The following is a 108602-nucleotide window of genomic DNA, read 5'->3' as shown; positions in this document are numbered from 1 at the left end:
GAACGGTCTCCGCCATGCCAGCCATACCCAGAGCCCCTGGGCCCTCCGATCTTACGAATGACCAGAGTCAGACCCACACCTGAAAGGTAGGACCGAACCATGCCCCTGGACGAACTGCGCCACCGCTACCGTGCATTGATCGACGTGAGTGCCGAGCCCGGCACCCAGGCCCCACCGTCTTCCGTGTCGACCCCGCCGACCCGCCCCTGCGCGGCGACCTCCGCGGATCGCTCACCGCGCTCTTCGCGCGGGCCCCGGACGGCGACCCTCCTCACCGTCCTCCTGACCGGACTGGTCGCCATGCTGCTGCAACTGCCGCTCGTCCGCTGGCTGGAGGACTACTGGTCGCCCTGGCTGAACTGGTTGAGCGTCCTGTGCAACGCCCGTCAGGAGCGCCGCCGCGGCCCGGTCGGCGCCGAGCCCGTGCCGGACCCTCCGCCCAAGACTGCCTTGCCGCAGCCGAGGGGCCTGTTCTCCTGGTGCGCGGTACGGCGTAGCTCAGGCGGCGGAGGCCGGGGGCGCGGCCGGCGCGGCCACCTGGAAACCACTGACCTGGGAGAAGCCCCGGGCCGAGCCGGCGATCACCGCGGCTATACCGCTCGTCCTCGGACTCCCCCAGCCGCCCACTCGCGGAAGTTAAACGCACCCGGCCCCGCCGGACGACATCCGGCAGGGCCGATCCCGTCAACGGCCTCCGGAACCCCGGAAACGGTTCCACAGGGACGCCGTTTGGTTCGCGGCTGATCCGGGACGGATTCGCTGGGGTTTCGGATGGTGACGCAAGGCGCTGCGTTGATTGCAGAGGGTGACTCCTGTGTTGGTTGTCTGGAGTGCAACGAACCCTCCAGACAATCGACTTCAGGCTCTAGAAGAAACCAAGTTTCTTTGGGCTATAGGAACAAAGAACGTTCTTCGTCTGCTGATAATGATCCAGCATCATCCTGTGCGTCTCCCGCCCGATCCCCGACTGCTTGTAGCCCCCGAACGCCGCATGCGCCGGATACGCGTGATAGCAGTTCGTCCACACCCGGCCCGCCTGGATCGTGCGGCCCGCTCGGTAGGCCGTGGTGCCGTTGCGGGTCCAGACGCCTGCGCCGAGGCCGTAGAGGGTGTCGTTCGCCAGCGTCATCGCGTCGTCGAAGTCCGTGAACGGCGTTACCGCCACCACCGGGCCGAAGATTTCCTCCTGGAAGACGCGCATGCTGTTGTCGCCTTCGAGGATCGTGGGGCGGACGTAGTAGCCGCCTTCCAGTTCGCCGCCGAGTTCCGCGCGCGTGCCGCCGGTGAGGACTCGGGCGCCTTCCTGGCGGCCTATGTCCAGGTAGGAGAGGATCTTCTCCAGCTGGTCGTTGGACGCCTGGGCGCCGATCATGGTGGTGGTGTCCAATGGGTGGCCCGCGACGATGCGTTCGGTGCGGGCCACCGCCGCTTCCATGAAGGCCGCGTAGTGGCCGCGCTGGATCAGGGCACGGGACGGGCACGTGCAGACCTCGCCCTGGTTGAGGGCGAACATCGTGAAGCCTTCGAGCGCCTTGTCGAGGAAGTCGTCGTCGGCCGCGGAGACGTCGTCGAAGAAGATGTTCGGGCTCTTGCCGCCGAGTTCGAGGGTGACCGGCTTCAGGTTCTCGGAGGCGTACTGCATGATGAGGCGGCCCGTCGTCGTCTCGCCGGTGAAGGCGATCTTGGCGACGCGCGGGCTGGACGCCAGCGGCTTGCCGGCCTCCACGCCGAAGCCGTTGACGATGTTGACGACGCCCGGCGGCAGCAGGTCGGCGACGAGGTCCATCCACACGTGGCTCGACGCCGGGGTCTGCTCGGCCGGCTTCAGCACGACCGCGTTGCCCGCCGCCAGCGCCGGGGCGAGCTTCCAAGTGGCCATGAGGATGGGGAAGTTCCAGGGGATGATCTGGGCGACCACGCCGAGCGGCTCGTGGAAGTGGTAGGCCACCGTGTCCTCGTCGAGCTCCGAGAGGCCGCCCTCCTGCGCGCGGATCGCGCCCGCGAAGTAGCGGAAGTGGTCGATGGCGAGCGGGATGTCCGCGGCCAGCGTCTCGCGGACCGGCTTGCCGTTCTCCCATGACTCCGCGACCGCGAGCTCCTCCAGGTGCTCCTCCATGCGGTCGGCGATGCGGTGCAGCACCAGCGCGCGGTCGGCCGGTGACGTGCGGCCCCACGCGGGCGCGGCGGCATGGGCGGCGTCCAGCGCGCGCTCGACGTCCTCGACGGTGCCGCGGGCGATCTCGGTGAACGGCCGGCCGTTCACCGGGGTGGGGTTCTCGAAATACTGCCCCTGCTTGGGCGGTACGTATTCGCCGCCTATCCAGTGGTCGTACCGCGGGCGGTACGAGACGATCGCGTCGGGGGAGCCGGGGTCGGCGTAGCGGGTCATGAGGACGGCCTTCCGGAAGCGGGGGTACGAAAGAGGTGCGCCCAGGAAGCTAGCCCCGCGCAGGTTGCGCGAACGTTGCCCGGCCGCCCAGCCCGTACGCCATCCGGCCCGTATGCCGCCCAGCCCCGGCCCCCAGCTCGTACGTCGACCGTAATCGCCGCGCCTCCTCCGCCACCGACCCCCGCTGCGGCGCGCTCATCGGGAGCGCGGCCAGCAGTCGCTCCCATACCTCCAAGTCCTCCTCGCCCCACGGTGTGTCGGCCCACATCTGGAGTGCGGCGGAGTCGCCGCTGGTCAGCACCGCCCTGCGCAGCCTCGTCTCCAGGAGGCGCCGCATCCGGCACACGCCGGGCGCCTCCGAGAGGGGGAGCAGGGGGCCGTCGTACGCGCGGAGGGCGGCGCGCAGGCCGCCCGCGGCCAGTTCCCGCTCCAGGCAGCCGAAGTCCGTGTCGACTGCGCCGCGCAGCCGGTACGGGCGGGACGCGAGCAGCGGGCCCACCAGCCGTCGCAGCCGGGAGAGTTCGGCCCGCAGGGTCACCGGCGGCACCGGGCGGTCGCCGTAGAGGGCCGCCGCGAGCTGTTCGCCGGTCAGTCCGTCGGGGTGGGCGGCCAGGAGGGCGAGGATCTCGCTGTGCCGGCGGCCCAGGCGTAACCGGCGCCCGTCCACGACGAGCAGTGCCTCGTCCCGGCCGAGGACCGACAGGACGCAGCCGGGCAGCGGTTCCGGCACCGCCAGTTGTGCCTCGGCCGCGCGGGCGGTGGCCTGGACGAGCGCGAGGCTGTGCGGCGCGGCCAGGTGATCGCCGCCGGTGATGTCCACCGCGCCCAGCAGCCGCCCGGTGCGCGGGTCGTGGACGGGGGCGGCGGCGCAGGTCCACGGCTGGACCAGGCGGTTGTAGTGCTCGGTGGCGAAGACCTGGACGGCGTGGTCGAGGGCCAGGGCGGTGCCGGGGGCGTTGGTGCCCGCGTGGGCCTCGTCCCAGCGGGCACCGGGGACGAAGTTCATGCGCTCGGCCCCCTTCCGTACGCCCGCGTGCCCCTCCACCCACAGCAGTCGGCCCGCCGCGTCGCAGACGGAGAAGAGGTGCGCGCCGTCGGAGGCGATGGAGCCGAGCAGTTCGCGGAAGAGGGGGAGCACGGCGGCCAGCGGGTGCGTCCGGCGGCAGGTCTCCAGCTCGGCGCCGGTCAGCTCGACCGGCGCGAGGAACTCGGGGGTGGGCAGGGCGGCGGCCGAGCGCCGCCAGGAGTCGGCGACCACGGCGCGTACGTGGGGATTCGCCCCTTCCCCTGCCGCGAAGGCCGCGTGGGCGCTACGGACCGCACGGCACCGTTCCGCGGGGTCGTCGCCGCACACCAGCGCCAGCCATGGGTTGACCATCCGGACCCTCCCAGCCCTCGGCGGCCCCCGCGGAAAGCGCAGCATCCCACAGGGGGCGGGGCACGGACAGGGCCCGGCCCGCACGGATCTCACGGGGCGTCAGGCTTGCGGTAGGGGCCGCACACCCAGCACGCTGCACCTTCAGCTGTACGACTCGGCTGCACGACTCAGCCATACGACGCGAACCGGAAGAGACACGAGAAGGCCATGACTGCCCTGTCCAAGAAAGTTCTGCTCGACATCCTCGAGCGCACCCTCGCCGCCTATGTCACCACCTTCCTCGGCCTCCTCATCGCCGACGGCTTCGACCTCACCGATGTCTCCGCGCTCAAGGCGGCGGCCATCGCGTCGCTGCCCGCCGCCCTCTCCGTGATCAAGGGCGCGATAGGCAGCCGCTTCGGCGACACGAACAGCGCCGCCTGGCTCCCGGGCCGCGGCGGCGGGGGCAAAAGCGGAACCAAGGGCGGCTCGCGCGCGGGGCGGCAGCCGAGCGGAGGCTGAGGGTTCACACGGGGTGTGCGCGGCGCACCCACGCCGCCCCCGCGCACACGCTTCCCGGCGCCGTCCGCCGCACGGTTGACTCGAAGACGCGAGTCCCACTGGAGCGACGGGACCCGGGCCGTCGGCCCTTCCCCCGAGCCGACGGCCCACCGCCTCGTACCGCCGGGCGGACGGTACGGGGCGGGTCACCGTCTTGCGGGTGGCCGCCCCGTCGTGCCTCACACCAATTCGGGCTGCGGTTCCGCCTGCCGCGTCGGCTCCGGCGTCGGTGCCTTCCGCTCCCAGCGCCTGGTGGTCCGTACGTAGCCGTAGATCACCGATGCCATCGCCAGGATGAGAAGCGGTCCGGACACCCACGGATGCTCGGCCATCTCCACCGGCAGCCAGCGGTATGCCGCCAGGAGCGCGGCGAAGACCGTCGTGCCATGAGCGACCAGCCGGATTCCCGACCGGTCCCAGCCGCGGTCGAACGCGCGCAGGGCTGCCTCGATCGTGAGCGAGAACACCACGCCGGCGACGAGGTCCACGCCGTAGTGGTAGCCGAATCCCAGCGTGGCGCTGAGTGTGGCGACCAGCCAGAACGCTCCCGCGAAACGGAGCAGCCTGGGGCCCTTGCGGGTGTGGATGAAGATCGCGGTGGCCCACGCCGTGTGCAGGCTGGGCATGCAGTTGCGAGGGGTGATCGTGTCGTAGGGCACCGGGTGCGGCGCGTGGATCGCCAACGGTGTGTGGGGCCACAGGTCGGCCACCGCCCACTGCACGCCGCCGGTGCCGGAGGCGCCCGGGCCGTAGGCGAAGACCGGTCCGACCACCGGGAAGATCATGTAGATGGCCGGCCCGAGGAGGCCGATCACCAGGAAGGTGCGCACGAGGTGGTGGCGCGGGAAGCGGCGCTCGGTGGCCACGTTGCGCAGCTGGTACAGCGCGACGACGACCGCGGCCACCGCGAGCTGGGCGTAGACCGTCCCTAGGAGGTGGTTGCCGATCGGGCCGGTGGCTTCGAGGAGCCGGCCCATCGCCCATGACGGGTTGCCCAGCGCGTGATCGGCGGTGGCCAGATAGGGGTCGAGCACCGTCGGGCGGGTCTTCGCGGTGATGAGCAGCCAGGTGTCGCCGATCTTGCGGCCGGTCACCAGCAGCAGGCCCAGCGCGACGCCCTTCAGCAGCAGGGTGCGTTCGTGGCCGGTGCGGCGCGTGAACGCGATGACCGCGCAGCCCAGCATCACCCACAGCGCGCCGTTGCCGAAGTAATGGCCCTCGGGCACCTCGGCGCCGGCCGCCCACCGCACCAGCACGAAGACGACGTCGATGCCGATCGCCGCGCCGGCCGCGATGAACCGTTGCCGCCAGGTGAGCACCACCATCATGAGCGCCATGCCGCCGTACAGCGGTCCCGGCTTGGGGGCGAAGATCACCTCACGCACCTGGGTCGCCAGCGGACCCGGCACGCCGGCGTAGCGACGGGCGGCGATCTCCAGCGCGACGAGGAGTACGAGGGCTGCCACGCCCGCCGCTGCCCACAGGATCACCTGTGGCTGACGCCGCACGGCGACGTTTATTCGCGAAAACACCCGGCCAACTATAGGCATCGATCACTTAACCGATTTGTTGGGTGCTGGCCATTTGGTCAGTTTTTGTGCTGGGTGGTGTGGTTTTCCGGCGCGTCAAGACGCCCCCCGCCGTCGGGCCGTGCGGAGCGGGTGCAACGATGTGCACGTCATGAGAGCAGGGCAGGCGCACGAAGGTCCGCGAGCGCTGCGAGCCGCGGTGTTCGCAGCGGTCTGTGTGCTGCTCGCTGCCCTGGGACACGCGGTCATGTCCGGCACGACCGTCCCCTGGTGGGCCGTCGCCGTCGCACTGTGCACGACGGGCAGCGGCGCGTGGTTCATGGCGGGTCGCGAACGCGGCCCACTGCTGATCACGCTCGCCACCGTCGGGGCGCAGACCGGACTGCACTTCTTCTTCGCCCTCTCCCAGAACGTCGCGGCCAACGCGGCCCGCGCGGCCGCGGCCGCACGCGCCGGACTGCCCACCGGCATGCCGGGCATGGACCCCGGCATGCCCATGGGACACGACATGGCCGGCACGGCTGATATGTCCATGAGCGGCGCCATGGGTGACATGGGTGACATGAGCGGCGGCATGGGCGCCATGGCCGGGCACGCCATGTCCGGTCATTCCATGGCCATGCACACCGGTCACGGCGCCATCGGCATGTGGTCGGCGCACGTCCTCGTCGCGATCGTCTGCGGCGTCTGGCTCTCCGGCGGCGAACAGGCCGCTTTCCGGCTCGGCCGCGCCCTGCGCACCCGGCTCTTCGCCCCGCTGCTCGTCCTCTTCCGGGACACCCCGACACCCTCCGGTCCGCCGCGCATCCGCGCCGACCGGACGCGCGCCGCGCAGCGCCTGCGGCAGTTGCTCTACGCCCATGTCCTGGACACACGTGGTCCACCGGCCCGCGTCGCCGTCGCCTTCGGCTGACGGCGACTCCTCGCGCCGAACCACGTCACCGGGCCGACCCGCACTCCAGGGCGCCCGGATTCCAGGAAGGACCCAGGGCGATGACCCCTGCCCGCACATGGGGCGTGCCGCGACAGCACGTCCCGCCTGCCGACGGCACGCGCCGCACGGCGGTCCCCAGCACGTCAGATGTTCCCCAGGCCCGCCGACAGCAGCTTCAGCCGGCGCGCGCGTTCCTCCCAGTGCCGGCACGCGGCACACTCCCGCAAGTGGGCGTCGAGCGCCGGGCCGGAGACCTCCGGCGGCGGCTCCTCGCCGTCGACGCGGGCGGACATGGCGGTACGGGAATCGACGCAGTGCACCCCGCCATCGTCCCCGGCGCCGCCGGAACCCCGCGCACCACCCCCCGCGCGGGGGGCCGCCGTGCGTGACGACGAGACGGTGACCACCTGGGCGCTCGCGGCCCGCGGCGGTGACGCCGACGCCGTGGAGCGCTTCATCCGCGCCACCCAGAGCGACGTACGGCGGTACGTGGCGCGGCTCAGCAATGATCCGCAGGGCGCGGACGACCTCGTGCAGGAGACGTATCTGCGGGCCCTGCGCTCGCTGCCGCGCTTCGAGGGGCGCTCGTCGGCCCGCACCTGGCTGCTGACCATCGCCCGCCGCACGGTCGTGGACCGGCTCCGCTTCAACGCGGCCCGGCCCCGGCTGTCGGACACGGACGACTGGCAGTCGGCCGCCGAGCGGGCACAGTCCGCGGAGCTGCCCGGCTTCGACGAGGGCGTCGCCCTCTCGCAGCTCCTCGACCGCCTGCCGTACGAGCGGCGCGAGGCGTTCGTCCTGACCCAGCTGCTGGGTCTGCCGTACGCGGAGGCCGCCCTCGTCGCGGGCTGCCCGGTCGGCACGGTGCGCTCCCGCGTGGCGCGGGCGCGCGAGGCGCTGATCAGCCAGCTGGAGACAGCCGAGCGGGACGCGGTACGGGCCGCGCCGGTGCTGGCCGGAGCCGCCTGACCGGCCGGACACGGAGAGGGGGCGGGGCTCGTCACGAGCCTCGCCCCCTTTCGTATCGCCTTTTCCTGTCGCCGGCTACCCCCGGTTCCCCGGGCGGACCACCACCGCTTCGACCTTCACCGTGCCGCTGTCGTGGAAGCGGAGGATCAGCGGCAGGCGGTCGCCGGTGCGCAGGCGCGGCGGGGACGACACCATGATGTCCAGGCCGTGCGGCGACATGTCGAGGGTGCCGCCCGCCGGGACGGCCGCCGACGGCACCATCCGCATCGACCCGGCGCCGTCCTTGACCACCGTGCGGCTGAGCATCGCGCCGCCCGCGGTCGGGGCCTCGACGCCGACGAGCTCGTCGGCCGCGTCACCGTCGTTGCGGATCTTCAGGAACGCGGCCGTGTCGTCCGTGCCGAAGGGGAGCAGGACGCGGGGGTCCTCGACCTCGATCGCCGCGGGCCGGCCCGCGGCGCCGGAGGCGGTCCACGCGCACAGGCCGCCGAGGGCGACGGCGCAGGCGATGACGGGCACGGCGGCCGCGCGTGCGGTCGCGGCGAGCGGCCTGGTGGCCGGGCCGGGAAGCTGCGTCTTCACGCGTCACCTCGTGTCTGGACTGCTGTGTTCTCGAACGCCGGGCGGCGCCGGGCGGGGGAGTGCGTACGGCTCCGGCCCGCCGACCGCGCGGGCGCCGGCTGCCAGCCGCGCAGGCGGAGGCTGTTGGCCACCACCAGGACCGAGCTGACCGACATCGCGGCCGCCGCGAACATCGGGCTGAGGAGACCGACCGCGGCGAGCGGCACGGTGACCAGGTTGTAGCCGAACGCCCAGGCGAGGTTGGCGCGGACCGTCGCCGACGTGCGGCGGGCCAGGCGCACCGCGTCCGCCAGTGCGCCCATGTCCTCGCGGACCAGCGTCACGTCCGCCGCGCCGATCGCCGCGTCCGTGCCGCTGCCCATCGCGATGCCCAGATCGGCGCCCGCCAGCGCCGCGGTGTCGTTGACACCGTCGCCGATGACCGCGACCCGGCGCCCCTGGGCGCGCAGTTCACGGACGAGCGCCGCCTTGTCCTCGGGCGTGGCGCGCGCGTGGACCTCGGTGATGCCGAGCTCCTCGGCGACGGCCCGCGCGGCGCCTTCGCTGTCACCCGTGGCCAGCACCGGCCGCAGGCCGAGCCGCTTGAGGTGGTCGACCGCGCGGTACGAACCGGAGCGCACGGAGTCGCCGAGCGCGACGACCGCCTCGGGCGTGCCGTCCACCCGGACCAGCACCACGGTCCGCCCGTCCCGCTCCGCCTCGCGCACCGCCGTGGCCAGGGCCTCCGGCAGCCCGTTCTTCCCGGCCTTCTTCCGCGACGCGGCGGCCTCCTCCGGGCGGACGACCTCCACGAGCTGGCCCCCGACCCGTCCCGAGACACCCCGGCCCGGCGTCGCCGCGAACCCGGTGACCTCCGGCAGCGCTTCGGCGTCCGGCACGTAGGCGCACACCGCCCGGCCCACCGGGTGCTCCGAACCCCGCTCGACCGCCGCGGCCAGCCGCAGCGCCTCGTCCGGGCCGAGCCCGTCCGCGCGGGCCGTCACCCCGGTCACCGCCATCGAACCGGTCGTCAGCGTGCCCGTCTTGTCCAGCACGACGGTGTCCACCCGCCGCAGCCCCTCCAGCGCCTGCGGGCCCGACACCAGGATGCCCAGGCCCGCGCCCCGGCCCGTGGCCGCGAGCAGCGCCGTCGGCGTGGCCAGGCCGAGCGCGCACGGGCAGGCCACCACGAGCACCGCGACGGCGGCCGTGACCGCCGCCTGCGGCGGCGCGCCCGCGCCCAGCCAGAAGCCGAGCACGGTGACGGCGACAGCGAGCACCGCCGGGACGAAGACCCCCGCGACGGCGTCGGCGACGCGCTGCACCCGGGCCTTGCCCGCCTGCGCGTCCTCCACCAGCCTGGCGATCCGCGCCAGTTGGGTGTCCGCGCCGACCGCCTCGGCCCGCACCTCCAGCAGGCCACCGGAGTTGACGGCGCCACCGACCACGGCCGAGCCGGGACCCGCCTCCACGGGCGCGCTCTCACCCGTCACCAGCGACAGGTCCAGCGCCGAGCCGCCCGCGACGACCAAGCCGTCGGTGGCCACGCGCTCACCGGGGCGCACGACGAAGCGGTCGCCGACCCGCAGTTCACCGATCGGCACCCGCCGCTCGGTGCCGTCGGCGTCCCGCACGACGACGTCCTTCGCGGCGAGCGAGGCCAGCGCACGCAGTGCCGAACCCGTACTGTGCCGGGCCCGCGCCTCCAGCAGCCGCCCGACCAGCACGAACAGCGGTACGCCGACGACCGCTTCGAGATAGACGTCCGCCGTGCCACCGCCCATCGACGGCAGCAGCGTGAACGGCATCCGCATGTCCGGATCGCCCGCCCCGCCGAGGAACAGCGCGTACGCCGACCACGCGTACGACGCCAGCACGCCGAGCGAGACGAGCGTGTCCATCGTCGCGGTGGAGTGGCGCAGACCGCGCAGCGCCTTCTCGTGGAACGGCCACGCGCCCCACACGGCCACCGGCGTCGCCAGCGCGAAGCACAGCCACTGCCAGTTGCGGAACTGCAGCCCCGGCGCCATGGACAGCACCAGGACGGGCACGGACAGCAGCGCGGTGACGATCAGCCGGGTCAGCGCCGTAGCAGCGGCCGCGCCGTCGGGCTCTTCACGGACCTCGGGCTCGGGCAGCGACGCCGTGAAGCCCGCGCCCTCCACCACGGCCATCAGCTCCGCCGCCGTCACCCCGGCGGGGTGACTGACCCGGGCGCGGCCGGTCGCGAGGTTGACGGTGGCGGTCACGCCGTCGAGCCGCCCGAGCTTCTTCTCCACCCGCGCCACGCACGCCGCGCAGGTCATCCCGCCGACGACGATCTCGGTGGCGGCCGGCGCCACTGCGCTCGCGGTGCTCATCGGACCACCACCGGGCCCACGGGGGCGCCCATGTCGTGCATGCCGCCCATCCCGCCCATGCCATCGCCACCGCCGGAACCGGAGCCACCGCCACCACCGGTGCGGTGTATGCCGGGGGCCGCGGGTCCGGCGGCCGACCCGACGGCGTACGCGACACCGAAGAGGGCGGCCAGCAACAGGACGAAGCCGAGCAGGGATCCGTACGGACTGAGAAGACGACGAGCGGTCATCGCCGCATCGTGACACGTCGCGCGCCGCGTCCGGCCGTCCGCGACGGGCCCACGGCGCGTGAGGATTGTCCCTTTCGCGTACGGGAACCAGCGGGCCCCCGCGGCCGACTACCCAGGAATCACCCGGCACCGCCCCACGGGCCGTTCGCGAAACGACGGGAACTCACCGACCGTCCCGTCCGACTTCCTTGGGGTCCACGACCTCGCGAGGAGCCCCACCGTGTCGCTGCCCGACCCGATTCCCCTCTACGGACCCGAATACAAGCGGGACCCCTACCCGCTCTACGCGCGCATGCGCGCGGCCGGGCCCATCCACCGGGTGCTCTTCCCCAGCGGTGTCACCGCCTGGCTGGTGACCGGCCACGCCGCCGCTCAGCGGACCCTCGCCGACCCCCGGCTCGGCAAGAACCACGCGCTCGGCAACGACCGCTGGCGCGAGAACGCCTCGATCATGCCCGAGCCGCAGCACTCCCAGCTCCAGGTCCACCTCCTGCACCAGGACGCGCCCAAGCACACCGCCATGCGCCGCCTGATCACCGACGCCTTCGCACCGCGCCGGGTCGAGGAGCTGCGCCCCCGCTTCCAGGAGATGGCCGACGCCCTCGTCGACGCCATGCCCGCCGACGCGGACTCCGCGGACCTCGTGCGCTGCTTCGCCGCGCGGTTCCCCTTCCAGGTGCTCGCCGAGGTCATCGGCCTGCCGCCGCACCTCGCCGCCCGCTTCCGGCGCGACTGGGGCAAGGTCGTCGCCCCCGTCGGCCCCACCGACCCGGGCCGCCCCGCCTACGAGGCGCTGCTGCGCGAACTCCAGGGCTACATCGCGGAGGTGGTCGCCGACCGGCGCGCCGCACCCGGCGACGGGCTGCTCTCCCGCCTGGTCACCGCCCGTGACGCGGGCGAGCTGACCCAGGAGGAGCTGGACTCCATGATCTTCCAGCTGCTCGTGGCCGGCCAGGAGCCCGTCACCAACCAGATCACCACCGCCGTCGTCGCACTCCTGCGAGCGCCCGAGGCGCTGGAACGGCTGCGCGCCGAGCCCGCGCTGCTGCCCGCCGCCGTCGAGGAACTCCTGCGCATCGACAGCGCCTTCGAGCTCACGACCTGGCGCTTCCTCGCCGAGGACGCCGACCTGCACGGCACGCGCGTCCCCGCGGGAGACTCCGTCATCGTCTCCCTCTGCGCCGCCAACCGCGACCCCGAGCGCTTCCCCGACCCCGACACCCTCGACCTCGACCGGGCACAGGGCTCCCACCTGGCCTTCGGTCACGGCAGCCACTTCTGCCCCGGCGCGGCCCTGGCCCGCATCGAACTCCAGGTTGCCCTCGGCACCTTGCTCACCCGCCTGCCGGGCCTGCGCCTCGCCGTCCCCGACGAGGACCTCCCCTGGATCCCCGCCGTCCTCGGCCGGGGCGTGGGCGAACTGCCCGTCGCCTTCGACCGGCCCGCCTGCCCCCGCCCCCGTGGATGACCGCGCCATGTCCTACGCAGCAACCCTGACCCGCACCACCGTCGAGGAACGCGTGCTGGGCCTCCTCCTGCCGTACCACCGCACGGCACAGGCGACCGCCTCCGAACCCGCGGACCACCCCGAACAGCTGGCACAGATACGGCAGTTCACCGAGGCCGGTGAGACGATCGTCCTCACCCTCCCCGGCTTCCCCTGCAAGTCGCCCAACCCCGCCAAGGTCCTCGGCCACCTCCCCGACGAGGGCGAGCGCCTGTCACTGCGCTTCCTCGACCGGCTGTGCGCCCGCGTCGGCGAGATATACGAGCCCGGGGCCCGCATCGTCATCTGCTCCGACGGGCACATCTTCGGCGACCTCATCCGCGTCCCCGACGACCACATCGACGCCTACGGCGACGAACTGCGCGCCATGATCGACCGGGAAGGGCTGCGCCACGTCGACACCTTCGACATGCGCGACGTCCACGGCGACCTCGACCACGACACCAAGCGCGAACTGGTCACCGCCGCGTACGCCCCCTCCCTCGACACTCTGCGCGCCCAGGTCCGCGCCGGTGACGAGGAGACCCTGCGCCTCTACCGCGGCATCACCCGCTTCCTCTTCGAGGACACGGCCGACTTCACCGGCACCAACTCCGCACTCCAGCGCGAGTGCAAGCGACGCGCGTACGGCGTCATCGCCCGCAGCCGCGCGTGGGGCGACCTCATCGCCGACTGCCACCCCCGGTCGGTCCGCCTGTCCATCCACCCGCAGCGGGCGGGCTCGGAGAAGTTCGGCATCAGGCTGCTGGATTCGGCGGACGCGTGGGCCACGCCGTGGCACTCCGTGCTGTTGCGTGGACCGGGGGCGGGGACGCGGCTCGTGCGGCGTGCGGAGGCTGAGCGGGTGGGTCGGCTGGTGGAGCGGGAGGGACGGGCCAGTCATTTTGAAGTGACGGTGTGAGGGGGGGCTGTTCCCCCGCCGTAGTCGCGTGCGGCGGGGAGCGCCCTGCGGGCGCGTCCTCAAACTCCCCCAGCGGTAGCTGGGGGAGTTTGAGGACACCCGGCGAAGCCGGGTTGGGGGTCTGGGGGTCTCCCCCAGTTTCGGGAAGGGGCGGGGCTGGGGAACAAAGCCCCGCCGCAGGCGACAACTACCCCTCCACCGGCCCCCGGTGGTCGAAAGCGATCAGTGGATCCCCCGTCAGCGGATGGTCCACCACCGCCGCCCGCACCCCGAAGACCTCCGCCAAAAGCTCCGGAGTCAGGACATCGCGTGGTGCCCCCGAAGCCACCAGTGCCCCTTCGTGCAGCACGTGCAAGCGGTCGCACAGCGACGCCGCCGCGTTGAGGTCGTGCAGGGACAGCAGCGTCGTACGGCGCTGCGCGCGCAGCAAGGCCAGGAGTTCCACTTGGTGCTGGACGTCCAGGTGGTTGGTCGGCTCGTCCAGGACGAGCACCTTAGGGTCCTGCGCGAGTGCCCTTGCCAGCAGCACCCGTTGGCGTTCGCCTCCGGACAGGGCCGAGAAGCGGCGCGCGCCCGCGCCCGCCATGCCCACGTGGTCCAGGGCCGCCGCGACCAGGTCCGCGTCCATGGGGTCCTCGCCCGCGAACGCCCGCTTGTAGGGCGTACGGCCCATGGCCACGACCGCGCGGACCGACAGTTCGAAGTCGCTGCCGCGCTCCTGCGGCAGGGCGGCCACCAGGCGGGCCGACTCCGCCGTCGTCAGGGAGCGGACGTCCGTACCGCCGAGCAGCACGCGTCCGGCGTGCGGCCGCAGATAGCGGTAGACGGTCCGCAGGAGGGTCGACTTCCCGCTGCCGTTCGGGCCGATCAGGCCCGCGATCTCGCCGTCCTCCGCGAGCAGGTCCACGCCGGAGACCACCGTCCGCCCGGACAGGGCCACTTCGAGTCCTTCGATGGCGACACGCACGCCGCTACCCCCGCTCCAGCCGTCGGTCCAGCAGATACAGCAGCGTCGGCGCGCCGATCAGCGCGGTGACCACACCCACCGGCAGCTCCTGGTCCGGCAGGGCCGTACGGGCCAGGAGGTCGACGACCACCAGGAGGACCGCGCCGAACAGCGCGGCCACCGGCAGCAGCCGGCGGTGGGCGCCGCCCACCACCATCCGGCAGACGTGCGGCACCATCAGGCCCACGAAGCCGATCGCCCCGGACACCGACACCAGCACACCGGTCAGCACGCTGGTGACCACGAACAGCTCGCGCCGCAGCCGGACCACGTCCACGCCCAGCCCGGCCGCCGTCTCGTCGCCCATCAGCATCGCGTCGAGGGCCCGGGCGCGGGCCACCAGGGCCACCAGGCCGAGCAGCACCGCCGCCGCGGGCAGGGCGAGGGTGGACCACTGGGCGCCGCCCAGCGAACCCATCAGCCAGAACAGCACCCCGTGCGTCTGCTGGTCGTCCCCGGCCCGCAGCACCAGATAGTGGGTGAAGCCCGACAGGAACTGGCCGATGCCCACCCCGGACAGCACCAGGCGCAGCGGCGAGAACCCGCCACCCCTGCGGGCCATCGCCCACACCAGCGCGAAGGACGCCAGCGCACCGGCGAAGGCCGCCGAGGACAGCCCAAGACCGAGCAGCCCGCCCGCACCCGCGCCCAGCACGATGGCCGCGACCGCGCCCAGGGACGCGCCGCTGGAGATGCCCAGCAGATAGGGGTCCGCCAGCGGATTGCGGACCAGTGCCTGGACGGCCGTGCCGACCAGACCCAGGCCCGCGCCCACCACGGCCGCCAGCAGCGCGCGCGGCACCCGCAGCTGCCACACGATCAGGTCCTGGGTGCCGGGCACCGGATCCGCGCCGCGGATGCCGCGTACCACCGAGGACCACACCTCGCCGAGCGGCACGTCCGACGAGCCCAGGCACACGGACGCGGTCAGCGCGGCCACCAGGGCGACCCCCAGCACCGCGGCGACCCACCCGGCCCGCGCGCCCGGCTCCCGCTCCCGCTCCGCTTCCGCGGCCGTGGTGAGCGCCGCCACCTACTTCACCTGGTCCGGGTGGAGCGTGTGCGCGATCTCGCGCACGGTGTCGGCGCTGCGCACTCCGCCGATCGTGGTCCGCTCCGAGTTGATGCGCACGAAGTGGCCCTCCTTGACGGCGGTGAGGTCCTTGGTCGCGGGGAAGGAGCGCAGGAAGTCGGCGGCCTCGTCGAACGCCTTCTTGTTGGCCTCCTCGCTGCCGCGGTTGCGGACGCCGAGCTGGATCCAGTCGGGGTTCTTGGCGACGACGTCCTCCCAGCCCACCGGCTTGAAGTCGCCGTCGCAATCGGCGAAGACGTTCCGGCCGCCGGCCTGGGTGATCACCGCGTTGGCCACCTGCCGGTTGCACACCGCCATGGGCTGCTTGGTGCCGGCGTCGTAGTCGAAGAAGAAATACGTCGGCCGCTTCGCCTCGGGCACGCCCTTGAGCGCGTCCCGGACGGTGTCCGTCTTCTTGCGCATCTCACCGACCAGTTCGTCCGCGCGCGCGGACGTGCCGGTGACCTTGCCCATCTCCAGGACGTCGGCCTCGACGCCGGAGAGGTCCGTGCGCGGAGCCTTGCTCATCGACGCGCAGGCCGTCGACTTCAGGAAGACGTGCTTGATGCCCGCCGCCTCGAACTCCTTGGCCGTCGGGGCGTCGCCCATCTTCCCCATGTTCTTCATGGAGGAGAAGGAGTCGACATACAGATCGGCGCCCGAGGCCAGCAGCTTCTCCTTGGGGATCCCCATCTTCCCCAGCACGGGGACCTTCGCCGCCTGGTCCGCGAACTGCTCGGGCAGCGCGCCCCTGCCGGGCGGGAAACCCGTGCCGGCCAGCTTGTCGCCCGCGCCCAGCCACATCAGCAGCTCCAGGCTCGCCGCGTTGCTGGTGACGATCTTCTTCGGCGCCGAGTCGAACGTCGTCCTTGCCCCCATGCAGTCGGAGACGGTCACCGGGAAGCCCGCGCGTGCCGAGGACCCCGAGGACGCGGCCCCCGCGTCGTCGGACTTCTTCTCCGCACCGCCACCGCCGCAAGCCGTCGCCGACAGGGCCACAGCGGCCAGCACACCGCACCACACACGAGGGCGCATCAGAAAACACTCCAGAACTCGACATCCGCGCGGACCCGTCCGCGCGGGTCCGGACAGGTAGTCGGACCGCCGGTGCACCCGGTTCCCGCGCGTCGCGAGGAATCCCGACGTACGCTGCCCGAGCACCGAGTCGAAGAGCGAAGGAGACCGCCATGGCGGACCAGCTCAAGGAGATGCCCACCGACTGGCGGCGCGCCCTGGCCGTCGTCGCCCACCCCGACGATCTGGAATACGGTGCCTCCGCGGCCGTCGCGACCTGGCTCGACGGCGGTCGCGAGTGCGCGTATGTGCTGGCCAGCGTCGGTGAGGCGGGCATCGACACGCTCACCCCGGCCGAGGCCGGGCCGCTGCGGGAGACCGAACAGCGCGCCTCCGCCGCCGCGGTCGGCGTGGAGAGCGTGGAGTTCCTGGGCCACCGCGACGGTGTCATCGAGTACGGGCCCCGGCTGCGCCGCGACTTCGCGGCCGCCATCCGCCGCCACCGCCCCGAACTCGTCCTCACCCTCAACCACCACGACACGTGGGGCGGTGTCTACTGGAACACCCCCGACCACCGGGCCGTCGGCCGGGCGGTCCTGGACGCCGTCGGTGACGCGGGCAACCGCTGGATCTTCCCCGAGCTCACCGACGACGGGCTGCTGCCCTGGGACGGCGTCCGCTATGTGGCCGTCGCCGGCTCCCCGCATCCCACCCACGCCGTCGACGCGAGCAGCGGCCTCGACAGGGCCGTGGCCTCCCTGCTCTGTCACCGCACCTACATCGAGGCGCTGACGAAGGACGACCCGGAGACGTACTGCCGCAACTTCCTGGAACGCAACATGAAGGCGGTTGCGGAGCGCTTCGGCGGGCGGCCGGGGGTGGCCTTCGAGCTGTTCAGCCGCTGAGCAGGCCGGCGCGGGGAACCGCGCGCGACCGGCCATGGTCCACCCGCGGACGACGGCGCACCGGATGTCCAGCGGAGCGCTCAGGCGCGTTCGCTGTGCTCCGCGGGCACGCCTCGCCCGGGGGCCTCTTGGGCAGGGCGCACCGTGTCGCGTTCCCGGTGCGCGCGCTCGATGCGGCGGCCCCAGTTCGTGCCACCGACGATCAGTGCGGCGCCGATCACCCCGGCGTATCCGATGCGGTCGCCGCCGAGCGTCACTCCGACGGCGAGGGCCCAGACGGGCTCGGTGCCGAGCAGGAGGCTCACGCGGGACGGCGAGGTGGTCCGGACCGCCCACATCTGGACGAAGAACGCGAAGACCGTGCAGATCGCCGCCAGGTAGACCAGGTCACCCCACTGCGCCGGGCTCAGCCGTGCGGCGACCGTGGTGACGGAGTCCCCGGCGAACGGGCTCGCCGCGCAGAAGACCACCGCGCACACGCTCAACTGCAGGCACGTGAGGTTCAGGGAGTCGAACCGCTGCTTCGCGGACAGGCGGTGCATCGCCGTCACGTGCACGGCACGGACCGCGGCGGCGACCAGGACCAGCAGGTCTCCCAGGGAGGGCGCGCGCAGGGAGGAGCCCGTGGCCAGGAGCGCCACGCCGACGACCGCGACGACGGCCGCCACGAAGAAGGACGGCGGCAGCCAGGACCGCGACACCAGGTTCTCCAGGATCGGTGTCATCACGATGGTCAGGCTGATGATGAGGCCGGCGTTCGTCGCCGAGGTGCCCGCGATCCCGAAGGTCTCGAACGTCATGATCCCGGCCAGGATCACCCCCAGCAGGAGCCCGGTGCCGACCTCCCTGCGCGAGGCGCGCCGCAGTCTTCGCACGCAGATCGGCACCATGATCACCGCGGTGATCAGGAACCTCAGGCCCAGGATCGCGATCACGGTCCGGGTGCCGACGAGGTCCTTGGCCGCGAGATAGGTGGAACCCCAGACGACGGCGACGGCCAGGAGCAGGACGTCGACCAGGCCGGTGCGTGGGGTGGTTCCCGATGCGGGCACGTGGAGCTCCCAGGAGTGGTTGTGGTTGCGCTGCGGACAAGCCGCGGACCAGCGGACAAGAGGGGCCGGCGGCTCCGCGTCCTCGCGTACGGACGGGGCCGGTGTGCCGCGCCTCCCGGTGCGCGGAGGCGCCGCACGGTCCGGCACCGCGCCCGCTACGTCAGATAGGCAGCGCTCTCACGCCGTATCGACTCGTGCTCCCACGCCTCCCGGTCCCGCAGGTAGCGCGGCTCGTCCGCCGTGATGGCACGCGTCTCCGCGCCGCCGGTGGACAGCTTCCAGCGCACCGAGCCGGTGACCGCGGCCGCGCAGTGGTCGGTGAACGCCTGGACGGCCTGCCGCAGCTCGCCGTACCAGCGCCCTTCCAGGGCCTCCCGCACCCACACCTGCTCCAGGTGCATCTTCTCCCTGATGGTCTCCGCGCCGAGCGTCGCGGTCTCCAGGTGGCGGTAGGAACGCAGGAGGAGCCAGGCCGCGGGCATCTCGCGGATCTCCAGCACCTTCTCGCCGTTGTCCAGATGCTCCAGGCCGCTGTACCGGCCGATGCCGTAGGCCCCGACGCGGTCGTTGAGTGCGGCGATCAGCTCGGTCAGCGGCAGCTCGGCACCGTCGACGGCGACCGGCACCCCGGCCCGGAAGGCGACCTCGACGCTCTCGCTCGCGGAGGTGGCGCGGCGGGCGCTCCACCGGTACATGTGCTCGGGGACCGCGTGCTCTTCGGGGTCGTCCAGGATGCCCGACTCGAACTCCCGGCACCACAGGTTGGAATCGCCGCTGACGACGCGCTCGCTCATCGTGTCCAGGCCCACCTCCTTGAGCGCCTGGATCTTCTCTTCCCGGTCCACCGGGTCGAGGTCGTAGGGGCTGCCGTAGCGGCCCGCGAAGCCGAGCAGGCCGAGGGCACCGTTGAGCCGCCGCAAGGTGTTCTGCGACCGGTTCGCGGTGTGCAGCACCGCCGAGGCGCCGAGCTCCCCGGCGAGCTCCACCGCGAGGCGGGCTATCAGGGGGCGGCTGAGTGTCGAACTGACCGGGTGGGTGCCGAGATAGACCGCCTGCGCGGCGATGGCGGGCCGTACGAACTCCTCGGCGAAGAGCTCCCTGCCGTCGAGGATGTGCAGCCGGGCCCCCAGCGCCTCGGCGATGCGGCGCTTCTCCTCGCTCGTCTCGTCCTCACCCAGGTCCACGCTCACGGCGTGGACGCGGGTGAACCCGGCCTCGTGGAGCCGGTGCAGGAGATAGGTGCTGTCCAGGCCGCCGCTGAAGAGCGTGACCAGGGGGAGCGAGGGGTCCAGGTGGTCGGTGGAGAGCTGCCGGAAGGAGCGGACGAGCTGTTCGTGGATCATGTTCGCCTCTCCGGTCAGCCGTCGGCGCGGGTGAACATCGCGATGAGAACGTCCCGGTGCCCCTGCGTGGCGCCCGCGGTGACCAGCGGCGTGACGCTGTGCAGCATCCGTACGTCATCGGCGAAGAGGAACTCGCCGGGGCCTTCGAGGAGCACCTCGGCCAGGCACTCGCGGGTGTCGGCCGCGTGGACCGCGCTGACGCCGCCTTCGACGTGCCGGCGGTCGACCAGGAGGGTCAGGACGTAATCGACACCGTCGCGGTGCAACCCCTCCGGAGTCGGCTGACCGGCCTCCGCGTCCCGCGCGAGGATGCGGTTCTGGAAGCTCTGCACCTTCCAACGTCCGCAGCCGGAGAGCTCGTTGAGCGCGCCCGCGCACCAGTGGAGGATGTCCCCGAGCAGCGTGCCACCCGACACATGCTCCTCGAACGGCTCGAAGTGCCGGTCGATGCCGCCGTTCAGATGATTGAGTTCAAGGGGCTGGGAGTAGGGCACATGAGGCAGCAGCGTCAGGCCCTGCTCCTCGGTGTCGACCAGGAACTCCGCATATCTGCGCAGCCGGTACGTCCCGCCGTCGGCCATATAGGTGTCCCGGCGCAGGTTGTCCCAACTGCCCGCGAACGCCTCCCAGTCAGCACCCGTGGTGACCTCGGCGCCGAGCGCCGCGGTCAGCGCGCTGTGCAGGAAACCCTGCTCGCGTAAGCCGGCGAAGGCCTCTGAATCAGTCACAGACATGAGCTACCTCGTATCGATGGTGGGTTTCAGCGCCCAGGTACAGCGCATACGGATCGACGCTCGGCAGCACCGGCGAGACGTCCCCCCCTGCGCTCGGGCAAGCGCTGACGTTCGCCCGAACCGACTCCTTGACCCCGCCGCACACCGCTCGCCCCCATGACGGGACGCGGATGTTGAAGGCGCAAGATCGTTTCGCGAGACCGACTGTAACCGCACGACCGCCCACCTCGGAAGACTCTCGGCCCGCGAGGTCACACGAGGTATGACCGCGCCACGAAATCGGGCACAATCGGCCGAAGTTGGCCGGATACGTGTACAACCCCGCTTATTTCCAAGGCCCATGCCCGGGGCTCAGTCGCACCCCACCGGCACCCGCTCCATCACCAGCACGGCCACATCGTCCTGGAGCCTCCCGCCCGTGTGCGCGTCGAGATCCGCGCGCAGCCGCTCCAGCAACTCGGGGGTCGGCAGCGTGGCCCACGCGTCCAGCCGCTCGGCCAGGGGATAGAAACCACCGTCCGGGTCCCGGGCCTCGGTGACCCCGTCGGTGCAGGCCAGCACCCGGCCGCCCGCGGGCATCTCGACACGCTGCGCGGTGCGCGTCACCGTGGCCAGATCGCCCAGACCCAGCGGCAGCCCGGGATCCGGCGTCTCCAGCTCCCGCACCCCGCCCTCCGGCCCGATGAGGAACGGCGCCAGGTGGCCGCAGTCGATGAACACCACGGGCACCGCCCCGGCCTCCCGCCCCTCCGGCACGGGGCTCTCCTCCGTCCCGAACACCAGCGCCGTCACGAACTCCTCCGCCGCGCGCAGCACCACGTCCTCCGCGCCCGCCGACCGCGCCTCGTACGCCGCCGACCGGTGATAGCGGGAGAGCCCCTGCTCCATGGCCTCCACCCCGCTCTCCAGATCACGCCGGTGGTACGCGGCCTCCCGGAACGCCGTCAGCACCGCCGCCCCCGCGCCGAGGGTGCCCAGGCCCTTGCCCCGCACGTCACCGATCAGCACCCGCGTCCCGTACGGGGTGTCCACGACCTCGTAGAGGTCACCGCCGATCAGCGCCTCCCGCTGGGACGACACATAGAAACCGTCCACCACCACGCTGTGCGTACGCAGCGGCAGAGGCCGCAACAGCGCCCGCTGCGCGGCCTCGCCGGTGGCCCGCACCCGCTCCAGCAGGTCCTCCCCGTCCCGCCGCAGCCGGGCCACCGCGATGCTCGCGCCCACCATCAGGGCATTGCCCACGACGGCCCCGGCGCGGTTGACCGCCACGTCACCGTTGAGCACCCCGTGGTGCGCCACCATCAGACAGAAGTCCAGGACGCCGACGAAGACCGTCTGCTGATACGTGCACACCGCGGCCGCCGTCATCGGCGCGAGCGCCGCGAACACGTCCAGCCGGAGATTGGACGGGGTCATCAGATCGACGGCCACGATGACCAGGAGATAGACGAGGACGAGCGCGAAAGGCATGCTGCGCGACGACACCGTGGCGGGACCTCCACGCCGGAAATGGCTGCATAGGGACGCCGGAAATGGGCTGCATAGGGTATTTCGCCAGCTCCAGCCTTCCACGGCCGCCGCGCCTCGGCCACCCGGTGCGATCTTGACCCCGGGTTGCCTCAGAGTTTGCGGTACGTCCGCGCGTCGTCCGTCGCCGCGAGCACCGTCGCCAGGTCGCCACCGGCCGAGGCCGTCACCACGGCGGTGACCGCTCCCTCCACGAAGGGGGCGTCCGCGATGCGTACGTCGGCCGGGCTCAGCGAGCCGTCGGCCAGCAGCGCCTTGACCGTGAGCACCGCGCTGCCCATGTCGCACAGCACCACCACGCCCGCGCCCTCGTCCACCCCCGTGACCGCCGCGCGCACCAGCTCCGCGCTGGTGCCGACCGAGCCGTCCGGCAGCCCGCCCGCCCCGGCGACCGGCGCGGGGGAAGGCGTGCCGGTCAGGGACCGGGCCAGCGCCGCCGTGGAGGCGGCCACGTCACGGCTGTGCGAGACCAGCACCACGCCGACGCGGCCCGGGGCCCGCTCGGGCTCCGGCGCGGGCGCCTCCCGCGCCTCGACCGGCGCCGCGCACAGCTCCGGGTCGGTGGCCTCGTACAGCGCGGTCACCAGCAGCGCCGACGACGTGGCGCCCGGGTCCTGGTGACCGATGCTGCGGTCACCCAGATAGCTGGCCCGGCCGCGCCGCGCCCGCATCGGGACGGTCGCCTCCGCGCCCGCGCGGGCGGCCCGCGCCGCCGCGTCCAGCGCCGCCGTCACGTCGCCCTCCGCCAGGGCCTCGCCGTAGGCGTCCGCGGCCGGCTGCAAGGCGTCGACCATCGTCTTGTCACCGGGCGCCGCGTCGCCGAGCCGCCGCACGCTCGCCACGGCCGCGGACAGCGCCCGCCCCAGCGTGTGCGGTTCGACCACCTCGTCGTCACCGAGGATCTTGCCCATCCGGCGCAGCACCGTCCCGTACAGCGGGCCGGAGGCGCCGCCCACGGTGTTGGTGAGGTGCACGCCCACGGCGGTGAGCAGGGCGCCCGGCGTGGCGGGCGCCTCGGCGGCCAGGGCGTCCGCGACGGAGGTGAAGCCGCGCTTGAGGTTGGCGCCGTGGTCGGCGTCGCCGATGGCGGCGTCGAGGTCGGTCAGATACGCGGCCTCCGCGACGAGGACGCGCGTGGCGCGGTCGAGGAACCGGTGGAAGAAGGCGAGGTCGAGCGGGGCGGTCATGGGTGCTGAGCTCCTCGTCGCTGCGGCTTGGGGTCCGGGTCGGCTCAGCGTAATGCGCACACCCCGCCCGGCCGCCGGTAGCCCGGCCCGGCCCTCACGCGCCGGAAGGCGTCACCCCCACCCGCAGTTCGTCGGCCCCGATGACGTCCGAGGTGACCAGCGCCTGTTCCGCGTGGACGTCCGTCATGAAGACGAAGGGCGGGATCACCGGCGGTACGGGGAGCCCGTCGGGGGAGAAGGTCACACACAGCAGCCCCTCCAGGCAGCCGCTGAACTTCGTGAGGTAGAGCGTCACATCGCCGCTCAGGTCCAGTGTGCGTGCCCCGAGCGACATCTCCGCGCCGCCGTCCCGCGTGGTCATGCGGTAGTCCTTCAGCGAGGCGGAGCCCATCTTGAGGACCAGCACCTTCAACGGCCCCTTGGCCGTGGGCACCTGGGTGACCCCGGCGAACGCGAAGCCCCGCGGCGCGAAGAGCGACGTCCGCACGGCCGGCGGGACCGCCGCGGCCGGGACGCCGGAGGCGGTGCGCGGCGCCGCCTCCGCCCGGTCCGCCGCCGGTCCGCCGACCGCCGCGAGCAGCACGAACGGCAGGGCGACCGCCAGCGTCCGGGACGGCCCCGGCCCGCTCTCCCGGCGCTCGGCCGGGGTCCAGCCGAAGCCCATGGCGCTGCCCGCGATCCCCAGCAGCATGCCGACCAGGAAGCCGCCCAGGTTGGTCGCGGCGAAGGAGAGGACGGACAGGATCAGGGCGTTGATGCTCACGTAGTGCCGCGCCGACGGCACCCACCACAGGAACAGCCCGGCGACGACCAGCGCCAGCCCGATCCCGATCGCGGCCAGCCCGCCCAGGCCCAGGCTGACCAGCACGGTCACCGGTGACAGCGGCACGGCCAGCAGCTCCGTCCCGCCGAGCACGAGCAGCAGCCCGGCCCAGAAGGGCCGGGTGCGCCGCCACCCCCGGAACGCCCGGCGCCGCTCGGGGAACGGCAGCCGCCGCTCCACCGTGGTGGTGAACCGGCCGCTCAGAAGCACTTCTTGCCGTCCAGGCTCACGTTCAGCCGCAGCCCCGGCAGCCGGAAGTTGCCGCCGGTCGCGGACCAGGCGTGCGAGCGCACCCCGGCCACCGTGATGTCCCCGGCCTGGAGCCCGAACCGGCCCGCCTCGCCCTTGACGCCCGGCACTTGGTCGAGGGTGGAGGCGTCCCGGCCGATCTGCGCGGTGCCGAAGGTGGCGTTGCCGACGAGGTCTTCGCCGTCGATGACGAGTTCGCTCGCGGTCACCTCGCCCGCGCCGCCGCCCGCGGTGAGCTTGAAGACGACGTCGCCCAGCGGCGTGGGCACGGACGCGGCCTGGCAGATGTCGCTCAGCCGGGCCTCGCCGATGCCCAGCAGGGAGACCGGATGGCCCTTGCCGTCCACGGAGCGGTCGGTCTGGACGAACGAGGAGAGCCCTTTGCTGGTCAGCTTGCCGGACTGCACCTGGAAGTTGGTGCCGGACACCGCGAAGGACGCGGCCAGCGCGCCCTGTGCCATCGCCGTCGCCATCGCGGCCACGGCGGCGAGGGCGGGGACGGCCACCACGGCCGTCTTCTTCCAGCCGGTTCTGCCCTCCGGCAGGCGTCGGTCGGTTCCGCTCACTGCGCCCTCCCGTAAGGAAGTGAGAAGTGTGGCTTCTGCCATACTCGCGGACGTCCGGTGACGGGAGACTAGGGCCGAATTTGAATAATAGTCAACAGGCTGGGACCGACCGCTCCCAGGCAAGAAGAGCCGAACTCATCGCGATCGGGCGGAAGTTGTTCGCCGACACGTCCTACGACGCCCTGTCGATGGACGACATCGCGCGCCAGGCGGGCGTCGCCAAGGGCTTGATCTACTACTACTTCAAGAACAAGCGCGGCTATTACCTCGCCATCATCGAGGACTCCGTCGCCGAGCTCGTCCTGCGCGCGGCCGCCACCCACGACCTGCCGCCCGCCGACCGCGTCAGCCACACCATCGACGGCTACCTCCGCTACGCGCAGCACCACCAGGCCGCGTACCGCGCGGTCGTCACGGGCGGGGTCGGGTCCGACGAGGAGGTCCTGGCCCTGCGCGACGGCGTCCGCGAGCGGCTGCTGACCGCGATCGCCGAGGGCGCCTGGGGCCGCAGGGACCTCCCCGTGATCGCCCGCACCGCGCTGATCGGCTGGTTCTCCAGTGTCGAGGGCGTCACCCTGGACTGGCTGCGCACCCAGGAGCTCCCGCGCGAGACGGTGCGCTCCCTGCTCGTACGCGGCCTGGGCGACACCCTCCGCGCGATCGAGGACTTCGAGCCGGCCTGCCCGGCGCCGCTGCGGAAGGAGCTGTGAGCCGGGGCCGGCGCCCCGGCGCCGCCCCCGCGCGGGGTCCGGCCGGTGTGGCTGGCACCATGGCGCGCATGACTGCTTATGTGATCTCCGAGGCCGAAGTGCTGGACGAGGAACTGACCGCCACCTACCGCACCTTGGCCTCCGCCGCCATCAGCGCGCACGGCGGCCGATACGTCGTCCGCGGCGCGGGCGTCGAGGCCGCCGAGGGCGAGTGGTCCGCCGGGCGCCGGCTGATCATCGCGGAGTTCCCCGACATGGAGCGGCTCAAGGGGTGGTACGCGTCCCCGGAGTACGCCGAGGCCCGCGAGATCGCGAAGAAGGCACTGAAGCGCCGCCTCCTCTTCGTGGAGGGGGCGCCCGAACAGCCCGAATAGAAAGCCTGCCGGTCCCGCGGGCCGCGGGACCGGCAGCGCTGTCAGGTCAGTTGATCGCCTTGATCAGCTCACCGTCCGCGGTGTCACCGCTCAGCTCCCAGAAGAACGTCCCGCCCAGGGCCCGCTGGTCCTTGTACGCCATCTTCCCGGCGATCGTGGCGGGAGTGTCGTAGCTCCACCAGTCGTTGCCGCAGGTGGCGTAGGCGGTCCCGGCGACGGTGCCCGTGGCCGGGCACTTGGACTTGAGGACCTTGTAGTCGTCGATGCCCTGCTCGTACGTGCCCGCGGCGGGCCCGGTCGCGGTGCCGCCCGGCACCGCGGTCGGCGTCACGCCCGTCCAGCCCCGGCCGTAGAAGCCGATGCCCAGCAGGAGCTTCGACGGCGGCACGCCCATGGAGAGGAGCTTGCTGATCGCGCTGTCGGTGTCGAACCCGGCCTTGGGGATGCCGTCGTACGAGGTCAGCGGGGAGTGCGGGGCCGTGGGGCCCTTGGCGTCCCAGGCGCCGAAGAAGTCGTAGGTCATGGGGTTGTACCAGTCGACGTAGCGCGCCGCGCCCGCGTAGTCGGCGGCCTCCAGCTTGCCGCCCGCCGAGCCGTCGGCCGTGATCGCCGCGGTGACCAGGTTGTTGCCGCCGAACCGGGTGCGCAGCGCCGCCATCACGTCACGGAAGGCGTCCCGGCCGCTGGTGTCGCAGGTCAGGCCGCAGGCGTTGGGGTATTCCCAGTCGATGTCGATGCCGTCGAAGACATCGGCCCAGCGCGGGTCCTTGACGAGGTTGTAACAGGAGTCGGCGAACGCGGCGGGGTCCTTCGCGGCGTCACCGAAGCCGCCGGACCAGGTCCAGCCGCCGAAGGACCAGATGACCTTGAGGTCCGGGTGGAGCTTCTTGAGCTTGCGCAGCTGGTTGAAGTTGCCGCGCAGGGCGCCGTTGTCCCAGGTGTCGGCCTGGCCGTCGACGCTGCCGGCCGCGTCGTAGGCCCGGTCGTAGTCGGCGTAGGAGTCGCCGACCGCGCACTTGCCGCCGGTGACGTTGCCGAAGGCGTAGTTGATGTGGGTGAGCTTGGCCGCCGAGCCGGAGGTCTCGATGTTCTTCACGTGGTAATTGCGGCCGTAGACGCCCCAGTCGGTGAAGTAGCCGACGACCCGGTGCCCGGCGGAGGCATCGCCGGTGCCGGTGCCGCCGCTGTCGGCGACGGCCGCGCCCGCCGTGCCGGTGAACAGCGTGGAGGCGAGCATCGCTCCGGCGGCGGCGAAGGCCGCGAGCAGCGTGCGGGCGCGGCGGCGGGGGGCGTTCTGGTGCGGTCCGTACATGGTTCTCCTCGGTGGGTGGGGAGAGCTGGGGGGGTGACGCGCACGCGTTCACACGTTGGCGTGAATGCGTTGGCATGAACGCGGTGAACAGTGCGCAAACCGTAGAAGGACTAGACCAGTACGGTCAATGGTTTGGACCAATCCCGTCCGGTGCTCCCATCGGATTTGTCAACCCGTGACGTCCGGCCGCCGATCGGGCATACTCCAACCCGCCACAGCCGCAGGTCACCCGGTGCCGCGACCCGGCGGGGGACCATGGGCTGGGCACCACGGACGGCGGGAAACACACCCTTGCGCTCCCGTCGCCGCAGCGCCCGACAGGGAGGAGAGCGCCGCCATGACCGACCACGGCCCGCAGCCGGTGGAGCGTCAACTGCCCACCGAAGAGGCCCGCGATCTGATCGCGCTCGTACGTGATCTGGTGCAGCGGGAGATCGAGCCCCACGCGGCCGAGGAGGAGGACGCCGGGCGCTTCCCGCGCGAGGTCTTCCGCCTGCTCTCCACCTCAGGACTGCTCGCGCTGCCCTACGCCGAGGAGTTCGGCGGCGGCGACCAGCCGTACGAGGTCTACCTCCAGGTCCTGGAGGAACTCGCCGCCGCCCGGCTCACGGTGGGCCTCGGCGTCAGCGTGCACAGCCTCGCCTGCCACGCACTCGCCGGCTACGGCAGCAAGGAGCAGCAGGCCGAGCACCTGCCCGCGATGCTCGGCGGCGGACTGCTCGGTGCCTACTGCCTCTCCGAGCCCTCCGCGGGATCCGACGCCGCGTCACTGCGCACCCGCGCCACGCGCGACGGCGACACCTGGACGCTGGAGGGCACCAAGGCGTGGATCACCCACGGCGGCATCGCGGACTTCTACACCGTCCTGGCCCGCACGGGCGGTGAGGGTGCCCACGGCATCACCGCGTTCCTCGTGCCGGGGGACGCGCCCGGTCTGACGGCGGCGCCGCCCGAGCGGAAGATGGGCATGAAGGGCTCGCCCACCGCCCAGATCCACTTCGACGGCGTGCGGGTCCCCGACGCGCGGCGCATCGGGGAGGAGGGGCAGGGCTTCGCGATCGCGCTGTCCGCCCTCGACTCCGGCCGGCTCGGCATCTCGGCCTGTGCCATCGGCATCGCCCAGGCGGCGCTGGACGAGGCGCTGTCCTTCCTCGCCGAGCGGCAGCAGTTCGGGCGCCCCCTCGTGGACTTCCAGGGCCTGCGCTTCATGCTCGCCGACATGGCCACCCAGATCGAGGCGGGCCGTGCCCTCTACCTCGCCGCGGCGCGCCTGCGCGACGCGGGCCTGCCGTTCTCCAAGCAGGCGGCCATGGCCAAGCTCTTCTGCACCGACGCCGCGATGCGCGTGACCACCGACGCCGTGCAACTCCTCGGCGGCTACGGCTACACCGCGGACTTCCCCGCGGAGCGCTACATGCGCGAGGCCAAGATGCTCCAGATCGTCGAGGGCACCAACCAGATCCAGCGGCTGGTCATCGCCCGTCACCTGGCGGGACCCGAGTCCCGCTGAGCCACGCGGTTCACTTTCGTACAGGGCCGGGGCGGGCGGCTCCCGACCCGTGCGGGTGACGATGGTGCGGACGGTGTACGTCCGGGGCGGTGCGGCGGGACGATGCCGGTATGAACGCGGTCGTCGCGCCGGAACGGAGGGCGCCCGGGAGAGGCGCCCCCGGGCGTCACCGGGACCGGCGCCGCATCTCCGGGACGCGCACCGGGCGCGAGCCGGGGCCGCCGATGTGCGAGAAGGGCTGGGTGCGCCAGTCCAGGCTCTCCGGCAGCGTCAGCATCAGCGCCGCGTCGAACTCCTGGGTGCCCTGCGACTCGTCGGCGGGCGCGGCGCTCCCCACGCCGCGGCCGGAGCCCGGGCAGACCGTGAGCCCGAAGGGGTTCCACGGCGACGGGCACAGGGCATGCTCGGGGAGCATGTCCTCGTCCGCGAGCAGAGCGATCGGGCGCGCGCAGTCCGGGCACGTCACCCGGAACATGGCGGGAATCTCATACGTCTCGTACGGGCTGCTGCCGTCACCCTCGTCGAGGCGTTCCAGGCTGGGCATAGTCTTTCTCCCCCTCGGATCAGCCGGCCGGGCACGTGCCTCGGCCTCGGCCACAGCAAGCACTTCCCGCGCCGCGAGTCGGGTAATCGCGGCACCCGGCAGGACACGGGTGCATAGGTGTGTTGTTCGTCACATGCTCTGCGCGGGCGGTCGGGCCGTCGAGTGTGCCGGGTCGGCTCCCACCCAGTAGGTTGATCCGCGTGGAGGAGCTGGACAGAGAAATCGTGGAACTGCTCGTCAAGGACGGGCGGATGAGCTACACCGACCTGGGGAAGGCCACGGGCCTGTCGACCTCGGCGGTGCACCAGCGTGTGCGCCGGCTCGAACAGCGCGGTGTCATCCGCGGCTACGCGGCCGTGGTGGACCCCGAGGCCGTCGGGCTGCCGCTGACCGCGTTCATCTCGGTGAAGCCGTTCGACCCCAGCGCCCCGGACGACATCGCCGACCGGCTCGCCGAGATCCCCGAGATCGAGGCCTGCCACAGCGTCGCGGGCGAGGAGAACTACATCCTCAAGGTGCGCGTCGCCACCCCCCTGGAGCTGGAGCACCTGCTGGCGCGCATCCGCTCCCTGGCCGGGGTGTCGACCCGCACGACGATCGTCCTGTCGACGCCGTACGAAGCGAGGCCGCCCAGGGTGGGATGACGCCCGCTCGCGAACCCCTCGGGGGGCGGCGCCCCGGTGGGTGACAGACTGACCCCCATGAGCGACCGCCCCGACACGACCGGCAAGAACCCCCGCACCGTGCTGCTGCGCCGCGGCACGGTGCACAGCCCCGCCGACCCCTTCGCGACCGCCATGGTCGTGGAGCGGGGGAGCGTCGCCTGGGTCGGTTCCGAAGGGGCCGCCGACTCCTTCGCCGACGGGGTGGACGAGGTCGTCGACCTCGAAGGCGCGCTGGTCACCCCGGCGTTCACCGACGCACACGTGCACACCACCTCGACCGGCCTCACCCTCACTGGACTCGACCTCACCGGGACCCGCACCCTGGCCGAGGCGCTGGAGAAGGTGCGCGCCCACGCGGCCGCCCGGCCCGCCGACCGGGTGCTCCTCGGACACGGCTGGGACGCCAGTGTCTGGCCCGAGCGCCGGCCGCCGTCCCGCCGCGAGCTGGACGAGGCCACCGGCGGCCGCCCGCTCTACCTCACCCGGGTCGACGTGCACTCCGCCGTCATCACCACAGCCCTCCTCGACCTCATCCCCGAACTGCGCGGCCCCCAGGCCGACGCCCCGCTGACCGGCGCCGCCCACCACGCCGCGCGCGCCGTCGCGCACGGCAGCGTCACCGCCGCCCAGCGCGCCGAGGCCCAGACCGCGACGCTCGACCGCGCCGCCGCCCTCGGCATCGGCTCCCTGCACGAGTGCGGCGGGCCGCTGATCTCCGGCGAGGACGACTTCACCGGCCTGCTCGCCCTCGCCGCCCGCCGCCCCGGCCCGCGCGTCGTCGGCTACTGGGCCGAGGCCCTCACCTCGGCGGGCGAAGCCGGTCGCATTCGCGAACTCGGCGCGCTCGGCGCGGCCGGTGACCTCTTCGTGGACGGCTCTCTCGGCTCGCACACCGCCTGCCTCCACCAGCCGTACGCCGACGGCCCGCATGCCGCCCACACCGGCACCGCCCACCTCGACGCCGCCACCGTCACCGCCCATGTCATCGCCTGCACCGAGGCGGGCATCCAGGCGGGCTTCCACGCCATCGGCGACGCCGCCCTGACCACCGTGGTCGCGGGCGTCCGCGCCGCCGCCGACAAGCTCGGCCTCGCCGCCGTCCGCGCCGCCCGGCACCGCGTCGAGCACGCCGAGATGCTCACCCCCGAACACATCGCCGCCTTCGCCGAATTCGCCCTCACCGCCTCCGTGCAGCCGGCCTTCGACGCCGCCTGGGGCGGCGACGACGCGATGTACGCGCAGCGCCTGGGCGCGGAGCGGGCCCGCACCCTCAATCCGTACGCCGCCCTGCTGCGCGCCGGCGTCCCGCTCGCCCTCGGCTCCGACAGCCCCGTCACCCCGCTCGACCCCTGGGGCACCGTCCGCGCGGCCGCCTTCCACCGCACCCCCGAGCACCGGATCTCCGTCCGCGCCGCCTTCACCGCGCACACCCGCGGCGGCTGGCGGGCCGTCGGCCGCGACGACGCCGGCGTCCTGGTGCCGGGCGCACCCGCCGACTACGCGGTCTGGGAGGCCGGGGACCTCGTCGTCCAGGTGCCGGACGAGCGGGTCGCCAGCTGGTCCACCGACCCCCGCTCCGGCACGCCCGGACTGCCCGACCTCACCCCCGGCGGCCCCCTGCCCACTTGTCTGCGCACCGTCGTCGGCGGCCACACCGTCCACGCGGCCCCCGGGCGTCCGAACGAGTGATGAGGGCGGCGTGGCGTACCGCCGAACGACGTGCCGTCGGCCTGTCGCCGCACGTGATCATTCGCCGTACTGACCTGCTGATTTGAGGCATCCACGCAGGTCGGAGAGGTGTTGACAGGGTGTGGGCGGCGGCGGGTAGGTTCGGCGGAGTCCACCACGGACGTCCGGCCGGTGAATCTCCACACAGTCGTCGAACGCCGCTGGGCCATGGGGTGGTGCGCCGGACCGGCACACCGCCACTGGCAGCCAGGTTCCAGCGCACGGGGGCGAGGGACGGTTCCGCCGGCCGGCAGGTGCGACCCGGGTGGGGCCCGGACGTTCAGTAGACAACGGTCTCGGCCGACCCGCAGCCAGCGGTTCCCGGGCCGGCCCGAAGGACGCCGGGCCCCCATTCGCCGCGAGGTCCTGCCGCCGGACTCCCGCCTGCCTCGCGACGCCATGCACGCCCTCTCGCCGCACCGGGCACAGGCCCGGGTACGCCCAGTACGAGGGACTGCGCCCGGCACGCCGAGAGCACGCACCTGACGCCGCGAGGCCCGCCTTCCGGGCGGACGACGGGAGTCCGGCGGCAGGACCTCGCGCGCGCAGCGCGTTTTCCACAGCCCAGGATCCGGGGTGCGCCCCGCGCGGGGTACCGTCGGCACATCACCGCTCAGCTGGCAGGAAGGCGCGACCGTGCCCCCGGGTCCCGAAACCACCGCGGATGGCGAGAGCCGCGCCGCCGACCTCACCGAACCGGTGCCCGCGCCGCGGGCGGAGGCCGAGTCCGCCCCCGCCGGGCCGCGCCCCGGCCGGCTCACCCGCCTGCGCCGCCTCGCCCGCCGTGAGGCGCCCCGCACGGGCCTCGCCGTGCTCTCCGGCCTCGCGCTCGCCGTGGCCTTCCCGCCGTACGACCTGTGGCCGCTGTCGGTCGTGGCCGTCGCCGCGCTGGCCCTGCTGACCCGGGGGCGCACCGCCCGCCAGGGCGCCTGGACCGGCTTCGCCTTCGCGCTGCCCTTCTTCTTCGTCCTGCTGCGCTGGCTGCGCGTCGTCGGCTATGACGCGGTGGTCGGGCTCTCCTTCGTCGAGGCGCTGTTCATCGCCGCGCTCGGCGCCTGCCTGGCCCGCGTCTCCCGGCTGCCCGCGTGGCCGCTGTGGGGGGCGTGCCTGTGGGTCACCGAGGAGCTGGCCCGCGACCGGCTGCCGTTCGGCGGCTTCCCCTGGGGGCGGCTGGCCTTCGCCAACACCGCCTCGCCGTTCACCCCGCTCGCCGCCCTCGGCGGCGCCCCCCAGGTGACCTTCGCCGTGGCCCTGGCCAGCGGTCTCCTGGCGTACGGGGCCGTCACCGCCTGGCGGCTGCGCCGCGGGGCCCGTACGGTCCGCGCCGCCCTGCCGGGCGTCGAGGCCGTCGCGCTCGCCGCGGCGATCGGCGTCTGCGGGTACGCCGTGCCCGTCCCCACGGGCGCCGCCGACACGGTGAAGGTCGCCCTGGTCCAGGGCAATGTGCAGCGCCCCGGCATCGACTTCCTCGGCCGCCCGATGATGATCCTCGACAACCACGTCGACGCGACCCTCCAGCTGGCCCGCGACATCAAGGAGGGGCGGAGGGAGAAGCCGGACCTGGTGATCTGGCCGGAGAACTCCTCCGACCTCGACCCCTTCCAGTATCCGCAGGCGTACGACCGCATCGAGGAGGCCGTCAAGGCCGTCGGCGTGCCGGTCCTCGTCGGTGCCCTGGTCGACCACCCGGGCAGCAGCGGCTACATCGACAACAAGGGCATCGTCTGGGACCCCAAGACCGGCCCGGGCGCCTCCTACGCCAAGCAGCACCCCGTGCCCTTCGGGGAGTACGTGCCGTTCCGCGCGGAGCTCAGCAAGATCATCACTCGCCTCCAGCGCGTCCAGCGCGACTTCTACCCCGGCGACCACACCGGCGTGATGCAGATCGGCCCGGCCCGGCTCGGCGACGTGATCTGCTTCGAGGTCGCCTACGACGAGATCGTCCGCGACACCGTCAAGGCCGGTGCCCGCGCCCTCGTCGTGCAGACCAACAACGCCACCTACGGCCGCACCGGCCAGCCCGAGCAGCAGCTGGCCATGTCCCGGCTGCGGGCCGTCGAGCACGGCCGCGCGGTGGTCACCGCGGCCACCAGCGGCATCAGCGCCGTGGTCGCCCCGGACGGCAAGGTGCTCCAGCGGAGCGAGGAATTCACCCGGGATGTCATCAGTGCCCGGATTCCCCTGCGGGACGGCACCACCGTCGCGGACCGCGTGGGTGCGGCGCCCGAATGGGCGCTCGCTATGGTGGGCGTTCTCTCCTGTGCGGCCGCACTCCTGACCGGCCGTCGGGGACGTACGGAGAAGCTTCGAAAGAAGGGCCAGCAGTGAACGACGGTGGGCAGCGGAAATACGGTCCGCTCGGCACGGCCTTGGTGATCATTCCGACCTACAACGAGGCGGAGAACATCAAGTCCATCGTCGGCCGGGTGCGGGCGGCGGTGCCGCAGGCGCACGTCCTCGTCGCGGACGACAACAGCCCCGACGGCACCGGCAAGCTGGCCGATGAGCTCGCGGCCGACGACGACCAGGTCAAGGTCCTGCACCGGGAGGGCAAGGAGGGCCTCGGCGCCGCCTATCTCGCGGGCTTCCGCTGGGGCCTGGACAACGGCTACGGCGTCCTGGTGGAGATGGACGCCGACGGCTCCCACCAGCCCGAGGAGCTGCCCCGGCTGCTCACCGCCCTCAAGAGCTCCGACCTGGTGCTCGGCTCCCGCTGGGTGCCCGGCGGCCGGGTCGTGAACTGGCCGAAGTCCCGCGAGTTCCTCTCCCGCGGCGGCTCGACCTACTCCCGGCTGCTGCTGGACGTGCCGCTGCGCGACGTCACCGGCGGCTTCCGCGCCTTCCGCCGGGAGACGCTGGAGGGGCTGGGCATGGAGGACGTCGCCTCGCAGGGCTACTGCTTCCAGGTCGACCTGGCCTGGCGTGCCGTCAAGGCCGGGTTCCACGTGGTGGAGGTTCCCATCACCTTCGTCGAGCGGGAGCTCGGCGACAGCAAGATGAGCCGCGACATCGTCGCCGAGGCCCTGTGGCGGGTCACCTCCTGGGGCGTCGGCTCCCGGGTCGGCAAGGTCCTGGGCCGCCGCTGACCCCGGCCCGCCCCGTACGGCGGCCGTCCAGGCACACTTGAGGCATGACGTTCGGAGCACAGCAGACCCCCGAAGGCCGACCGCCGCGCAGGAGCCGCGCCCGCAAGCTCATCCCGCTGGGGGTGGCGGTGTGGGCCGTGCTGGAGATCTGGCTGCTGATATGGGTGGCCGGGGCCGCCGGGGGCCTCACGGTCTTCGTCCTGCTGGCCGGTGGCGTGGTCCTCGGCTCGTATGTGATCAAGCGGGCCGGGCGGCGGGCCTGGCAGCGGCTGACGGTGACCCTCCAGCCCGGGGGAGCGGTGGCCGGCCCCGCCCCCGAGAGCGGCGGCAACGGCCTCACGATGCTCGGCGGGCTGCTGATCATCCTGCCGGGGCTGCTGTCGGACGTGGCGGGGCTGCTGTGCCTCTTCCCGCCCACACGGGCACTGCTGCGCAAGCGCTTCGAGAAGCGGCTGGCGCGGCCCGCCGCACCGGGGACCTTCGGGGACGCCTTCCAGCAGGCGCGCATGCACGTGCCGGACGGCAAGGTCGTCCAGGGCGAGGTCGTCCGGGAGGACGAGCCGCCGCGTGCTCCGCGTGAGGGCGGACCGCAGCTGCCGCGCTGAGCCGCCGGGGCTCCGCTGCCGTGGAGCCCCGGGGATGCGCACAAAGGGCCCGGGCCACTGCCTGAATGCAGTGGCCCGGGCCCTTTGTGTGGTGCAGTGTGATGCTGCTATGCCGCCGTCAGGCGGACTTGCGGTTGTCCCGCGGGTGCACTGCGATGTTCATGGCACCGGAGCGAAGGACGGCCAGCCGCTCGGCCAGCACCTCCTCGAGCTCCTCGCGGGTCCGCCGCTCCATGAGCATGTCCCAGTGCGTACGCGCGGGCTTGCCCTTCTTCTCCTCAGGACCATCGCCGTCCACCAGGAGTGCCACGGCGCCGCACGCCTTGCACTCCCACTCCGGCGGAATCTCCGCCTCTACCGAAAACGGCATCTCAAATCGATGCCCGTTCGGGCATGCGTACTCCACCGCCTGGCGCGGGGCCAGATCGATGCCGCGGTCGGTCTCGTAGCTGGTAACCACAAGTCGCGTGCCGCGGAGAGCTCGCTCACTCATGAATCGTGCCTCCCGGGCTTGGTCGCCCACAGGACAGGTGTCGCTGTCGTCGTCATCCGGTCAACGTCCGGTCGGCGGTGAAGATTCCCGTTGAGGGACATGCGTCGCCCGTCGTGCCGCCCCTTGTTGTACCCACCAACGCCCGTTTTGTCACATCTGGCAACGGATGTCACCCTGCGTTTCTGTCGCTTTAGCGCGCAGTAACGGTCCGTCCGGTGGGTCGAAGGCGTACACTACCGGCCCGCGTCTCCCGGGCCTAAACCAGGTCCGGAACTTCGCGCGCCGCCACCGGCCCGGACGGCGTCGGGCCGCCCGAAGCGACCCGCACGGTCCCGGCCACGGCCTCCGCCGCCGGGGCCGCCCCGGCCGGGGCGAAGAAGCGCAGGAAGAACTGCGACAGCGGACCGATCGTCAGCGCGAAGAGCACCGTGCCCGCGCCCGCCGACCCGCCGAGCAGGAAGCCCGTCGCCAGCACGACGACCTCGATGCAGGTCCGCACGAGCCGCACCGAGCGGCCCGTGCGCCGGTGCAGACCGGTCATCAGCCCGTCGCGCGGACCCGGGCCGAAGCGCGCCGAGATGTAGAGCCCGGTCGCCATCGAGCAGAGCACCACCGCGAAGGCCAGCAGCGGGATCCGCGCCCACAGCGACGCCGGCGTGGGAGTGAGGGACAGCGTCGCGTCCATCGACACACCGATCATCAGCACGTTCGAGACCGTGCCGAGCCCCGGCCGCTGCCGGAGCGGGATCCATAGCAGCAGCACCAGCGCGCCGATCGCGATCGAGGCGGCGCCGATCGAGATGCCCGCGTGCCGGGCGACCCCCTGGTTCAGGACATCCCACGGCGCGAGCCCGAGCCCCGCCCGCACCTGCAGCCCCGCGCTCACGCCGTACAGCACGAGCCCGCCGTAGAGCATGAGCAGACGGCGGGCCAGGAGCAGTCCCCCTGATGCGGACACAGGATCCTCCGAGTGATCGACACGACAACGAAATGGCAGGGCCAGTGGTGCGAGTGGCCTGCCGCATGACAGTCTGTGGACTGGATCGAACGAAGATCCAGGGCCAATCCCGGAAAGGTGGACCGGTCGGATGAGTCAGTGGACCTCTTCCGTGGGTGCGCAGAAGCTCGCGCATCTCCTCGGGTCGCAGCACGAGCGTGACGGCCAGGGCGTCGTGACGCTGATCGGCGGGCGCCGCGCCCCCGCCTACCGCTCCCTCGCGGACGGCATCCGGCTGCTCGTCCTGGAGGGCCGGGTCCCGGTGGCCGCCCGGCTGCCCGCCGAGCGCGAGCTCGCGGCCGCCCTCTCTGTCAGCCGCACCACCGTCGCCGCCGCCTACGAGGCGCTGCGCGGCGAAGGGTTCCTGGAGTCCCGGCGCGGCGCCGGGAGCTGGACCTCCGTGCCCGCCGGGAACCCGCTGCCCACCCGCGGCCTCGACCCCCTGCCACCCGAGGCCGCCGGCTCCGTCATCGACCTCGGCTGCGCCGCCCTGCCCGCCCCCGAGCCCTGGCTGACCCGCGCCTTCCAGGGCGCGCTGGAGGAGCTGCCGCCCTACGCGCACACCCACGGCGACTACCCCGCGGGCCTGCCCGCGCTGCGGCAGTCCATCGCCGACCGCTACACCGCGCGCGGCATCCCCACCATGCCCGAACAGATCATGGTCACCACCGGTGCCATGGGCGCCGTCGCCGCGATCTGCCGGCTCATGGCCGGGCGCGGCGAGCGCGTCGCCGTCGAGTCCCCCTCCTACGCCAACGTCCTTCAGCTGATGCGCGAGGCCGGGGCCCGGCTGGTGCCCGTGGCCATGGCCGACGGGCTCGCCGGCTGGGACCTGCCGGCCTGGCGGCAGGTGCTGCGCGACGCCGCGCCCCGCATGGCCTACGTCATCGCCGACTTCCACAACCCCACCGGGGCCCTGGCCTCCGAGGAGCAGCGCCGGGAGCTCGTCGAGGCCGCCCGCGCCTCGGGCACCGTGCTCGTCGCGGACGAGACGATGTCGGACCTCGCCCTGGAGCCGGACCTCGAACTTCCCCGGCCCGTCTGCGCCTTCGACCCGGCGGGCAACGCCGTGATCACCGTCGGATCGGCCAGCAAGTCCTTCTGGGCGGGCATGCGGATCGGCTGGGTCCGGGCCGCCCCGGACGTGATCCGCAGCCTCGTCGCCGCCCGCGCCTACGCCGACCTCGGCACGCCCGTGGTGGAACAGCTCGCCGTCACCTGGCTGTTGAACACCGAGGGCTGGGACGCGGCCGTCGCCATACGGCGCTCCACCACGCGCGAGAACCGCGACGCCGTCGTCGACTCGCTCCGGCGCCACCTGCCCGACTGGGAGTTCGCCGTCCCGCGCGGCGGGCTCACCCTGTGGGTGCGCACCGGCGGGCTGTCCGGCTCGCGGATCGCCGAGGCGGGGGAGCGGCTGGGCGTGCGGGTGCCGTCGGGTCCGCGGTTCGGCGTCGACGGGGCCTTCGAGGGGTTCGTACGGGTGCCGTTCACGGTCACCGGTGCCGTGGCCGAGGAGGCGGCGAGCCGGCTGGCCGAGGCCGCCCGCCTGGTGGCGAGCGGCGCGACGGCGGCCGTCGAGGCCCCGCGGACCTACGTGGCCTGAGCCGGCAGCGGCTCCCCGCCGCCGAGCTGGTGCCCGAAGCCGCCGTCGGCCTCGGGGGGCGGGGCCGCGCCGCCGTACGGTGCCTCCTGGTCGTACGGGAGGGAGGCGTCCCGCTCCGGTGCCGCCTCCACGCCCGCGCCGTACAGCGGGCCGGCCGGGCGGGGCAGCAGTTCCAGGACCGCCTGCCGTTCGGTCTCGGCCGCCTCCTCGTCGAGCGGGTCCGGGGTGGCCGGCACCTGCACCCGGTGCACGGGCCCCGAGCCCAGCCGCGCGTAGCCGCGGCCGGGCGGCACGTCCGGTGTGGGGGTGGTGTGCGGCGGGGCGCCGAGCGCGGTGCGCACCTGCTCGGGTGTGGCGGGGCCGAGGAGCACCCGGGTGCGGGTGTGGGCGAGCACCGCCTCGCTGAGCAGCCCCGCGTTCTCCAGGTGGTCGGCCACGGCGACCGTGACGTTGGCCGCCCGGCCGTGCCGCAGCGGCACCTCCAGCAGCTCCTGGGGATCGGGGCGCCCCTCGCTCGCGGCGAGGTGGCTCAGTGCCGTGGGCCGGTCGACGACGATCCACAGGGGGCGGCGGATGTCCTCGGGGGTGGGGCGGCCCTGCTGCCGGGCCTGATTGCCCGTCATCAGCCGCCGCTCGGTCTCGTGCGAGGCCCACTCCAGCGTGGCGAGTGCGCCCGCGGGCGAGCACTCCAGGGCCAGCACCCCCTCCCGGCCGGGGAAGCAGGTGTAGCCGCCGGTGCCGCCGCCGTCGATCAGCAGGACGTCACCGTGGCTGAGTGCCTGGAGCACGATCGAGCGCAGCAGGGTGGTGGTGCCGCCCGATGGCCTGCCGAGGGCCAGCAGGTGCGGCTCGGTGGAGCGGCGGCCCGTGCGCCAGACGACGGGCGGCGCGTCGCGGATCCCCTCGCTGTCGACCACCGGCAGGGTCCGCTGCACGGAGTCGGCGTCGGTGAAGCCGAGCACGGTCTCCCCGGGCGTGGTCACGAACCGCTGGGCGAGGATGTCGGTCGGCAGGGCGGGCAGCACGGTCAAGGTGAGACGGTTGGCCTCCTCGTCCCAGTCGAAGCGGTACTCACGGCCGCGCCCGGCCTTGATCCGCAGCAGCTGCTCGACCTTGGCCCGGGCCTCGGCCTCCCCGTCGGTGAAGTACGCGGGGTAGCGCAGCTGGAGGGAGACCAGCCGCCCGTCCTCGAAGGCGTGGGACAGGAACGCCTCCTGCGGGTCGCCCCCGTGGGCGTAGAGCGGACTGGGGTCCTCCGGCATGGAGAAGTAGGGGACCAGGGACTCGTAGAGCAGCTGGAGCCGCTCGTTCTCCTCGTCCTCGCCGTGCGTGTCCCCGGCCGCCCGCTCGCGCCCCGCCCAGCCCGCCGCCAGCATCAGGGCGATCGCGGCGCACGCCGGCCCGTACGGCACGAGGGCCACGATGGCCATCAGGGAGGCCACCAGCAGCAGCCCGGGTACGCGCTGGTCCCTGGGGGTCCGCGCGCAGCGGCGCAGCCCGCCGTGGGCCAGCACGCGCAGCCCCCGGGCGACGGTGATCAGCGGGTGGAGGACGTCGGCGGCGGTGTAGGCGGCCGACCGCGCGAACTCCCGCCCACGGGCGAGCGTGGCACCGCCGGTCAGGCTGCCGGGGAGCGGTCGCCGGGCCATGACGTCCTCCGGTGTCGGCTGTGGGGGCGGTCGGTGTCAGAACTTGAGGCCGCCCAGCAGCCCGGCGAGGCTCGCGCTGCCCGCCTTGATGCTCGGGGCGATGGCCGTGCCGGCGAGGTAGAAGCCGAACAGGGCGCACACGATGCCGTGGGAGGGCTTGAGGCCGTCCTTGCGGAAGAACAGGAAGACGACGATGCCGAAGAGGACGACGCCGGAGATGGACAGGATCATGACGTTCTCCTGGTTGATGGGGACGGTCACCACGAGTTCCTCAAGACTCACAGAAAGTGCTAATAAGGCAAAAGCGGATGAATCGCCGTTCGGTCGCCGGGTGACGCACCAGGAGCGGGGGCCTCGATCCCCGGCGGGCCGGGCGAACCGCCTGAACACTGCGTGAAACCCGGCCGGTGGCGATCAGCGCCCTCCTGTGGGCCGCCGCCGACGGGGATTCCCGGGATTCACCCGTTCGGCCGCGTCCACCGCCTGCCCGGTCCGCGCGCGTCGCCCTCACGACCACTCGCGGGCCGGATGCGACGCGCGGCGGCAGGAGCCCGTGGTTCCAGCGGCCCGGCCGTACATAGGGTGGACAGCACTGACGTCACCAGGCCGCCAGCAGCCCAACCCGGAGGACAGCGGACATGACCGAGCAGACCCCCGAGACCGAGCCCGCACACGACCCCGAGGTGCTCCAGCTCGCGGCCAAGGTCTTCGACCTGGCGCGACACGGCGACACCGACACCCTCGCCGCCTATGTGGACGCGGGCGTACCGGTCAACCTCACCAACGACCGCGGCGACTCCCTCATCATGCTGGCCGCCTACCACGGCCACCTCGACGCCGTCCTCGCGCTGCTCCAGCGCGGCGCCGACGCGAACCGCCCCAACGACCGCGGCCAGACCCCGCTCGCCGGTGCCGTCTTCAAGGGCGAGGACGAGATCGTCCGTACGCTGCTGGCCCACGGCGCCGACCCGTCCGCGGGGTCGCCCTCCGCGGTCGAGGCGGCGTCGGTCTTCGGGCGCCAGGACCTGGTGGAGCTCTTCGGCGGGGCGTGAGCCCGGGGCTTGTGCCCGGCGATTCGTCGCCGGGGCCCAGCCACCTGCCCTGGGGCATCCTCAACTGCCGGACGGGCTGAACGCGCACACGCGCGTCAGCCACATCGAGCCCGTCCGGCGATCGAGGACACCGCCGCGCGGCGGTGGCGCGGAACGAGACGGTCCGCAGGTGGAACGCGACATCCGGCCGGGCTCGGCCGGATGGCTCGAACGGCACCTCGCGTTCGTTGAGGGTCTTCCCTTCCCGGCGCGGCCCTGAGCGAATAGGCGCGGCTTTGACCGAACGGCCCTGAGTGAACACCCGAGTGAACAAGGGCCGCACCCGCCCGTGCCCGCCGCTCGCCACCGCCTCGCCCCGGAGGACATCAGCCATGCGGATCGTCTGCCACCGCCCGGGAACCGCCGCGCACGCCGCCGGGAGGCCGTGATGCGGGCCGTCGTCACCGGCGCGGCCGGTTTCCTCGGCTCCCATCTGTGCGCGCACCTGCTGGCGGCCGGTGACACCGTCGTCGCCGTCGACGCGCTCACCGACAGCTACGACGTGGCCCTCAAGGAACGCAACCTCCGCGACCTGACCCGCCGCCCCGCCTTCTCCTTCCACCACGCCGACTTGCTGGACACCGACCTCGGCCCACTGCTCGAAGGGGCACACGCCGTCTACCACTTGGCGGGCGAGTCCGGCGTACGGCCCTCCTGGGGCACCACGTTCGAGCTCTGCGTCCGCCGCAACATCCTCGCCACCCAGGTGCTGCTGGAAGCCGCGCGCAGTAGCGCGTCCGGCGCCTTCGTCCACGCCTCGAGCTCAGCTGTCCACGGCGTCGCCGGTTCGCACACCCCCGCGTCCCCCTACGGCGTCACCAAGCTGGCCGCCGAGCACCTCTGCGAGCTCTACCGCACGGCCTACGGGGTGCCCACGCTCTCCCTGCGGCTGTTCTCCGTCTACGGGCCGCGCCAGCGCCCCGACACGGTCTTCGCCCGCCTGCTCGCCGCCGCGGCGGGCGGCGAGCCGTTCCCGCTGCACGGCGACGGCGAGCAGACCTACGACTTCCTGTACGTACGCGACGCCGTCACCGCCATGCGCGACGCGGCCTGCTCCGGCTTCACAGGCGTGGCCGACCTCGGCGGCGGCTCCCCGGTGTCCATGAACCAGGCGATCGCCGCCGTCGAGAACGTGGCGGGCCCGGTGAAACTCGTCCCGCGCCCCGCACCGCCCGGGGGCGTCCACCACATGGCCGCCGACCTCACGGTCGCTTCCCGGGCATTCGGCTTCCGGCCGCGGACGTCGCTGGGGGAGGGGGTGGCCGCGATGGCGGCGGAACCGGGTGAGTCGGGTTGAGCGGGGCGCCGCCGGTCCGGAACCTTGTCGTCAGCAGGGGACGTTGATGCTGTAGGTGCGCTGGCCGGAGTTGATGTCGTTGCCGGCGTCGGTCCAGTACGAGCCGTTCTGGTGGAAGGTCATGGTGACGCTGTAGGTGCCACAGGCGGTCGTCGACAGCGAGGCCGCAGCCGAGCCGGAGCTGGAGGTCTGCGTGGCGTTGACGCTGTAGCCGTGGCCCGTGCCCCCGACGCCGGCCGTGCCCTTGGCATCCCAGCGCGCCGGGTAGCTGTTGGTCGCGCTGTACCAGGCGCTGCCCCAGTAGTAGCTGTTGTTGCCGGTGTTGACGACGGCGCTGACCGAGCCGCTGGAGTCGGCCCGCAGGCACAGCTGGACGTCGGCGTAGGTGTACTGGCCGCCGCCGTAGAAGCCTTCGGTGGGGCCGCAGTAGGTACCGGCCTGGGCGACGGCGGGCTCTTGGGCATCTGCCGGTACGGCGAGGACCGAACCGGTCAGGGCGAGGGCCGCGGCGCCGACACCGATGGCTGCGGTCCGTCTGCGTCCCGGGGTGGTGGTGCGTCCAGTGAGTCGCATGGTTGACCCTCCTGTTCCGCGTGAACGCCCCTGGTCAGCAGGGGCAAGACCAGGACAGCAGCATGTTGTTCGGCCGGATAGTGTTATGTACGTGATTCACTCGGTCGGGTGGTGTTTGGATACCTGTCATGGCCCAGCTGACGCTTCCGCGCCCCGTAAGGGGCGCGGGGCTCTTTCGATATGCGGCTCCGCCGTGTGGGCGCGACCAGCCCCCACCGGCCCGCAGCGGCCGGGCGGAGCGCTCAGTAGCCCTCGACCAACTTCAGCGCCAGCCGTCGCGTCGCCTCGTCCGCCTTCTCCGGGCTGCCGGTGTCGAACGGCGGCTGGGGGTCGTACTCGATGGCGAGCTGCGTCGCCTTGGCCGTCGCCTCGTCCGAGAGGCGGGCGGCCAGGTGGATGCCCATGTCCAGACCGGCGGAGACGCCCGCGGCGGTGATGATCTTTCCGGTCTCGACGAACCGGCCGGGCGCCGGGACGGCTCCGAGTTTCTCCAGATAGGGCCGTGAGGCCCAGTACGTCGCGGCCGGGAGGCCCTTGAGGAGGCCGGCGGAGGCGAGGAGGAGCGAGCCGGTGCAGACGGACGTGGTCCACGTCGTGTGCCGGTGGAGGCGGCGTATCCAGTCCAGCAGGGCCGGGTCGTCCATGGCGGCGACGATGCCGCGATTGCCGCCGCCGGGAACGACGAGGACGTCGGCGTGCGAGACGTCGGACAGGGACCGCTCGGCGGCCAGGGCCAGTTGACCGGTGTCGGTGCGGACGGGGCCGACTCTGCGGGCCACGGTGAAGACGCGTACCCCGGGCAGGCGGCACAGCGTCTCGTAGGGCCCGACCGCGTCCAGGGCGGTGAAGCCGTCGTAGAGCAGGACGGCGACGCGGATGCGCTTCTCCGCTGCCCGCGCGGGTCCGACGGCTGTGAGGCCGACGGCCAGGGCGCCGGCTGCGGCGGTGCCCAGCAGGGCGCGACGGGTGGTTTCCATGGCACAACTCCCTCTTGCGGCACTTGACTTCGAGGTAGTCGGGCGGAGGGGCGGGGGAGTTCCATGGGAAATGCGGCGAATCCCGTTTCTGTCAGGCCGACAACACCTTCGGCCCGGGCGCCTTGGGGCGCAGGCGGGCCTCGGGGATGCCAAGAAGGCACCCGGACGAACGCGCGCGCACTGGGGCAGGAGCAATTCGGCACCGAGCACATCCTGCTCGGCATGCGCCTCGTGGCGCCGCCTGCCCCCGTGGCAGTGGCACGGCTCAGGTGCCGCAGACCGCGACCAGTTCGGCGACCTCGTCCGTGATCGAGCGGGCGAGCAGGTCCAGGTCGGGCACGGCGACGGCGTCGGCGAGCAGGCCGTAGAAGACGTGGTCCTCGTACGAGGTGATGCCCACGGCGAGGGACTGCCCGGGCGCGAGCGGGGCGAGCGGGTAGGCCTCGCGGACGCGGCTGCCCGCGAGCCGGAGACCGCGGGCGCCGTACACCGGGACGCTGGAGACGAGCAGGTCGTAGAAGAGGCGGCCGGAGCGGGCGATCAGGCGGCCGCCGAAGCGGTGACCGAGGGGCGGGACGAAGTCGGCGAGGAGCGCGACGGCGCCCGCGCCGTCGGCGGGTCCGGCCTGCTTGTTCCGTTCCATGGCCGCGCGTACCGCGCGCAAGCGGGCGCGGGGGTCGGGCTCGTCGACGGGGAGCCGGGTCAGGTAACCGGAGAGGCGGTTGCCGGAGGCGGCCGGGTCGCCCGGGGTGCGCAGTGACACGGGGACGAGGGCACGGGGGCGTACGCCGTTGCTGCCGTCGCCGCGCTTGTCGAGCCAGCGCCGCATGCCGCCCGCGACCACGGCGAGGAGGACGTCGTTGGTGGTGCCGCCCACGGCCTCGCGAACGCGGTTCACGTCGCGCAGGTCGACGACCGCCCCTTCGGCGCGGCGGGCTCCGGTGCCGCGGGAGGCGAGGGCGGGCGAGGAGTTCACGTCCAGGGCGGCGCCGACCATGGCGGAGGCGATGGACAGGCCCTGTCCGACGTCGCTGACGGCGTCGCTCACGGCACCGCGCAGCAGGCCGGGCAGCTTGCGCGGGTCGGGCAGGCCCGAGCGGGAGCCGCTCCGCCGCGGCCGGGGCGCGTCGGCCGGGGCGGGTGCCCCGTCGAGGAGCGACATGACGTACGACGCGGCGCGTATGCCGTCCGCGTGGGCGTGGTGGAACGTGAACAGGGCGGCGAAGGAAGTGCCGTCGGCGCCGGGCAGTACGTGCGCGGCCCACGGCGGCCGCTCCCGGTCCAGGGGCCGCTGCATCAGGATCCCGGCGGCCGCGTGGAAGTCCCGCACGGGGGCGGTGAGATGGACGTGCTCCAACGGGTCGAAGTCGGGGGCGACATGGCGGGCGGCACCGCCGACGGGAAACAGGACGGAGCGTATGCGGGTGTTCAGGCCCGGGGTGCGGGCGGCGCGGGCGGCGATCAGCCCGGCGGCACGCTGGGCCGCGTCCGGGGTGTCGGCGTCGAAGACGAAGAGCCCGCCCATGTGCAGGGGATGGCCTGCGGACTCGATGTTCCAGAAGGAGAGGTCGAGCGGGGAGAGCGGCTCGGGGGTCACTTCAGAGGTCACAGGAGCTCCGGTCACGGGGGAGGCGTGGATGCGCTCGCGCGGCGGTTGGGGCCGGGGGCGACGCTGCTGGACGCAAACGAACAGAAGTCAAACGCCGTCGTTCAACTACGGTCAAGTACGCCCGGGCCACGCTGCGTTAACTCGTCGTGAACGGGCACTGGTTTCAGCCTCGGGCCTCGCCCGCGTGACTGTGGGCTGTACTCGGGGTTACCGTCCCCGGTTGCCGCTTCGGTCCCGCTCTCAGTTGTCCGGATCGGAAACCCGGGGGTGGCGGGGTGCGCGGCAACCGCCGGCCGGCCGTCGCGGGGCGGCGCGGAGCGGGTGGTTCCGCAAGATCCAGCCATATGCGACGTACCGCATACGGACGGTGAGCCCCTGGCAGTCAAGGGCGGAACCGTTTGGCCGAGCCGCCCGGAGGGTGTCAAGCACCGACTTGGATACGGCGTTTCACCGGGCCCTGTCCACGCTGGACGGTTCATCACTGGTGACGGGCTTCGGTGCGCCACGGTGGGGGACGGAATGCGCTGTGCCCGTCAATGCCCCTCCTCGCACGCCCCATTGGCAGACAGGACCGGAGGAACCCCCGTGACATTCGCCAACGAAACGGATACACCGAGGAGGCCCTTGAGGCCCGCTATCAGCACTCGTTCGGCCGCGTCGCCGGCTACCTGCCGAAGAACCGGTCAGTCGTCCAGGCATGGCTCGACGAACTCGGCCGCCGGGTCGAGGAGCAGCGGGCCCGGGACGCCGTCGTCCGGCACAACTCGGTGGCCGACCTGGCGCGGCTGATCGACCGCGATCCCGTGGTGCGGATGTACGTGAGCCTGATGATCGAGCAGGCTCAGCAGCTCTGCAAGAGCGGTGTACGCGATGTCTCGGATCTGCTCGACCGCCTCGACACCGTCGTCACCACCGTCCCGCGCTACACCGACAAGGTCCACTTCCCGATGTCGGCCCTGTTCGTGGACATGATGTTCACGCCGGCCGGAGAGGCGGCCTTCCGCAACCGGGACCTCAACAAGGCGCTCCTGGGAATTCTGCGCGAGTGGTGTACCCACCTGGACAGCCCCGCCAGCCGTGAGGTGCTGACCACCGACCAGTGGCTGTCACAAGAGGCCCGGAAGGAGCTCAAACTCGACGACTTCGAGATCAATTTCTCGCTGCAGTACGGCGGGCTGGCCTCCTTCAACGACTTCTTCCACCGCGAGGTCAAGCCCGGGAAGCGCCTGATCGACAAGGACCCCAAGGCCATCGTCGCCCCGAACGACGGCAAGGTGGTCAGGGTCCAGCGGAACGTGCAGCGCTCCGACGAATTCTGGGTCAAGGGCCAGCGCTATTCCCTCCACGACATGCTGGACGGCAGCGACCTCGCGGACACCTTCATCGGCGGCGACGTCTACCAGTCCTTCCTCTCCGGCGGCGACTACCACCGCTGGCATGCCCCGGTCGGCGGCACGGTCCTCAGCGCGCGGCTCGTCGAGGGGCTGATGTTCACCGAACTCGAATCGGCGGGCCACGACAAGGACGCCGGAACCCAGTCGCAGATCTATCAGGCGGCGGTCAACACGCGCGGCCTGGTCCTCATCAAGAGCGACACCGCCGGAATCGTCTGTGTGATGCCCATCGGCATCACCGAGATCTCCTCGGTCACCATCACCGTCCAGCCCGGCCAGACCCTCCAAAAGGGCGATGAGCTCGGCTACTTCAGCTACGGCGGCTCCAGCATGTGCGTGGTGTTCCAGCCCGGCGCCGTGGCGGACTTCGACGTGCCCGACAACACGACCGGAGACATGGAGTGCGGCCAGTGGTGCGCGGTCAACTCCAAGATCGCCCACACCAAGTGAGCAGTCCCGGCAGCCAGGAGAAGCGATGACCACGAGGAAACCGACCGGAAAACCGTCCCCGGCGCCCCGGACCGCCCCGGCGGAAAACGGGTGCGGGGGTCCGGGACCCGCGAACGGCGACGAACTCCACGTCTGCATGGGCCTCAACGCCTGCGCCGGACAGGACTACGAGGGCACGGCCGAGATGGCCGGTACCGGAAAGTGCGCGACCGTCCAGCACGTGTGCCACGGCGAAGGGCTCTGCCGCGGCCAGGGCGGCTGCGGCTACGCCGGGAACGACGTGCAGCAGTTCCACCCCGGCGAACAGGAATGCCGCTACAACGGCAGCTGCGCCAGCCCCATCAACGAAAGCCGGGTCTTCTCCGGCGGCCCCATGCGTGGCAAGAGCGTCTGGCAGCAGGCCCGCCGTCTCTTCGAGGCCCGGATGTACGCGGCGGGCAAGGCGTTCGGACCCTCGCCGGGGCAGGGCATTCCCGACGGAGCGCTGCCCGACTACGACAGGATGTCCGCCCCGAAGCCCGGCCTGTCCGACGAGGTCACCGCCCTCTTCCGCGAGTCGGCCGACGATCCGCGCCAGCATTACGGGCAGCAGTTCCCGGACCCGCTGAAGGCGACAGCCCGCAACGACGTGGGGCGGCACCTCACGGACAAGCAGGTCGTCTTCCGCATTCCCGACGGCACTCCCGTCCCCCTCTACTTCAGTGCCGACGACGGCAAGACGCGGCACCTCACGTGCACGTCGAAAACGGACGAGAACGGGACGGCCACGGCCATGCCGCTCTACGCGGGCCCGTCGACATCGACGACGGACCACGCGGTCGTCATCACCGCCGAAGGCCCCGAATATCCAGATCCCACAGGCCAGGGCATGCTCCGCGCGCGGTGCACCTTCCACGTCACCGTGCTGTCCCCCGACGGATACCGATAAGCGAAAGGAGCGGCCGCCGGAGATGGTGGAACACCTGGGATTCGGCGTGGGGCTGCGTACCGCCCACATCCCCTACATACGTGAGCACCGGCCGCCCGTCGACTCCTTCGAGATCATCTCGGAGAACTTCCTGGACGCCGCCGGCCCCCGGCGGCGCGCCCTGGACGAGATCGCCGAGCGCTACCCCGTCGTCCTGCACGGCGTCTCGCTGTCCATCGGCAGCACCGACCCGCTCGACCTCGGCTACCTCCGCGCACTCAAGCGGCTCGCCGACTCGGTGGACGCGCCCTGGGTCTCGGATCACGTGTGCTGGACCGGTGTCCTGGGCGTGCACACCCACGAATTGCTGCCACTGCCCCTCACCGAGGAATCACTGGCCCACGTCGTCCAGCGGGCCCGCACCGTCCAGGACGTGCTGGAACGCCCGCTCGCTCTGGAGAATCCCAGCACCTATCTGGAATTCCGTGCCTCCACCCTCACCGAATGGGACTTCCTGACCCTGCTGGCCGAGGAGGCGGACTGCGGACTGCTGCTGGACGTGAACAACGTCCATGTCTCCGGCGTCAACCACGACTTCGATCCGGAGAAGTATCTGCGGTCGCTGCCGCACCACCGCGTCTTCCAGATGCACCTGGCCGGACACACGGACTACGGAACGCATCTCATCGACACCCACGACGCCCCGGTGAGCGACCCGGTATGGGACCTCTACCGCCTCGCCGTCGAACTCACCGGAGGTGTCGCCACCCTGCTCGAACGCGACGACAAACTCCCGCCGTTCCCCGTACTGCAAGAGGAGCTGGAAAAGGCACGGGCCATGGCCGGGAGCGCGGGGGCAGTGGATGAGCGACCTCGCGACTATTCAGCAGTGGATGCAGAACGCCCTCCTCGGCCCGTACGACGCCGAGGCCGGTACCGCACGGGAGATGTTCACCGCGTCCCGGCGGCTCACCGCCGAGCAACGATTCCACATCTACCACCGCGGCTACCGGCTGCGCCTGCTGAACTGCATGCGCGGCCTGCACCCCGGAATGCTCCACCTGCTGGCGCGGGAACTCTTCGACCGATTCGCGCTGGACTACCTCGACGCGCACCCGTCCCGGTCCCCGAGCCTGGCCCGTCTGGACGACGGATTCGCCGACCACCTGGAGCGCACCCGCCCGGACGCCGGTGCCCCCGAGGAATGGGTGGACCTCCTGGTCGACCTGGCCCGGTTCGAGCGGCTCTTCACCGACGTGCTCGACGCGCCGGAGGACGACCCGGCACCCCGGCCGTTCCGCGCCCGCTCCTCCGTCCACGACTATCTGGCGGCCGTCCGCCGTGGCGAGGACCCGCCGCTCCCCGAGCCGCACCCGACATCCGTGCTGCTCACCCGCGAGGAGGGCCGGGTCGTCGTCCGACCGGAATGGGTCCCGCATGTGGGACCGTTCGGACGGCCTAAAGGGATATGAGCAACAGAGCCGCCGCTGCTATGGTGCGCCGATGTCATCGATCAAGCAGTTCCAAGTCACCTTCGACTGTGCGGAACCTGAGCGCGTCGCTCGTTTTTGGTGCGAGGTGTTGGGATACGTCGTACCGCCTCCGCCGGAAGGGTTTGCCACGTGGGGCGACTTCGATCGCTCGCTGGCACCTGAGGATCAGGGCTCATGGTCCGCATGCATGGACCCCTCAGGTGTGGGCCCGCGACTGTTCTTCCAGCGCGTTCCCGAGGGCAAGGTCGTCAAGAATCGGGTGCATCTCGATGTGCGGGTCGGCACCGGGCTCGTGGGTGAAGAGCGCCTGGCCACGCTCGAGGCCGAATGCGCACGACTGGTCGCGCTCGGCGCGGTACGCGTGCAACTGCTGCTCGCCGATGAGGACAACGAGTCGTGCATCGTGATGCAGGACATCGAGGGCAACGAGTTCTGTCTCGACTGAGCGTCCTCCGAGCCGACGGGCGGGGAGCTGCCTCGCTTGAGGGCGAACCCCGTCTGCGAGCGGCCGCTCTTCCGCCAAGAGTCGGGGGTGAAGAGCGGGTGCCTCAACAACCGGGGGACATGCATGGGTTGCCGAAACGGAAGGACCGGCCCCGGCTCCCGATGGATATGTGCGGCGTGCATGCAGCATGCACAGAACGCACTTAACCTTCTGGCGCCACCTGGATACGTTTGCCGCTGAGCGGAAGGAACTCGTCCTGAACAAGGGGGAATCGTGACCTCGTTCATCCTCGGGAAGATTGGCTTCGACGATGCCCGGCTGGCGGCCGATGTGGCGGCCCTCCGGGGCATGGAGAAGAGCAAGGAGGCGTACGACGAGTTCACCAGCGGCTTCTGGAAGAACGTACCGCTGTGGAACGAGTCGGGCGACGCGCGCGACGGCATGTTCAGGGACGTCGACTCCCCGGCGAAGCCCACCGAGCACGCGAGGCTCATTCCCTATCTCACCGAGGTGATCGAAGAGAACTTCGCGGTCGGGCATCTCACCATGGTGCGCGGCCGGGACATCGTGGACGCGTCGATGATGCCGCACAAGGACTTCCTGGAGCTGTCCGGGGACGCGGCAGGCCAGTTCCGGGTGTTGATCGTGCTGGAGGACAACGAAGCGACCTTCAACTCCGACGAGGAGAAGGTATTCCGGATGCGCAAGGGCGAAGTGTGGTTCCTCGACGCCGCCGGTGTGCATTGCGCGGCGAATTTCTCCACCGACAGCCGGGTCTCGCTCTGCCTCGACTTCTCGTTCGACAAGCCCTTTACCCCCGCTGATGTCTTTGCCTCGCCGGACCGGTACACCCCCGGACTGGAACCGCTGTTGATCAAGCGGCAGCCGCTCCCGGACGGTTTTGCCATGGACGTGCGGCGCATTGCCCCTGCCTGCACCCGGCACAACTTCCGGGACATCGCGTTCGGACTCGCCAAGCTGCACTTCACCTACGATGTCCCGGCCGCCGACTGCTACGACTGGCTCCTCGAGATAGCGGAGCGCACGGACGACCTGGCGATTCTGGCGAAGGCGGAGCGGGCGAAGGACTTCTATGTCATGGACCGTGCGATGCACGAGAGGTTCTCCTTCACCGCTTGGTGATCGACCATAAAGATCATCGGGATCCGTTGCCAGAGAGAGACGACCGTGAGCCGTGACCCACAGCAGAGCACTCGCAGCGTGCGGGGGGAGCGGCTGCTCCATGCCCCCGCCGACCGGCGCGGCCGCGGTGCGCTTCCTCCGCTGGAGATCGCCTTGCTGGCCCTCGCGGTGCTCGGCATCTCTCTCTCCGCGCCCCTGGCGACATACGCGGCGGCGCCCGCGCTGGCCATCGCGTTCTGGCGCAATGTGATGGCCAGCGCGGTCCTGATGCCGCGCGTCGTGACCGGCCGGAACCGATGGCCCGGCAAGGCGGACCTCGCGCTGTCCGCGCTGGCCGGCCTTTTCCTGGCCGCGCACTTCGGGACCTGGATCCCGAGCCTGAACATGACGTCAGTGGCGGCTTCGACGGCTCTGGTGTGCACCACGCCTCTGTGGACAGGCGTGATCGCCAAGGCGAGAGGACGGTCCGTATCGGCGGCGGCCTGGGGCGGCATGCTGCTCGCTCTGGTGGGTGTGACCGTCGTGAGCAGTGTCGATGTCGGATCGTCGTCGCGCGCCATCGTCGGCGACGCGCTGGCCCTGGTGGGCGGGGCGTGCATGGCCGCGTATCTCACGGTGGGGGAGAGCGTCCGCAGGCGGGTCGACACCGGTACCTACACGGCCGTTTGCTACGGCACGGCCGCGGTGGCCCTGCTCGTCGCCTGCTTGGCGACCGGCAGTGACCTGATCGGGTTCGACACCCGGACGTGGGCCGCCCTGTTCGGCCTGACCATCGCGGGACAACTCGTCGGTCACTCTTTGCTCAACCGCTCCCTCAGCGTGGTGAGCGGGTCGACGGTTGCGGTCGTCTCCCTGCTGGAGGTGCCCGGCGCGTCGTTCCTCGCGGCGATCCTGCTCGGCCAGGCGCCGGCCCTGCCGGTGTACCTCGGCGTCGCCGTGACCCTCATCGGCGTGTACATCGTGATCCGGGCCGAGTCCAGGGCGAGTTGACGGGCCCGCCTATCCCCTCGCTCCGAGCGCGCGGAAGGCGTCGGCCACATGACGGACGAATGCGTCGAGAGCCGGATGGCTGCCCGGAGACTTCCAGGCCAGATGGAGGGCGACTGCCGGTGCGTCCACCAACTCGATGTACGAGATCGCGGGGAGAGGGGACATCCCGGCGGTGGAGGTCGGGGTCAGGCCGATGCCTTTGCCCGTCGCGATACCGAAAAACCAGTCTTCGTAGGTTTCGACCCGCACGATTTCCCGGGGAGTGTGCGCCGGTTGCCATAAGCCCGAGAGGTCCGTATCGGAAGCGGTATTGACCACAAGGGACTCGCTCTCCAAATCCCGCAGGTGCAGGGCGCGTCGGGCGGCGAAGGGGTGATCGGCCGGAACCGCGACGTACAGCCTCTCGCGCAGTAAGAGGCGGGTCCGGATGGAAGGGATGGCCGGAGGCTCGCGGATCAGTCCGATATCGACGTTCCCGTCGGTGAGTCCCGCCAGGCGGTCGTCCGTCCGGCGGGTGTTGATGGGAAAGCCGGGGTGCTTCCGTTCCCAGGATCTGACGACCGTCAGCATGCGCTCGTCCAGCGTGGACCACATGTAGCCGAGCCGCAGAGGGTGGTCGACCGTGTGGACGGCGTCCAGGGCCCGCTGGAATTCCTCTACTGCCGAACGGGCGTGAGCCAGGACGAGATGGCCCACCCGGTTGGGCTGTATCGAGCCTGAGTTCCGGTCGACCAATTCGCAGCCCACGTGCTTCTCCAGCTGCCGGACGGTCCGCGAGACGACAGGCTGGCTGAGCATCATTCTTCTCGCCGCGCCGGTGAAGCTGCCTTCTTCGCAGAGCGCGATGAATACGCGCAGGTGCCGAATCTCGACCGACAAGGGATCGCCTCCCGAGGCGCGCTACGGATCCTTTGAGTGCATCATGAAGTGATCGGTGGCAGGCGATCACTGTATGTGCCTGCTCGATACCGCATCAAGATCGGCAGGGGCGCCGGGAGCGTGCCCGGTTGCGTTTGCGCGGATGGTCCAGTTTGGGCGACTGTCGCTGTCTGTGCTCGATTCCTCGAAGTCGTACTCAAAGCGCCGTCGGAGACAGCGTGTTGGCGGTGTGGTTGGCCTCGAACCCGAGGGTTTGCACGTGAGTTGAACTGGACAGGAGCCGACGCAGGTCCCCGTGGATCCACGTCTTCCGCGCTCCCCGGGCGCCGCACCGCCGTCCAGGCGCGGCGGAAAATGTGCCCACAGTCCAGCAGATGGCGGATGAGCCGCGGGCTCCGCACCAGGCCCGTTCGTCTGCCTGCACCCGGCCCGTCGCGCTCAGCGGGTTGTCGAGCCGGCCACCGCCTACGCCCTCACCCCCTCGCCCCGCCCCCTCCCGCCATCGCTCCCAGCTCCGCGCGCAACCGCCCGTACCGTTCCTCCATCGCCGGTTCCGCCGCCGGGCCGGCGCTCAGCAGGCGTTCGTACAGCAGGACGCAGCGGGCCAGGGCCACCGGTCGATCCGACGGCTCGGCCGTCGTCGTCCCCCGTGCTGCCACCTCGGCGGCGCCGCGGCAGCGCGTGCCCTCGTGGACCAGGGCCTCGGCCAGCCTGACCGAGGCCGGGAGCCCGGCGGGCGTCGCGGCGAGGCACTGGCGGTCGATCACGGCGACGCCGAGCGCGGTCGCATCGGTCGGCGGGGCGCCGAGCAGGGTCACTTGGGAGACCGTCGCCCGGAGTTCGTCGAGCATCTGCGGCCATACCGCGGCCAGCAGCCGGACCGCCGACGCGAACGTGGCACGGTCGGCGGGCTGCCAGGAGTCGGACAGTTCCACCGGCCACTCCACAGGGCCGTCCGCCGGGCGCGCCGCCGTGTTCAGATGCTGGGCAAGCTCCCGCGTGAGCGTCCGCTCGCGGGCGGCCTGCGCGGCGGCCGGGTGGAGCGGCAGGGGCAGTTCGGGCGGCGGGCCGGGCAGTCCCGCCTGCTCCAGCGCGTTCAGCAGCACGCGCCGCAGGGTCTCCTGGTCGGCACGCGCCGAGGAATGGTCGGGGTCCAGGTCCAATGCCGTTCCTTCGCTCAGGTCTTCTGCCCGGGGGTCCCGAGCGGCGGCACCGGTTCCGCGGCCGCCCGCCGTGAACGATATGACGCTGCCCGGCCATCGGAAAATCGGGTGGCGAGATGTCGTCATTCCGGCGAACAGTGCCGGTCAGCGGGGTGCGAGCGGCGGGGGTCTGGTTGGACCAGGCGCCTGCGGGCTCCGAGCCCAGGACGAGCTCGGGGTCGGTGATGCGCTTCATCCGGGCGAGGCGGTTGGAGCGGTCGCGGGCCTTGTCCATGGGGTGGACGGTGTCGCCCTTGACGGTCACCGGACCGGGCTTGCCGGGCGCCTGGGCCGCGGCGGCGGACAGCTCCACGGCCGCGCCTGCTCTGAGGAGTTGACAGTGAGCGGATCCAAGAGGTCTTCAACAACCGCGGCCGAAGACGACGCGAGAGCTGCCGGCGATGCTCTACAACACGCCGCCCGACTTCGTCCTCGACGGGATCGCCGAATGTGCCCAGCCGACGTGAACGCCAACGGCTGACGCCGGGCCCCCGGCCCTCAGCTCCCGGCCGTGCCCACCGCGTGCGGGCTGCGCCGGGTGCCGGGGGCGGGGGCCGACGGGTCCGTGCCCAGGGTGACGATCCGGTTGTCGGCGTCGACGTGCACGACCTGCGGCAGGAGGGCGCGGGCCTCCGCGTCCTCGACCTGCGCGTAGCTGATGAGGATGACGAGGTCCCCGGGGTGCACGAGGTGGGCGGCGGCCCCGTTGACCCCGATCACCCCGGACCCGCGCTCGCCCTCGATCACATAGGTCTCCAGCCGCGCGCCGTTGTCGATGTCGACGATGTGCACGAGCTCGCCGGGCAGCAGATCGGCGGCGTCCATCAGATCGGCGTCGATGGTCACGGACCCGACATAGTGCAGATCGGCGTGGGTGACCGTGGCACGGTGGATCTTGGACTTGAACATGGTGCGCAGCACGCTGAGTCTCCCTGCTGGTGGGGTCGCGCCCCCGTGGGGTACGCGCCGTCGCAAGCCAGGGTAGCGTCCGGCGCTTCCTCGTACGCCGTGCCCCCGCTCACACCGGGCCCGCACCACCGCCCGCATGCGCCGCCCGCACCCCCTCCACCGTGTCCGCCTCCGACGGCCTCTTGTCCTCGCGGTAGCGCACCACGCGGGCGAAGCGGAGGGTCAGGCCCGCCGGGTAGCGGGTGGAGCGCTGGATGCCGTCGTAGGCGATCTCCACGACCAGTTCCGGGCGGACCCGGACCACGAAGCCGTCGTCGCTGACGGCCAGCTCGCGCAGGCGTTCCGTCTGCCAGGTCAGGAGGGCGTCGGTGAGGCCCTTGAAGGTCTTGCCGAGCATGGCGAACGAGCCGTCCGCCTGCCGGGCGCCCAGGTGGAGGTTGGAGAGCTTGCCGGTGCGGCGGCCGTGGCCCCACTCGGCGGCCAGGACCACCAGGTCCAGGGTGTGGACGGGCTTCACCTTCAGCCAGGAGGCGCCGCGGCGGCCCGCGCTGTACGGGGCGGCGAGGGCCTTGACCACCACGCCCTCGTGGCCGCGCCGCAGGACCGCCTCGGCGAAGTCCCGGGCCGCCGCCCGCGCGCCGTCGTCCGAGGGGTCCGCGACGACCAGCCGCCGTACGCGCAACGGCTCCGGCACCACCTGGGCCAGCTCCGCGTGGCGCTCGGAGACCGGCAGGGCCAGCAGGTCGCGGCCGTCCACGGCCAGCAGGTCGAAGAAGACGGGGGAGAGGGGGACGGTGAGCGCCGCCCCCGCCACGTCCAGCCGGGAGCCCACCCGGCCCGCGATCTCCTGGAAGGGGCGCGGCCGCCCCGTGTCGTCCAGGGCGATGATCTCGCCGTCGAGCACGGCCCGCCCGGCCGGCAGCTCGCGTGCCACCCGGGCCAGCTCCGGCAGCCGCCCGGTGATCTCCTCCAGGGTGCGGGTGAAGATCCGTACGTCGTCGCCGTCCCGGTGCACCTGCACCCGGATGCCGTCGAGCTTCTCCTCCACCGCGCACGGCCCGAGCCGGTCGAGTGCCTCGTCGACGTCCTTGGCGGTCTGCGCCAGCATCGGCAGCACCGGGCGCCCCACCTCCAGCCGGAAGCCGGCCAGCGCCTGCGGGCCGCTGGCCAGCAGCTCCCGGGCCACCGCCGCTGGGGAGCCGCCGAGCATCACCGCCCGCCGTACGTCCTCGGGCGGCGCGCCCGCTGCGGCCGCGAGCCCGTCGACGGCGAGCGCGTCCAGGGCGCCCTGCCGCAGCTCACCGCCGAGCAGGCCGCGTAGGAACCGCTGTTCCTCCGCGGTGGCCGCGCCCATCAGCGCGTCGACGAGCCGTTTGCGCTCGGCCCGCGCGCCCTTGCCCGCGACCGCCGCGAACGCGTCGACCGCCCGGTCCACGTCCCGGACGGTCAACGACGGCGCCGCGGCGGGCGGCGGGGCGTCGCGCAGCACGCTCCAGCCGATCCCGACCCTGCCCTGCGGCAGCCGCCCCGCCAGATAGGTGATGACGACCGGCGCCTCGTCGGGGCCGGCCGCCCGGAAGAGACCGGCCAGCAGGCCGGTCTTCTCCGACCGCGAGCTCGTCGCGGCGACGGCTGCGGACACACGGGCGATCTCGGCCAGGAGCATGCCCTCATCGTGCAACGGCGCCGCGCGCCGCGCAGGGCGGGATCACGCCTGGTGCGCGTCCCAGAAGGCGCAGTGGTGCTCGGCGCCCAGATCCACCAGCCGGATCCCGTCGGCACCCGGAGCCAGGCTCTGCACCAGCGGCGCGTCGCTCCGGAAGGCCGTCCACCGCGGCGCGCCGGGGAGGTCCGGGCGCGAGGTGTGCGCGAAGCGGGTCCAGTAGCCGACCATCCGCTGCGACAGCTCCTGCTGCTCCGCCGTGAAGGCCGGTTCCACCGGGATGTCGAAGAGGTACGGCAGCTCGAAGGCGTGCGCGGCCGCGTACGGGAAGTCCTTCACCTTCGGGAACCCCGGGATCACCGGCGGGTTCGGGTCGCTGAACTCGTAGCCGTAGGTGGGCACGTGCGCCGCCAGCGCCCGGTCGGCGCGCAGGGTCGTGCACGTCCACACGCGGTCGGTGAGCGCCGCGGACCAGGCGAGCGCGGGCGAGGGGTACTTCGCCGCGGGGTAGAGCTCCTCGACGGCCGCCGCCGCGGTGCCGAAGGTGCCCCGCAGCCGGGCGCGGTAGACGTTCGCGTCCGGGATGGGGTGGTCGGCCAGCGACAGGGCGACGAAGAGCCGCATCTCGTCGTGGTTGGTGCCCTGGACGACCGGCACCCGGTGGAAGCGGCCGCTCTCCAGCGCCCGTTCGGGCCGCTCGGGCAGCAGCGCGTTCCCGTAGGAGACGAGCGAGAACTTCTGCGTCAGCTCCGGCGTCACCAGCTTCGCCACCGGCAGCGCGCGCAGACAGCGCAGCGCCTCGGCCCCCGGCACCAGGCAGCCCAGGGAACGGGCGGCCGTGGCGCCCGCGTCCTGCACCCGGCTCTGCGGCACCCAGGGGCTGTACGCGGCGCCACCGGGGTCGACGGCTCCGGCGGGCATACCGGTCATGCACGACCCGCTCTGGATCACGGCCTTGTGGAAGAGGCCCGCCGAGGTGGGGGAGATCAGGTGGGCGCAGGTGCTGAGCGCGCCCGCCGACTCACCGAACAGCGTGACGTTGCGCGGGTCGCCGCCGAAGCGGGCCGCGTTGGCCCGCACCCAGCGCAGGGCAGCCTGCTGGTCGGCGAGGCCGTAGTCGGGTGCTCCGCCGAGTGCCGGGTGGCCGAAGAAACCGAACACGCTCAGCCGGTAGTTGACGGTCACCACGACGGCGTCACCCCGCACCGCGGGCCGCTGCGCGGCGTAGTCGCTGCCGCCGCCCGAGGTGAAGCCGCCGCCGTGCACCCAGACCATGACGGGCCGGCCCCGGCCCGCCGCGCGTCCCTTCGGCGCGGTGACGTTCAGATAGAGGCAGTCCTCCGAGCCGAGCACCTTGCCGGGCTCGTCCGGCGCCACCTGCGCGCAGCGCGAGCGGGGCGCGCCCGCGTCGCGTACGCCCTTCCACTTCGCCGCGGCGGCGGGGAGCTGCCAGCGCCGCGCGCCGGTGGGGGGAGCGGCGAAGGGGATGCCGTCGAAGGTGTCGTACGTGCCGTGCGCCACGCCGCGTACCTGCCCGTGGTCGGTGGCGACGACGGGTCTCTCCGGAGCTCTCGCCTCTCCGGGCGCGGTGGCGACGAGGGCGGTGAGCAGGGCGAGAAGTACGGTGCCGAGCAGGGTGCTTCGGAGTCGCTGGAAGGGGAATTCCGGCATTCAGGGTGCCCTTTCACTGGGACCGGGCGCAGGGGGTTGGCCCGGGCGCCCGGAATGTACCCAGAAGGTCCCATGTACACCTGTTCTGCTTGTCCCTCGTCCTGGCCTGGGGTGACGGTGCACGTCCAGGCGCTTGTCCGACCGCGGGAGGCCCCGGTGACGGCTTCGGGGTGTGTCGCGGACCGACACACCCCGAACCGGTTACGGATGCCTGCTACCCGGGACGCCTTTCCCCGTCGCGCAGGATGTGGAAAGCGAGCCACCGGTGGCACCGTCCGCATTCCGACCACTCAGCGACCTTCCAGTTGCCGTTGCAGCTCCGGACGAGTTCGGTGTGGGTCGAGCGCGAGGAGATCTCCCCGCAATGCGGGCATGCCGCCACGAGTTCGCGCGATGTCATCGCCGGCCCCTCTCGCCCGGCCGTACGCCGACCAGGAGGGAGGTGACCGCCGGCAGCAGCCATTCCTCCTGGAGAACGGCCGTCCGGGCCGAGGGGGACATCACCAGTACGACGCCCAGCACCAGCGTGGCCACGAAGGCCACGCTCGTACACGGCAGGTCTATCCTGAAGTCGACGAGCACGAGGGTCTCCTTGTGTTTGAGCGGAGAGGCCGCTCCCTGCTTCCGCCCAGAAGCATCAGGGGGCGGCCTCGGCTTGTGTCGTAGGGCCTCGAAGCGGGCCTACAGTGCGGCGGTTCGACGGATCACATGGGTGGCGGCTCCCTTCGCTCACCGGCGCGGCCGGCGGTGGCCGCTGTCCCGAGTCTGGAGCGAGGCCCTGCCAGGGACAACGGCTGGGAGACACGCGTAGAACACCCCGGACGAAGGGGAACACTCCCGAACGCTGGCGGAGTTGCGTAGCACTGGCGGACAATGACGGTCCATCGGCACCGTTCTGTGCCGTTCACGGGGGTGGACACCATGCCTGGCCAGCGGTCTGCGTCAGAGCCGCCGGAGCCCCAGCTCGCCTTCGCGGCCGAGTTGCGCGAACTCCGGCGGCGGACCTTCAAGAAGCCGACCGAGGAGGCGCTCGCCCGGAGAGTGGGGTGCGGTCGCAGCACCGTCTCGGCGATCCTGAACGGACGACGATTCCCGAGCTGGGAGCACACGGCGGCCTTCGTGGAGGCCTGTGGTGAGGATCCGTCGAGGTGGCGCGACCGGTGGCTGCGGGCCTCCCGGCAGATCGAGGAAGCCTCCAAGGGCCTTCGCTCCTCGTTCCCGCGGCTGCCGCTCACCGGCGGACCGGAGGCCCCGGGAGAAGCCCTGCTGGCCGCGCACTGGTACCGGGACAACCGGGAGTTCTACGAGGCGGCCGCCGCCCGCGCCGGCCAGGCGCGCTCGGAGATCCGGGTCACCTACACGCGCCGCTACCCGCCCACGCAGTACACGACCCGGGCGTCCGCCGCGTACTTCCGGACCATCCTGGACTGGGCCGGCGAGGACAGCGACGACGAACGGAACGTACGGCGCATCATCGGCATCCCCGAGCGCGACGGGCTTCCCGACCCTGACATGTTCTCCTGGGCCCGTCAGCACTACGAGGACAGCAAGCACATCCTCAACTACGAGGCCGGCGTGCTGCGGTGGACCGCGGCGGCCGACGGCCTGAACATGGCGCTGATCGACGACAGCGTGGTGTTCCTGGCGTTCTCCGGGGGGCCGCGTCAGAGGCTCAACGGCTTCAGCGTGGAGGATCCCACGTTCATGACCTACTTCGCCTCGTACTTCGACCAGTTGTGGGCCGCTCTCCAGCCTCTGGGCGCCTACCTCGGCGAAGTGGACGGCAACCGCACCGACAAGCCTGTGTGAAAAGCGGACGTGCCCACCCCCTGGCAGGGGGTGAGCACGTCCGCTTTCCGGTGGTGACACCCGGCGATCAGACCGCCGCGGGCTCCGGTTCCGCCTCGACGGACTTCGCGGACGGCGGGACCCGGTGCAGGCCCTTGCGGTCGTAGAAGCGCGTCATGCCGAAGCCGAAGAGCGCGGCGACGACCAGGGCGATGCCCAGGGAGACCCACGCGCGGGTCAGGCCGGCGTCGGCCTGGGCGTCGTAGTAGAGGATCGAGCGCAGGCCGCCGGTGATCTGGCGCAGCGGCTCGAACTCCGACAGGAACCGGAAGAAGTCGGGCAGCGCCTGCAGCGGCACCGTCGAGCCCGAGGACGGGACGGCCATCGCGACGAAGACGATCGTCGAGAGCAGCATGCCCGGGAGGCCGAAGGCGCGCAGCAGGGCCAGGGCGCCGATGCCGACGACGGCGATGGTGGCCACGGAGTAGACCCACAGCAGGCCGAGGTGGGAGGCGTCCATGCCGAGGACGCCGACCGTGGCGAGCTCGACCAGGGAACCCATGAGCACGGAGAGGCCGACCATCAGGACGGAGTCGATGGCCAGGGTGCGCACCCGGCTCGTGTGGCGCAGGGGGTTGCGCTGGCGGAAGGGGCCGAAGTCGGTGTGCACATAGCCGAGGAAGGTGTCGACCTGGGAGATGAGCGCGTTGGCGCCCAGCATGCCGCAGACGACCAGGACCAGGGCGTAGTAGAAGGCGCTCAGGCCCATGGCGCTGTGGGTGCCGAGCGGATGGCCGTCGGCGACCTGGACGCTCACGGGGTCGGCGAGCATCAGCTGGGCGGCCGGGGCGAGCTTGGCGCCCTGGGTGTTCGCCTGCTTGAGGAGCTCCTTGCCGAGCTGGGCGGAGGCGCCGTGGGCGGCCTTCTGCGTCGCCTGGCTTGCCATGGAGGAGCCGAAGCTGCCGGCCGACTGGTTGGTGAGCACCGTGATCGTCGGGCGGACGGCCTTCGTCTGCTGCGGGCTGAGCAGCCCCGTCAGCGAGGCGGTGAAGTTCTCCGGCACGACGATCGCGCCGAAGAGCTTGCCCTGGCCGATCCGCTTGTCGGCCTCTGCCTTGTCGAGCACCTGCCAGTCGAAGCTGTCGTTGCCCTCCGCGGACTTCTTGACGCCGGAGACGACCTGGTCACCGGCGTTGAGGTGCTTGCCCTTGGCGACGACGGCACCCTTGTCCTCGTTCACCAGCGCGACGGGCAGATCGCGCAGATGGCCCTTCGGGTTGACGTTTCCGCCCACGTAGAGCAGGGAGAACAGGGCGGCGATCACCGCGAGGATGAGGCCCGAGCCGATCCACAGCCGCGGACTGCGGAGCGCGGAGGAGGGCGGAGGGGAAGACATGAACGCTCCGGTTCGATCACACAGGGTTACTAGATACTGAAGGTATCCAGTGCTGGAGAGTGACACTATCGGACGGGGGTGTCTGATCGCGACCGCGGGGTACCCGGCCACTTCACCGACGAGGAAGCCGCATGAAGATCTCGGAGCTCAGCCGCACGACCGGCGTGCCGGTCGCCAGCATCAAGTTCTTCCGCCGGGAAGGGCTGCTGCAGGCCGGCCGGGCGACGGCCGCCACGCTGGCCGAGTACGGCGACGAGCACGTCCAGCGCCTGCGGCTGATCAAGGCGCTGACCACCCTGGGTGGTCTGTCCATCGCCGCCACCCGCGAGGTCCTGGCGGCGGTCGACCACGCCGACAGCCCCGACGGCACCCTCAAGGCGATCAGCTACGCCCTGCCGGTGCCCGTCGCCCAGGCCCCGGCCGGGGGTGCCGACGAGGAGGCGGAGGCCGAGGCGATGGAGGCCGAGGCGGCCGCGGCGGCGGACGTCTCCGGGCTGATCGCGGCGATGGACTGGCGGATCCCCGGCAGCTCGCCGCACATCCACGGCCTGACCACGGCGCTCCGGGAGCTCCGGCGCCTCGACGCGGACTACCGCCCCGACCGCCTCGTCGCCTACGCGGAGCTGGCCCGCTCCATCGCCCGGCTGGACCTGGAGCGCGCGGCCGCCTTCGAGGACTCGCCGACCCTGGCCGAGCAGGCGGTCGTCGTCCTGGCCCTCTCCGGCCCCATGCTCGAACTGCTGCGCCGCCTGGCCCAGGAGGACCAGGTCCGCCGCCGGACGGCGTTCGAGGACGCCGACGCCGACGCCGACGCCGACGCGTAGCGCTCAGGGCTGGGCCGCGGGACGAGGCGGGCCGGATCCGCTCGACGAGCTCGCCGTCCGCACGGTGGCGAAGGGTGCCGCCTTTGCCCGCCCCCGCTGGCTCGCCGGGGACGGACGCGCACCGTAGAGTCCGAATTGCCCGCTAGCCTCCGCAAGCCGTATGTCACGCAGAGCCCGTGGCAGGACACCCCCGTCGACTGCACGCTGGTCAACGGCATGCCCCAGATGCTCGGTGGAAACGTGGGCGAACTCGGCAGCCACATCCTTCCGACCAGAGACGGCCGCCACTCCGTCCTGACCTCCCTCTACAGCTCGAACACCAAGCGGATCATGGAGCTGCTCGACAGCGGCACCCTGCCCCGCCGGCTCGAGCGGGCGACGTTGAATTGGGACGCCCAGGACCTGGAGAACGCCGCCCAGGACGCCGGTGTACCGCTGGCGATCTGCCGCACACGGCAGGAATACGAGGCGACCGAGCAGTATCAGCACCATGTCGGCACTCCGCTGATCCACATCGAGAAGATCGGCGACAGCGCCCCGGAACCGCTTCCCCCCGGCAGCCGCCCCCTTTCCGGGATCCGCGCCCTGGGCATGGTGCACGTGGTGGCCGGCCCGACCGTCATGCGCCAGCTGTCCGCCCAGGGCGCCGACGCGCTGAATCTCAACACGCTGAACTGGATCGAAGAGCCGACGCTGTACTGGCAGTGCCAGGCGGGAATCCGGGAGGCCTATCTGGACGCCCGCGTCGACGGGAACCAGAAGGCGGTCTACGAACTCGTCAGGGACTCCGACGTGTTCGTCGAGAACCTGCGCCCGGGGCTGGTCGCATCGCAAGGTTTCTCGGCGCAGACGCCGGCCCAGTACCGGCCCGGGATCATCTACGTGTCCGGCCGGCTCAACACCCCCAAGGGCCCGTGGGGCAACTGGATGGGGTACGACTTCACAGCCGCCGGACTGACGGGGATGTTCACCGACATCGGCAGCGCGGACCAGCCGCAGCTGCCGCACGGCGTCAACGTCGTATGCGACTTCCTGACGGGCTATCTCGGCGCGATCGGCGTGCAGGCGGCCCTGCTTCGCCGCGCGGCGGAGGGCGGCAGTTACAAGGTCACGGTCACCCTCGCCCAGACAGTCATGAGTGGCTGCCGCGCTGATCACGTCGCGGACGCGCGAGTAGACGCTAAGGGCGCGGCCCCACCGTCCGCGTGCCGTCCTTCACCGAAATCGCCAGCGCGGGACAGGACTCCGCCGCGTCCAGGACCGTCTCGTCGGGCGCGGTCTCACCGTGGCGCACCCGCGACCGCTCCTCGGACATCTCGAACAACTCCGGAGCCAGCGCCACGCAGATGCCCGATCCCAAGCACAGCTTCCGGTCCACCGACACCTGCCAGACCATCGCTCACCACCTCACCGGCATCGTGCGCGGCCCACGGACCAGCATCTCCGTCTTCCACTCGATGTCACCCGCCGCCTGGATGCCGGGCACCCGCGACACGAGCGCCCGCAGCGCCTCCTGGAGCTCCAGCCGGGCCAGCGGGGCGCCCAGACAGTGGTGCACGCCGTGCCCGAAGCCCAGATGCTGATTGCCCGTACGGCCGAGGTCGAGGGCCTCCGGCGTGCTGAAGCGCAGCGCGTCCCGGTTCGCCGCGCCGACCGCCACCAGCAGCGGCTCACCCGCGCGTACGAGCGTGCCGCCCACCTCGATGTCCTCCGTGGCGTAGCGGGCGAACGACGCGCCCACGCCGAGCGGCACGAAGCGCATCAGCTCCTCGACCGCCGTGGGGACGAGCTCCGGCTCGGAGCGCAGCCGTTCGAACTGCCCGGGGTGATCCAGCAGCGTGCACAGGAAGTTGGGGATCTGGCTCGCGGTCGTCTCGTGACCGGCGATGAGCAGACCGTCGATCAGATCGATCAGTTCCAGCTCGGTGAGCCGGTCGTCCACGTCGCGCGCCTCGATCAGCGCGGTCATCAGGTCGTCGGCGGGCCGCGCGCGGTGCGCCTCGACCAGCTTCGCCATGTAGGCGCGGAACTCCTCTCTGGACTCCGCCATCTCCTCCGTGCTCAGCGGGCTGGTCGACAGCGCGGCGTCGCTCCAGACACGGAAGCGCCCCTGGTCCTCGGCCGGCACGCCGAGCAGCCGGCAGATCACCCCGACGGGCAGGGGCAGCGCGAAGTCCTCCACCAGATCGGCGGGCGGCCCCGCCGCCACCATCCGGTCCAGCAGGTTCTCGGCCAGCTCACGGACGGCCGGCCGCAGCTTCTCGACCCGGTGCACGGTGAACGCCTTCGACACCAGGGTCCGCAGCCGGGTGTGGTCCGGCGGGTCCATCCCGAGGATCCCGGACTCCCGCCGCCCCGGCGTCCGGCGCGGCTCGTCGTGGTGCGCGGCCGCGGCCCGGCTGAAGCGGCGGTCGCCGAGCACGAGCCGGGCGTCGGCGTAGCGGGTCACGAGCCAGGCCGGCTCGCCGTGCTCCATCCGTACGCGCAGCAGCCCCTCGCCGCCGCGCGCACGCTCATAGAGCTCGGACAGGCCCAGGCCGGAAGCGTCGTTGAACGGATAGGCGGCGGGCTCGACATGTGCGGTGGTCATGCGTACCCCTTCCCTCGCGGGATGTGGCGCCATTGCCAACCTCACGGTAAGTGCCTTTGCGTGCAGAGGCCACGGTGCGTCGGATTCCGCTGAGCGCTCGCTCTGCCGCGCCGTCACGGAAGCCCCTTGCCGGTCAGTGGTACGAGGCGGCGGCCGGACCGCTCGCGGCGCGTGATGTCTCGCACACCCGGTGGAACGGCCGTAACCGCCCGCTGCCGCGCCGAGTTGTCGTCACGGAGACGATCCTCTACGGGACGGAGCAGTGGTACATCCATGAGCAAGCGCCAGAAAGGCCGTCGGCATCGCAAGGTCAACCGCACCCCGCGGCCTCGCGCCATGGCGGCGCCGCCGTGCCCGGCGGCGGTGGTGGTCCCCGAGCTCGGCAGGCACATGGCCCGTACGTGGGAGGGGCTGCGGACGTACGGCGCCGCGGGGGCCTCCCTGGAGGAGCTGGCCGAGGCGGTGGGCTATCAGGCGCGCACGGTCCTCAAACACGTGACCGGCTTCGCCGACCAGGGGCTGGCGGAGGCACGCGGCGACCGGTGGTACGCGCGGACCGGGTGACGCGGCGGGGCGATGACGCCGGGCGGGCCGGATCCTCCGGCCCGCCCGGCGTTCGCGCGCTTCACGACGTCACTCGATCTGCGTCGCCCCGCCGTTCTCACGGCGCCTGCGCTCCAGCGCGCGAAGCACCCGCTCGTGATCCGCCAGCGCGTCCGCCGCCCGCTCCAGGGACCGCGCCGCGGACTCCGCGCGCTCGGCGTGCCCGAGGATCTGCTTGCGCAGCGCCGCGCCCTCCGGGTCGGGGAGGCTCACCGTCATCGCGCCCGCGCGCAGCCGGCGCGCCTGGTCCAGCAGCTGGGTGGCCTCCGCGCGGACGGGCCGCGACCAGGGCGCGGCTCCCGTCTCGTTCCGCTCCATCAGTTGATCCCTCCGGGTCGCAGCATCCGCCAGGGCGAGAACGCGTTCCGCACCCCGTGCAACGGCCGCGCCAGCTCCGGGTGGTGGCGCAGCAGGACGTCGGTCATCCCGGTGCGGTCGATCCACTCCAGGCCCTCCGGGGTGTAGATCTCCGGCCGGTAGTCGGTGGTGAAGAAGCGGTCGCTCTTCAGCCGCCGGGACGCCATCAGCACGAAGATCCGGAACGCGGTGTCGCTGAACGCGAAGCCGCGCGGCCGGGGCTCGGCGTACATCCCGACCATGGTGTCGACGCGGTCCAGCCGCCCGTCGTACACCTCGCGCAGCTCCGCGGCCAGTCCCACGTTCCCGCCGGTCAGCTCCTCGAAGTCGGTCACCGGCGGCCGGTGCAGGGCCGCGCGGAAGGCGGTGTAGCGGGGGACGCCGCGCTCGCGGTCGCGCAGGATGTCCACCGTGCCCAGGTCGACCCGCTCTCCCGAGACGCGGGAGAGGTCGCGCAGGCAGTCGGGGTGATTGTGCAGGGTGATGTCACCGGGGTTCATGATGCCGAAGGAGTACAGCAGGTCCGACCAGCCCCAGCGGTCCACCGCCTCCCGGGTCGCGAGCGCCTGGAGCGGCTCGAAGCCCGTGCGCTCGATCAGCGCGCCCGTGCGGTGCGAGTGGATGGCGTACTCGTCCCGGATCAGCGGATGCAGCCGGTAGGAGGTCACGAACTCCTCGGTCATGGAGAACGGGGCCGTGTGGTGGTCGGTGGGCGAGCCCAGGATCCCGAAGAGCGTCTCGCCCCTGCCGAACCGCCCGACGCGGCTACGCACCCGGGCGGGCAGCACGCCGTACCAGTTGATGTGCATCGCCGCCCGCGTCACCGGCCGGTCGATCACCGCCGGGGTCCACTCCACCGTATGGATCTTCGCCATGACCGCCGCGTTGACCAGCCGGGCCGTCTGGAAGAGGCGCTCGTCGCCCCACGTGGGGTGCGCGGCCGCGATCCGGTCGCAGATCGCGTTGTGCTCCTTGGCGAAGAGCGTGTGCAGCAGGGACAGCCCGACCCAGTAGTTGTCGTTGAAACCGGTCAGGTCGATGCCGGACAGGCCCGGCCGCACCTCGTCGGGCAGCCGCCCGTCCTCGACGGCCAGCTTGCCGCGCTCACCGGTCCGCAGGGCCCGGCACCGCTCCTCGCTCGAACCGTAGATCTGCGAGCCGTCCCACCAGTGGCTGACGGTGTTCTCGTACGTCGGCGGGCGCGTCGCGTCGGTGTGCGGCACCGGGTCGCGGCGGGAGCGGCGGACGAGCATCGGGCAGGCGGGCCAGTCGTCGTCCGCCGCGAGAGGGACGTCCAGCGGCTCGTCCACGCGGTTGTCGCCGTGGCTGAACCAGCCGTGGTTCTGGAACTGGATCCACGCCGCGGCCAGCATGTTGAGTCCGGGCGCGGGCCTGAAGCCCGCCCGGCGGGCCAGCAGCTGCCTGCTGACCTCGCGCGGGCCGGGGCTGAACAGCCCCTTGTCCTCGGCCTCCGGGAAGGTCTCCGGCAGCGCGCAGTTGCGGTCGAAGCGGGTGCCCGCCCGGCCCATGTCGACGTCGTCCGGGTCATAGCCCGAACCGTCGTAACTGCGGTACGGCAGCAGCTCCGGGCTCGGCCTGCGGGGCCGCTCGCCGCCCGCGCCGTAGGTGTCGTGCAGATTGTGCGCGCGCAGCAGCTCCCGCTGTCTCTTGATCTCCAGGAGCGCGAGCGGGAACGGCCGGGAGTGCCACTCGCGGCGGGGGCGCGGTACGGGCGTCATCGGAAGGGCTCTCCATCGAAGGGGGATCGGGCCGGGGAATCCGTGCGGGGGTCAGCGGTCGTGGAGCCGGAGGACGACGGTCTCCTCCACCCGGCCGCGGTACGGCGCGAGCAGCTCGTCGACCTGGTCCCGCGCCTCCGGGACCACCTTGTCCAGCCCCTGCGCGTAGACGTCGACGTTGTGGCACTGGGGGAAGTCGTGCGTGGGGTCCGCCCAGGTGATCTCCAGCCAGTCGGCGGGCAGCGGGAAGACCGACACCGGGCTGCGGCCCTCCAGGCTGGGCACCACGTCGTGCTCGTTGACGATGCTGACGACCCGGGTCCGCGGATCGCGCGGGCGCTTGAAGTCGATCGGCGAGCCGACGGCGACGACGTGCGTCAGCCGCCAGCGGTCGGTGACCTGGGGCAGCTCGGCCAGGCTCATGGCCGTGACCCCGCCCTGGCTGTGCCCGATCAGCGCGACCTCCGCGCCGTCCGGCACGGTCAGCGCGAGGGCCTTGCGCACGGCCCGCGTGTACGGCGAGTCGTTGCGGCCCACGGCGGTGACGGCCCCCACCAGGTCCTGCGGGGTGGGGTTGCGCGGCAGCCCGAAGGCCATGCCGGGCAGCAGCGCCAGATAGCGGGTGATGCCGTCGGGGCCGGTGACGCGCTGGACGAGGGTCCGGCCGTCGTTGCCGAGTGCGGCCAGATTCCGCAGGTGGCCGGTGATGCCGCCGTCGAGGTCCAGCCCCGCCAGGAACTCCGGGTCCGCCGGCTCGGCCACGGCCCGGCCCGCGCCGCGGTCCCAGCGGGCCCACGTCCTGATGCCGATGCCGAGCAGCGGATCGCCGTCGGCCCGCGCACCCGTGACGATGCACCAGGCCGCCTCGTCGTTGAAGGGGTTCTCGTCCACGAGCGCGTTCCACGCCAGCACCTCGGCGAGAGCGGGCGCGAGGGCCGCCAGGGCGCGCTGGGCGCCCTGCGCCCGGACGTTCTGCCGGAGGATGCGCAGGGCCAGCAGCTGCCGGTCGGCGTCGATGGCGATCAGCAGCCGCCGCACCGGGCCCTCCTCGACGAACTCCGGGTGCCGCACCGCGCACAGCCGGATCCGGAGCTTGAGCGCGGCCACCGCCACGTCCAGCGCCAGGCTCCGCCTGCTGGTGAGCACCCCGCCCAGCCACGCGGCCCGGCCCACCCGCCCGCCGTCGGGCGCGTACCCGAGCCCGGCGGGGTCGACGAGCGTACGGGCCAGGGCGCCCACCGCGCGGGCGCCGCTGCGCGGCGACCGGCTCACCGACCTGAGCAGCGCGGGGTCGGTGGCCACGGCGGTCAGGGTCCGCCCGGCCTCCCGCACGATGCCCGCGGCCTCACTGAGCGTCCGGGCGAGAGCGGCGAGCTCCGCGGTGTCGAGGGCGAGGGGCTCCTCGGGCGCTTCCGGCGCGACCGCCGGGGTCACGGGCTCCGGTACGGCCTCCGGCTCCTCGGCCGGGACCGTGTTCTCCGCCGTCACGCGCCCTCCCCCTCCTCGGCCGGGTGCGCCGTCGCGCGGACACCGATGCGCAGCCGCGTCGCGTCGAAGGTCAGCGGCAGGGGACGGGACGGGCTCAGGCGGACGCCGGAGACGCCGAGTTCGCCGCCGCGCAGGAACTCCGCGACGAAGCCGGTGGCCAGCTGGATCCCCAGTTCCGTACCGCTGCACTGCGCCTCGCCCCGGCTGAACGGGCTGATCGCCCAGTCGTTCTCCGCCGTGCCGTCGAGCCACTTCTCCGGCGCGAACCGGTGGGCGTAGTCGATGCGTTCGCCGTCGCGCGCGTGGAAGCCGACGGGCACCAGGACGTTGACGCCGCCCGGCGCCACCACACCCCGCCAGCGGGTCTCCGCGGTCGTCCGCCGCATCAGGCTCGGCACGGGTGCCCACAGGCGCGCCGCATCCTGGACGCAGGCGCGTACGTACGGCATGTCGCAGAAGCCGGCCACCGTGCGGGCGCCGTGCTCGCGGTCCGCGGCCTCGACCTCCGCCAGGGCCCGCTCGTGGTGCCGTGGGTGCGTGGCGAGCAGGGCCAGCGCCTGCACGGTCGCCGCCTGCACCGCCGCCAGTGCCATGAACCAGTGCGAGAGCTGGGCCTCCGGCGCCGTCTCCGGACCCCGGGGCGCGGAGGCGAAGAGACCGGTCAGGCCGCGCGGGTCGGCCTCGGCCAGATAGCGGGCCTGGCGCTGCATCATGCGCCGCCTGGCCCGGCGGGCGCGGGCCGCGCGCCAGCGGCGGGCGCCCATCCAGTTGGCCTCGGCGAGCAACTCGCCCAGCAGCAGGGAGAACTCCTCGTCGTCCGCGGCGGCCTCGCCCAGGAAGCAGCGCCGCCCCACGCGATCGAACCGCTCGCGGAAAGCGGCCGCGTCGAGCCCGGCGAGCGCGCGCGGGCCGAGCAGGGCGGCGGCCTCCTCGCCGACGACCCGCAGGAAGTGGTCCGCGAGCCGGTGCACGGGGCAGCCGGCGTCCAGGACGGAGTCGTTGAACGCGCGGCGGACCGTCCGCTGCCCGCCGTGCGAGGCGACCAGCGCGTCGGGCTGCACCCCCGCGAAGCCGGTCACCTTCTCCCAGGTGTCGACCGCGTAGACCTCCACCGGCCCGGCCAGCACCTGCCGCACGTCCTCCGCCTCCAGGACGAGCAGCGTCGGGCCGGAGGTGCCGCGCACCATGACCGGGCCGCGGCCGTGCCGCCGGCGCATCCGCCGCATGGTGTCCACGGTGTGCCGGCCGGTGTCCAGCCGGGCGACGAGCGCCGCGACGCGGGGGCGGCCCCGGAAGACGCCCTTGAGGTAGTTGGGGAGGAGGTAGGTGGCGGCGAGCCGCAGGTTCTCGCCCGCGGAAGCGGTGGGCAGCGCGGTTCCGCGCTCCGTGCCGACGTCCGTGGTGCCGTAGAGAGGGATCATGCGAGGACCTTCCCGGGGTTGAGCAGCCCCTCGGGGTCGAGCAGCCGTTTGACGTCCTGGTGCAACCGCAGGCTGCGGGGCGGCAGTTCACGGGCGAGCCAGTCGCGCTTGAGGGTGCCCACGCCGTGTTCGCCGGTGATGGTGCCGCCCAGCTCCAGCCCGGCGGCCATGATCGCGTCGTACGCCTCCTTCGCCCGCCGGACGGCGTCGGCATCGGAGCGGTCGAAGACGACGGTCGGGTGGAGGTTGCCGTCACCGGCGTGGCCGACGGTGGAGATGTAGAGGCCGTACGCGCCGGCGATGTGCTCGATCCGGTCGATCAGTTCGGCGAGCCGGGCGCGCGGCACGGCCACGTCCTCGATGAACGCCGTGACATCGCCTGGCAGTTGTCCGGCGTGGGCGCTGACCGCGGGCAGCACCATCCGCCGGGCGTCGAGGACCTCCCGGGACTGCTCGCCGTCGGCCGCCGCCGTGACGGACAGCGCGTTGGCCTCCCGGCACAGTGCGGCCATCGCCCGTACGGCCTCGGCGGCGTCGGGCGCGTCGCTGGCCACGATCAGCGTGGCGGCCGCGCCGCCCTTGAGCAGCGGGTGGCCCAGCGCCGCGACCGCCTCGGTGGTCGTGCGGTCCATGAGCTCCAGGGCGGAGGGGACATGGCCCGCGCGGACGATCGCCGCCACGGCCGCGCCCGCGTCCGTGGCCGAGGCGAACCGCGCGAGCAGCGCCAGCGCGGGCGGCGGGGGCGGCCGCAGGGCCAGCGTGGCCTCGACGATGACGCCCAGGGTGCCCTCGGAGCCGACGAACAGCCGCGTCAGGTCGTATCCGGCGACGCCCTTGACCGTGCGCCGGCCCACGCGCAGCACCTCGCCGTCGGCCAGGACGACGGTCAGCCCGAGGACGTAGTCGGCGGTGACCCCGTACTTCACACAGCACAGCCCGCCCGCGCCGGTGGCGATGTTGCCGCCGATCGTGCAGCGCTCCCAGGAGGCCGGGTCCGGCGGATAGCACAGACCGTGCCCGGCGACCGCCGCCGCGAGGTCCGCGGTGACGACGCCGGGCTCGCAGCGCACCAGCCGGTTGGCCGTGTCGATCTCCAGGACGCGGTTCATCCGGACCATGGACAGCAACAGGCAGCCGTCTACGGCGTTGGCGGCACCCGTCAGCCCCGTGCGCGCGCCCTGCGGCACGACCGGAACGCCGTACGCGCGAGCCGTGCGGACCACGTGCTGGACCTGCTCGACGGTCTCGGGGCGCACCAGGACCGCGGGTCTGCCCGCCTCGCTGAAGGGCGCCGCGTCCCGGCTGTGCGGGGCGAGTTCGTCGTCCCCGGTCAGCACGGCACCCTCGGGCAGCGCTTCGGCCAGCGCCGCGAGCAGCGGCTTCTCGACGGATACGGTCATGGGCAACTCCAGGGCACGGTCAGGCACAGGTGGGGCGGGTGGAGCGGGGGAGACGGCTCACAGGGTGGGCGGCACGGTGGTGACCGGCGCCTCGATCAGGACGGGGCCGTCGGTGGCGGCCGTGGCCGCGGCAACCAGCTCGGCGAGGTGCGCGGCGTCCGTCGCGCGGTGCGCGGTCACGCCGTAACCGCGGGCGAGGGCGCACAGATCGAGCCCGGGGAGGTCCAGACCTGGCACCCCGGGAGTGTTCTCGAAGCGCCCGAACCACTTGAGGATCGCGTACTCGCGGTTCGCGGGGATCACGAAGGTGACCGGTGCCCGGCAGGCGGCCGCGGTCCACAGCGCGGTGATGGCGTACTGCGCGGAGCCGTCGCCGATCACCGCCACCACCGGCCGCTCCGGCCGCCCGAGCTGCGCGCCGACGGCCGCGGCGAGGCCGAAGCCCAGCCCGCCGCCGGTCGTGGTGAGGAAGGATCCGGGCCGGCCCACGCGGATCAGCTCGCGGAACGCCTGGAGGCTGGAGGGGGATTCGTTGACCCAGAGGGTCTCCGGCGGTGCGGCGCTCGCGACGGCGGCGAGCGCGGTGACCGCGGACATGGGCTCGGATGGCGCCTGCGCCGGGGGCTCCTGCCGGGCCACGGGGGCGGGGCCGTCCGCCTTCCGCACGAGCTCGGTGAGCCGTTCCAGCGTGGGCCGCAGGCCCGCGACGAGCGCGTCGCCGGCCGGGGCGCGCGCGGCCTCGCCGGGATCGCTGGTGAGCAGCACCAGTTCGGCCCCCTCCGGCAGCACCGGCCCGGCCACGTAGGGGTAGTAGCGGAAGACGGGCGCCCCCACCACCAGGACCAGGTCGTGCCCTTCCAGGGTCCTGGCCAGCGGTGCCAGCGCCGGGGGGAGTACGCCGCGGTAGTGCGGGTGGTCCTCCGGGAAGCCCACCCGTCCTTCGACGGGGGAGGCCCACACCGGCAGGCCGCGCCGCTCGGCGAGCGCGACGGCCGCGTCCCAGGCGCCCTCGGCGTCGACGGAACCGCCCGTCACCAGCACCGGGTTGACCGCCGCGTCGAGCCGCCGGGCGAGTGCCTCGATGGCGGGCTCGTCGGCCGCGGTGGCGTCGGTGACGTGGCGGCGTGCGACCTCGCGCGCGGCGGCGGCCTCCGCCTCGTCGAGCTCGACGTCGAAATCGTCCATCGGCAGCGACAGGAACACCGGGCCCCGGGGAGCGGTTTCGGCCATGTGGAAGGCGCGGGCCAGGGCCGCGGGCACGTCCTGGGCGCGGGGCGGCTCGTAGGCCCACTTCACGGCGGGCCTGGGCAGCAGCGTCGCGTCCACGTTCGTCAGCAGCGCCTCCATGGTCACCATGGCCCGCACCTGCTGTCCGGCCGTCACCACCATCGGGGTGTGGTTGGCCGCGGCGTTGAGGATCGCGCCCATGGCGTTGCCGACGCCCGGGGCGGTGTGCAGATTGACGAACGCGGTTGCCCCGGTGGCCTGCGCGAATCCGTCGGCCATGCCGACGACCACGGCCTCCTGGAGCCCGAGGACGTAGCGGAAGTCGTCGGGGAAGTCCTGGAGGAAGGGGAGTTCGGTGGAGCCGGGGTTGCCGAAGACGGTGGTCACCCCATGGGCCCGCAACAGCTCGAACACGGCGGCTCGTACGGTCGTCATGGCGCGCACCTCTTGGGATGGGAGTGACCGGGGAGAGGGGAACATTGCCCGTTCCCGTCCGGCGGAGTCATCAATTCCGAAGATCAGCCGGGTTTTCATTCCCAGGGGTGAACGCCCGTTTCGTCATGACCGGGGGCCTGGTGTAGGGGCCGTGGCGCGCGGGAGCCCCGCCACCCGGGGTGCGGGCGGCGGGGCCCCGGGGCGGTGGGGACGGCACGGATTCGGCCTGGTCCTGCCTGGACACCGAGAGCGGAGGCGGAGCGGGCGGGCGGCGGCACGGGGGCGCGCTCACCCGGCGCTTCCGCCCCGCTGCTCAGCGTCGCCGCAGTCCCGGCCGTGCCGCCGCCGCGCGGGACATCCCGAGGCCGGCCAGGGCCAGCGCGGCGAGGCAGGCCACCGCTCCCACGATGACGTTGCTGACGACGGCGCGCGTGGCGAACGCGTGCCCGGCGACGACCCACGGCGAGACGATCGTCCAGACGGCGATGCAGAGCCCGGCCCAACTCATGGAGTGGGTACGCTCGTAGGCGTGTCCGAAGCCCCCGGCGAGGCAGGCGAAGGCGACGCCGGTGATGAGGTTGTTGACGGCGAGGGTCGTCGCGCCGCTGAAGCCGGCGATCCAGGGGGAGGCGGCGAGATAGACGCCGCACAGCAGGGCGAGGGCCTCGACGCCCTGCGCGACGGGGGTGCTGGTCGTCTCCTCGGAGTGGGCGCGGAGCGCCAGGATGTCCGGGTGGTGTTCGATCCGGGGTGAGGTTGGGGCGGTCACGTCAGCCACCTTCTTCTTTCAGTGTCAGTTCGGACCTGCCTGCATTTTATCGTCAATGTCCCCTTTTGCCACCTGAATGGAGGTAGTTCATATCTGGCTATATCCGATGTGGTGGCTTCTGTTTCGACAGGTCACGCTGGGGAAACCCGGGCATCGCATTCCGGACGCCCGATCCGGTGGCGCCCTCGGGTGGACCAGGGGAACAGCGTGCGAAAGGAAGCCGTCGTGGAACAGCTGAAGACGCAGGGCGACCGCGTGCCGGGCCGGGCGGAGGGCCTGGAGGAGACCGTGGGGGCCCGCCGCGCCGCGCCGCGGGAGACACCCGAGACGACCAGCGAGGAGGCCGACCCGGAGTCGCACATCATCCGCGGCGTCGACTGACGGCGGCCACGGCGGCCGGAGGGCCGGGGCGGCCCTCCGGCCGCGCTCAGGCCCGCACGGGCACGAAGCGCACGGGCGTGCCGGGCGCGGCCTGCGCCGCGGCGGCCAGCGCCGGCTCGGGGACGACGCCGACGACGGGATAGCCGCCGGTCGTCGGGTGGTCGGCCAGGAAGACCACCGGGAGTCCGTCCGGGGGGACCTGGACAGCGCCGAGGACCATCCCCTCGCTGGGGAGTTCGCCCTCCCGGGCGCGGGTGAGGGCCGGGCCCTCCGTCCGCAGGCCGATGCGGTTGCTGGCCGGGGAGACGCGGTAGCCCTCGCCGGAGAGCGTGCGCCGCGCCTCGGCGGTGAACCAGTCGTCGCGCGGGCCGAGCACCAGCGGGAGGACCAGCCCGGCGGCCGGCGGCCCGGCCCAGGGCACCGCGTCCGCGCCCTCGGCCGGCCCCTGGGGCGTGCCGAGGGGCAGCGTCGCCCCGTCCGCCAGGGGCTCCGGCCCGAGGCCCGACAGCAGGTCCCTGGAGCGGCTGCCGAGCACGGGCGGCACGGCCACGCCGCCGCCGAAGGCCACGTAGGCGCGCACGCCGCCGACGGCCGGGCCGACGTCCAGGACGGCGCCCGCGGGCACCCGCACGGCGGCGCCCCACGCCACCGGGCGGCCGTCCACCCGCACCGCGCACGGCGTACCCGTCACCGCTACGGTCACCGCCCGGTCCGCCCGCACCGCGCAGCCGCTAACGGTGGTCTCCAGCGTGGCGCACTCCGCGGGATTGCCGACGAGGCGGTTGGCGATTCCGTGCGCGGGCCGGTCGAGGGCGCCGGAGAGGCCCACCCCGAGGTGCGCGTGGCCGGGTCTGCCGAGATCCTGGACGGTCGTCAGGGCGCCGGGGCGGACGACGGTGAGGGTGCCGCTCACGCGACCACCTCGAAGCGCACGCGCGTTCCGGGGGAGAGCAGCGCTGCCGGTTCGCGCCCGGCGTCCCACAGCACCGCGTCCGTACGGCCGATGAGCTGCCAGCCGCCGGGGGAGGAGCGCGGGTAGAGGCCGGTGTACGAGCCGGCCAGGCCGACGGACCCGGCGGGGACGGCCGTGCGCGGGGTGGCCCGGCGTGGCACGCGCAGCCGTTCCGGAAGCCCGGTCAGATAGCTGAAGCCGGGCGCGAACCCGCAGAACGCCACCCGGAATTCGAGGCCGGAGTGGATGCCCGCCACCTCCTCCGCCGCGACGCCCCACAGGCCCGCGACCTCGGCGAGGTCCTCGCCGTCGTAGCGGACCGGCAGCACCACCGGGTCGCCCTCGGTGGCGGCGAGCGGCGGCACGCTCCAGCGCGCGAGGTCCGCGGCGAGGGCGCGGGGTTCGGCCAGGCCGTCCAGCAGGACCGTGCGAGCCGCGGGGACGATCTCGCGTACGGGCGGGAGGGTGCCCGCGGTGCGGCGGCGCAGCAGTTCGGCGTGGAGCGCCTGGGCGGCCTCGCCGGTGGCGACCTCCACGAGCAGCGCGTGCCGCCCGACGGGCAGGGCGCGCAGCCCCATGGCGGGCGCGCTCACGCGAACGCCTCCACCCGCACGCTCGCTTCCTCCAGGGCCGCGCGCACCCGGCGTGCGGTCTCGGAGGCGCCGGGGTTGTCGCCGTGCAGGCACAGCGAGCGGGCCCGTACGGTCACGTCCTCGCCGGTGAGGGCGGTGACGGTGGCCGAGCGGGCCATCCGTACCGACCGGGCGACGACGGCCTCGGGGTCGAGGAGCACGGCGCCGGGCGTGCGGCGGGGGACGAGCGTCCCGGCGGCGGTGTAGGCGCGGTCGGCGAACGCCTCGGTGACCACGGGCAGTCCGGCCTCTTCCGCCGCCCCGAGCAGCCGCGAGCCGGGCAGGCCGAGCACGGGCAGGGCGCCGCCCGCGCGGAGCACGCCCATAACGACGGCCCGCGCCTGCTCGGCGTCGGTGACCGTGCGGTTGTAGAGCGCGCCGTGCGGCTTCACGTAGCTGACGTCCGAGCCGGCCGCCCGCGCGAAGACGCGCAACGCGCCGATCTGATAGGTGATCTCGTCGGCGAGCTCGTCCGGGGGCACGTCCATGGCGCGCCGCCCGAAGCCGGCGAGGTCGCGGTAGGAGACCTGGGCGCCGATGCGGACGCCCAGTGCGGCGGCGCGCTCGCACACCCGGCGCATGGTGGAGGGGTCGCCGGCGTGGAAGCCGCAGGCGACGTTGGCGCTGGTGACGACGGACAGCAGGGCCTCGTCGTCGGTCAGGTGCCAGCGCCCGAAGCCCTCGCCGAGATCGGCGTTGAGGTCGAGGACGGGGCGGGCGTCGGTGTCGTGCTCCGGTCCGGTCATGAGGCGGCCTCCCGCATCGTGTCGAGGATGAGCTGTCGCGCGTCATCCAGATAGGTGGTCAACTCGGCCTCGGCTCGGCCGCGTTCGCCGTTCTCCAGCAGCGTCGCGAGCGCGCGGTTGCGCAGCAGGAACGGCTCATGGAAGCGGCGGGGCGAGGGCATCGTGTGGAAGGCCAGGCGCAGTTCGGCGAGCAGCCGGTCCATCGCGGTGTCGATGCGGGGGCTGCCACTGAGGGCGGCGAGCGCCCGGTGGAAGCGGAGGTCGGCCGAGGCCACCTTTGGCCAGTCGTTTCCCGCGGCGGCGTGTTCGCCCCGGGCGACGGCCTCGGTGACGGCGGCGCGCAGGGCGGGGGCCGCGCTCGCGGCGGCCCGGACGCCGGCGGTCTCCAGGGCGGCGCGCACGCGGTAGATGTCGGCGACGTCGGCGGGCTCCAGGACCCGGACGAAGACGCCGCGGTTGAGCCGGTGCACGACCAGGCTCTCGTGGACGAGCAGCCGGAACGCCTCGCGCAGGGTGTTGCGCGACACCCCGAGCTCCCGGCCGAGCGCCTCCTCCGACAGCTGGGTGCCGGGCGGCAGGCCGCCGCCCTCGATGCGGTCGCGGAGCGCGTCGGCCACGCGCTGGGCGGTGGACAGGGCCATGGCGTCCCCCATGGTTCGACGGGTGTGACGGGGCGATGAGGAGCTGGGGCGTGCGGGGAGGTGCGGGGTGTTCAAGGGCGGATCGGGACCGGCGGGGCGTCGCGGAATCGTGAGTCAAGCCTCTTGAGGATTGTTGAACAATATCTTAGCCTCCTCGCCAGTTGCCTCACTCGTTCGAATGAGGTCCGGGCACTTCGCATGAGGTCCGGGCACCCGGAAGGCAGGGCGCATGATCGTTCTCCTCGGCGTCCTCGTGGTCGTCGTCGGCTTCGCCACGAGGCGCAACCCCCTGCTGGTGGTCGGCGTCGCCGGCATCGCCACCGGCCTCCTCGGCGGCCTGTCGCCCCAGCGCGTCCTCGCCGCCTTCGGCGAGGGATTCGCCTCCAGCCGCTCGGTGACGATCTTCGTCATCACCCTCCCGGTCATCGGCCTCCTGGAGCGCCACGGCCTCCAGGAGCAGGCCCGCCGGCTGATATCCCGCTTCGGCTCGCTCACCACCGGCCGCTTCCTCGCCCTCTATCTCCTGCTGCGCCAGCTCACCGCGGCCCTCGGCCTCAACAGCGTCTTCGGGCAGGCCCAGACCGTCCGCCCGCTCGCCGCCCCCATGGCCGAGGGCGCGGCCGGGCGCGGCCACGGACCGCTGCCCGACAAGGTCCGCGAGAAGGTGCGCTCCTTCGCCGCCAGCGCCGACAACGTCGGCCTCTTCTTCGGCGAGGACGTCTTCCTGGCCGTCGGCTCGATCCTGCTGATCACCGGCTTCGTCAACACCACCTACCACACCCACCTCGAACCGCTCGACCTCGCGCTGTGGGCCGTGCCCACCGCCCTGTGCGCGCTCGCCGTCCATGGCTGGCGGCTGCTGCGCCTGGACCGCACGCTCGCGCGGACGGTGACCGACAAGCCGGTGGGAGCCGTCAAGTGATCAAGGCAGAGTGGTTCTACTGGCTGGTCGGCGCCATCTTCCTGCTGATGGCCGCCCAGATGCTCACCGACCGCACCAACCCCAGGCGCCATGGCACCGCCGCCTTCTGGGGCCTGCTCGGCCTCGGCTTCGTCTACGGCACCTGGGTGGCCGACAAGTCGGCACCCGCCGAACCCCTGGGCGCCGCCGTCCTCGTCATGGCCGGCCTCGCCGGATTCGGCTTCACCGGCCGCGGCACGGCCCGTACGACCACGCCGGAACAGCGCGCGGCGAGCGCGCGGCGCCTGGGCGGCAGACTCTTCGTCCCCGCGCTCACCGTCCCCGTCGTCGCCCTGATCTGCGCCGTCGGCGTCAAGAAGCTCTCCGTGGGCGGGCAGCCCGTCCTCCAGAAGGGCAGCGAGACGATCCTCGGCCTCGGGATCGGCGCCGTCGTCGCCCTCGTCGTCGGCATGGTGCTGCTGGGCGAGCGGAAGCTCTCCACCCCCGTGCACGCCGGGCGCTCCATGCTGGAGACGATGGGCTGGGTGATGCTGCTGCCCCAGATGCTCGCCACCCTCGGCACGATCTTCTCCGTCGCCGGGGTCGGCGACCAGGTCCGCAGGATCACCACGGCGGTGCTCCCCGACCACTCCCTCTATCTCGCGGTCGTCGTCTACTGCGTGGGGATGTTCCTCTTCACCGTCGTCATGGGCAACGGCTTCGCCGCCTTCCCGGTGATGACCGCCGCGGTGGGCTGGCCGGTCCTCGTCGTGCAGGAGCACGGCAGCGCGCCCGCCGTCCTCGCCATCGGCATGCTGGCCGGATTCTGCGGCACCCTGGTCACGCCCATGGCCGCCAACTACAACCTCGTGCCCGCCGCCCTGCTGGAGCTCAAGGACCAGTACGGTCCCATCAAGGCCCAACTGCCCACCGCGGTCGCCCTGCTCGGCTGCAACATCGTGATCATGTCCCTGTTCGCTTTCTGAGCGCGCCTTCTGACGAGGAGCGGCCATGCCCCGGGTGCTGCTGACCGGATTCGACCCCTTCGGCGGAGAGACCGTCAACCCGTCCTGGCAGGCCGTCCAGGCCGCCGCCGAGCACCCGCCCGAAGGCGTCGAACTGAGCGTCGCCCAGCTGCCCTGCGTCTTCGGCACCGCCCTCGACGCGCTGCGCGAGGCCGTCGCCGGCACCGACCCCGACGTCGTGCTGTGCGTCGGCCAGGCCGGCGGCCGCCCCGACGTCACCGTCGAACGTATCGCCGTCAACCTGGACGACGCCCGCATCCCCGACAACGCCGGCGCGCAGCCGCTCGACGAGCCGGTCGTCCCGGGCGGCCCGGCCGCCTACTTCGCCACCCTCCCCGTCAAGGCGTGCGTCGCCGCCGTACGGGAAGCGGGCCTGCCCGCCTCCCTCTCCCACACCGCCGGCACCTTCGTCTGCAACCACGTCTTCTACGGACTCATGCACCTCGCCGCCACCGAACGCCCGGGACTGCGCGGCGGGTTCGTCCACGTGCCGTACGCGCCGGAACAGGTCACCGACCGGGCGCTGCCGTCACTCCCCGTGGCGGCCGCGGCCGAGGCGCTGCGTGTGATCGCGATCACCGCTGCCGGGCGCGACATGGACCTCCGCGTGGTCGGCGGCGCCACACACTAGGACGGGACGGGCATTTCACCCGTGCCGTTTCGTCCGTTGTCGGTGCGACCGCCTACTCTGTGCGACGTGACTTCTCCAGCCCCGGCGGCCGTTCCGCCCCAGCTCAACGGGCCGCCGCGCCCAGCCCCGGGCCCCGCCGCCGACGAGGGCCTGGCCCGCAGGCTCCGCGCGCTCGCCTGCACTGCGCCCCTGCACGACCTCGACGCGCGCAAGGCCAACCTGGCCGGGGAGTACGGCGGCTACGCCATGGCCGAGGTGGCACTCGCCGCCATCGACCTCGTCACGCTCAACATGGACTTCGACACCGGCGCCGACCACGAGCAGATAGTGTCCCGGCTGCTGCCGCGCGTCGGCGCCCAGGCACCCGGCCGCCCCGCCGCCGAGCACGAGCGCGTCGCCCGGTGGGTCCTGGAGAACCTCATCAACGTCGGCAGCGTCGACCGGGGCTTCCGCGCCGTCTACGGCACCTTCGGCGCCGACGGCGCGTACGTCCGGCGCGACTACGACTTCAAGCTCATCGAAGAGGTCCCCGGCCACGGCGGCACGGTCTTCCTGCGCACCACCGACGAAGCGGTCAACGTCCTCGTCGGCGCCCTCGACACCGACGTCACCAGCGCCCAGATCGCCGCCGAGGTGAAGCTGGAGGTCCTCATCAGCCGGGGCCGCCTCGCCGACGCCCAGCTCGCCGCCGAACAGGCCCGCTACCGCACCGTGCAGTACGCCGAGACCCTCCGCAAGACCCTCGACGCCACCCGGCGCAACGTCCGCGCCGTCGACTGGCTGCGCACCGTCCCCGACATGATCGCCGAGGCGCTCGACCACGTCGCCGACCGCTACCGCCACGAGAACGCGATCCTCACCAACATCCGCAAGGCACGCGACGAGGCGGAGGACCCCGAGCACAAGCGGCGCGCCGCCGAGCTCGTCGACATCGTCAAGGACTGCATCCGCCGCCACACCCAGCTCCAGTCCAGGCTGCTGGAGGCCGGCCCGCTCTTCCGAGCCGAACAGGACCGGCAGGCGTTCGCGCCCTCCGTCGCCGGCTCCGGACTCGACCTCTACGGCCAGCTCCTCGCCCCCCTGCTGCCCCTCCCCGTGGAGCAGGCCGGGCGGGTGACCGACGCCTTCTTCGCCAAGGGCACCGGCCTGCGCACCCCCGCGTCCGTACGGGTCGGCGACCTCGTCGAGCTGCTGCTCACCCCGCCCGCGGAGCGGGAGCACCTCGGCGCGGAGATGCCCGAACCGGACCTCATCACCACCCCCGACGACAGCCGCTTCAGCGAGGCGCAGCTCGCGAGCGCCATGGAGCTGCTCGACCTGCCGGCCGACGCCCCCCGCCGTCTGTCCGGGCTGCTGGCCGAGGCGCGCCGCAGCGACCCCGAACTGCCCTATCTCGTCGCCCTCCTGGCCGTCCACGCCGCGAGCCCGCCGGTCGGCACCGCCTACCGCCAGGGCGAGCCGACCCTCCTCTTCGCCGTCGACGACGGCACGGAGCTCGACGACCCGGAGTTCGGCGGCGCCGACCTCATCGTCGGCAAGGCCCTGCTCGACGCGGCCGGCATGGCGGCGGACCGCGGGGCGGCGTCATGAGCGGGTTCGTGACGCCGCTCGGTCCGGAACGTGTGCCGCTTCGCGGCCGGGGCAGGGCTGCCGCGGTGAGCCGTCCCTCGTCCGTCGTGTGCCGGCGTGCCGGTGGCAACGTCCCGCCGTGGCGGAGGAGCACCCCGATGGAGTCGCCCGGGGCCGAACCGGCCGTCAACTCGCAGCAGCACTCACAGGAGCAGCAACCGTGACCGAGTACGACATCGACGACCCGGCGCACCCGGATCCAGGACCCGGCGGCGAGCCGGAGGCACAGGGGGGCGGGGGCACCCCGAACGTCACCCCGGCCGACGCCGCGGATGCGGCCCGGCTGATCGCGTTCGGGCTCCAGCCCAAGCTCCAGCCCGCCCGCGACGCGGAATACACCGAGCTGCTGCGCCGCCACCGCGACGACCCCGCCTTCGCGCGCCTCGCCGACGCCGTCGCCGCCGGGCTCGGGCTCGTCGTCCTGGAGGTCTCCACCCGCGCCGGCATGGCCGTCACCGCGGCCGAGGACTCCGTCTTCGCCGTGCGGATGGGCGACTACGCCCGCCGCGCGACCGTCGACTCCGCCGACCGCTTCCTGCACGGCCTCGCCCACCTCGCGGTCGCCGCCATGGCCTTCCCCCGCCCCGAGGACCTCGCCGACGACGGCTACATCGGCCGCGTCACCGTCAACGGCATCGACGCCTTCGTCCGCCAGGCCTGCCGCAGGCTGGAGGAGAGGGCCGCCGAACAGGGCGAGAACACCGACCCCACCAGCGACGCCCCCGGCCTGGAGGCCGCCTGGCGGGTCTACTCCCGGCGCAGCGCGACCGGCGCCACCAAGGACGCCCGCCGCCTCGCCGGCTCCACCACCGGCATCATCGCCAAGGCCGTCGCCTTCCTCGTCGACTCCGGCTTCCTCCAGCGCACCGGCGACGACGCGGGCGGCGCCTACCGCACCACGGCCCGCTACCAGCTCCAGGTCCGCGACATGGCGGGCACCGCCGCCATGTCCGAGCTGCTCGAACTGGGCATCGTGCCCGTCGGCGACGGCAGCGCGAGCCTGCTGCCGCCCGACGACGCCGACGCCCTCGACCTGGTGGCCGACGCCGGCCTGCCGTTCTTCGAGCACGGGGACACCTCCCAGCGCTAGCCGGGAAGCCTCCTGACCACCGCCCGTCACGACAACGAGAGTCCGCCATGTACGAGCTGTCCCGGGTCCGCCTCTACTCCATCGGGCCCGCCGGTGCGCGCTACGCCGACACCGTGCTGGACCTGCGGGGAGTCGGCGCCCCGGTGCCCAACCCCGCGCCCGCGCAGGCGGAGTTCTTCGAGGACGAGCCCACCGGCCCGCCCCGTCGCCCCGCACCCGCGGGCGTGCTCTTCCTGGAGAACGGCGGCGGCAAGTCCGTCCTCCTCAAGCTGATCTTCTCGGTCATGCTGCCCGGCCACCGCAACACCCTGGGCGGCGCCAGCTCCGGCGTGCTGCGCAAGTTCCTCCTCGCCGACGACTGCGGGCACGTCGCCCTGGAGTGGCAGCACGTCCTCACCGGCGAGTCCGTCGTCGTCGGCAAGGTCAGCGAGTGGCGCGGCCGCCAGGTCTCGGGCGACCCGCGGAAGTTCGCCGAGGCGTGGTACTCCTTCCGGCCCGGCCCCGGGCTCAGCCTCGACTCGCTGCCCGTCGCCGAGTCCACCGCCCTGCGCGCCGCGGACGGCGCCTCCGGCGCCCGCGGCCGCCGCCGCACGATGAAGGGCTTCCGCGACGCCCTCACCGAGGCCGGCAAGGCGTACCCCAACCTGGACGTCGTCTGGGAGGAGATCCACGAGCGCTGGAACGAACACCTCGGCGAGCTCGGCCTCGACCCCGAACTCTTCCGCTACCAGCGCGAGATGAACGCCGACGAGGGCGAGGCCGCCGGCCTCTTCGCCGTCAAGAACGACTCCGACTTCACCGACCTCCTCCTGCGCGCCGTCACCGACACCCGGGACACCGACGGCCTCGCCGACCTCGTGCACGGCTTCGCCCACAAGCTGGGCCGCAGGGCCGAGCTCACCGCCGAGCGGGACTTCACCGCCGGCTCCCTCGACCTGCTCTCCCGCATCGCCGACGCCGCCGTCAAGCGCGACCAGGCACGCGGCGTGCACACGGGCGCCGAGCGCCGCACCCGCGCCCTCGCCCGCAGGCTCTCCGCGCGCGCCACCGAGGAACGCGGCCGCACCGCCGAGCTGGCCGAGCAGGTCGCCGCCGCCGCGCACGCCGTCACCGACGCCGAGACCGAGCGCGGCCGCCGCTCCCTGGTCGCCGCCGAGATCGCCTACCGGCACGCCTCCCTGGCGCTCGCCGCCGCCGAGAAGGCCGCCGCCGCCCAGCGCCGCGAGCTCAACGACGCCCGCACCCTGCACTCCGCGTGGCAGGCCGCCGAGACGGTCCTGCGCCACCGTGCCGCCGCCGACCGCTCCGCGCGCGTGGCCGCGGCCATCCGCGAGGCCGAGCGCGACGCCGCCCCCGCCCTCGCCGCCCGCGCCCAGGCCGCCACCGACCTCGTACGCGCCCTCAACAGCGCCGCCGAGGAAGGCGAGCGGGTCGCCAACGAGGAGGAGGAGCGCTCCGCCGCCCTCCAGGAGGCCGGCGAGGCCGCCCACCGCGACGCCACCGCCGCCGCCACCGAGGCCCAGCGCGCCCGCAGCGAGACCGGCCACCTCCGCCAGCGGCTGGCGGAGGTCGAGCAGGAGACCGCCGAGGCCGTCCGCGCCGGCTGGCTCGACGACACCGCACCCGACGCCGACCCCGCCCGTGCCGCGCTCGCCGCGAGCGACGCCGAGAAGCCGGCCGTCGCCGCCTACGAGGCCGCCCGCGAGAGCGCCCGCCAGTCCGCCGAGCAGGCCAAGGAGGCGGCCGCCGCCCTGGCCCGCACGGAACTCTCCGCCGCCCGCGCCGCCGACGCCGCCACCGCCGCGGAATCGGCCTACGACGCCGAGCGGCGCGCCGCCGAAGCCCTCGGCGCCGAGCAGCGGCTCGTCGAACTCCTGGGCCTGCCCGAGCCGGTGGCCACCGGCCAGGTGCCGGGCCAGCGCGGCGCCACCCCCGGACAGGAGAGCGGAAGCGGCGAACGGCCGCCCGCCCCGCGCCGCTCCGCCGAAGGCGCCGGCCCCGACGGCGGAACGGCCGCGACAGCCTTCGCCGGGGCCGACGGCGCGCGCCGCCAGGAGACGGGCCCCCTCACCGCCGAGGAGGTGGACCGCAACGCCGACGCCCTGCGCGAGATGCTCGACGAGAGCGTCGCCATCTCCGAGCGGCAGATGTTCGACCTGCGCACCGCCGCCGCCGACGACGCCCGGATCCTGGGCGCGCTCGGCGACGGCGGGCTGCTGCCCCCCAGCCCCGACGTGCTGGCCACCGTCGAATACCTCGGCGAGCACGGCATCCCCGCCCTGCCCGGCTGGCGCTATCTCGCCCAGGCCGTCGACCCGGCCGACCACGCCGCCGTGCTCGCGGCCCGCCCCGAGCTCGTCGACGGCGTGGTCATCACCGACGCCGACTCGCACACCCGGGCCCGCGAAGTCCTCGGCGCCGCCTCGCTGTTGCCGCGCTCCGCCGTCGCGGTGGGCACCGCCGCCGCCCTGCTCGCCCCGCCGCCCGCGCGCGACGACCAGGACTCCGGCGGCTCCGGCGTCTTCCTCGTACCGCCGAACCCCGCCATGCACGACGAGCGCGCCGCCGACGACGAGCGCCACGCGCTGCGCGCCCGCGCCATGGCCCGGGACGAGGAGATCCGCGCCATAGCGGCACGCCTCGCCGGTGACCGCACGCTCGCCGCCCGGCTGACGTCCTGGCGCGCGGGCTGCCCGGCCGGCCGCCTCGCCGAGCTGGCCGCCGAGGCCGAACGGGCCCGTACGGCCGCCGACGCCGCCCACGAGGAGCTGGCCGAGCTGCGCACGGCCCGCGCCGAGGCCGAGGAGATCGCCGCCGAGGCGGCCCGGGTGCGCGACGAGCGCCAGGAGGTCGCCGCCCGCGCCCGGCGCGTCGCCGACGCCCTCGCCGGTCTCGCCTACCGCCTCCGCGAGCGCGCCGCCTGGCAGACGCGCCTGCGCGAACTGGCCGAGGAGGCCGCCGAGTCCGAGGAGCGCGCCGCCGCGTACGTGGACCGGGCCCGCGCCGCCGACGAGGACCGCCGCGCCGCCCAGCGCGCGGCCGACGACGCGCGCCGCACGGCCCGCGCGCTGCGCGCCGAGCGCGCCGAGATCGCGGGCGCCCCCGACGACGTCTCCGACGCCGCGCCGCCGCCCACCGCCTCCCTGCCCGCCCTGCGCGAGGCCTACCGCGCCGCCTCGCAGCTCTACGAGAAGGTCGGCGTCGGCGCCGACCTGCGCGCCGAACAGGCCCGTGCCGAGAGCGACGAGAGCGCCGCCCTCGCCGAGCTCGACCGCCTCACCAACAAGGTCCGCACCCGCGCCGCCCAGCTCCTGGAGGGCACCGACGGCGCCGACGGCCCGTCCCGCCAGGCCGCGGCGGCCCGCGCCGAACAGCTCGTCCAGATGCTGGAGACCCGCGCCTCCACCGCCAGCGAGCAGCTCGGCCGCCTGCGCGGCGAGGCCGAGCGCCTGGCACCCGCCGACGGCGACGCGCACACCGAGCTCCCCGAGGAGCTCGTGCCCGCCGACGCCGACCGGGCCAAGGAACTCCTGCGCACCGCCACCGCCGAACTCGCCGCCCGCACCGACGCCCTGGAGGCCGCCCGCAGGGCACACGGCGACCTGCTGCGCGCCCACCGCGCCGCCGAGGACGCCACCACCGGCTTCGACGACACCGCGGCCCTCCTGCGCGACCTGCTGCGCGACAACACCCCCGAGGAGGACGCCGAGGAGCCCGAGCCGTACACGGGCTCCCTGGAGGAGGCCCGGCAGGCCGCCGGTGAGGCCCGCCGCTCCCTGCGCGGCTGCGCCGCCGAGCTCTCGGCCGCCGAGGCCGCGGTCCGCGAGGCGAGCGACATCCTCGTGCGCCACGCCAACTCCACCCGCTACGAGCAGGTGCGCACCCCGGCCCGCCAGCAGATCCGCGAGCTGCCCGCCGCGGCCCTGCCCGAGCACGCGGCCGCGTGGGCCGAGGCGTTCGCGCCCCGGCTGCGCGTGCTGACCGACGAGCTGGAGCAGCTGGAGCGCAACCGCGACAGCATCGTCGACCGGCTGCGCGGACTCGTCGAGTCCTCGCTGACCACCCTGCGCTCCGCCCAGCGCCTCTCCCGGCTGCCCGAGGGCCTGGGGGAGTGGTCCGGCCAGGAGTTCCTGCGCATCCGCTTCGAGGACCCCGACCAGGCCACGCTCACCGAACGCCTCGGCGAGGTCATCGACGAGGCGACCCGCTCCGCGGTCAAGCGCAACTCCGACCTGCGGCGCGACGGGATGTCCCTGCTGCTGCGGGGCGTCGCCGCCGCACTGCAACCGCGCGGCGTCGCCGTCGAGATCCTCAAGCCGGACGCCGTGCTGCGCGCCGAGCGGGTGTCGGTCGGGCAGATGGGAGACGTCTTCTCCGGCGGGCAGCTGCTCACCGCCGCCATCGCGCTGTACTGCACCATGGCGGCCCTGCGCAGCAACGACCGCGGCCGTGACAAGCAGCGCTACGCCGGCACGCTGTTCCTGGACAACCCGATCGGCCGCGCCAACGCCACGTATCTGCTGGAGCTCCAGCGGGCGGTCGCCGACGCGCTGGGCGTCCAGCTGCTCTACACCACCGGCCTGTTCGACACGACGGCCCTCGCGGAGTTCCCGCTGGTCATCCGGCTGCGCAACGACGCGGACCTCCGGGCGGGCCTGAAGTACATCAGCGTGGAGGAGCACCTGCGCCCCGGCCTGCCGCAGCAGCAGGGCCCGGACGAGGAGAAGGTCCACGGCCAGATCACGGCGACCCGCATGTACCGCCGCCCGGAGGAGGAGCCGGTGCCGGCGGGAGCGTGACGGTCACGGGGAGGGGCGCGAGGAGACAAGGAAGCGCGCCCCCTCCTCGTACCGGTCGCGCAGCAGCGCCTCGACGCGCACCCGCAACCGCCGCACCCGGTCCAGCTGGCCGCCCTCCCGGTGCATCGCCGCGTCGATCGCCAGCAGCTCCTCGGGCGGCACGGCACCCACGTACGTGCGGAGCTCGGTGAGGTCCAGCCGCCGGTTGAAGTCGTGCACCGCGTCGCGCCAGTGGTGGAGCAGGGCGATCAGTTCGTCGTGTCCCGGCTCGGAGAAGACCCCGGACACCAGGGCGGCATCGGTCGCGGACTGCACCAGCCGGGGATAGACCCGGGCCCTGGGCGCCTCGGGGTTCAGGGGTGCGAAGCCCTCGCCGTCGAGCAGTTCGGTGTTCTTCACCAGTTCGCCGGCGAGGGCGTAGAGCGCCTGCGCCCGCCGCTCCCGGGCGGCGGCCCGCCGCTCCGCGTAGACCCCGGTGATGGCCGCGACCAGCGCGAGCCCCGAGGTGGCCGGCTCGAAGTGACTGCCTCGGCCCTGGGCGACACACACCCACCAGACGCAGATGCCGAGCGCGGTCAGCAGACAGACGATCGTGGCGGCAGCGAAGAACTGCCGGCTGAACCGGCTGACGATACCCATCAGGTGTCCTATCGAGCGTCCCGAGCGGGCCGGAGGAAAGGGGCCGGAGGCGGGGGCCGGAACAAGGGGCTTTCGGCCGGCTTCGGCCGCGCGCGGGGTGGTGTGTCAGTCGCCGAACGGATTGGGCCCGGTGGCTCGCCCCGGGCGGGGCGCGTCACCGGCCTGGAGCAGCAGCAGCGCCATCCCGAACGCGGGCCGGTCGAAGGCGGTGTGCCCGGTCTCGTGCGTCTCGCCCACCTTGGTCAGCCGCGCGTCCACCAGCATCTTCTCCAGACCGCTCAGGGTGTACTTCCGGCTCAGGAGCAGCCGGATGGTGTCCTGGTCGGGGAAGGGCACCGTGCTGCGGTCGGGCAGCGTCAACTCCAGCGTCGCCCCGGTGCGGTTGTGGTAGACCACCTTTATCAGCAGCGCCCGGTCGTCCTCGACGAGCCCTTCGTACGTGATGCTGTTGAGGTCGATCTGGAGGTCGGTGTACTGCATCAGCGCGCTGGTGACGAACTCCCGGAACCGGGGGCTGTTCTCGTACTCCTGGGCGGCCGCGCGGGCCGCGGGCCCGTCCTGCCCGGCCGTGCTCGCGACCTCCAGCAGGAAGCGGTCCTGCGGGCGCAGCAGCTTCTCGCCCAGCAGCGCCAGCAGCTGGGTGTCGCTGTCGAAATTGGCGAGGGTGTTGCCCAGCAGTGAATACACCACCGGCTCCTCGCCTACCGTGCGGCGGATCAGCGTGCTCAGCCGGTCGAGATTGGCCGGCAGCGAGAAATCCAGCTGCACGGGCAGCACATCGGCGACGGGCACGTGCAGGTGCTGGAGGGCCTCGCGCTGTGCGAGGCGCAGCATCTCGGCGCTCACGTCCACCGGGATGTAACAGCCGCACCGGCCGGGGCCGTCGAGGGACCGCAGCAGCGCCTGGTCCTTCTGGCCCGTGCCGGGACCGAGGCTCACGTAGTGCAGCGGGCCCTCCGGCAGCAGCTCGCCCATGCCGCGCCAGCGACGGCTGAAGGAGGCGATGCTCTCGCGCATCACCGGATAGTAGAGGTCGTTGCACGCGTGGGCCCAGGCCACGGTCGACTCCAGGCCCCAGTAGGAGAAGCCGGAGGTGATCAGCTTGCCGGAGCCCGAGCCGTCCGGGCGGCGCCGCAGCCCCGCGGTCACCTGGGCGAGCTTGCCCGACTGCTCCTCGCCGACCAGACAGACGGTCCACCCGCTGTCCCGGAGGACTTCCGGAATGCGGTGCACCGCCTGCTCACGCTCCACCATCGTGCCGCCCCCATTCGACCCGGCCGCCTCGATGGGCGGCACGCACCCCGTCAACTGCCGAACCTACCCGGCAGTTGACGATCAGGGGAAGCGTGGACGACGGGCCCGGCGCACCGGACGGGCCGAACTGCTGGGCACGGACACCACACCATGACGCTGCCGCCACACCTGCCGCGTCACCCACACATCCAGCACCGCCCATGTCGCCAAGACCACACTCGCCAGGACACATAGCAGCGCGGGCAGCGCGAGCCACGAACCGGCCAGCGCGAACAGCGCGGCGACCATCGCCTCCACCAGCGTCACCGCGCCGACGAGGGCCGCGCGCACCGCCGCCGTGCGCACCGGATCCGGCATCCGCGGCCGGCGCGCCGGCTCCTCGACCCACAGCGGGCGGCTCCGGTGCGACGGGATGTCGCGATTCGGGTCCATGACCGCTCACCTCCCCCAGTGGCCGCCCTTGTGGGGCTGCTGCCAAAAGACGCTCACCACGGGGGCCGAGCAGGACAAAAAGGAGCGGGACCGGGCATAGCGCCACCCGAGCCGTCCCCCGTGCTGTCATCGGCCCCCGCATGAAGAGCGAACGACGGTGCTCAAAGGTTCCCATGGGGAGGGCAATCCAGCCAGGCCGAAAAGTCCTGGAATCACCGGACAACAAGGGACCCACCGCCGCCACACCCACGGACCGGCCACCGCACTGGCCTTCGAGACCCGTACCACGCAGTAGTAGGCTCACGCCGCATTGTTGTCGGAACACCACCCCGGGGCGCCGGGATTGACGTTGGGGAGGCCATGCGCTTTCGCGGGAAGTCGATCCGCCGGAAGATCGTGGCGCTGCTGCTCGTGCCGCTGGTGTCGCTGACCGCCCTCTGGGCCTTCGCCACCGTGATCACCGGCAGCGAGGCGGCCCAGCTGCTCACCGTCGCCGACGTCATGCGCAAGGTCGGCTACCCCGCCGAGGACATGGTCCGCGCCCTCCAGCAGGAACGCCGTCAGACCCTCGTCCACCTCGCCGACCCCCGCCGCTCCGACGCCCTCGCCGACCTGCGCGAACGGCAGCGCGCCACCGACAAGGCCGTCGCCGCCCTGCGCTCCGGCGCCGACGGCGACGTCCGCGGCGACATGACCGCCCAGTCCGCGGCCCGCTTCGCCGCCATCGAGAAGAGCCTCGGCGACCTCGACAGCGTGCGCCGCAAGGCCGAGGACGACACCATCAGCCGCCACGGCGCCTTCCTGGCGTACAACGAACTCGTCGAGCCCTACTACGCCTTCCTCAGCACCCTCAGCGCCCTCCAGGACGCCGAGCTGGACAAGCAGGGCCGCGCCCTCGTCGGCATCGCCCGCGCCCGCGAGGCGCTCTCCCGCGAGGACGCCCTCCTCGCCTCCGCGCTCACCGCGGGCAGCATGAGCCGCCAGGACCTGCGCGCCTTCTCCGACCGCGTCGCCGAGCGCCAGGTCCTCTACAGCACCAGCCTCTCCGTCATGCCACTGGCGGACCAGAAGACCTACGAGGACTACTGGCGCGGCAGCAGCGCCGAGACCCTGCGCTCCACCGAGGACGCCGTCGTCCTCGCGGGCGCGGACCGGGCCACGCACACCGTCGACCCCCAGCGCTGGAACTCCGCCGCCGGGACGGTCCTCGACGAGCTCGGCCGGATGGGCACCCAGGCCATCGACCGCTACGCCGACCGCGTCCAGCCCGCCGCCACCGTCGTCCTGGTCAAGGCCGCCGCCGCGGGCGTCCTCGGACTCGTCGCCCTCGTCTGCTCGCTCGTCGTCTCCCTCAAGGTCGGCCGCGGCCTGGTCCGCGACCTGCGAGCCCTGCGCAAGGAAGCACACGAGGCGTCGGGCGTCCGGCTGCCCGGCGTGATGCGCCGCCTCGCCGCCGGCGAACAGATCGACGTCGAGGCCGAAGCCCCCCGCCGCGACTTCGGCCCCGACGAACTCGGCCAGGTCGGCCAGGCACTCGACACCCTCCAGCGCGCCGCCGTCGAAGCCGCCGTCAAACAGGCCGACATGCGCCGCGGCGTCTCCGACGTCTTCGTCAACCTCGCCCGCCGCAGCCAGGTGCTGCTCCACCGCCAGCTCACCCTCCTCGACGCCATGGAGCGCCGCACCGAGGACACCGACGAACTCGCCGACCTCTTCCGCCTCGACCACCTCACCACCCGCATGCGCCGTCACGCCGAGGGCCTCGTCATCCTCTCGGGCGCCGCCCCCGCCCGGCAGTGGCGCAGACCGGTCCCCCTGATGGACGTCGTACGGGCCGCGGTCGCCGAGGTCGAGGCGTACGAACGGATCGAGGTCCGCCGCCTGCCCCGCCTGGCCGTCCACGGGCCCGCCGTCGGCGACCTCACCCACCTGCTGGCCGAACTCCTGGAGAACGCCACCGTCTTCTCCCCGCCGCACACCGGCGTCCAGGTCCTGGGGGAGCGGGTCCCCAACGGCTTCACGATCGAGATCCACGACCGCGGGCTCGGCATGACCCCGGACCTCATGCTCGAAGCCAACCTCCGGCTCGCCGAGACCCCCGAGTTCGAGCTGTCCGACACCGACCGCCTCGGCCTGTTCGTCGTCAGCAGACTCGCCCGCCGCCACGGCGTGAAGGTCTCCCTCCAGCCCTCCCCGTACGGCGGCACCACCGCGGTCGTCCTCGTGCCCCTCGCCCTGCTCACCGCCTCCGGCAAGGGCGCGGCACCGGACGAGGAGGACACCGGGGCGCAGGAGCTGACGAAGGACCGGGCGACGACGCCCCTGTCACCGCTGTCGGCACTCGCCGCGCCCGGCCCCGCCCCGCTGCCCGGCCGGCACCGGCACGCCCCGGCCGAACCGGAGCCTGCGCTCTGCCCGTTCGACCACGGGCCGGACGACGGCGAGGCACAGCACCACCTGGCGTCCGACAGCCCGCAGCCGCTGCCCCGCCGCAGGCCGTCCGTCCTGGCCTCCGACAGCGGCCCGGACGCCGACGACGAACGCACCCCGACCGGCGGACTGCCCCGGCGCGTACGACAGGCCAGCCTCGCCCCACAGCTGCGGAACGACCCCGTCCGCCGCGCGCCGGACGCCCCCGCGCACGACGCCGCCGGGGAAGCCGAGCGCGACGCCGAAGAGGTACGGGCCCGCATGGCGGCCCTCCAGCGCGGCTGGCAGCGTGGGCGGGAGGATCATGGAACCGGCACGAGAACCACAGGAACCACAGCACCAGGAACCACACACGAGGGGGACGGTCCATGACCGCACCGAAGGCCGCGATACGCACCACCGGGAACCACGGCACACCGGCCGGCGCGGGCGAACGGCAGCCGGGAGCCACCGGCGATCTGAACTGGCTGCTCGACGACCTCGTCGAGCGCGTCGGCACCGTACGCAAGGCACTGGTGCTCTCCGGCGACGGTCTGCCGACCGGCAAGTCCAAGGGGCTCTCCCGCGAGGACGGTGAGCACCTCGCCGCCGTCTCCTCCGGCTTCCACAGCCTGGCCAAGGGCGTGGGCCGGCACTTCGACGCCGGACAGGTCCGCCAGACCGTCGTCGAACTCGACAGCGCCTTCCTGTTCGTCACCGCCGCCGGCGACGGCAGCTGCCTCGCCGTGCTCGCCGACGCCGATTCCGACATCGGCCTCGTCGCCTACGAGATGACGCTGCTCGTCAAGCGCGTGGGCGCGCACCTGGCCACCGCTCCGCGGACCGGCGTGGCCGCCGACGGGTGACGGCCGGCATGACCGGAGACGACGGCCACCACTCCGCGGACGCGCACGCGGCGGTGCGGTGGTACGACGACGCGGCGGGCCCGGTGGTCCGCCCGTACGCCATGACCCGCGGCCGGACCCGCGGCGCGGAAGGCGGCGAACTCGACCTGATCGCGGTGGTCATCGCCGACGAGGCCCTGGCAGGACCGTCCGGCGCGCACGCCGTCGCGGACCGGACGCTCTCGCCGGAGCACCTCGACATCGTCGAACTCTCCCGCACACGCCCGCAGTCCGTCGCCGAGCTGGCCGCCGGGCTCGACCTTCCCGTCGGTGTGCTGCGGGTGCTCGTCGGGGACCTGATGGAGGCGGGATACGTCCGGGTCACCCGCCCGGTGCCACCGGCCGAGCTCCCCGACGAGACCGTCCTCAGAGACGTCATCGACGCCCTGCGGACACTGTGACGACCCGACCGCCGCACGGCGTGCGGCGGTCGAGGGCATTGACAGGGAGCGGCAGCACCGGGCACGGGAAAACTTGTCGTGACCACGACCGATGGGGAACGATCACCCCCGAAGGAGGCCGCCATGACACCCACCCGCACCGCCACCGCCCCGCTCGCCCTCAAGCTGCTCGTGGCCGGCGGCTTCGGCGTGGGCAAGACCACCCTGGTCGGCGCCGTCAGCGAGATCAGACCCCTGCGCACGGAGGAGACGCTCACGGAGGCGGGCCGCCCGGTCGACGACCTCACGGGAGTGGAGACCAAGCGCACCACCACCGTCGCCATGGACTTCGGCCGGATCACCCTCCGCGACGACCTGGTCCTCTACCTCTTCGGAACGCCCGGCCAGGACCGCTTCTGGTTCCTGTGGGACGAGCTCGCCCACGGCGCTCTGGGCGCCGTCGTCCTCGCCGACACCCGCCGCCTCGCCGACTGCTTCGCGGCCGTCGACTACTTCGAGCGGCGCGGCATCGCCTTCACCCTCGCCGTCAACTGCTTCGACGGCGCCGACCGCTATCCCGAGAGCGACGTCCGCGACGCGCTCGACCTCGACCCGGACGTGCCGGTCGTCATGTGCGACGCCCGCGAACGCGAGTCTGTGAAGCACGTCCTGATCTCCGTCGTCCAGCACGCCATCGCCACCGGCATCACGGAACGCACCGCTCCACGGCCCATTCCCTAGGCACCCTCCAGGCCCTCCCTAGGCACCTTCGTCGAGCCATCCGAAGCTGCGCTCCACCGCCTTGCGCCAGCGCCCGTACTCGCCCTCCCGCACCGCCGCGTCCATCCGGGGCGTCCACTCCGCGTCCCGCCGCCAGTGCGCCCGCAACTCGTCCAGGCCACCCCACACACCGGTGGCGAGCCCGGCGGCGTAGGCGGCCCCCAGGCACGTCGTCTCGGCGACCACAGGCCGGATCACCGGCACCCCCAGCACGTCCGCCTGGTGCTGCATCAGCAGACCGTTGGCCGTCATGCCGCCGTCCACCTTGAGCGAGGTGATCGGCACCCCGGAGTCCTGGAACATCGCGTCCACGACCTCCCGGGTCTGCCAACTGGTGGCCTCCAGCACCGCACGCGCCAGATGCGCCTTGGTGACATAGCCGGTCAGCCCGGCGATGACGCCCCGGGCGTCGGCGCGCCAGTACGGCGCGTACAGCCCGGAGAAGGCGGGCACGACATACGCCCCGCCGTTGTCCCGCACGCTCGCCGCCAGCGGCTCGATCTCGTCGGCGGAGCGGATGAGGCCCAACTGGTCGCGGAACCACTGCACCAGCGCGCCGGTGACCGCGATCGACCCCTCCAGGCAGTAGACCGGCGCCTCCCCGCCGAGCCGGTAACCGACCGTCGTCAGCAGCCCGTTCTTCGACGGCACGGGCCGCTCGCCCGTGTTGAGCAGCAGGAAACTGCCCGTGCCGTACGTGTTCTTGGCCTCGCCCACCCCGTAGCAGGTCTGCCCGAACACCGCCGCCTGCTGATCACCCAGCGCCGCCGCGACCGGCACCCCGGCCAGCGGGCCCACCGCCGTCCCGTACACCTCGGCGGAGGACCGGATCTCCGGCAGCACCGCCTCCGGTATGCCCATCTGGGCCAGGACCGACGGATCCCACTGGAGCGTGCCGAGATCCATCAGCAGGGTTCGCGCCGCGTTGGTCACGTCGGTGACGTGCACCCCGCTGTCCGTGCCGCCCGTCAGATTCCAGATCAGCCAGGAGTCGACGGTGCCGAACGCGATCTCCCCGTTCTCCGCGCGCCGGCGCAGCCCCGGCACGTGCTCCAGCAGCCAGGCCACCTTCGGCCCCGAGAAATAGCTGGCCAGCGGCAGCCCGGTGATCTCCCGGAACCGGTCGGGCCCGTCCGCGCCGCCCAGCTCGTGACAGAGCGCGGCCGTCCGGGTGTCCTGCCAGACGACGGCGTTGTGCACCGGCTTGCCCGTCGAACGGTCCCACAGGACCGTCGTCTCCCGCTGGTTGGTGATGCCCAGCGCGCTCAGCTCCTCCGCCCGCAGCCCCGCCGCCGCGAGCGCGCCCGTGACCACGGCGCGCACTTTCGCCCAGATCTCGGCCGCGTCGTGCTCCACCCAGCCGGGACGCGGGAAGATCTGCCGGTGCTCACGCTGGTCCACGGCCACGACCGATCCGTCCCGGTCGAAGACGATGCAGCGGCTGGAGGTGGTGCCCTGGTCGATCGCGGCGACGTACGAGCCCGTCATGGCGTCTCCTCGGAGGACTGCGCTGGCCCACACTGCTCGAACGGGCAGTGTTCACCTGGCGTACGGGAGCGTCAAGCGCCGCCGTCACCCGACGGGAAAGTCGAAATAGGTGTCGGGAAACGGCTCACCGCGGAGCGTGTAGTGCCACCACTCCTCCGGCAGGTTGACGAAACCGGCCCGCTCCATCGTGGACTTCAGCAGCAGCCGGTGATCGCGCTGCGCACCGCCGATCCTGGGGTCCAGGGTGTGCGCGAGGGTGTCGAAGCAGTCGAACCCCGTGCCCATGTCGACGGAGTTGTCGGGGAACCTGCGCTCCTGCGGCGCGTAACAGGGCACCAGCCGCTCCCCGGGACGGTACGGACGCGTCGGCCAGGCCGGCAGCCGCACCAGCGTCAGGTCCATCGTGCTGCCCCTGCTGTGCCCTGACTTCGCCGCGATGTAACCGTCGTCAAAAAGACGTGACTTGTCGACCCGGGGATAGAACTCCCCCTTCATCCGCTCGTCCGCGAGATCCTTCGCCCAGGCCACGAAGTCGTCGACAGCCCGCTGCGGCCGGTAGCAGTCGTACACCTTGAGGCTGTAACCCCGCGGCAGCAGGGTGCGTTGCGCACGGTGCAGCGCCTGTGCGGCCTGCCGGGTGAGGAGGCACACCGGGCGCCGGTAACCGTCGACCCGGTGACCGGTGAAGTTGTGCGCGGTGGCGTACCGCACCTCCTGGAGGATCGTCGGATCGACGTCGGACAGTGCCACGAAACCGGCGGGCGGTCTCGCCTGCGACGGCCGGGCGTGCGCGGCGGGGGCGGAGGAGAGGGCCAGGAGGCCGGCGAGGGGGAGAGCGAGGGCGCGCAGCGCCTCGGAGAATTTCGGCATGGTCTTCCAGCTATCAGAGCGCGGGCGCGTACGGGAAGGCCCTGCGACCGGGCGCGTACGGAAGGGCCCCTACCGCCCCTCCGGTGCGGAACTCCCGTCCCGGGAAGGAGCGGGCCGGGGGAGAGTGCCGGCCGTGCCACCCCGCACCCGCACCGGATATCCCACTTCCTCCGCACCCTCCCGCCCCACCTCGACCACTCCGTCGCGCAGCCGCGTCGTGAAGCGCACCACCGACGGCGCGGCCCACCCCTCACCCGTGTCCGGCACCAACACCCCGCCGCCCGTACGGCCGGCCGCCGGGGCCCACACCTCCAGCTCCACCCCACCGTCCGCCCCAGCCACCGGTACTACCGAACCCGCCCGCGCCAGCACGGGGATGCGCGACAGGGGAGCGTCCAGCAGCACCTGCCCCGGCCCCTCGTGCGCCTGTCCCGTCGCCGTGTCGTACCACCGCCCGCGCGGCAGCCGTACGGCCCGCCGGTCGGTGCCCTGCTCCAGCACCGGCGCCACCAGCAGCGAATCGCCCAGCAGGAACGCGTCCTCGCAGTCACGCAGCGCACGGTCCTCCGGTGAACGCCACCACACCGGCCGCACGTACGGCGCTCCCGTGCGCTGGGCCAGGTGCGCGAGCGTCACGAAATACGGCAGCAGCCGCATCCGCTCCCGCATGGCCGCACCCGCGTGCTCCAGCACCTCCGTCCCGAACTCCCACGGCTCCCGGCGGCCCGCGTCGTGCGCCGCGTGCGTACGGAACAGCGGCAGATACGCGCCCAACTGGAACCAGCGCAGGAACAGCTCCGGCGACGGACGGCCGGTGAAACCACCGACGTCCGGACCCGAATACGGCACTCCGCACAGCCCCAGCCCCAAGGCCAGCGCCAGGGACGCGCGCAGCCCAGGCCAGCCGGTCGCCACGTCACCGGACCAGGTGCCGCCGTAGCGCTGCATGCCCGCCCAGCCCGACCGGGAGAACAGGAACGGACGCTCTTCCGGCCGCAGTTCGCGCAGCCCTTCGTAACCCGCGCGCGCCATGGTCAGCCCGTACACATTGTGTGCCGCCCGGTGGTCACCTCCCCGGCCCTCCAGCGAGTGCCGCGCGGAACGCGGCAGCGTGGGGTCGCCGAACGCCGCGAAGGACACCGGCTCGTTCATGTCGTGCCACACCCCGGAGAAGCCCTGCGCCAGCCGCTCCGCGTACAGCCCGCCCCACCACTTGCGCACCTCCGGGTCGGTGAAGTCGGGGAAGACGGACTCACCGGGCCACACCTCGCCGCGCACCTCCCGCCCCCGCGCGTCCCGCACGAAAGCGCCGGCCGCCGTACCGCTGTCGTACACCGCGACACCCGGCCGGGCCTTCACGGCGGGATCCACGATGGAAACCAGCCGCACCCCCTGCTCCCGCAAGTCGGCCGCCAGACCGGGCAGATCGGGGAACCGCCGCCGGTCCACCGTGAAGACGCGGTGTCCCTCATAGTGGTCGATGTCCAGATGCACCGCCGAGAGCGGCAGCCCGCGCTCCCGGTATCCCGCGACGACCCGGCGCACCTCCCGCTCACTGCCGAACCCCCAGCGCGCGTGCTGCGGGCCGAGCGCCCAGGCGGGCGGCAGGGCCGGGGCACCGGTCAGCGAGGCCCAGGTGTGCAGCACGCGCGCGGGCGTGCCCACCACCACCCAGGAGCGCAGCGGGCCGCCGTCCATCCGCACCTCGCAGCTGCCCGGCCGGTCGTGCCCCGACCCCGCGCCCTCCTCGCCCTCGCGCAACGTCACCCGGCCGTCCCAGGTGTTGTCGTGGAAGGCCAGGTGCGTGCCCGCGTCCGCGACGACCAGCTGCACGGGCATCGTGATGTACAGCGGATCGTCCCCCGGCTCGAAGGAACCGCCGGGGTCGGTGTTCCACAGGCGGTACGAACCGTCCCGCAGCCGGGGCCCCGCCGCCCTGCCCCCCAGGCCGAAGAACCGTGCGTCGGCCGTCACTTCCGAGCGCTGCGTCCACCGCGCCTCCACCACCTCCCGGGCCGCCGGATCCACCGGTTCCCACCACCGCGGCGGCAGATCGCGCCGCAGCACCACCCCGCCCGGCGTCCGCACCTCCACCGCGCCGTGGCGCCCCACCACCACCAGGACCCTCTCGGACACCACGCGCCAGCCGCCGTCGGTGTCGGGCTCCAGCACCGCGCGCTCGTCCGCCTCCGGCACCCGCCCCGCCACGGCGTACGACGGCTCCGGCTCCGCGCCGTCCCAGCCGCAGAACACCGCGCCGCCCACCGCCACCCGCACCCGCAGCGACGACCGCGCGAACCGCACCACCCCGCCGCCCGGCAGCGGCTCGGCCCCTCGCACCGCCCCCGGCACCCGCGCCCGCTCCGCGCCCCGCCGGGGCAGCCCCGCCGCGTCCGCCCACCGCCTGCGCCACGCCCACCGCAGGGACCGCAGGCCCCGTGCCGTCCCGACCGTATTCGCTAACCGCCGCAGATCACGTGCATCCATGCTGCTCAGCCTGCCACCGCCACCGTCGGGGCGGCGTTCCGTTCAACAGTCGTTCACCCCCGCGGGATCCACCGGACACCGGTGGGCCCGCTCACGGGTTATCCACAGGGCTGGTGCCCGAGTCGATCACGTGGCATCGTCCTGCTCAGCCGCGTCACGCACGGCACCCAGACGGCGTGTGCGGCGACGCCCACGACGCGTACAGCCGGGAGCAGCCACGATGACCACCGCACCGCAGCCCGCCGACCGACCGGAGCCCCTCTGGAGCCCCGGCGAGGACCGCGTCGCCCGCGCACAGGTCACCCGCTTCCACCGCTGGGCCGCCGAGCACCACGGCGCGCCCGCCCCCCTCCCCGGCGACCCCGCCGCGAGCTACGCCGCCCTGCACCGCTGGTCCGTGACGGAGCTGGAGCGCTTCTGGCAGGCCGTCACCGAGTGGTGCGACGTGCGCTTCTCCAGCCCGTACGAGAGGGTCCTCGCCGATCCCGCGATGCCCGGCGCCGTATGGTTCCCCGGAGCCACGCTCAACTACGCCGAGCACGCCCTGCGCACCGCCGAGGACCCCGCCCGCGCCCACGAGCCCGCCCTGCTGCACGCCGACGAGACGCACGATCCGCGCCCGGTGACCTGGGCCGAGCTGCGCGCCCAGGTGGGCTCACTGGCCGCCGAGCTCCGCCGGCTCGGGGTCCGCCCCGGTGACCGCGTCAGCGCGTATCTGCCCAACATCCCGCAGGCCGTGGTCGCCCTGCTCGCCACCGCCGCCGTCGGCGGCGTCTGGACCTCCTGCGCCCCCGACTTCGGCGCCCGCAGCGTCCTCGACCGCTTCCAGCAGGTGGAGCCGGTCGTGCTGTTCACCGTCGACGGCTATCACTACGGCGGCAAGCGCCACGACCGGGCCGAGACCGTCACCGAGCTGCGGGCGGGGCTGCCCACGGTGCGCGCCGTGGTGCACATCCCGCTGCTGGGCACCCCGGCCCCCGAGGGCGCGCTGGAGTGGGAGGCCCTCACCTCCGCCACGGTGGAGCCCGTCTTCGAGCAGGTCCCCTTCGACCACCCGCTGTGGGTGCTCTATTCGTCGGGCACCACCGGTCTGCCCAAGGCCATCGTGCAGTCCCAGGGCGGCATCCTCGTCGAGCACGTCAAGCAGCTCGCCCTGCACTGCGACCTGGGCCCGGGCGACCGCTTCTTCTGGTACACCTCCACCGGCTGGATGATGTGGAACTTCCTCGTCTCCGGCCTCCTGGTGGGTTCCACCGTCGTGCTCTACGACGGCAGCCCCGGCCACCCCGACACCGCGGCCCAGTGGCGCGTCGCCGAGCGCACCGGAGCCACGCTCTTCGGCACCTCGGCCGCCTATGTGATGGCCTGCCGCAAGGCCGACGTCCACCCGGGCCGCGACTTCGACCTCTCCCGCGTCAAGTGCGTGGCCACCACGGGCTCACCGCTGCCCCCCGACGGCTTCCGCTGGCTCCACGACGAGGTCGCCGCCGACATGTGGATCGCCTCCGTCAGTGGCGGCACGGACGTGTGCAGCTGCTTCGCCGGCGCCGTGCCCACCCTCCCGGTGCACATCGGCGAGCTCCAGGCCCCCTGCCTCGGCACGGACCTCCAGGCGTGGGACGCGCACGGCGAGCCCGTCGTCGACGAGGTCGGCGAGCTGATCGTCGCGGCCCCCATGCCCTCCATGCCGGTCCGCTTCTGGAACGACCCGGACGGCAGCCGCTACCGCGACAGTTACTTCGAGATGTTCCCCGGCGTCTGGCGGCACGGCGACTGGATCACCCTCACCTCGCGCGGCAGCGTCGTCATCCACGGCCGCTCCGACTCCACCCTCAACCGCCAGGGCGTCCGGATGGGCTCCTCGGACATCTACGAGGCGGTCGAGCGGCTCCCGGAGATCCGCGAATCCCTCGTCATCGGCGTCGAACGGCCCGACGGCGGCTATTGGATGCCGCTCTTCGTCCACCTCGCACCCGGCGCCACGCTGGACGAGGAGCTGCTCGACCGCATCAAGCGCACCATCCGTCAGCAGCTCTCACCGCGCCACGTGCCCGACGAGGTCATCGAGGTCACGGGCATCCCGCACACCCTCACCGGCAAGCGGATAGAGGTCCCCGTCAAGCGCCTTCTCCAGGGCACGCCCCTGGAGAAGGCGGTCAACCCCGGCTCGGTCGACAACGTCGAGCTGCTGCACTTCTACGAGAAGCTGGGCCGCGAGCGGGCGTGACGGACGGGTCCGGCCCCCTGGGCGGGCGGGGAGACCCGCCCGCCTTCGTCACCCTCCGTACGTCGCCTGCCGTTCCCCCAGCGCCTCCGCGAAGTCGGCCGCGAACCGCCCGGCCTCCGACGGCAGGAGCTCCGCCACGGTGACCCGCACCCCCGCCCCCGCCGCCAGCCGGAACCGCGCCCCCGCGGCCACCCACCACCCCGACGACCGCAGCCCGTTGACCACCGCCGCCTCGTCCCGCACCGGCACCCAGACGTTCATCCCGCTCGCCCCGTGCGCCGCGATCCCGCGCCGCGCCAGCTCGTCCAGCAGCGTCCGCCGCCGCAGCGTGTAGGCGGCGTCCGCCCGTCGCACGAGATCCTGCGTGGCCGGGTCCGTCAGCAGGCTCGCCGCCGTCTCCTGCAAGGCGTGACTCACCCAGCCCGACGTCAGGAGCAGCCGCCCGTCGTGCCGGGCCAGGGTGATCGCGTCGCAGGCCATCGCCGCCCACCGCAGGTCCGTCCCCAGGTATTTGGTGACCGTGCGGACCTGGGCCCAGCGCGACAGGCCGCCCGCCGTGAGGCTGTGCAGCGGTGCCCCCGCGATCTCCGCCGCGTGGTCGTTCTCGATCACCAGCACGTCCGGTGCCTCCGCGAGCACCTCCACCAGGGCGTCCCGCCGCTGTGCCGAGAAGCACCCGCCGTACGGATTCTGGGACCGCGGGCTGCAGATCACCGCCCGCACACCCGCGCGGAGCGCGGCCCGCAGCGCGTCGGGGCGGATGCCCTCGTCGTCCACGGCGACCGGCACGGACCGCAGCCCGAGGGCCGGCACGAGGTCCAGCAGATGGTGGTAGCCGGGATCCTCCATCGCCACCGCGTCCCCGGGCCGCAGTTCCACGGAGAGCAGCCGGGCCACGCAGTCGAGCGCGCTGTGCGCGAAGGTGACATGACCGCAGGGCACGCCGTCGCGCTCGTACCACGCGCGGGTCAGCTCCTCCAGGCGCGGCAGCCGGGGCGCCGAGCGGTGCGAACGCGCGCCCGGTGACACCCGCACCGACGGCGCCGCGTCGGGCAGGAACGCAGGATCCGGATGGCCGCCGGCCAGGTCGCGCAGGCCCGCGGGGACCTTCGGCGGGCGCCGCGAGGCGACCGACGGGGCCTCGGCCACCACCGTGCCGCCGCGGCCGCGCGTGAGGACGATGCCGCGCCCGCGCAGCTCCTTGTAGGTGGCCGCGACCGTGCCCGGACTCACCCCCAGCCGCTCCGCCAGCGCCCGCACGGGCGGCAGGGCGCTGCCCGGCGGCAACGCCCCCTCGGCGACGCCCCGTTCGATGGACGCGGAAATTCCCTTGGCGTTCGTACCCGTGATCTCATATTGTGTTGCCACAGAGCTAACTATGTATCAATACAATAGCTTGGTCAAGGGGGAACGGATGCGGATGCCGGGGGGACCGGACGGCCACCGGATGATGGCGGTCACCTTCGTCGACAAGGCGGGCTCGGGGCTCTGGGGAGCCACCTCCGCCCTCTACTTCACCTTCGTCGCCGGACTCGACACCGCCGAGATCGGGCTCCTCATCGGCCTCTCGGGCGCCATCGGCATCGCGGGCCCACCACTCGGCGGCCTCCTGGCCGACCGCGTCCCGCTGCGCTCCCTGCTGGTCGCCGTCCAGGCCGTACGCGCCTTCGCCTCACTCGCCCTCCTCACCACCACCGACCTGCGCCTCCTGCTCGCCATCGCGACCGTCGGCAGCCTCGGCGACCGGACCTCCGCCGTCCTGACCAAGCTGTACGCGACCCGCATCGCCGGCGAAGAGCGCAGCCGCTACCAGGCCCTCAACCGCACCGTCTCCAACATCGGATGGGCCGTCGGCGGCCTCGCCGCGGCCGGCGCGCTCACCCTGGGCACCACCACCGTCTACCGCTGGCTGCTCACCGGCGACGCCCTCTCCTTCGTCCTCTGCGCGCTCCTCACCCTCCGCTGCGCCGAACCGCCGTCGCCCGTCGGCCCGCCCCAGGAGGCGACGAGCGACACAGAAGACACAGCGATACCCAAGAGCCCCGACAACCCCTGGCGCGACCGCCGTTACCTCGCCTACACCGCCAGCGAGACCGTGCTCTTCCTCGACGACTCCGTCTTCAAGATCGGCCTCCCGCTGTGGACGGTGACCGCCACCACCGCACCGCACCAGGCCGTACCGCTCCTCCTCGTCCTCAACAACCTGCTCGTGGTCTGCTTCCAGGTCCCCCTCGCCCGCTTCGGCAACACCCCGCGCGCCGCACGCGCCACTCTTCTCCCGCTCGGCGCCGCCTTCCTCGCCGGAGGCGCCGCCCTCGCGGCCTCGGCCGTCGCGACACCCTGGCTCGCCACCCTCGCCCTCACCCTCGCCGCGACCGCCTTCACCGTTGCCGAGATGCTGCACGCCACCGTCTCCTGGGAACTGTCGGTAGCCCTCGCCCCACCCACCGCCCAAGGCGCCTACCTCGGCGTCCACGGCCTCGCCCAAGCCACCCAGCGCAGCGTCGGCCCCCTGGCCATGACCTGCGCCATCGCCACCGGCCCGGCCGGCTGGCTCGGCCTCGGCGCCGCCCTCGCCGCGGTCTGCTGCGCCCAGCGGCACCTGGTGCGCGACCGCGGCACAACGGCGTTGTCAGTGCCACCGGTTACGGTGAGTGAGCATTGATCGTCCGTGCTGAGGGGGAACCATGGCGCACACCAGGAACAGCGGCAACCGACGACCGGCGACACGGCGCGCACTGCGCCGAGAAGTGCCCAGCACGGTGGCCGTGCTGGCAGACGAGCAGGACTTCGCCGCCATGAGGCGGTACGGCTCCTTCCTGTTCGACGACCACGCGACGTATCTGCGGCAGATGGAGGGGCTGCTGCGGTCACTCGCCGCCCAGGGCACGCACACCTGCGTGGCCCTCTTCGACCCCATCGGCTACGAGGAGTTCTGCGCGGAGGCCCACCTCGACCCCGACACCCCGGCCAGCCGCACCCGCTATACGGCCGAGGTCGCGGCGACGGGCGCCAGAGTCACCTACGAGGGCCAGCCGATCCGCAGACTCCTGCCCCAGCTCGTCAACGAGGCGGAGCAGCAGGCCACTTGGGAGTACGCCTCATCGCTGCTCACCCGCGGCGGCGACTGCGCCTCCTGCGGGGAGGACATCGGCCGGGCCGCCTTCGCCCGCGCCACCCAGGCCCTGCGGCAGCTCATCGAGGCGGTCGGCCCCGGCACGCACCACCTCGTGTGCAGCGTCCCCGCCGAAGGCGCCACCCCACTCGTCGCCGTCCTCCACGCGGAGCACGGCGACGGCGGCAAGCTGCACCTCGGGGAAGCGGCCGCCCTCGTCTTCTGCACGGTCCTCGCGGCGGGCATCGCCACCGACCGGCCGGGCGGAGTCGTCCTGCGCACCGCCGCGCCCGGCCGCCGCGACACGGTCCGGGGCTGGAGCCTGCGTGACGGCTGGCTCAGGCCGCTCAGCGAAGCGGAGGTCTTCGCCGCCTACTGCACCGACGCCCGGACCGGCGAACCCGTGCCGCCCGAGCCCGGCGTCGACTACCGCGCGGGGCTGCACCTCACCGAGCCCACGGAAGGAGACGCGCACCCCACGGCCTGAAACGCGAAAGGTGCCCCGCCGACCCGGCGGGGCACCTCCCGACTTCAATGACGCGTCACCACGTCACCGGCTCACTCGCCGGACAGCACCGCCTGCGCGGCCACCCGGGCCTCCTCGGCCGAGTCCGTCGCACGGGCGGCGGCAGCGGCACGCTCGCACTGCGCGAGTGTGTGCTTGGCCAGGGTCGCGCGCACATACGGAATGGAGGCGGCACCCATGGACAGGCTCGTCACGCCCAGACCCGTCAGCACACACGCCAGCAGCGGGTCCGCCGCGGCCTCACCGCAGACACCGCAGCTCTTGCCCTCGGCCTTGGCGGCCTCGGCGGACGCCGCGACCAGGTCGAGCAGCGCCGGCTGCCACGGGTCCTGGAGCCGCGACACCGCACCGACCTGACGGTCGGCGGCGAAGGTGTACTGCGCCAGGTCGTTGGTCCCCAGCGACAGGAACTCGACCTCCTGCAGGATCGAGCGCGCCCGCAGCGCGGCGGAGGGAATCTCCACCATCGCGCCGAACTTCGCCCGCAGCCCGGCCTCACGGCACGCGTCGGCGAACGCCTTCGCGTCCGTGCGGTCCGCCACCATCGGGGCCATGACCTCGAGGTAGACGGGCAGCCCCTCGGCGGCCTTGGCCAGCGCGGTGAGCTGAGTCCGCAGCACCTCGGGGTGGTCCAGCAGCGTGCGCAGACCACGCACACCCAGGGCGGGGTTCGGCTCATCAGCCGGCGTCAGGAAGTCGAGCGGCTTGTCCGCGCCCGCGTCCAGCACCCGCACGACCACCCGGCCCTCGGGGAACGCCTCCAGAACCTTGCGGTACGCCTCGACCTGCTTGGCCTCGGACGGCGCCTTCTGGCTGTCGTCGAGGAAGAGGAACTCGGTACGGAACAGACCGACGCCCTCCGCACCCGCCTCGACCGCGGCCGGCACATCGGCCGGGCCGCCGACGTTCGCCAGCAGCGGCACCTTGTGCCCGTCGGACGTCGCGCCCGGGCCGGACGAAGCGGCCAGCGCGGCCTTGCGCGCCTCGGCGGCCTTCGTCAGCTCCGCGCGCTTGTCGTCGCTCGGCTCCACGAAGACGTCACCCGTGCTGCCGTCCACGGCCACGACCGTGCCCTCGGCCAGCTCACCGGCGCCGGGCAGGGCGACGACCGCGGGCACGCCGAGCGCCCGGGCCAGGATGGCGCTGTGGCTGGTCGGCCCGCCCTCCTCGGTCACGAAGCCGAGCACCAGGGTGGGGTCGAGCAGCGCGGTGTCGGCGGGTGCGAGGTCCCGCGCGATCAGCACGTACGGCTCGTCACTGTCGGGCACGCCCGGCATCGGAACGCCCAGCAGGCGCGCGACGATACGATTCCGCACGTCGTCGAGGTCGGCCACCCGGCCGGCCAGGTACTCACCCGCGTTGGCGAGCAGCGCGCGGTAGGCGGCGAAGGCGTCGTAGACCGCGCGCTCGGCGGTGCTGCCGACGGTGATGCGCCGCTCGACATCCGCCATGAGCTCCGGGTCCTGCGCCATCATGGCCTGAGCCTCGAGCACGTGCTGGGCCTCGCCACCGGCCAGGTTGCCGCGCGCGATGAGGTCGGCGGCGACAGCCTCGACGGCCTGGCGGGCGCGGCCTTGTTCGCGCGGTGCCTCGTCCGTCGGGATCTGCTTCGCCGGCGGCTCCAGCATCGCCGTGCCCATGTGCCGCACCTCGCCGATCGCCACACCGTGGCTCACGCCGACGCCTCGCAGCGTTGTCTCCATTTCACCCGTCTCCGTTGATGCGGCGGCTCGACCGCCGCGGTGGATGTCGTACGTACCGTCCCTGTCTGTCCTCAGGGACGGGGCCGGCTCACCGCCAGCTGAAGAGCTGGTCGCCCGCCTTGACGTCGCCGTCCTCGCGCATGTCGCCGAGCGAGTCGGCCACGGCCTCGAGCGCGACGACCGGGCAGATCGGCGACTTGCCGGCCTCTTCGACGGCGACCGGGTTCCAACGCACGATCTCCTGGCCGCGCGTGACCGTGTCGCCCTTGTTCACGAGCAGCTCGAAGCCCTCGCCGTTGAGCTGGACGGTGTCGATGCCGAGGTGCGTCAGCACGCCGTGCCCCTCGCCGTCGACGACGACGAACGCGTGGGGGTGGAGCGAGACGATGACGCCGTCCACGGGCGAGACCGCGGCCGAGGGCTCACGCACGGGGTCGATAGCGGTACCGGGTCCCACCATCGCGCCGGAGAAGACCGGATCGGGCACTGCCGCGAGTCCGATGGCACGTCCGGCAAGAGGGGACGTCACGGTGGTCATGGGAAGCCTCCCAGGGGTGAAGATTCATCACACGCCGTCACTGCCTGTCCTGGACGGCGCGCTGGCCAGAAGCGTATGTCATAGGAACTGCGGATTCCGCACGAGTGAGGGCCACCCGGCGCAGCCCCGAGGCCCCTCCTATGCGCGGGGGGACGGCCCCGGAATCGATTTGCCTCGCCCCGCCGGGAGCTGTACTGTCGGATCCCTGCCCACGACCGAGGCCCGCAGTCAACTGCTGGCAAGGCGAGGGGCGGCACCTATCGGATATGATCCTTTTCCCGGATCCGCTTCTGTGTGCCCGTGTGTCCATTGTGACTGCGGAAAACGAGCGGTAAGGGAGCGGAAAAACTCCTGATAGAGTGGTGGAACACCGAAGGGAAGCGCCCGGAGGGCCCGGAAACGGGACCGAAGGAAGCGTCCGTTCCTTGAGAACTCAACAGCGTGCCAAAAGTCAACGCCAGACTATAAAATACCCCGTCCATATCGATGGATGAGGTTCCTTTGAAAGTCCTGCCGGTCCTTCGGGGCGGGTAGGCAATAACACAGCGAGGACGCTGTGCACGGCTGGGCTTATTCCGCCTGGCTGTGCCGCTCAACGCGAGTGTCACCGGATATCCGGTAAGCATTCACGGAG

General features: G+C 72.9%; 94 protein-coding genes and 4 pseudogenes. 42 read left to right on the top strand and 56 right to left on the bottom strand.

The annotated features are described in order from the left end of the window. Positions 1–865: 865 nt before the first annotated feature. Both ACFY1P_RS30645 and ACFY1P_RS30640 read right to left on the bottom strand, forming a co-directional pair. Positions 866–2389, bottom strand: a complete 1524-nt coding sequence (locus tag ACFY1P_RS30645; protein WP_390752469.1) for an aldehyde dehydrogenase family protein — start codon at positions 2387–2389, stop codon at positions 866–868. A gap of 49 nt (positions 2390–2438) precedes the next feature. Next, on the bottom strand, positions 2439–3767 hold the full coding sequence (locus tag ACFY1P_RS30640; RefSeq protein WP_390752468.1) for a GAF domain-containing protein: 1329 nt from the start codon (positions 3765–3767) through the stop codon (positions 2439–2441). Between the two features lie 207 nt (positions 3768–3974). On the opposite strand from ACFY1P_RS30640, the gene ACFY1P_RS30635 reads away from it, so the two are divergent. Further along, on the top strand, positions 3975–4268 hold the full coding sequence (locus ACFY1P_RS30635) for a holin (RefSeq protein WP_361527404.1): 294 nt from the start codon (positions 3975–3977) through the stop codon (positions 4266–4268). Positions 4269–4486: 218 nt separating this feature from the next. On the opposite strand, the gene ACFY1P_RS30630 is transcribed toward ACFY1P_RS30635, so the two are convergent. Next, positions 4487–5857, bottom strand: coding sequence for a phosphatase PAP2 family protein (locus ACFY1P_RS30630; protein ID WP_390752467.1), 1371 nt, complete (start codon positions 5855–5857; stop codon positions 4487–4489). Between the two features lie 226 nt (positions 5858–6083). Between ACFY1P_RS30630 and ACFY1P_RS30625 the strand changes: the two genes are divergently transcribed. Further along, positions 6084–6749 (top strand): hypothetical protein, encoded by a 666-nt coding sequence (locus ACFY1P_RS30625; RefSeq protein ID WP_390752466.1) that lies wholly within the window; start codon positions 6084–6086, stop codon positions 6747–6749. A gap of 164 nt (positions 6750–6913) precedes the next feature. Here ACFY1P_RS30625 and ACFY1P_RS30620 read toward each other — a convergent pair whose 3' ends face one another. Next, positions 6914–7090: a zf-HC2 domain-containing protein gene (locus ACFY1P_RS30620; protein WP_361527408.1), complete on the bottom strand. Its 177-nt coding sequence runs from the start codon at positions 7088–7090 to the stop codon at positions 6914–6916. 61 nt (positions 7091–7151) lie between these two features. On the opposite strand from ACFY1P_RS30620, the gene ACFY1P_RS30615 reads away from it, so the two are divergent. After that, a complete protein-coding gene (locus ACFY1P_RS30615) occupies positions 7152–7739 on the top strand; it encodes a sigma-70 family RNA polymerase sigma factor (protein ID WP_361527410.1) in 588 nt (195 codons plus the stop codon). Positions 7740–7814: 75 nt separating this feature from the next. On the opposite strand, the gene ACFY1P_RS30610 is transcribed toward ACFY1P_RS30615, so the two are convergent. From ACFY1P_RS30610 to ACFY1P_RS30600, 3 genes are read right to left on the bottom strand one after another with little or no spacing between them, the layout of a single operon-like run. After that, positions 7815–8321, bottom strand: a complete 507-nt coding sequence (locus ACFY1P_RS30610; protein WP_390752465.1) for a copper chaperone PCu(A)C — start codon at positions 8319–8321, stop codon at positions 7815–7817. Beyond that, a complete protein-coding gene (locus tag ACFY1P_RS30605; protein ID WP_390752464.1) occupies positions 8318–10660 on the bottom strand; it encodes a heavy metal translocating P-type ATPase in 2343 nt (780 codons plus the stop codon). Before ACFY1P_RS30605 ends, ACFY1P_RS30610 begins: the two co-directional genes overlap by 4 nt. Further along, the gene (locus ACFY1P_RS30600) at positions 10657–10890 is read right to left on the bottom strand and encodes a hypothetical protein (protein WP_390752463.1); all 234 of its coding nucleotides are present in this window, start codon (positions 10888–10890) and stop codon (positions 10657–10659) included. Before ACFY1P_RS30600 ends, ACFY1P_RS30605 begins: the two co-directional genes overlap by 4 nt. Before the next feature lie 220 nt (positions 10891–11110). Here ACFY1P_RS30600 and ACFY1P_RS30595 point away from each other — a divergent pair, with 220 nt between their 5' ends. Continuing rightward, positions 11111–12358, top strand: a complete 1248-nt coding sequence (locus ACFY1P_RS30595; protein ID WP_390752462.1) for a cytochrome P450 — start codon at positions 11111–11113, stop codon at positions 12356–12358. 7 nt (positions 12359–12365) lie between these two features. Continuing rightward, complete coding sequence (locus tag ACFY1P_RS30590; protein ID WP_390752461.1) at positions 12366–13298, top strand: L-tyrosine/L-tryptophan isonitrile synthase family protein; 933 nt, start codon at positions 12366–12368, stop codon at positions 13296–13298. A gap of 187 nt (positions 13299–13485) precedes the next feature. Here ACFY1P_RS30590 and ACFY1P_RS30585 read toward each other — a convergent pair whose 3' ends face one another. From ACFY1P_RS30585 to ACFY1P_RS30575, 3 genes are read right to left on the bottom strand one after another with little or no spacing between them, the layout of a single operon-like run. Continuing rightward, complete coding sequence (locus ACFY1P_RS30585; protein ID WP_390752460.1) at positions 13486–14265, bottom strand: ABC transporter ATP-binding protein; 780 nt, start codon at positions 14263–14265, stop codon at positions 13486–13488. A 4-nt stretch (positions 14266–14269) separates the two neighbouring features. Further along, positions 14270–15337 (bottom strand): iron ABC transporter permease, encoded by a 1068-nt coding sequence (locus ACFY1P_RS30580; RefSeq protein WP_361530604.1) that lies wholly within the window; start codon positions 15335–15337, stop codon positions 14270–14272. Further along, positions 15338–16411: an ABC transporter substrate-binding protein gene (locus tag ACFY1P_RS30575; protein WP_361530601.1), complete on the bottom strand. Its 1074-nt coding sequence runs from the start codon at positions 16409–16411 to the stop codon at positions 15338–15340. A gap of 152 nt (positions 16412–16563) precedes the next feature. Between ACFY1P_RS30575 and ACFY1P_RS30570 the strand changes: the two genes are divergently transcribed. Beyond that, the gene (locus tag ACFY1P_RS30570; protein ID WP_361530598.1) at positions 16564–17295 is read left to right on the top strand and encodes a PIG-L deacetylase family protein; all 732 of its coding nucleotides are present in this window, start codon (positions 16564–16566) and stop codon (positions 17293–17295) included. Positions 17296–17375: 80 nt separating this feature from the next. On the opposite strand, the gene ACFY1P_RS30565 is transcribed toward ACFY1P_RS30570, so the two are convergent. The 8 genes and pseudogenes from ACFY1P_RS30565 to ACFY1P_RS30530 all read right to left on the bottom strand — a co-directional run bounded on the left by ACFY1P_RS30565 (position 17376) and on the right by ACFY1P_RS30530 (position 24779). Continuing rightward, entirely contained in the window at positions 17376–18347 is a 972-nt protein-coding gene (locus ACFY1P_RS30565) for a DMT family transporter (RefSeq protein WP_390752459.1), read from the bottom strand. A 155-nt stretch (positions 18348–18502) separates the two neighbouring features. After that, positions 18503–19690: an argininosuccinate synthase-related protein gene (locus ACFY1P_RS30560; RefSeq protein ID WP_361530592.1), complete on the bottom strand. Its 1188-nt coding sequence runs from the start codon at positions 19688–19690 to the stop codon at positions 18503–18505. A 14-nt stretch (positions 19691–19704) separates the two neighbouring features. Next, the gene (locus ACFY1P_RS30555; protein ID WP_390752458.1) at positions 19705–20418 is read right to left on the bottom strand and encodes a 2OG-Fe dioxygenase family protein; all 714 of its coding nucleotides are present in this window, start codon (positions 20416–20418) and stop codon (positions 19705–19707) included. A gap of 357 nt (positions 20419–20775) precedes the next feature. Continuing rightward, the gene (locus ACFY1P_RS30550; protein WP_390752457.1) at positions 20776–21897 is read right to left on the bottom strand and encodes a PP2C family protein-serine/threonine phosphatase; all 1122 of its coding nucleotides are present in this window, start codon (positions 21895–21897) and stop codon (positions 20776–20778) included. Positions 21898–22046: 149 nt separating this feature from the next. Then, positions 22047–22430, bottom strand: a complete 384-nt coding sequence (locus ACFY1P_RS30545) for a PTS-dependent dihydroxyacetone kinase phosphotransferase subunit DhaM (protein WP_390752470.1) — start codon at positions 22428–22430, stop codon at positions 22047–22049. An 81-nt stretch (positions 22431–22511) separates the two neighbouring features. Continuing rightward, positions 22512–23141 (bottom strand): annotated as a pseudogene (dhaL, locus tag ACFY1P_RS30540) (dihydroxyacetone kinase subunit DhaL); the annotation flags it as partial. A 94-nt stretch (positions 23142–23235) separates the two neighbouring features. Further along, positions 23236–24174, bottom strand: a complete 939-nt coding sequence (locus tag ACFY1P_RS30535; RefSeq protein ID WP_390752456.1) for a DUF6114 domain-containing protein — start codon at positions 24172–24174, stop codon at positions 23236–23238. After that, a complete protein-coding gene (locus ACFY1P_RS30530) occupies positions 24165–24779 on the bottom strand; it encodes a DUF6230 family protein (protein WP_361530580.1) in 615 nt (204 codons plus the stop codon). Before ACFY1P_RS30530 ends, ACFY1P_RS30535 begins: the two co-directional genes overlap by 10 nt. An 80-nt stretch (positions 24780–24859) precedes the next feature. On the opposite strand from ACFY1P_RS30530, the gene ACFY1P_RS30525 reads away from it, so the two are divergent. Further along, complete coding sequence (locus tag ACFY1P_RS30525; protein WP_361530577.1) at positions 24860–25489, top strand: TetR/AcrR family transcriptional regulator; 630 nt, start codon at positions 24860–24862, stop codon at positions 25487–25489. A 68-nt stretch (positions 25490–25557) separates the two neighbouring features. Next, on the top strand, positions 25558–25863 hold the full coding sequence (locus tag ACFY1P_RS30520; RefSeq protein ID WP_390752455.1) for a DUF1330 domain-containing protein: 306 nt from the start codon (positions 25558–25560) through the stop codon (positions 25861–25863). A gap of 46 nt (positions 25864–25909) precedes the next feature. Here the strand turns inward: ACFY1P_RS30520 and ACFY1P_RS30515 are convergent, their stop codons facing one another. Continuing rightward, positions 25910–27175: a glycoside hydrolase family 18 protein gene (locus tag ACFY1P_RS30515; RefSeq protein WP_390752454.1), complete on the bottom strand. Its 1266-nt coding sequence runs from the start codon at positions 27173–27175 to the stop codon at positions 25910–25912. Positions 27176–27512: 337 nt separating this feature from the next. Here ACFY1P_RS30515 and ACFY1P_RS30510 point away from each other — a divergent pair, with 337 nt between their 5' ends. After that, positions 27513–28685: an acyl-CoA dehydrogenase family protein gene (locus tag ACFY1P_RS30510; RefSeq protein ID WP_361530568.1), complete on the top strand. Its 1173-nt coding sequence runs from the start codon at positions 27513–27515 to the stop codon at positions 28683–28685. Positions 28686–28851: 166 nt separating this feature from the next. Here ACFY1P_RS30510 and ACFY1P_RS30505 read toward each other — a convergent pair whose 3' ends face one another. Next, on the bottom strand, positions 28852–29229 hold the full coding sequence (locus ACFY1P_RS30505; RefSeq protein WP_361530565.1) for a hypothetical protein: 378 nt from the start codon (positions 29227–29229) through the stop codon (positions 28852–28854). Between the two features lie 200 nt (positions 29230–29429). Here ACFY1P_RS30505 and ACFY1P_RS30500 point away from each other — a divergent pair, with 200 nt between their 5' ends. The 5 genes from ACFY1P_RS30500 to fxsA all read left to right on the top strand — a co-directional run bounded on the left by ACFY1P_RS30500 (position 29430) and on the right by fxsA (position 35313). Next, complete coding sequence (locus ACFY1P_RS30500) at positions 29430–29873, top strand: Lrp/AsnC family transcriptional regulator (RefSeq protein WP_361530562.1); 444 nt, start codon at positions 29430–29432, stop codon at positions 29871–29873. A 57-nt stretch (positions 29874–29930) separates the two neighbouring features. Beyond that, a complete protein-coding gene (locus ACFY1P_RS30495; RefSeq protein ID WP_390752453.1) occupies positions 29931–31583 on the top strand; it encodes an amidohydrolase in 1653 nt (550 codons plus the stop codon). 675 nt (positions 31584–32258) lie between these two features. Further along, complete coding sequence (gene lnt / locus ACFY1P_RS30490; RefSeq protein ID WP_390752452.1) at positions 32259–33950, top strand: apolipoprotein N-acyltransferase; 1692 nt, start codon at positions 32259–32261, stop codon at positions 33948–33950. Further along, positions 33947–34708 (top strand): polyprenol monophosphomannose synthase, encoded by a 762-nt coding sequence (locus ACFY1P_RS30485; protein WP_361527362.1) that lies wholly within the window; start codon positions 33947–33949, stop codon positions 34706–34708. The genes lnt and ACFY1P_RS30485 overlap by 4 nt, the downstream gene beginning before the upstream one ends. 44 nt (positions 34709–34752) lie before the next feature. Next, entirely contained in the window at positions 34753–35313 is a 561-nt protein-coding gene (fxsA, locus tag ACFY1P_RS30480) for an FxsA family membrane protein (protein WP_361527360.1), read from the top strand. Positions 35314–35431: 118 nt separating this feature from the next. On the opposite strand, the gene ACFY1P_RS30475 is transcribed toward fxsA, so the two are convergent. Beyond that, entirely contained in the window at positions 35432–35806 is a 375-nt protein-coding gene (locus ACFY1P_RS30475) for an RNA polymerase-binding protein RbpA (protein ID WP_087929069.1), read from the bottom strand. 256 nt (positions 35807–36062) lie between these two features. Further along, positions 36063–36722 (bottom strand): hypothetical protein, encoded by a 660-nt coding sequence (locus tag ACFY1P_RS30470; protein ID WP_361527370.1) that lies wholly within the window; start codon positions 36720–36722, stop codon positions 36063–36065. Between the two features lie 172 nt (positions 36723–36894). Here ACFY1P_RS30470 and ACFY1P_RS30465 point away from each other — a divergent pair, with 172 nt between their 5' ends. Next, positions 36895–38409 (top strand): PLP-dependent aminotransferase family protein, encoded by a 1515-nt coding sequence (locus ACFY1P_RS30465; RefSeq protein WP_361527358.1) that lies wholly within the window; start codon positions 36895–36897, stop codon positions 38407–38409. Here the strand turns inward: ACFY1P_RS30465 and ACFY1P_RS30460 are convergent. Then, entirely contained in the window at positions 38397–40058 is a 1662-nt protein-coding gene (locus ACFY1P_RS30460; protein WP_390752451.1) for a hypothetical protein, read from the bottom strand. The genes ACFY1P_RS30465 and ACFY1P_RS30460 overlap by 13 nt on opposite strands. 36 nt (positions 40059–40094) lie before the next feature. Beyond that, positions 40095–40289: a hypothetical protein gene (locus ACFY1P_RS30455; protein ID WP_361527368.1), complete on the bottom strand. Its 195-nt coding sequence runs from the start codon at positions 40287–40289 to the stop codon at positions 40095–40097. A gap of 407 nt (positions 40290–40696) precedes the next feature. Here ACFY1P_RS30455 and ACFY1P_RS30450 point away from each other — a divergent pair, with 407 nt between their 5' ends. Then, positions 40697–41110: an ankyrin repeat domain-containing protein gene (locus ACFY1P_RS30450; RefSeq protein WP_361527354.1), complete on the top strand. Its 414-nt coding sequence runs from the start codon at positions 40697–40699 to the stop codon at positions 41108–41110. A 328-nt stretch (positions 41111–41438) separates the two neighbouring features. Next, complete coding sequence (locus ACFY1P_RS30445; protein WP_390752450.1) at positions 41439–42446, top strand: NAD-dependent epimerase/dehydratase family protein; 1008 nt, start codon at positions 41439–41441, stop codon at positions 42444–42446. 30 nt (positions 42447–42476) lie between these two features. Here ACFY1P_RS30445 and ACFY1P_RS30440 read toward each other — a convergent pair whose 3' ends face one another. From ACFY1P_RS30440 to ACFY1P_RS30430, 3 genes are all read right to left on the bottom strand, one after another. Next, positions 42477–43019, bottom strand: coding sequence for a hypothetical protein (locus ACFY1P_RS30440; RefSeq protein ID WP_390752449.1), 543 nt, complete (start codon positions 43017–43019; stop codon positions 42477–42479). A 242-nt stretch (positions 43020–43261) separates the two neighbouring features. Next, a complete protein-coding gene (locus ACFY1P_RS30435) occupies positions 43262–43996 on the bottom strand; it encodes a DJ-1/PfpI family protein (RefSeq protein WP_390752448.1) in 735 nt (244 codons plus the stop codon). Positions 43997–44261: 265 nt separating this feature from the next. Continuing rightward, entirely contained in the window at positions 44262–45593 is a 1332-nt protein-coding gene (locus ACFY1P_RS30430) for a wax ester/triacylglycerol synthase family O-acyltransferase (protein WP_361527366.1), read from the bottom strand. Between the two features lie 548 nt (positions 45594–46141). Here ACFY1P_RS30430 and ACFY1P_RS30425 point away from each other — a divergent pair. From ACFY1P_RS30425 to ACFY1P_RS30395, 7 genes and pseudogenes are all read left to right on the top strand, one after another. Next, on the top strand, positions 46142–47449 hold the full coding sequence (locus ACFY1P_RS30425; RefSeq protein WP_390752447.1) for a phophatidylserine decarboxylase associated domain-containing protein: 1308 nt from the start codon (positions 46142–46144) through the stop codon (positions 47447–47449). A 25-nt stretch (positions 47450–47474) separates the two neighbouring features. Next, positions 47475–48377, top strand: coding sequence for a hypothetical protein (locus ACFY1P_RS30420; RefSeq protein WP_361527346.1), 903 nt, complete (start codon positions 47475–47477; stop codon positions 48375–48377). 22 nt (positions 48378–48399) lie between these two features. Continuing rightward, positions 48400–49137, top strand: a pseudogene (locus ACFY1P_RS30415) (DUF692 domain-containing protein); the annotation flags it as partial. Between the two features lie 82 nt (positions 49138–49219). Then, on the top strand, positions 49220–49828 hold the full coding sequence (locus ACFY1P_RS30410) for a putative DNA-binding domain-containing protein (RefSeq protein ID WP_390752446.1): 609 nt from the start codon (positions 49220–49222) through the stop codon (positions 49826–49828). A 31-nt stretch (positions 49829–49859) separates the two neighbouring features. Then, the gene (locus ACFY1P_RS30405) at positions 49860–50294 is read left to right on the top strand and encodes a VOC family protein (RefSeq protein ID WP_361527340.1); all 435 of its coding nucleotides are present in this window, start codon (positions 49860–49862) and stop codon (positions 50292–50294) included. A 273-nt stretch (positions 50295–50567) separates the two neighbouring features. Further along, positions 50568–51437: an aspartyl/asparaginyl beta-hydroxylase domain-containing protein gene (locus ACFY1P_RS30400; RefSeq protein ID WP_390752445.1), complete on the top strand. Its 870-nt coding sequence runs from the start codon at positions 50568–50570 to the stop codon at positions 51435–51437. Positions 51438–51482: 45 nt separating this feature from the next. Then, positions 51483–52427: a DMT family transporter gene (locus ACFY1P_RS30395; protein ID WP_361527336.1), complete on the top strand. Its 945-nt coding sequence runs from the start codon at positions 51483–51485 to the stop codon at positions 52425–52427. Positions 52428–52436: 9 nt separating this feature from the next. Here the strand turns inward: ACFY1P_RS30395 and ACFY1P_RS30390 are convergent, their stop codons facing one another. The 6 genes from ACFY1P_RS30390 to ACFY1P_RS30365 all read right to left on the bottom strand — a co-directional run bounded on the left by ACFY1P_RS30390 (position 52437) and on the right by ACFY1P_RS30365 (position 59333). After that, on the bottom strand, positions 52437–53306 hold the full coding sequence (locus ACFY1P_RS30390; RefSeq protein ID WP_361527334.1) for a LysR family transcriptional regulator: 870 nt from the start codon (positions 53304–53306) through the stop codon (positions 52437–52439). 473 nt (positions 53307–53779) lie between these two features. Further along, positions 53780–54469, bottom strand: a complete 690-nt coding sequence (locus ACFY1P_RS30385; protein WP_390752444.1) for a hypothetical protein — start codon at positions 54467–54469, stop codon at positions 53780–53782. A 537-nt stretch (positions 54470–55006) separates the two neighbouring features. After that, the gene (gene panD, locus ACFY1P_RS30380; protein WP_390752443.1) at positions 55007–55429 is read right to left on the bottom strand and encodes an aspartate 1-decarboxylase; all 423 of its coding nucleotides are present in this window, start codon (positions 55427–55429) and stop codon (positions 55007–55009) included. Positions 55430–55526: 97 nt separating this feature from the next. Beyond that, positions 55527–57083, bottom strand: a complete 1557-nt coding sequence (locus ACFY1P_RS30375) for an ATP-dependent DNA ligase (protein ID WP_361527328.1) — start codon at positions 57081–57083, stop codon at positions 55527–55529. Positions 57084–57125: 42 nt separating this feature from the next. Continuing rightward, entirely contained in the window at positions 57126–58751 is a 1626-nt protein-coding gene (locus ACFY1P_RS30370; RefSeq protein ID WP_390752442.1) for a carboxylesterase/lipase family protein, read from the bottom strand. 396 nt (positions 58752–59147) lie between these two features. Beyond that, entirely contained in the window at positions 59148–59333 is a 186-nt protein-coding gene (locus ACFY1P_RS30365; protein ID WP_361527324.1) for a hypothetical protein, read from the bottom strand. A gap of 339 nt (positions 59334–59672) precedes the next feature. On the opposite strand from ACFY1P_RS30365, the gene ACFY1P_RS30360 reads away from it, so the two are divergent. Next, the gene (locus ACFY1P_RS30360; RefSeq protein ID WP_361527322.1) at positions 59673–60560 is read left to right on the top strand and encodes a helix-turn-helix domain-containing protein; all 888 of its coding nucleotides are present in this window, start codon (positions 59673–59675) and stop codon (positions 60558–60560) included. A 67-nt stretch (positions 60561–60627) separates the two neighbouring features. Here ACFY1P_RS30360 and ACFY1P_RS30355 read toward each other — a convergent pair whose 3' ends face one another. Further along, entirely contained in the window at positions 60628–61935 is a 1308-nt protein-coding gene (locus ACFY1P_RS30355) for a YhgE/Pip family protein (RefSeq protein WP_361534859.1), read from the bottom strand. Positions 61936–62066: 131 nt separating this feature from the next. On the opposite strand from ACFY1P_RS30355, the gene ACFY1P_RS30350 reads away from it, so the two are divergent. Then, positions 62067–62759, top strand: coding sequence for a MerR family transcriptional regulator (locus ACFY1P_RS30350; RefSeq protein WP_390752441.1), 693 nt, complete (start codon positions 62067–62069; stop codon positions 62757–62759). A gap of 216 nt (positions 62760–62975) precedes the next feature. Beyond that, positions 62976–63914: pseudogene (locus ACFY1P_RS30345) on the top strand (CoA transferase); the annotation flags it as partial. Between the two features lie 25 nt (positions 63915–63939). Here ACFY1P_RS30345 and ACFY1P_RS30340 read toward each other — a convergent pair. Together ACFY1P_RS30340 and ACFY1P_RS30335 are read right to left on the bottom strand one after the other, a co-directional pair. Then, positions 63940–64155: a ferredoxin gene (locus ACFY1P_RS30340; protein WP_361534850.1), complete on the bottom strand. Its 216-nt coding sequence runs from the start codon at positions 64153–64155 to the stop codon at positions 63940–63942. Positions 64156–64158: 3 nt separating this feature from the next. After that, positions 64159–65349 carry a cytochrome P450 gene (locus tag ACFY1P_RS30335; RefSeq protein ID WP_361534847.1) on the bottom strand — a complete coding sequence of 397 codons (1191 nt, stop codon included), beginning with the start codon at positions 65347–65349 and terminating at the stop codon, positions 64159–64161. Between the two features lie 273 nt (positions 65350–65622). Between ACFY1P_RS30335 and ACFY1P_RS30330 the strand changes: the two genes are divergently transcribed. Continuing rightward, positions 65623–65913 carry a hypothetical protein gene (locus tag ACFY1P_RS30330; protein ID WP_390752440.1) on the top strand — a complete coding sequence of 97 codons (291 nt, stop codon included), beginning with the start codon at positions 65623–65625 and terminating at the stop codon, positions 65911–65913. A 69-nt stretch (positions 65914–65982) separates the two neighbouring features. Here ACFY1P_RS30330 and ACFY1P_RS30325 read toward each other — a convergent pair whose 3' ends face one another. From ACFY1P_RS30325 to ACFY1P_RS30295, 7 genes are all read right to left on the bottom strand, one after another. Continuing rightward, positions 65983–66270, bottom strand: a complete 288-nt coding sequence (locus tag ACFY1P_RS30325) for a hypothetical protein (protein WP_361535454.1) — start codon at positions 66268–66270, stop codon at positions 65983–65985. Next, on the bottom strand, positions 66270–68048 hold the full coding sequence (locus ACFY1P_RS30320) for a peroxidase family protein (protein ID WP_390752439.1): 1779 nt from the start codon (positions 68046–68048) through the stop codon (positions 66270–66272). The genes ACFY1P_RS30325 and ACFY1P_RS30320 overlap by 1 nt, the downstream gene beginning before the upstream one ends. A 51-nt stretch (positions 68049–68099) precedes the next feature. Continuing rightward, entirely contained in the window at positions 68100–69536 is a 1437-nt protein-coding gene (locus ACFY1P_RS30315; protein WP_390752438.1) for a hypothetical protein, read from the bottom strand. Next, entirely contained in the window at positions 69533–70957 is a 1425-nt protein-coding gene (locus ACFY1P_RS30310) for a cytochrome P450 (protein ID WP_390752437.1), read from the bottom strand. The genes ACFY1P_RS30315 and ACFY1P_RS30310 overlap by 4 nt, the downstream gene beginning before the upstream one ends. Continuing rightward, positions 70954–72357 carry an FAD-linked oxidase C-terminal domain-containing protein gene (locus tag ACFY1P_RS30305; RefSeq protein WP_361534648.1) on the bottom strand — a complete coding sequence of 468 codons (1404 nt, stop codon included), beginning with the start codon at positions 72355–72357 and terminating at the stop codon, positions 70954–70956. Before ACFY1P_RS30305 ends, ACFY1P_RS30310 begins: the two co-directional genes overlap by 4 nt. Before the next feature lie 57 nt (positions 72358–72414). Then, entirely contained in the window at positions 72415–74019 is a 1605-nt protein-coding gene (gene mdlC, locus ACFY1P_RS30300) for a benzoylformate decarboxylase (RefSeq protein ID WP_390752436.1), read from the bottom strand. A gap of 313 nt (positions 74020–74332) precedes the next feature. Beyond that, complete coding sequence (locus tag ACFY1P_RS30295; RefSeq protein ID WP_361534654.1) at positions 74333–74788, bottom strand: SPW repeat protein; 456 nt, start codon at positions 74786–74788, stop codon at positions 74333–74335. Between the two features lie 225 nt (positions 74789–75013). On the opposite strand from ACFY1P_RS30295, the gene ACFY1P_RS30290 reads away from it, so the two are divergent. Then, on the top strand, positions 75014–75169 hold the full coding sequence (locus tag ACFY1P_RS30290) for a hypothetical protein (RefSeq protein WP_361534657.1): 156 nt from the start codon (positions 75014–75016) through the stop codon (positions 75167–75169). 46 nt (positions 75170–75215) lie between these two features. Here the strand turns inward: ACFY1P_RS30290 and ACFY1P_RS30285 are convergent, their stop codons facing one another. The 4 genes from ACFY1P_RS30285 to ACFY1P_RS30270 are packed head-to-tail and all read right to left on the bottom strand — an operon-like array spanning position 75216 to position 78140. After that, positions 75216–76082, bottom strand: coding sequence for a biotin-dependent carboxyltransferase family protein (locus ACFY1P_RS30285; protein WP_390752435.1), 867 nt, complete (start codon positions 76080–76082; stop codon positions 75216–75218). Beyond that, on the bottom strand, positions 76079–76699 hold the full coding sequence (locus ACFY1P_RS30280; protein WP_361532669.1) for an allophanate hydrolase subunit 1: 621 nt from the start codon (positions 76697–76699) through the stop codon (positions 76079–76081). The genes ACFY1P_RS30285 and ACFY1P_RS30280 overlap by 4 nt, the downstream gene beginning before the upstream one ends. A gap of 11 nt (positions 76700–76710) precedes the next feature. Beyond that, positions 76711–77499: a LamB/YcsF family protein gene (locus ACFY1P_RS30275; protein ID WP_390752434.1), complete on the bottom strand. Its 789-nt coding sequence runs from the start codon at positions 77497–77499 to the stop codon at positions 76711–76713. Continuing rightward, positions 77496–78140: a GntR family transcriptional regulator gene (locus ACFY1P_RS30270; RefSeq protein ID WP_361532660.1), complete on the bottom strand. Its 645-nt coding sequence runs from the start codon at positions 78138–78140 to the stop codon at positions 77496–77498. The genes ACFY1P_RS30275 and ACFY1P_RS30270 overlap by 4 nt, the downstream gene beginning before the upstream one ends. A gap of 229 nt (positions 78141–78369) precedes the next feature. Between ACFY1P_RS30270 and ACFY1P_RS30265 the strand changes: the two genes are divergently transcribed. From ACFY1P_RS30265 to ACFY1P_RS30240, 6 genes are all read left to right on the top strand, one after another. After that, positions 78370–79062 (top strand): DUF969 domain-containing protein, encoded by a 693-nt coding sequence (locus ACFY1P_RS30265; RefSeq protein WP_361532657.1) that lies wholly within the window; start codon positions 78370–78372, stop codon positions 79060–79062. After that, complete coding sequence (locus ACFY1P_RS30260) at positions 79059–80027, top strand: DUF979 domain-containing protein (RefSeq protein WP_361532654.1); 969 nt, start codon at positions 79059–79061, stop codon at positions 80025–80027. Before ACFY1P_RS30265 ends, ACFY1P_RS30260 begins: the two co-directional genes overlap by 4 nt. A 25-nt stretch (positions 80028–80052) precedes the next feature. Further along, on the top strand, positions 80053–80697 hold the full coding sequence (gene pcp / locus ACFY1P_RS30255) for a pyroglutamyl-peptidase I (RefSeq protein ID WP_361532651.1): 645 nt from the start codon (positions 80053–80055) through the stop codon (positions 80695–80697). A gap of 66 nt (positions 80698–80763) precedes the next feature. Continuing rightward, positions 80764–82287: a hypothetical protein gene (locus ACFY1P_RS30250; protein ID WP_390752433.1), complete on the top strand. Its 1524-nt coding sequence runs from the start codon at positions 80764–80766 to the stop codon at positions 82285–82287. A 199-nt stretch (positions 82288–82486) separates the two neighbouring features. Continuing rightward, entirely contained in the window at positions 82487–83416 is a 930-nt protein-coding gene (locus tag ACFY1P_RS30245) for a hypothetical protein (RefSeq protein WP_361532646.1), read from the top strand. 47 nt (positions 83417–83463) lie between these two features. Further along, the gene (locus tag ACFY1P_RS30240) at positions 83464–88215 is read left to right on the top strand and encodes a hypothetical protein (RefSeq protein ID WP_390752432.1); all 4752 of its coding nucleotides are present in this window, start codon (positions 83464–83466) and stop codon (positions 88213–88215) included. Positions 88216–88218: 3 nt separating this feature from the next. Here the strand turns inward: ACFY1P_RS30240 and ACFY1P_RS30235 are convergent, their stop codons facing one another. The 3 genes and pseudogenes from ACFY1P_RS30235 to ACFY1P_RS30225 form a co-directional block, all read right to left on the bottom strand. After that, a complete protein-coding gene (locus tag ACFY1P_RS30235) occupies positions 88219–88854 on the bottom strand; it encodes a hypothetical protein (protein WP_361532052.1) in 636 nt (211 codons plus the stop codon). Between the two features lie 105 nt (positions 88855–88959). Then, entirely contained in the window at positions 88960–90108 is a 1149-nt protein-coding gene (locus ACFY1P_RS30230; protein ID WP_361532055.1) for an L-histidine N(alpha)-methyltransferase, read from the bottom strand. Positions 90109–90204: 96 nt separating this feature from the next. Then, positions 90205–90540 (bottom strand): annotated as a pseudogene (locus ACFY1P_RS30225) (hypothetical protein); the annotation flags it as partial. 360 nt (positions 90541–90900) lie between these two features. On the opposite strand from ACFY1P_RS30225, the gene ACFY1P_RS30220 reads away from it, so the two are divergent. The 4 genes from ACFY1P_RS30220 (at position 90901) to ACFY1P_RS30205 (ending at position 94975) form a co-directional block, all read left to right on the top strand. After that, positions 90901–93342, top strand: a complete 2442-nt coding sequence (locus ACFY1P_RS30220; protein WP_390752431.1) for a nitrate- and nitrite sensing domain-containing protein — start codon at positions 90901–90903, stop codon at positions 93340–93342. Beyond that, on the top strand, positions 93339–93815 hold the full coding sequence (locus ACFY1P_RS30215; RefSeq protein WP_390752430.1) for a roadblock/LC7 domain-containing protein: 477 nt from the start codon (positions 93339–93341) through the stop codon (positions 93813–93815). The genes ACFY1P_RS30220 and ACFY1P_RS30215 overlap by 4 nt, the downstream gene beginning before the upstream one ends. Before the next feature lie 8 nt (positions 93816–93823). Then, positions 93824–94255, top strand: coding sequence for a DUF742 domain-containing protein (locus ACFY1P_RS30210; protein WP_361532064.1), 432 nt, complete (start codon positions 93824–93826; stop codon positions 94253–94255). Between the two features lie 123 nt (positions 94256–94378). Next, positions 94379–94975, top strand: a complete 597-nt coding sequence (locus ACFY1P_RS30205; RefSeq protein ID WP_390752429.1) for an ATP/GTP-binding protein — start codon at positions 94379–94381, stop codon at positions 94973–94975. Positions 94976–94993: 18 nt separating this feature from the next. Here the strand turns inward: ACFY1P_RS30205 and glpK are convergent, their stop codons facing one another. The 3 genes from glpK to ACFY1P_RS30190 form a co-directional block, all read right to left on the bottom strand. Next, entirely contained in the window at positions 94994–96502 is a 1509-nt protein-coding gene (gene glpK, locus ACFY1P_RS30200) for a glycerol kinase GlpK (protein WP_390752428.1), read from the bottom strand. Positions 96503–96586: 84 nt separating this feature from the next. After that, a complete protein-coding gene (locus tag ACFY1P_RS30195; RefSeq protein ID WP_390752427.1) occupies positions 96587–97372 on the bottom strand; it encodes a M15 family metallopeptidase in 786 nt (261 codons plus the stop codon). A 69-nt stretch (positions 97373–97441) separates the two neighbouring features. Then, positions 97442–99859, bottom strand: a complete 2418-nt coding sequence (locus ACFY1P_RS30190) for a glycoside hydrolase family 31 protein (RefSeq protein ID WP_390752426.1) — start codon at positions 99857–99859, stop codon at positions 97442–97444. 220 nt (positions 99860–100079) lie between these two features. On the opposite strand from ACFY1P_RS30190, the gene ACFY1P_RS30185 reads away from it, so the two are divergent. Next, positions 100080–102086 carry an acetoacetate--CoA ligase gene (locus tag ACFY1P_RS30185; protein ID WP_390752425.1) on the top strand — a complete coding sequence of 669 codons (2007 nt, stop codon included), beginning with the start codon at positions 100080–100082 and terminating at the stop codon, positions 102084–102086. 48 nt (positions 102087–102134) lie between these two features. Here ACFY1P_RS30185 and ACFY1P_RS30180 read toward each other — a convergent pair whose 3' ends face one another. Next, complete coding sequence (locus tag ACFY1P_RS30180; protein ID WP_390752424.1) at positions 102135–103454, bottom strand: aminotransferase class I/II-fold pyridoxal phosphate-dependent enzyme; 1320 nt, start codon at positions 103452–103454, stop codon at positions 102135–102137. A gap of 46 nt (positions 103455–103500) precedes the next feature. On the opposite strand from ACFY1P_RS30180, the gene ACFY1P_RS30175 reads away from it, so the two are divergent. Together ACFY1P_RS30175 and ACFY1P_RS30170 are read left to right on the top strand one after the other, a co-directional pair. Continuing rightward, a complete protein-coding gene (locus ACFY1P_RS30175) occupies positions 103501–104751 on the top strand; it encodes an MFS transporter (RefSeq protein ID WP_390752423.1) in 1251 nt (416 codons plus the stop codon). A 22-nt stretch (positions 104752–104773) separates the two neighbouring features. After that, entirely contained in the window at positions 104774–105688 is a 915-nt protein-coding gene (locus tag ACFY1P_RS30170) for a hypothetical protein (RefSeq protein WP_361533864.1), read from the top strand. 71 nt (positions 105689–105759) lie between these two features. Here the strand turns inward: ACFY1P_RS30170 and ptsP are convergent, their stop codons facing one another. Both ptsP and ACFY1P_RS30160 read right to left on the bottom strand, forming a co-directional pair. Next, entirely contained in the window at positions 105760–107430 is a 1671-nt protein-coding gene (gene ptsP, locus ACFY1P_RS30165) for a phosphoenolpyruvate--protein phosphotransferase (protein WP_390752422.1), read from the bottom strand. An 88-nt stretch (positions 107431–107518) separates the two neighbouring features. Beyond that, entirely contained in the window at positions 107519–107968 is a 450-nt protein-coding gene (locus ACFY1P_RS30160; protein WP_361533858.1) for a PTS glucose transporter subunit IIA, read from the bottom strand. Between the last annotated feature and the right edge of the window lie 634 nt (positions 107969–108602).

Origin of the sequence: Streptomyces sp. NPDC001407 (assembly GCF_042895325.1) — a bacterium.
GTDB lineage: Bacteria > Actinomycetota > Actinomycetes > Streptomycetales > Streptomycetaceae > Streptomyces.
The sequence above is the reverse complement of the archived record's forward strand: the minus strand, read 5'-3'. Positions and strand labels throughout refer to the sequence as shown.

Bases quoted from the DNA above. Each gene is read 5' to 3' on its own strand.
- ACFY1P_RS30450 (WP_361527354.1), top strand. From the start codon at position 40,697: ATGACCGAGCAGACCCCCGAGACCGAGCCCGCACACGACCCCGAGGTG.
- ACFY1P_RS30160 (WP_361533858.1), bottom strand. From the start codon at position 107,968: ATGACCACCGTGACGTCCCCTCTTGCCGGACGTGCCATCGGACTCGCG.
- ACFY1P_RS30265 (WP_361532657.1), top strand. From the start codon at position 78,370: ATGATCGTTCTCCTCGGCGTCCTCGTGGTCGTCGTCGGCTTCGCCACG.
- ACFY1P_RS30455 (WP_361527368.1), bottom strand. From the start codon at position 40,289: ATGATCCTGTCCATCTCCGGCGTCGTCCTCTTCGGCATCGTCGTCTTC.
- ACFY1P_RS30370 (WP_390752442.1), bottom strand. From the start codon at position 58,751: ATGCCGGAATTCCCCTTCCAGCGACTCCGAAGCACCCTGCTCGGCACC.
- ACFY1P_RS30440 (WP_390752449.1), bottom strand. From the start codon at position 43,019: ATGCGACTCACTGGACGCACCACCACCCCGGGACGCAGACGGACCGCA.
- ACFY1P_RS30340 (WP_361534850.1), bottom strand. From the start codon at position 64,155: ATGGTCTGGCAGGTGTCGGTGGACCGGAAGCTGTGCTTGGGATCGGGC.
- ACFY1P_RS30360 (WP_361527322.1), top strand. From the start codon at position 59,673: ATGCCTGGCCAGCGGTCTGCGTCAGAGCCGCCGGAGCCCCAGCTCGCC.
- ACFY1P_RS30205 (WP_390752429.1), top strand. From the start codon at position 94,379: ATGACACCCACCCGCACCGCCACCGCCCCGCTCGCCCTCAAGCTGCTC.
- ACFY1P_RS30470 (WP_361527370.1), bottom strand. From the start codon at position 36,722: ATGCTCTACGGCGGGCTCGTGCTGTACGGCGTGAGCGCGGGGCTGCAG.
- glpK (WP_390752428.1), bottom strand. From the start codon at position 96,502: ATGACGGGCTCGTACGTCGCCGCGATCGACCAGGGCACCACCTCCAGC.
- ACFY1P_RS30625 (WP_390752466.1), top strand. From the start codon at position 6,084: ATGTCCGGCACGACCGTCCCCTGGTGGGCCGTCGCCGTCGCACTGTGC.
- ACFY1P_RS30520 (WP_390752455.1), top strand. From the start codon at position 25,558: ATGACTGCTTATGTGATCTCCGAGGCCGAAGTGCTGGACGAGGAACTG.
- ACFY1P_RS30375 (WP_361527328.1), bottom strand. From the start codon at position 57,083: ATGCTCCTGGCCGAGATCGCCCGTGTGTCCGCAGCCGTCGCCGCGACG.
- ACFY1P_RS30270 (WP_361532660.1), bottom strand. From the start codon at position 78,140: ATGGCCCTGTCCACCGCCCAGCGCGTGGCCGACGCGCTCCGCGACCGC.
- ACFY1P_RS30195 (WP_390752427.1), bottom strand. From the start codon at position 97,372: ATGCCGAAATTCTCCGAGGCGCTGCGCGCCCTCGCTCTCCCCCTCGCC.
- ACFY1P_RS30210 (WP_361532064.1), top strand. From the start codon at position 93,824: ATGACCGGAGACGACGGCCACCACTCCGCGGACGCGCACGCGGCGGTG.
- ACFY1P_RS30510 (WP_361530568.1), top strand. From the start codon at position 27,513: ATGACCGACCACGGCCCGCAGCCGGTGGAGCGTCAACTGCCCACCGAA.
- ACFY1P_RS30240 (WP_390752432.1), top strand. From the start codon at position 83,464: ATGTACGAGCTGTCCCGGGTCCGCCTCTACTCCATCGGGCCCGCCGGT.
- ACFY1P_RS30515 (WP_390752454.1), bottom strand. From the start codon at position 27,175: ATGTACGGACCGCACCAGAACGCCCCCCGCCGCCGCGCCCGCACGCTG.
- ACFY1P_RS30305 (WP_361534648.1), bottom strand. From the start codon at position 72,357: ATGACCGTATCCGTCGAGAAGCCGCTGCTCGCGGCGCTGGCCGAAGCG.
- ptsP (WP_390752422.1), bottom strand. From the start codon at position 107,430: ATGGAGACAACGCTGCGAGGCGTCGGCGTGAGCCACGGTGTGGCGATC.
- ACFY1P_RS30350 (WP_390752441.1), top strand. From the start codon at position 62,067: ATGAAGATCTCGGAGCTCAGCCGCACGACCGGCGTGCCGGTCGCCAGC.
- ACFY1P_RS30215 (WP_390752430.1), top strand. From the start codon at position 93,339: ATGACCGCACCGAAGGCCGCGATACGCACCACCGGGAACCACGGCACA.
- ACFY1P_RS30505 (WP_361530565.1), bottom strand. From the start codon at position 29,229: ATGCCCAGCCTGGAACGCCTCGACGAGGGTGACGGCAGCAGCCCGTAC.
- ACFY1P_RS30640 (WP_390752468.1), bottom strand. From the start codon at position 3,767: ATGGTCAACCCATGGCTGGCGCTGGTGTGCGGCGACGACCCCGCGGAA.
- ACFY1P_RS30570 (WP_361530598.1), top strand. From the start codon at position 16,564: ATGGCGGACCAGCTCAAGGAGATGCCCACCGACTGGCGGCGCGCCCTG.
- ACFY1P_RS30325 (WP_361535454.1), bottom strand. From the start codon at position 66,270: ATGGAGCGGAACGAGACGGGAGCCGCGCCCTGGTCGCGGCCCGTCCGC.
- ACFY1P_RS30280 (WP_361532669.1), bottom strand. From the start codon at position 76,699: ATGGGGCTGCGCGCCCTGCCCGTCGGGCGGCACGCGCTGCTCGTGGAG.
- ACFY1P_RS30550 (WP_390752457.1), bottom strand. From the start codon at position 21,897: ATGCCTTTCGCGCTCGTCCTCGTCTATCTCCTGGTCATCGTGGCCGTC.
- ACFY1P_RS30405 (WP_361527340.1), top strand. From the start codon at position 49,860: ATGTCATCGATCAAGCAGTTCCAAGTCACCTTCGACTGTGCGGAACCT.
- ACFY1P_RS30645 (WP_390752469.1), bottom strand. From the start codon at position 2,389: ATGACCCGCTACGCCGACCCCGGCTCCCCCGACGCGATCGTCTCGTAC.
- ACFY1P_RS30435 (WP_390752448.1), bottom strand. From the start codon at position 43,996: ATGGAAACCACCCGTCGCGCCCTGCTGGGCACCGCCGCAGCCGGCGCC.
- ACFY1P_RS30175 (WP_390752423.1), top strand. From the start codon at position 103,501: ATGCGGATGCCGGGGGGACCGGACGGCCACCGGATGATGGCGGTCACC.
- ACFY1P_RS30600 (WP_390752463.1), bottom strand. From the start codon at position 10,890: ATGACCGCTCGTCGTCTTCTCAGTCCGTACGGATCCCTGCTCGGCTTC.
- ACFY1P_RS30410 (WP_390752446.1), top strand. From the start codon at position 49,220: ATGAGCGACCTCGCGACTATTCAGCAGTGGATGCAGAACGCCCTCCTC.
- ACFY1P_RS30310 (WP_390752437.1), bottom strand. From the start codon at position 70,957: ATGATCCCTCTCTACGGCACCACGGACGTCGGCACGGAGCGCGGAACC.
- ACFY1P_RS30425 (WP_390752447.1), top strand. From the start codon at position 46,142: ATGCCCCTCCTCGCACGCCCCATTGGCAGACAGGACCGGAGGAACCCC.
- ACFY1P_RS30420 (WP_361527346.1), top strand. From the start codon at position 47,475: ATGACCACGAGGAAACCGACCGGAAAACCGTCCCCGGCGCCCCGGACC.
- ACFY1P_RS30605 (WP_390752464.1), bottom strand. From the start codon at position 10,660: ATGAGCACCGCGAGCGCAGTGGCGCCGGCCGCCACCGAGATCGTCGTC.
- ACFY1P_RS30235 (WP_361532052.1), bottom strand. From the start codon at position 88,854: ATGGGTATCGTCAGCCGGTTCAGCCGGCAGTTCTTCGCTGCCGCCACG.
- ACFY1P_RS30220 (WP_390752431.1), top strand. From the start codon at position 90,901: ATGCGCTTTCGCGGGAAGTCGATCCGCCGGAAGATCGTGGCGCTGCTG.
- ACFY1P_RS30630 (WP_390752467.1), bottom strand. From the start codon at position 5,857: ATGCCTATAGTTGGCCGGGTGTTTTCGCGAATAAACGTCGCCGTGCGG.
- ACFY1P_RS30170 (WP_361533864.1), top strand. From the start codon at position 104,774: ATGGCGCACACCAGGAACAGCGGCAACCGACGACCGGCGACACGGCGC.
- ACFY1P_RS30320 (WP_390752439.1), bottom strand. From the start codon at position 68,048: ATGACGCCCGTACCGCGCCCCCGCCGCGAGTGGCACTCCCGGCCGTTC.
- ACFY1P_RS30590 (WP_390752461.1), top strand. From the start codon at position 12,366: ATGTCCTACGCAGCAACCCTGACCCGCACCACCGTCGAGGAACGCGTG.
- ACFY1P_RS30275 (WP_390752434.1), bottom strand. From the start codon at position 77,499: ATGACCGGACCGGAGCACGACACCGACGCCCGCCCCGTCCTCGACCTC.
- ACFY1P_RS30185 (WP_390752425.1), top strand. From the start codon at position 100,080: ATGACCACCGCACCGCAGCCCGCCGACCGACCGGAGCCCCTCTGGAGC.
- ACFY1P_RS30460 (WP_390752451.1), bottom strand. From the start codon at position 40,058: ATGGCCCGGCGACCGCTCCCCGGCAGCCTGACCGGCGGTGCCACGCTC.
- ACFY1P_RS30335 (WP_361534847.1), bottom strand. From the start codon at position 65,349: ATGACCACCGCACATGTCGAGCCCGCCGCCTATCCGTTCAACGACGCT.
- ACFY1P_RS30330 (WP_390752440.1), top strand. From the start codon at position 65,623: ATGAGCAAGCGCCAGAAAGGCCGTCGGCATCGCAAGGTCAACCGCACC.
- ACFY1P_RS30575 (WP_361530601.1), bottom strand. From the start codon at position 16,411: ATGCGCCCTCGTGTGTGGTGCGGTGTGCTGGCCGCTGTGGCCCTGTCG.
- ACFY1P_RS30560 (WP_361530592.1), bottom strand. From the start codon at position 19,690: ATGATCCACGAACAGCTCGTCCGCTCCTTCCGGCAGCTCTCCACCGAC.
- ACFY1P_RS30495 (WP_390752453.1), top strand. From the start codon at position 29,931: ATGAGCGACCGCCCCGACACGACCGGCAAGAACCCCCGCACCGTGCTG.
- ACFY1P_RS30635 (WP_361527404.1), top strand. From the start codon at position 3,975: ATGACTGCCCTGTCCAAGAAAGTTCTGCTCGACATCCTCGAGCGCACC.
- pcp (WP_361532651.1), top strand. From the start codon at position 80,053: ATGCCCCGGGTGCTGCTGACCGGATTCGACCCCTTCGGCGGAGAGACC.
- ACFY1P_RS30190 (WP_390752426.1), bottom strand. From the start codon at position 99,859: ATGGATGCACGTGATCTGCGGCGGTTAGCGAATACGGTCGGGACGGCA.
- fxsA (WP_361527360.1), top strand. From the start codon at position 34,753: ATGACGTTCGGAGCACAGCAGACCCCCGAAGGCCGACCGCCGCGCAGG.
- mdlC (WP_390752436.1), bottom strand. From the start codon at position 74,019: ATGACGACCGTACGAGCCGCCGTGTTCGAGCTGTTGCGGGCCCATGGG.
- ACFY1P_RS30355 (WP_361534859.1), bottom strand. From the start codon at position 61,935: ATGTCTTCCCCTCCGCCCTCCTCCGCGCTCCGCAGTCCGCGGCTGTGG.
- ACFY1P_RS30230 (WP_361532055.1), bottom strand. From the start codon at position 90,108: ATGGTGGAGCGTGAGCAGGCGGTGCACCGCATTCCGGAAGTCCTCCGG.
- ACFY1P_RS30475 (WP_087929069.1), bottom strand. From the start codon at position 35,806: ATGAGTGAGCGAGCTCTCCGCGGCACGCGACTTGTGGTTACCAGCTAC.
- ACFY1P_RS30465 (WP_361527358.1), top strand. From the start codon at position 36,895: ATGAGTCAGTGGACCTCTTCCGTGGGTGCGCAGAAGCTCGCGCATCTC.